Annotated in this window: 100 protein-coding genes, 2 tRNA genes, 3 rRNA genes and 1 pseudogene (2 of these 106 only partly in view); 59 read left to right on the top strand and 47 right to left on the bottom strand. The window is 57.0% G+C overall.

The features are described 5' to 3' along the window. Window positions 1-277, bottom strand: the beginning of a protein-coding gene (locus ACQG03_RS20795) for an acyltransferase (protein ID WP_022649743.1). The gene continues 719 nt to the left of window position 1, outside the view; the window shows 277 of its 996 coding nt (coding positions 1-277); it begins with the start codon at window positions 275-277; its stop codon lies off the left edge, out of view. Between the two features lie 184 nt (window positions 278-461). On the opposite strand from ACQG03_RS20795, the gene ACQG03_RS20790 reads away from it, so the two are divergent. The 3 genes from ACQG03_RS20790 to glyS all read left to right on the top strand — a co-directional run bounded on the left by ACQG03_RS20790 (window position 462) and on the right by glyS (window position 3,918). Continuing rightward, a complete protein-coding gene (locus ACQG03_RS20790; protein ID WP_032671545.1) occupies window positions 462-767 on the top strand; it encodes a YsaB family lipoprotein in 306 nt (101 codons plus the stop codon). Between the two features lie 160 nt (window positions 768-927). Next, window positions 928-1,839, top strand: a complete 912-nt coding sequence (glyQ, locus tag ACQG03_RS20785; protein ID WP_003860141.1) for a glycine--tRNA ligase subunit alpha — start codon at window positions 928-930, stop codon at window positions 1,837-1,839. 9 nt (window positions 1,840-1,848) lie between these two features. Next, window positions 1,849-3,918, top strand: coding sequence for a glycine--tRNA ligase subunit beta (gene glyS / locus ACQG03_RS20780; protein WP_022649741.1), 2,070 nt, complete (start codon window positions 1,849-1,851; stop codon window positions 3,916-3,918). Window positions 3,919-4,107: 189 nt separating this feature from the next. Here glyS and fadA read toward each other — a convergent pair whose 3' ends face one another. Beyond that, the gene (gene fadA / locus ACQG03_RS20775; RefSeq protein ID WP_000416981.1) at window positions 4,108-5,271 is read right to left on the bottom strand and encodes an acetyl-CoA C-acyltransferase FadA; all 1,164 of its coding nucleotides are present in this window, start codon (window positions 5,269-5,271) and stop codon (window positions 4,108-4,110) included. 9 nt (window positions 5,272-5,280) lie between these two features. After that, on the bottom strand, window positions 5,281-7,470 hold the full coding sequence (fadB, locus tag ACQG03_RS20770) for a fatty acid oxidation complex subunit alpha FadB (RefSeq protein WP_063163877.1): 2,190 nt from the start codon (window positions 7,468-7,470) through the stop codon (window positions 5,281-5,283). Between the two features lie 190 nt (window positions 7,471-7,660). Between fadB and pepQ the strand changes: the two genes are divergently transcribed. The 11 genes from pepQ to birA all read left to right on the top strand — a co-directional run bounded on the left by pepQ (window position 7,661) and on the right by birA (window position 19,266). Beyond that, complete coding sequence (gene pepQ / locus ACQG03_RS20765) at window positions 7,661-8,992, top strand: Xaa-Pro dipeptidase (protein WP_017382602.1); 1,332 nt, start codon at window positions 7,661-7,663, stop codon at window positions 8,990-8,992. Next, on the top strand, window positions 8,992-9,606 hold the full coding sequence (locus tag ACQG03_RS20760; protein WP_015572737.1) for an IMPACT family protein: 615 nt from the start codon (window positions 8,992-8,994) through the stop codon (window positions 9,604-9,606). Before pepQ ends, ACQG03_RS20760 begins: the two co-directional genes overlap by 1 nt. Window positions 9,607-9,647: 41 nt before the next feature. Further along, entirely contained in the window at window positions 9,648-11,099 is a 1,452-nt protein-coding gene (gene trkH / locus ACQG03_RS20755) for a Trk system potassium transporter TrkH (protein WP_022649737.1), read from the top strand. A 10-nt stretch (window positions 11,100-11,109) separates the two neighbouring features. Continuing rightward, on the top strand, window positions 11,110-11,655 hold the full coding sequence (gene hemG, locus ACQG03_RS20750) for a menaquinone-dependent protoporphyrinogen IX dehydrogenase (protein WP_023298846.1): 546 nt from the start codon (window positions 11,110-11,112) through the stop codon (window positions 11,653-11,655). Between the two features lie 355 nt (window positions 11,656-12,010). Further along, window positions 12,011-13,552 (top strand): 16S ribosomal RNA (locus tag ACQG03_RS20745). A gap of 70 nt (window positions 13,553-13,622) precedes the next feature. Beyond that, window positions 13,623-13,699: transfer RNA gene (locus tag ACQG03_RS20740), tRNA-Ile, on the top strand. 105 nt (window positions 13,700-13,804) lie between these two features. Continuing rightward, window positions 13,805-13,880: transfer RNA gene (locus ACQG03_RS20735), tRNA-Ala, on the top strand. Window positions 13,881-14,051: 171 nt separating this feature from the next. Then, window positions 14,052-16,957, top strand: a 23S ribosomal RNA gene (locus ACQG03_RS20730). Between the two features lie 71 nt (window positions 16,958-17,028). Further along, window positions 17,029-17,144 (top strand): 5S ribosomal RNA (gene rrf / locus ACQG03_RS20725). The 16S, 23S and 5S rRNA genes sit together here with 2 tRNA genes alongside, the layout of an rRNA operon. Before the next feature lie 134 nt (window positions 17,145-17,278). Next, on the top strand, window positions 17,279-18,307 hold the full coding sequence (gene murB / locus ACQG03_RS20720; protein ID WP_058677653.1) for a UDP-N-acetylmuramate dehydrogenase: 1,029 nt from the start codon (window positions 17,279-17,281) through the stop codon (window positions 18,305-18,307). Further along, window positions 18,304-19,266: a bifunctional biotin--[acetyl-CoA-carboxylase] ligase/biotin operon repressor BirA gene (birA, locus tag ACQG03_RS20715; protein WP_003861169.1), complete on the top strand. Its 963-nt coding sequence runs from the start codon at window positions 18,304-18,306 to the stop codon at window positions 19,264-19,266. Before murB ends, birA begins: the two co-directional genes overlap by 4 nt. A 33-nt stretch (window positions 19,267-19,299) precedes the next feature. Here the strand turns inward: birA and bcsG are convergent, their stop codons facing one another. From bcsG to bcsE, 3 genes are read right to left on the bottom strand one after another with little or no spacing between them, the layout of a single operon-like run. Continuing rightward, window positions 19,300-20,979: a cellulose biosynthesis protein BcsG gene (gene bcsG, locus ACQG03_RS20710; RefSeq protein ID WP_022649734.1), complete on the bottom strand. Its 1,680-nt coding sequence runs from the start codon at window positions 20,977-20,979 to the stop codon at window positions 19,300-19,302. After that, on the bottom strand, window positions 20,972-21,166 hold the full coding sequence (gene bcsF, locus ACQG03_RS20705; protein WP_022649733.1) for a cellulose biosynthesis protein BcsF: 195 nt from the start codon (window positions 21,164-21,166) through the stop codon (window positions 20,972-20,974). Before bcsF ends, bcsG begins: the two co-directional genes overlap by 8 nt. Next, window positions 21,163-22,725 carry a cellulose biosynthesis c-di-GMP-binding protein BcsE gene (gene bcsE / locus ACQG03_RS20700; protein WP_022649732.1) on the bottom strand — a complete coding sequence of 521 codons (1,563 nt, stop codon included), beginning with the start codon at window positions 22,723-22,725 and terminating at the stop codon, window positions 21,163-21,165. The genes bcsF and bcsE overlap by 4 nt, the downstream gene beginning before the upstream one ends. Before the next feature lie 174 nt (window positions 22,726-22,899). Here bcsE and bcsR point away from each other — a divergent pair, with 174 nt between their 5' ends. The 9 genes from bcsR (at window position 22,900) to ACQG03_RS20655 (ending at window position 38,760) form a co-directional block, all read left to right on the top strand. Next, window positions 22,900-23,088, top strand: a complete 189-nt coding sequence (bcsR, locus tag ACQG03_RS20695; RefSeq protein WP_022649731.1) for a cellulose biosynthesis protein BcsR — start codon at window positions 22,900-22,902, stop codon at window positions 23,086-23,088. An 11-nt stretch (window positions 23,089-23,099) separates the two neighbouring features. Next, window positions 23,100-23,852, top strand: a complete 753-nt coding sequence (gene bcsQ / locus ACQG03_RS20690) for a cellulose biosynthesis protein BcsQ (protein ID WP_023298843.1) — start codon at window positions 23,100-23,102, stop codon at window positions 23,850-23,852. Then, the gene (gene bcsA, locus ACQG03_RS20685) at window positions 23,849-26,464 is read left to right on the top strand and encodes a UDP-forming cellulose synthase catalytic subunit (RefSeq protein WP_063163995.1); all 2,616 of its coding nucleotides are present in this window, start codon (window positions 23,849-23,851) and stop codon (window positions 26,462-26,464) included. The genes bcsQ and bcsA overlap by 4 nt, the downstream gene beginning before the upstream one ends. A gap of 10 nt (window positions 26,465-26,474) precedes the next feature. Next, window positions 26,475-28,898 (top strand): cellulose biosynthesis cyclic di-GMP-binding regulatory protein BcsB, encoded by a 2,424-nt coding sequence (bcsB, locus tag ACQG03_RS20680; RefSeq protein ID WP_074148427.1) that lies wholly within the window; start codon window positions 26,475-26,477, stop codon window positions 28,896-28,898. Window positions 28,899-28,904: 6 nt separating this feature from the next. After that, a complete protein-coding gene (gene bcsZ, locus ACQG03_RS20675) occupies window positions 28,905-30,011 on the top strand; it encodes a cellulose synthase complex periplasmic endoglucanase BcsZ (RefSeq protein WP_063147206.1) in 1,107 nt (368 codons plus the stop codon). Further along, the gene (bcsC, locus tag ACQG03_RS20670; protein ID WP_063163997.1) at window positions 29,993-33,475 is read left to right on the top strand and encodes a cellulose synthase complex outer membrane protein BcsC; all 3,483 of its coding nucleotides are present in this window, start codon (window positions 29,993-29,995) and stop codon (window positions 33,473-33,475) included. The genes bcsZ and bcsC overlap by 19 nt, the downstream gene beginning before the upstream one ends. Window positions 33,476-33,595: 120 nt before the next feature. Beyond that, window positions 33,596-35,602: a biofilm formation regulator HmsP gene (hmsP, locus tag ACQG03_RS20665; RefSeq protein WP_063163998.1), complete on the top strand. Its 2,007-nt coding sequence runs from the start codon at window positions 33,596-33,598 to the stop codon at window positions 35,600-35,602. 159 nt (window positions 35,603-35,761) lie between these two features. Next, a complete protein-coding gene (dctA, locus tag ACQG03_RS20660) occupies window positions 35,762-37,048 on the top strand; it encodes a C4-dicarboxylate transporter DctC (protein WP_022649724.1) in 1,287 nt (428 codons plus the stop codon). Window positions 37,049-37,269: 221 nt separating this feature from the next. After that, on the top strand, window positions 37,270-38,760 hold the full coding sequence (locus ACQG03_RS20655) for a M16 family metallopeptidase (protein WP_022649723.1): 1,491 nt from the start codon (window positions 37,270-37,272) through the stop codon (window positions 38,758-38,760). A 485-nt stretch (window positions 38,761-39,245) separates the two neighbouring features. Here the strand turns inward: ACQG03_RS20655 and ACQG03_RS20650 are convergent, their stop codons facing one another. After that, window positions 39,246-40,175: a sugar kinase gene (locus tag ACQG03_RS20650; RefSeq protein WP_022649722.1), complete on the bottom strand. Its 930-nt coding sequence runs from the start codon at window positions 40,173-40,175 to the stop codon at window positions 39,246-39,248. A 230-nt stretch (window positions 40,176-40,405) separates the two neighbouring features. On the opposite strand from ACQG03_RS20650, the gene pdeH reads away from it, so the two are divergent. Together pdeH and ACQG03_RS20640 are read left to right on the top strand one after the other, a co-directional pair. Beyond that, window positions 40,406-41,179 carry a cyclic-guanylate-specific phosphodiesterase gene (pdeH, locus tag ACQG03_RS20645; RefSeq protein WP_017384185.1) on the top strand — a complete coding sequence of 258 codons (774 nt, stop codon included), beginning with the start codon at window positions 40,406-40,408 and terminating at the stop codon, window positions 41,177-41,179. A 65-nt stretch (window positions 41,180-41,244) separates the two neighbouring features. Continuing rightward, window positions 41,245-43,287, top strand: a complete 2,043-nt coding sequence (locus tag ACQG03_RS20640; RefSeq protein WP_023298835.1) for an AsmA family protein — start codon at window positions 41,245-41,247, stop codon at window positions 43,285-43,287. A gap of 93 nt (window positions 43,288-43,380) precedes the next feature. Here ACQG03_RS20640 and ACQG03_RS20635 read toward each other — a convergent pair whose 3' ends face one another. From ACQG03_RS20635 to ACQG03_RS20625, 3 genes are all read right to left on the bottom strand, one after another. Then, window positions 43,381-44,703, bottom strand: coding sequence for an MFS transporter (locus tag ACQG03_RS20635; protein WP_022649720.1), 1,323 nt, complete (start codon window positions 44,701-44,703; stop codon window positions 43,381-43,383). A 260-nt stretch (window positions 44,704-44,963) separates the two neighbouring features. Continuing rightward, the gene (yhjD, locus tag ACQG03_RS20630) at window positions 44,964-45,989 is read right to left on the bottom strand and encodes an inner membrane protein YhjD (RefSeq protein WP_022649719.1); all 1,026 of its coding nucleotides are present in this window, start codon (window positions 45,987-45,989) and stop codon (window positions 44,964-44,966) included. 50 nt (window positions 45,990-46,039) lie between these two features. Next, window positions 46,040-46,939: a LysR family transcriptional regulator gene (locus tag ACQG03_RS20625; protein ID WP_032621978.1), complete on the bottom strand. Its 900-nt coding sequence runs from the start codon at window positions 46,937-46,939 to the stop codon at window positions 46,040-46,042. A gap of 119 nt (window positions 46,940-47,058) precedes the next feature. On the opposite strand from ACQG03_RS20625, the gene ACQG03_RS20620 reads away from it, so the two are divergent. After that, window positions 47,059-47,817, top strand: coding sequence for an SDR family NAD(P)-dependent oxidoreductase (locus tag ACQG03_RS20620; RefSeq protein ID WP_045308793.1), 759 nt, complete (start codon window positions 47,059-47,061; stop codon window positions 47,815-47,817). Window positions 47,818-47,991: 174 nt separating this feature from the next. Continuing rightward, the gene (locus ACQG03_RS20615) at window positions 47,992-48,594 is read left to right on the top strand and encodes a response regulator transcription factor (protein WP_063163702.1); all 603 of its coding nucleotides are present in this window, start codon (window positions 47,992-47,994) and stop codon (window positions 48,592-48,594) included. Here the strand turns inward: ACQG03_RS20615 and ACQG03_RS20610 are convergent. Further along, window positions 48,573-48,911, bottom strand: a complete 339-nt coding sequence (locus ACQG03_RS20610; protein ID WP_022649714.1) for a lysozyme — start codon at window positions 48,909-48,911, stop codon at window positions 48,573-48,575. The genes ACQG03_RS20615 and ACQG03_RS20610 overlap by 22 nt on opposite strands. A 71-nt stretch (window positions 48,912-48,982) precedes the next feature. Then, window positions 48,983-49,522 (bottom strand): GNAT family N-acetyltransferase, encoded by a 540-nt coding sequence (locus tag ACQG03_RS20605; RefSeq protein WP_022649713.1) that lies wholly within the window; start codon window positions 49,520-49,522, stop codon window positions 48,983-48,985. 146 nt (window positions 49,523-49,668) lie between these two features. Between ACQG03_RS20605 and ACQG03_RS20600 the strand changes: the two are divergent. Continuing rightward, a pseudogene (locus tag ACQG03_RS20600) lies at window positions 49,669-51,255 on the top strand (STY4199 family HEPN domain-containing protein). Between the two features lie 39 nt (window positions 51,256-51,294). Here the strand turns inward: ACQG03_RS20600 and ACQG03_RS20595 are convergent. The 3 genes from ACQG03_RS20595 to ACQG03_RS20585 form a co-directional block, all read right to left on the bottom strand. Next, window positions 51,295-52,944 (bottom strand): alpha,alpha-trehalase, encoded by a 1,650-nt coding sequence (locus ACQG03_RS20595; RefSeq protein WP_045308791.1) that lies wholly within the window; start codon window positions 52,942-52,944, stop codon window positions 51,295-51,297. A 182-nt stretch (window positions 52,945-53,126) separates the two neighbouring features. Continuing rightward, complete coding sequence (gene gorA, locus ACQG03_RS20590; protein WP_022649710.1) at window positions 53,127-54,479, bottom strand: glutathione-disulfide reductase; 1,353 nt, start codon at window positions 54,477-54,479, stop codon at window positions 53,127-53,129. Window positions 54,480-54,550: 71 nt separating this feature from the next. Next, on the bottom strand, window positions 54,551-55,393 hold the full coding sequence (locus ACQG03_RS20585; RefSeq protein WP_022649709.1) for a 23S rRNA (adenine(2030)-N(6))-methyltransferase RlmJ: 843 nt from the start codon (window positions 55,391-55,393) through the stop codon (window positions 54,551-54,553). 208 nt (window positions 55,394-55,601) lie between these two features. Here ACQG03_RS20585 and prlC point away from each other — a divergent pair, with 208 nt between their 5' ends. Next, window positions 55,602-57,644, top strand: a complete 2,043-nt coding sequence (gene prlC, locus ACQG03_RS20580) for an oligopeptidase A (protein ID WP_063163701.1) — start codon at window positions 55,602-55,604, stop codon at window positions 57,642-57,644. A gap of 7 nt (window positions 57,645-57,651) precedes the next feature. Then, a complete protein-coding gene (gene rsmJ, locus ACQG03_RS20575; protein ID WP_169806225.1) occupies window positions 57,652-58,404 on the top strand; it encodes a 16S rRNA (guanine(1516)-N(2))-methyltransferase RsmJ in 753 nt (250 codons plus the stop codon). A gap of 92 nt (window positions 58,405-58,496) precedes the next feature. Here the strand turns inward: rsmJ and uspA are convergent, their stop codons facing one another. Continuing rightward, window positions 58,497-58,934: a universal stress protein UspA gene (gene uspA, locus ACQG03_RS20570; protein ID WP_003861223.1), complete on the bottom strand. Its 438-nt coding sequence runs from the start codon at window positions 58,932-58,934 to the stop codon at window positions 58,497-58,499. Window positions 58,935-59,217: 283 nt separating this feature from the next. Between uspA and uspB the strand changes: the two genes are divergently transcribed. Then, on the top strand, window positions 59,218-59,553 hold the full coding sequence (uspB, locus tag ACQG03_RS20565; protein WP_003861224.1) for a universal stress protein UspB: 336 nt from the start codon (window positions 59,218-59,220) through the stop codon (window positions 59,551-59,553). A 54-nt stretch (window positions 59,554-59,607) separates the two neighbouring features. Here uspB and pitA read toward each other — a convergent pair whose 3' ends face one another. Next, window positions 59,608-61,107 (bottom strand): inorganic phosphate transporter PitA, encoded by a 1,500-nt coding sequence (gene pitA / locus ACQG03_RS20560; protein WP_063163700.1) that lies wholly within the window; start codon window positions 61,105-61,107, stop codon window positions 59,608-59,610. A gap of 228 nt (window positions 61,108-61,335) precedes the next feature. On the opposite strand from pitA, the gene ACQG03_RS20555 reads away from it, so the two are divergent. Both ACQG03_RS20555 and ACQG03_RS20550 read left to right on the top strand, forming a co-directional pair. Continuing rightward, complete coding sequence (locus ACQG03_RS20555; RefSeq protein WP_063163699.1) at window positions 61,336-62,535, top strand: NAD(P)/FAD-dependent oxidoreductase; 1,200 nt, start codon at window positions 61,336-61,338, stop codon at window positions 62,533-62,535. A gap of 87 nt (window positions 62,536-62,622) precedes the next feature. Further along, window positions 62,623-63,648 (top strand): TerC/Alx family metal homeostasis membrane protein, encoded by a 1,026-nt coding sequence (locus ACQG03_RS20550; protein ID WP_023298822.1) that lies wholly within the window; start codon window positions 62,623-62,625, stop codon window positions 63,646-63,648. Window positions 63,649-63,708: 60 nt separating this feature from the next. Here ACQG03_RS20550 and ACQG03_RS20545 read toward each other — a convergent pair whose 3' ends face one another. The 3 genes from ACQG03_RS20545 to ACQG03_RS20535 form a co-directional block, all read right to left on the bottom strand. Then, entirely contained in the window at window positions 63,709-64,371 is a 663-nt protein-coding gene (locus ACQG03_RS20545) for an HAD family hydrolase (RefSeq protein ID WP_022649697.1), read from the bottom strand. A 106-nt stretch (window positions 64,372-64,477) separates the two neighbouring features. Then, on the bottom strand, window positions 64,478-65,272 hold the full coding sequence (locus tag ACQG03_RS20540; RefSeq protein WP_022649696.1) for an SDR family NAD(P)-dependent oxidoreductase: 795 nt from the start codon (window positions 65,270-65,272) through the stop codon (window positions 64,478-64,480). 32 nt (window positions 65,273-65,304) lie between these two features. Continuing rightward, window positions 65,305-66,186 (bottom strand): LysR family transcriptional regulator, encoded by an 882-nt coding sequence (locus tag ACQG03_RS20535; protein ID WP_023298821.1) that lies wholly within the window; start codon window positions 66,184-66,186, stop codon window positions 65,305-65,307. Between the two features lie 99 nt (window positions 66,187-66,285). On the opposite strand from ACQG03_RS20535, the gene ACQG03_RS20530 reads away from it, so the two are divergent. Continuing rightward, window positions 66,286-66,792 (top strand): phenolic acid decarboxylase, encoded by a 507-nt coding sequence (locus tag ACQG03_RS20530; protein WP_022649694.1) that lies wholly within the window; start codon window positions 66,286-66,288, stop codon window positions 66,790-66,792. A gap of 59 nt (window positions 66,793-66,851) precedes the next feature. Here ACQG03_RS20530 and acpT read toward each other — a convergent pair whose 3' ends face one another. From acpT to ACQG03_RS20430, 20 genes are all read right to left on the bottom strand, one after another. Further along, the gene (gene acpT / locus ACQG03_RS20525) at window positions 66,852-67,445 is read right to left on the bottom strand and encodes a 4'-phosphopantetheinyl transferase AcpT (protein WP_022649693.1); all 594 of its coding nucleotides are present in this window, start codon (window positions 67,443-67,445) and stop codon (window positions 66,852-66,854) included. Between the two features lie 2 nt (window positions 67,446-67,447). Further along, window positions 67,448-68,677, bottom strand: coding sequence for a beta-ketoacyl-ACP synthase (locus ACQG03_RS20520; protein ID WP_063163698.1), 1,230 nt, complete (start codon window positions 68,675-68,677; stop codon window positions 67,448-67,450). Further along, a complete protein-coding gene (locus tag ACQG03_RS20515; protein ID WP_032626847.1) occupies window positions 68,674-69,405 on the bottom strand; it encodes a 3-ketoacyl-ACP reductase FabG2 in 732 nt (243 codons plus the stop codon). Before ACQG03_RS20515 ends, ACQG03_RS20520 begins: the two co-directional genes overlap by 4 nt. Continuing rightward, a complete protein-coding gene (locus tag ACQG03_RS20510; RefSeq protein ID WP_022649690.1) occupies window positions 69,399-69,872 on the bottom strand; it encodes a dehydratase in 474 nt (157 codons plus the stop codon). Before ACQG03_RS20510 ends, ACQG03_RS20515 begins: the two co-directional genes overlap by 7 nt. After that, window positions 69,872-71,038: a beta-ketoacyl-[acyl-carrier-protein] synthase family protein gene (locus ACQG03_RS20505; RefSeq protein ID WP_063163697.1), complete on the bottom strand. Its 1,167-nt coding sequence runs from the start codon at window positions 71,036-71,038 to the stop codon at window positions 69,872-69,874. The genes ACQG03_RS20510 and ACQG03_RS20505 overlap by 1 nt, the downstream gene beginning before the upstream one ends. Window position 71,039: 1 nt before the next feature. Then, a complete protein-coding gene (locus ACQG03_RS20500) occupies window positions 71,040-71,618 on the bottom strand; it encodes a DUF3261 domain-containing protein (protein ID WP_023307143.1) in 579 nt (192 codons plus the stop codon). Then, complete coding sequence (locus ACQG03_RS20495; RefSeq protein WP_063163696.1) at window positions 71,615-73,936, bottom strand: MMPL family transporter; 2,322 nt, start codon at window positions 73,934-73,936, stop codon at window positions 71,615-71,617. The genes ACQG03_RS20500 and ACQG03_RS20495 overlap by 4 nt, the downstream gene beginning before the upstream one ends. Next, a complete protein-coding gene (locus ACQG03_RS20490; RefSeq protein WP_063150766.1) occupies window positions 73,905-74,510 on the bottom strand; it encodes an outer membrane lipoprotein carrier protein LolA in 606 nt (201 codons plus the stop codon). The genes ACQG03_RS20495 and ACQG03_RS20490 overlap by 32 nt, the downstream gene beginning before the upstream one ends. After that, window positions 74,507-74,929, bottom strand: a complete 423-nt coding sequence (locus ACQG03_RS20485) for an acyl-CoA thioesterase (RefSeq protein ID WP_023298814.1) — start codon at window positions 74,927-74,929, stop codon at window positions 74,507-74,509. Before ACQG03_RS20485 ends, ACQG03_RS20490 begins: the two co-directional genes overlap by 4 nt. A gap of 3 nt (window positions 74,930-74,932) precedes the next feature. Further along, complete coding sequence (locus ACQG03_RS20480) at window positions 74,933-76,624, bottom strand: glycosyltransferase family 2 protein (protein WP_063163695.1); 1,692 nt, start codon at window positions 76,622-76,624, stop codon at window positions 74,933-74,935. Beyond that, window positions 76,615-76,965, bottom strand: a complete 351-nt coding sequence (locus tag ACQG03_RS20475) for a (3R)-hydroxymyristoyl-ACP dehydratase (protein WP_022649683.1) — start codon at window positions 76,963-76,965, stop codon at window positions 76,615-76,617. Before ACQG03_RS20475 ends, ACQG03_RS20480 begins: the two co-directional genes overlap by 10 nt. Then, window positions 76,952-78,298, bottom strand: coding sequence for an AMP-binding protein (locus ACQG03_RS20470; protein ID WP_063163694.1), 1,347 nt, complete (start codon window positions 78,296-78,298; stop codon window positions 76,952-76,954). Before ACQG03_RS20470 ends, ACQG03_RS20475 begins: the two co-directional genes overlap by 14 nt. Continuing rightward, window positions 78,291-78,890 carry a hypothetical protein gene (locus ACQG03_RS20465; RefSeq protein WP_063152539.1) on the bottom strand — a complete coding sequence of 200 codons (600 nt, stop codon included), beginning with the start codon at window positions 78,888-78,890 and terminating at the stop codon, window positions 78,291-78,293. The genes ACQG03_RS20470 and ACQG03_RS20465 overlap by 8 nt, the downstream gene beginning before the upstream one ends. Beyond that, entirely contained in the window at window positions 78,862-79,113 is a 252-nt protein-coding gene (locus tag ACQG03_RS20460) for an acyl carrier protein (protein WP_022649680.1), read from the bottom strand. Before ACQG03_RS20460 ends, ACQG03_RS20465 begins: the two co-directional genes overlap by 29 nt. An 11-nt stretch (window positions 79,114-79,124) precedes the next feature. Then, window positions 79,125-79,382, bottom strand: coding sequence for a phosphopantetheine-binding protein (locus ACQG03_RS20455; RefSeq protein ID WP_003861263.1), 258 nt, complete (start codon window positions 79,380-79,382; stop codon window positions 79,125-79,127). Then, the gene (locus ACQG03_RS20450; RefSeq protein WP_038416873.1) at window positions 79,363-80,178 is read right to left on the bottom strand and encodes a lysophospholipid acyltransferase family protein; all 816 of its coding nucleotides are present in this window, start codon (window positions 80,176-80,178) and stop codon (window positions 79,363-79,365) included. Before ACQG03_RS20450 ends, ACQG03_RS20455 begins: the two co-directional genes overlap by 20 nt. Beyond that, entirely contained in the window at window positions 80,175-80,897 is a 723-nt protein-coding gene (locus ACQG03_RS20445) for a beta-ketoacyl synthase chain length factor (protein ID WP_023307137.1), read from the bottom strand. Before ACQG03_RS20445 ends, ACQG03_RS20450 begins: the two co-directional genes overlap by 4 nt. Window positions 80,898-81,022: 125 nt before the next feature. Then, window positions 81,023-82,072, bottom strand: a complete 1,050-nt coding sequence (locus ACQG03_RS20440) for an AI-2E family transporter (RefSeq protein ID WP_003861270.1) — start codon at window positions 82,070-82,072, stop codon at window positions 81,023-81,025. A 135-nt stretch (window positions 82,073-82,207) separates the two neighbouring features. Further along, on the bottom strand, window positions 82,208-82,765 hold the full coding sequence (locus tag ACQG03_RS20435; RefSeq protein ID WP_022649677.1) for a DcrB family lipoprotein: 558 nt from the start codon (window positions 82,763-82,765) through the stop codon (window positions 82,208-82,210). Between the two features lie 72 nt (window positions 82,766-82,837). Further along, the gene (locus ACQG03_RS20430) at window positions 82,838-83,503 is read right to left on the bottom strand and encodes a 7-cyano-7-deazaguanine/7-aminomethyl-7-deazaguanine transporter (protein ID WP_022649676.1); all 666 of its coding nucleotides are present in this window, start codon (window positions 83,501-83,503) and stop codon (window positions 82,838-82,840) included. Between the two features lie 169 nt (window positions 83,504-83,672). Here ACQG03_RS20430 and tusA point away from each other — a divergent pair, with 169 nt between their 5' ends. The 4 genes from tusA (at window position 83,673) to ACQG03_RS20410 (ending at window position 86,940) form a co-directional block, all read left to right on the top strand. Beyond that, on the top strand, window positions 83,673-83,915 hold the full coding sequence (gene tusA, locus ACQG03_RS20425) for a sulfurtransferase TusA (RefSeq protein WP_063163693.1): 243 nt from the start codon (window positions 83,673-83,675) through the stop codon (window positions 83,913-83,915). Window positions 83,916-84,149: 234 nt separating this feature from the next. Further along, window positions 84,150-85,121, top strand: coding sequence for a TRAP transporter substrate-binding protein (locus tag ACQG03_RS20420; RefSeq protein WP_063163692.1), 972 nt, complete (start codon window positions 84,150-84,152; stop codon window positions 85,119-85,121). A 12-nt stretch (window positions 85,122-85,133) separates the two neighbouring features. After that, a complete protein-coding gene (locus ACQG03_RS20415; protein WP_063163691.1) occupies window positions 85,134-85,643 on the top strand; it encodes a TRAP transporter small permease in 510 nt (169 codons plus the stop codon). Between the two features lie 10 nt (window positions 85,644-85,653). Then, on the top strand, window positions 85,654-86,940 hold the full coding sequence (locus ACQG03_RS20410) for a TRAP transporter large permease (protein ID WP_022649674.1): 1,287 nt from the start codon (window positions 85,654-85,656) through the stop codon (window positions 86,938-86,940). 89 nt (window positions 86,941-87,029) lie between these two features. On the opposite strand, the gene zntA is transcribed toward ACQG03_RS20410, so the two are convergent. Together zntA and ACQG03_RS20400 are read right to left on the bottom strand one after the other, a co-directional pair. After that, a complete protein-coding gene (gene zntA, locus ACQG03_RS20405) occupies window positions 87,030-89,201 on the bottom strand; it encodes a Zn(II)/Cd(II)/Pb(II) translocating P-type ATPase ZntA (RefSeq protein ID WP_063163690.1) in 2,172 nt (723 codons plus the stop codon). A 76-nt stretch (window positions 89,202-89,277) separates the two neighbouring features. Continuing rightward, on the bottom strand, window positions 89,278-89,904 hold the full coding sequence (locus ACQG03_RS20400; RefSeq protein ID WP_022649672.1) for a lysoplasmalogenase: 627 nt from the start codon (window positions 89,902-89,904) through the stop codon (window positions 89,278-89,280). A gap of 129 nt (window positions 89,905-90,033) precedes the next feature. On the opposite strand from ACQG03_RS20400, the gene ACQG03_RS20395 reads away from it, so the two are divergent. Then, on the top strand, window positions 90,034-90,390 hold the full coding sequence (locus tag ACQG03_RS20395) for a DUF2500 domain-containing protein (protein WP_063163689.1): 357 nt from the start codon (window positions 90,034-90,036) through the stop codon (window positions 90,388-90,390). A gap of 60 nt (window positions 90,391-90,450) precedes the next feature. Here the strand turns inward: ACQG03_RS20395 and ACQG03_RS20390 are convergent, their stop codons facing one another. Next, entirely contained in the window at window positions 90,451-90,732 is a 282-nt protein-coding gene (locus tag ACQG03_RS20390) for a DUF1145 family protein (RefSeq protein ID WP_046620682.1), read from the bottom strand. Beyond that, window positions 90,716-91,318 (bottom strand): 16S rRNA (guanine(966)-N(2))-methyltransferase, encoded by a 603-nt coding sequence (rsmD, locus tag ACQG03_RS20385; protein WP_022649669.1) that lies wholly within the window; start codon window positions 91,316-91,318, stop codon window positions 90,716-90,718. The genes ACQG03_RS20390 and rsmD overlap by 17 nt, the downstream gene beginning before the upstream one ends. A 126-nt stretch (window positions 91,319-91,444) precedes the next feature. Between rsmD and ftsY the strand changes: the two genes are divergently transcribed. From ftsY to livJ, 6 genes are all read left to right on the top strand, one after another. Continuing rightward, a complete protein-coding gene (ftsY, locus tag ACQG03_RS20380; RefSeq protein ID WP_023298805.1) occupies window positions 91,445-92,905 on the top strand; it encodes a signal recognition particle-docking protein FtsY in 1,461 nt (486 codons plus the stop codon). 2 nt (window positions 92,906-92,907) lie between these two features. After that, entirely contained in the window at window positions 92,908-93,573 is a 666-nt protein-coding gene (ftsE, locus tag ACQG03_RS20375) for a cell division ATP-binding protein FtsE (protein WP_006812284.1), read from the top strand. After that, window positions 93,566-94,621, top strand: a complete 1,056-nt coding sequence (gene ftsX / locus ACQG03_RS20370) for a permease-like cell division protein FtsX (RefSeq protein WP_063163688.1) — start codon at window positions 93,566-93,568, stop codon at window positions 94,619-94,621. Before ftsE ends, ftsX begins: the two co-directional genes overlap by 8 nt. Before the next feature lie 250 nt (window positions 94,622-94,871). Further along, window positions 94,872-95,729: an RNA polymerase sigma factor RpoH gene (gene rpoH / locus ACQG03_RS20365; protein ID WP_000159624.1), complete on the top strand. Its 858-nt coding sequence runs from the start codon at window positions 94,872-94,874 to the stop codon at window positions 95,727-95,729. A 136-nt stretch (window positions 95,730-95,865) separates the two neighbouring features. Then, entirely contained in the window at window positions 95,866-97,131 is a 1,266-nt protein-coding gene (locus tag ACQG03_RS20360; protein WP_063150760.1) for a 4-aminobutyrate--2-oxoglutarate transaminase, read from the top strand. Between the two features lie 197 nt (window positions 97,132-97,328). Beyond that, a complete protein-coding gene (gene livJ / locus ACQG03_RS20355) occupies window positions 97,329-98,429 on the top strand; it encodes a branched chain amino acid ABC transporter substrate-binding protein LivJ (RefSeq protein ID WP_015571474.1) in 1,101 nt (366 codons plus the stop codon). 163 nt (window positions 98,430-98,592) lie between these two features. Here livJ and panM read toward each other — a convergent pair whose 3' ends face one another. Next, window positions 98,593-98,976, bottom strand: a complete 384-nt coding sequence (gene panM / locus ACQG03_RS20350; RefSeq protein ID WP_022649664.1) for an aspartate 1-decarboxylase autocleavage activator PanM — start codon at window positions 98,974-98,976, stop codon at window positions 98,593-98,595. 424 nt (window positions 98,977-99,400) lie between these two features. Here panM and livK point away from each other — a divergent pair, with 424 nt between their 5' ends. The 10 genes from livK to ugpQ all read left to right on the top strand — a co-directional run bounded on the left by livK (window position 99,401) and on the right by ugpQ (window position 109,464). Next, on the top strand, window positions 99,401-100,510 hold the full coding sequence (gene livK, locus ACQG03_RS20345) for a high-affinity branched-chain amino acid ABC transporter substrate-binding protein LivK (protein ID WP_023307130.1): 1,110 nt from the start codon (window positions 99,401-99,403) through the stop codon (window positions 100,508-100,510). A 46-nt stretch (window positions 100,511-100,556) separates the two neighbouring features. Continuing rightward, entirely contained in the window at window positions 100,557-101,483 is a 927-nt protein-coding gene (gene livH, locus ACQG03_RS20340; protein WP_022649662.1) for a high-affinity branched-chain amino acid ABC transporter permease LivH, read from the top strand. Beyond that, entirely contained in the window at window positions 101,480-102,757 is a 1,278-nt protein-coding gene (locus tag ACQG03_RS20335; protein WP_006812275.1) for a high-affinity branched-chain amino acid ABC transporter permease LivM, read from the top strand. The genes livH and ACQG03_RS20335 overlap by 4 nt, the downstream gene beginning before the upstream one ends. After that, a complete protein-coding gene (livG, locus tag ACQG03_RS20330) occupies window positions 102,754-103,521 on the top strand; it encodes a high-affinity branched-chain amino acid ABC transporter ATP-binding protein LivG (protein WP_022649661.1) in 768 nt (255 codons plus the stop codon). Before ACQG03_RS20335 ends, livG begins: the two co-directional genes overlap by 4 nt. 1 nt (window position 103,522) lies before the next feature. Further along, window positions 103,523-104,236: a high-affinity branched-chain amino acid ABC transporter ATP-binding protein LivF gene (livF, locus tag ACQG03_RS20325; RefSeq protein WP_023298801.1), complete on the top strand. Its 714-nt coding sequence runs from the start codon at window positions 103,523-103,525 to the stop codon at window positions 104,234-104,236. A 270-nt stretch (window positions 104,237-104,506) separates the two neighbouring features. After that, window positions 104,507-105,823: a sn-glycerol-3-phosphate ABC transporter substrate-binding protein UgpB gene (gene ugpB / locus ACQG03_RS20320; RefSeq protein ID WP_032626829.1), complete on the top strand. Its 1,317-nt coding sequence runs from the start codon at window positions 104,507-104,509 to the stop codon at window positions 105,821-105,823. A 102-nt stretch (window positions 105,824-105,925) separates the two neighbouring features. Further along, the gene (ugpA, locus tag ACQG03_RS20315) at window positions 105,926-106,813 is read left to right on the top strand and encodes a sn-glycerol-3-phosphate ABC transporter permease UgpA (RefSeq protein ID WP_022649658.1); all 888 of its coding nucleotides are present in this window, start codon (window positions 105,926-105,928) and stop codon (window positions 106,811-106,813) included. Beyond that, window positions 106,810-107,655, top strand: coding sequence for a sn-glycerol-3-phosphate ABC transporter permease UgpE (gene ugpE / locus ACQG03_RS20310; RefSeq protein ID WP_022649657.1), 846 nt, complete (start codon window positions 106,810-106,812; stop codon window positions 107,653-107,655). The genes ugpA and ugpE overlap by 4 nt, the downstream gene beginning before the upstream one ends. Before the next feature lies 1 nt (window position 107,656). After that, a complete protein-coding gene (locus ACQG03_RS20305) occupies window positions 107,657-108,727 on the top strand; it encodes a sn-glycerol-3-phosphate import ATP-binding protein UgpC (protein ID WP_022649656.1) in 1,071 nt (356 codons plus the stop codon). Then, entirely contained in the window at window positions 108,724-109,464 is a 741-nt protein-coding gene (ugpQ, locus tag ACQG03_RS20300) for a glycerophosphodiester phosphodiesterase (RefSeq protein ID WP_063163687.1), read from the top strand. Before ACQG03_RS20305 ends, ugpQ begins: the two co-directional genes overlap by 4 nt. Here ugpQ and ACQG03_RS20295 read toward each other — a convergent pair. Beyond that, window positions 109,454-109,825, bottom strand: a complete 372-nt coding sequence (locus ACQG03_RS20295) for a DUF2756 family protein (protein WP_063163686.1) — start codon at window positions 109,823-109,825, stop codon at window positions 109,454-109,456. The two genes, ugpQ and ACQG03_RS20295, sit on opposite strands and share 11 nt — an antisense overlap. Window positions 109,826-109,947: 122 nt before the next feature. Here ACQG03_RS20295 and ggt point away from each other — a divergent pair, with 122 nt between their 5' ends. Further along, window positions 109,948-111,693: a gamma-glutamyltransferase gene (gene ggt, locus ACQG03_RS20290; protein WP_074148396.1), complete on the top strand. Its 1,746-nt coding sequence runs from the start codon at window positions 109,948-109,950 to the stop codon at window positions 111,691-111,693. A gap of 100 nt (window positions 111,694-111,793) precedes the next feature. Here the strand turns inward: ggt and yhhY are convergent, their stop codons facing one another. Continuing rightward, complete coding sequence (gene yhhY / locus ACQG03_RS20285) at window positions 111,794-112,282, bottom strand: N-acetyltransferase (protein ID WP_058677297.1); 489 nt, start codon at window positions 112,280-112,282, stop codon at window positions 111,794-111,796. Window positions 112,283-112,539: 257 nt separating this feature from the next. Between yhhY and ACQG03_RS20280 the strand changes: the two genes are divergently transcribed. The 3 genes from ACQG03_RS20280 to gntR all read left to right on the top strand — a co-directional run. After that, complete coding sequence (locus ACQG03_RS20280; RefSeq protein ID WP_022649651.1) at window positions 112,540-113,577, top strand: oxidoreductase; 1,038 nt, start codon at window positions 112,540-112,542, stop codon at window positions 113,575-113,577. A 123-nt stretch (window positions 113,578-113,700) separates the two neighbouring features. Then, window positions 113,701-114,396: a pirin family protein gene (locus tag ACQG03_RS20275; protein ID WP_003861565.1), complete on the top strand. Its 696-nt coding sequence runs from the start codon at window positions 113,701-113,703 to the stop codon at window positions 114,394-114,396. 91 nt (window positions 114,397-114,487) lie between these two features. Continuing rightward, window positions 114,488-114,953, top strand: partial view of a gluconate operon transcriptional repressor GntR gene (gntR, locus tag ACQG03_RS20270; RefSeq protein WP_003861567.1) — the start only. 530 nt of this gene lie beyond the right edge of the window; only the first 466 of its 996 coding nucleotides appear in the window; it begins with the start codon at window positions 114,488-114,490; the stop codon falls past the right edge of the window.

Raw genomic sequence — 114,953 nt, 5'->3', positions numbered from 1 at the left:
AGAGCAGCGAAATGGCGCTGTAAAACAGCAAACAGGAGACAATACGGATGAAATGTCTCGGCTGCGCGCTACGCTCGCCAAAAAAGAGAAAACCGGAAATCATAAAGAACAGCGGGACGCTCACGCGTGAGGCTGAGTTCAGAATATTGGCGACATCCCAGTTAACAGGGCTGATACTGTGCGCGTTCGTGACATACCAGGTCGTAGTGTGGATCATCACCACCATCAGACAGGCTATTCCCCGCAGGTTATCAATCCAGTTAATTTTTGACTGCATCAGTTCCTCTGTATTCCTGATAAAGAAAGTGTGACTGCGATTGCGTAAAACTTTTCCCTTGGAAAATTCTGAGTTTAACCAGGCTGTCTTGTCGGGAGCTGGCGAGATTCGCAGAATGTTGAACATTAATCTATAAACGTGTTGCTACTAAAAATAACAGCCACTGACCAGGGCGGTAATAAAAATGATGATGAAGCGTGGGGCGTCACTCTTTCTGCTGCTTTTATTAGCAGGGTGCAGTGCTTCTCAGGAGGCTCCAGTCCAAAAAGCGCAGCAGGGGAAAATGAGCCCGGAGCGTTCCCTGAATATGGAACAGCTGTGCAGGGATCAGGCGGCTCAACGTTATAATTCCGAAGCACAGAAAATTCATATTAACGGCTTCGAGCGCTTTCAGGGCAGCTATGAACTGAAAGGCTATACGGCGCGTAAAGAGGGCTTTGTCTGCTCTTTTGATGCAGACGGCCAGTTTTTACATCTCTCAATGCGCTAAATTGCTCGTATAAGCAGCAACCAGAGCCTTCGCAGGTTCTGGCTGTAGGGCTTATTCCCCAATTTTCCCTAAACAACCCCGTTTCGTACTGTATATCTTGCAGCCAGCGGGTATACTGATCCCTTCCATTTAAAACCACACGTATCCAGCACGAAATACTATGCAAAAGTTTGATACCAAGACCTTCCAGGGCCTGATCCTGACCTTACAGGATTACTGGGCTCGTCAGGGCTGCACCATTGTTCAACCTTTGGACATGGAAGTTGGCGCAGGCACCTCACACCCGATGACCAGCCTGCGCGCGTTAGGGCCAGAGCCGATGGCGACCGCCTATGTTCAGCCATCCCGTCGTCCGACCGATGGCCGTTACGGCGAAAACCCGAACCGTTTGCAGCACTACTATCAGTTCCAGGTGGTGATTAAGCCATCACCTGACAATATTCAGGAACTGTACCTCGGGTCACTGAAAGAGCTGGGTATGGATCCGACCATTCACGACATTCGTTTCGTGGAAGATAACTGGGAAAACCCAACGCTGGGTGCCTGGGGTCTGGGTTGGGAAGTGTGGCTGAACGGCATGGAAGTGACCCAGTTCACCTACTTCCAGCAGGTTGGCGGTCTGGAATGTAAACCGATCACCGGCGAAATCACCTATGGTCTGGAACGTCTGGCCATGTACATTCAGGGCGTAGACAGCGTTTACGACCTGGTCTGGAGCGACGGCCCGCTGGGTAAAACCACCTACGGCGACGTGTTCCATCAGAACGAAGTGGAGCAATCCACCTATAACTTCGAATACGCGGACGTAGACTTCCTGTTCACCTGCTTCGAGCAGTACGAGAAAGAAGCCCAGCAGCTGCTGGCGCTGGAGACTCCGCTGCCGCTGCCTGCCTACGAGCGTATTCTGAAGGCTGCCCACAGCTTCAACCTGCTGGATGCCCGCAAAGCGATCTCCGTGACTGAACGTCAGCGCTACATTCTGCGTATTCGTACCCTGACCAAAGCCGTTGCTGAAGCTTACTACGCGTCCCGTGAAGCCCTTGGCTTCCCGATGTGCAACCGAAACAAATAAGAGGCGGCCATGTCTGAGAAAACTTTCCTGGTGGAAATCGGCACTGAAGAGCTGCCACCAAAAGCCCTGCGCAGCCTGGCTGAATCTTTCGCTGCGAACGTCACTGCTGAGCTGGATAACGCTGGCCTGGCGCACGGTAAAATTGAGTGGTTTGCTGCACCGCGTCGTCTTGCGCTGAAAGTGGCAAATCTGGCGGCGTCTCAGCCGGATCGCGAAGTTGAAAAACGTGGCCCGGCCATTGCCCAGGCGTTCGACGCGGAAGGCAAGCCGAGCAAAGCGGCTGAAGGCTGGGCGCGCGGCTGCGGTATCACCGTCGATCAGGCCGAACGTCTGACCACCGACAAAGGTGAATGGCTGCTGTATCGTGCCCATGTGAAAGGCGAAAGCGCGGAAGCGCTGCTGCCAGATATGATTGCGACCTCGCTGGCTAAGCTGCCGATTCCTAAGCTGATGCGCTGGGGCGCGTCTGACGTTCACTTTGTGCGTCCGGTTCACACCGTGACCCTGCTGCTGGGCGATACCGTTATTCCGGCGACCATTCTGGGCGTGGCGTCCGATCGCGTGATCCGCGGCCACCGCTTTATGGGCGAGCCGGAGTTCACCATCGACAATGCTGATCAGTACCCGCAGATCCTGCTGGAGCGCGGTAAGGTCATTGCTGACTACGAACAGCGTAAAGCCAAAATCAAAGCTGACGCCGAAGAAGCGGCGCGCAAAATTGGCGGTAATGCCGATCTGAGCGATAGCCTGCTGGAAGAAGTGACCTCTCTGGTCGAATGGCCGGTTGTGCTGACCGCGAAATTCGAAGAGAAATTCCTGGCCGTTCCGGCTGAAGCGCTGGTGTACACCATGAAGGGTGACCAAAAGTACTTCCCGGTTTACGCCAACGACGGCCAGCTGCTGCCAAACTTCATCTTCGTCGCGAACATCGAATCGAAAGATCCGAGCCAGATTATCTCCGGTAACGAGAAAGTGGTGCGTCCACGTCTGGCGGACGCCGAGTTCTTCTTCAACACCGACCGTAAAAAACGTCTGGAAGATAACCTGCCGCGTCTGCAAACCGTACTCTTCCAGCAGCAGCTGGGTACGCTGCGCGACAAGACTGACCGTATCGCGGAGCTGTCCGGCTGGATTGCCCGTGAAATTGGCGCCGACGTTAACCACGCTACCCGCGCGGGCCTGCTCTCCAAGTGCGACCTGATGACCAATATGGTGTTCGAATTTACCGACACCCAGGGCGTGATGGGCATGCACTACGCGCGTCATGACGGCGAAGCGGAAGACGTGGCTGTGGCCCTGAACGAGCAGTATCAGCCGCGCTTTGCCGGTGACGATCTGCCGTCTAACCCGGTTGCCTGCGCCGTGGCGATTGCCGATAAGATGGACACCCTGGCGGGTATCTTCGGTATCGGTCAGCATCCGAAAGGCGACAAAGACCCGTTTGCGCTGCGTCGTGCTGCGCTGGGCGTGCTGCGCATCATCGTAGAGAAGAACCTCAATCTCGATCTGCAAACGCTGACCGAAGAAGCGGTCCGTCTGTACGGCGATAAGCTGACCAACGCGAAGGTTGTGGATGATGTTATCGACTTTATGCTCGGTCGTTTCCGCGCGTGGTATCAGGACGAAGGTTACTCCGTTGATACCATTCAGGCGGTGCTGGCGCGTCGTCCGACCCGTCCGGCAGATTTCGATGCGCGTATGAAGGCGGTATCCCACTTCCGTACGCTGGAAGCGGCGTCTGCGCTGGCCGCGGCCAACAAGCGTGTATCCAACATCCTCGCGAAATCCGACGAGACGCTGAACGAACGCGTAAACGCTGCAACCCTGAAAGAGCCGGAAGAGATTTCTCTGGCGATGCAGGTTGTGGTGCTGCGCGACAAGCTGGAGCCGTATTTCGCGGAAGGTCGCTACCAGGAAGCGCTGGTGGAGCTGGCGGAGCTACGTGACGTCATTGATGCCTTCTTCGAGAAGGTGATGGTGAACGTGGAAGATAAAGAGCTGCGTATTAACCGTCTCTCGATGCTTGAGAAACTGCGTGAGCTGTTCCTGCGCGTGGCGGATATTTCGCTGCTGCAATAATGTAAAAAACCCGCCCCTGACAGGCGGGAAGAACGGCAACTAAACTGTCTCTCTTCGCCAATGGCGCCATAACTGCGTTGGCTGCGCTCGTTCACCCGAATCACTTACTAATGTAAGCTCATCGGGATTCGCTCGCTTGCCGCCTTGTTCTGACGTCATTGGCTTTAAGATACTTTTCCTTATTTACATTTACACTCTCTCAAACACCGTCGCGATCCCCTGACCCAACCCGATACACATCGTCGCCAGTCCGAACTGGGCATCTTTGCGTTCCATCAGGTTGATCAGCGTGGTGCTGATACGCGCCCCGGAGCAGCCCAGCGGGTGACCGAGGGCTATCGCGCCGCCATTGAGGTTAATCTTCTCGTCGATCTGATCCATCAGCCCCAGATCTTTAATGCACGGCAGGATCTGCGCGGCGAACGCTTCATTCATCTCGAAAAGGTCGATATCACTTGCGCTCAGCCCTGCTTTTTTCAGCGCCAGTTTTGACGCCGGGACCGGACCGTAACCCATGATGGAAGGATCGCAGCCCACGACTGCCATCGAACGCACGCGGGCGCGTGGCGTCAGGCCTAATTCGCGGGCGCGGCTTTCGCTCATCACTAACATGGCGGCGGCACCGTCGGACAGGGCAGACGAGGTGCCCGCCGTTACCGTGCCGGTGACCGGATCAAACGCCGGACGCAGGGTAGAAAGCGCTTCAACAGTGGTTTCAGGACGGATAACTTCGTCGTAGCTGAACTGCTTCAGTACGCCGTCTGCGTCGTGACCGCCGGTTGGGATGATCTCATTCTTAAAGGCACCAGACTGCGTGGCGGCCCAGGCGCGGGCATGCGAGCGCGCGGCAAAGGCATCCTGCATTTCACGGCTGATGCCGTGCAGACGGGAGAGCATCTCGGCGGTCAGGCCCATCATACCGGCGGCTTTCGCCACGTTGCGGCTCATGCCCGGATGGAAATCGACCCCGTGGCTCATCGGCACGTGGCCCATGTGCTCCACGCCGCCCACCAGACAGGCCTGCGCATCGCCGGTCATGATCATCCGTGCCGCGTCGTGCAGCGCCTGCATCGACGAACCGCAAAGACGGTTGACGGTGACCGCCGGAACCGAATGCGGGATCTCCGCCAGCAGAGACGCGTTACGGGCGATGTTGAAACCCTGCTCCAGCGTCTGCTGGACGCAGCCCCAGTAAATATCGTCCAGCGCAGCAGGGTCCAGCGCCGGGTTACGCGCCAGCAGGCTACGCATCAGGTGCGCCGAGAGATCTTCCGCACGCACGTTACGGAATGCACCGCCTTTTGAACGGCCCATCGGGGTGCGAATTGCATCAACAATGACAACCTTTTCCATTGTGACTCCTTAAGCCGTTTTCAGCGTGCCAACCGGACGGGCTGGCTCAACTGCTGGATAGTAGGGTTCGTTATGGCGCGCTTTGTTACGCAGACCTTCCGGCACCTCATAAAGCGGACCGAGGTGCTGATATTGCTGAGCCATATCGAGATAGCGAGCGCTGCCGAGCGTATCCAGCCAACGGAACGCGCCGCCGTGGAACGGAGGGAAGCCGAGGCCGTACACCAGCGCCATATCCGCTTCTGCCGGGCTGGCGATAATGCCTTCTTCGAGGCAACGCACTACTTCGTTGATCATCGGGATCATCATCCGGGCGATGATCTCATCGTCAGTGAAGTCGCGTTTTGGCTGACTGGCGTCGGCCAGCAGGCCATCCACCGCCGGATCTTCTTCTTTCTTCGGTTTGCCTTTGCTGTCTTCTTTATAGCGCCAGAAGCCCAGACCGTTTTTCTGCCCAAAGCGGTTGGCGTCGAACAGGGCGTCAATGGCGTCGCGATAATCTTTCTGCATGCGCTGCGGGAAGCCCGCCGCCATCACCGCCTGCGCGTGATGGGCAGTGTCGATGCCGACAACGTCCAGCAGATACGCCGGCCCCATCGGCCAGCCGAACTGTTTTTCCATCACTTTGTCGATTTTGCGGAAGTCTGCGCCGTCGCGCAGCAGCTGGCTGAAACCGGCGAAGTACGGGAACAGCACGCGGTTAACGAAGAAGCCCGGGCAGTCGTTAACGACGATTGGCGTTTTGCCCATCTTACTCGCCCACGCCACCACTTTGGCGATGGTTTCGTCGGAGGTTTTTTCCCCACGGATCACTTCGACCAGCGGCATGCGATGCACCGGGTTAAAGAAGTGCATCCCGCAGAAGTTTTCCGGACGCTTCAGCACGCTCGCCAGTTCGCTGATAGGAATGGTGGAGGTGTTAGAGGCCAGCACGGTTTCCGGACGTACCTTGTCTTCGGTTTCGGCCAGCACCGCTTTTTTCACTTTCGGGTTCTCGACGACCGCTTCAACCACCACGTCCACACGGTCGAAACCGCTGTATTCCAGTACTGGCTGGATGGTGGAGATCACGCCTGCAAGCTTCAGACCGTCAATTTTGCCGCGCTCAAGCTGTTTATTCAGCAGCTTGGCCGCTTCGGTCATGCCCAGCGTCAGGGATTTCTCGTTGATGTCTTTCATCACTACCGGCACGCCTTTCCATGCAGACTGGTAGGCGATGCCGCCACCCATAATGCCCGCGCCGAGTACCGCCGCGTGTTTTGGCGTTTCAACGTTTTTGGTGAGTTGTTTGGCTTTGCCCTTCACGAACTGATCGTTAAGGAAGATACCAACCAGCGCGCGGGCTTCGTTGGTGTGCGCCAGCGGGACAAAGCTCTGGTTTTCCAGCTTCAGGGCTTCATCACGGCCCAGACGGGCTGCCGCTTCAATGGTTTTCACCGCCGTGATCGGCGCCGGGTAGTGTTTACCCGCCGTCTGCATCACCATGCCCTTGGCGATGGTGAAGCTCATGGTGGCTTCAATTTTGCTGAGCTTCAACGGCTCCAGCTTTGGCTGACGTTTGGCTTTCCAGTCGAGATCGCCGTTAATCGCCTGACGCAGTATGGCGACAGCGCCTTCAATCAGTTTTTCAGGCTTAACCACGCCGTCCACCAGACCGATTTTCTGCGCCTGTTCCGCGCCGACATCTTTACCTGCGGCAATGATTTCCAGCGCGCTGTCGGCACCCAACATGCGCGGCATACGCACCGAGCCACCAAAGCCCGGCATAATGCCCAGTTTGGTTTCCGGCAGGCCGATGCGCAGGTCTGGGGTCGCCAGACGGTAATCAGTGGCTAACACGCATTCGCAGCCGCCGCCCAGCGCGTAACCGTTAACGGCAGAAAGGGTCGGGACAGGCAGATCTTCCAGACGATTAAAGACGCTGTTCGCAAAGTGCAGCCACTGGCTCAGCTGCTCTTCGGGCACCAGGAACAGCGACAGGAATTCGGTGATATCCGCGCCAACGATAAAGGCCGCTTTGTTGGAGCGCAGCAGCAGCCCTTTCAAATCTGATTGCTTTTCAAGTACATCCAGCGCCTGGCCAAGACTGGCCACCGTCGCGGTATCAAGCTTGTTCACTGAGCCGGGGGCATCGAACACCAGTTCGGCAATGCCATCTTCCAGCCAGTCTACGTACAGGGTGTCGCCTTTGTAGAGCATGTCGGTCTCCTGAATCCAGCAATTGGATCTGGTCATACCAGATGAAACGGAGTGTGGAATTTATGTTAATAAAATGCAAATTAGTCATTAAGAAATTGCTGCGCTGATCACGGTCGGTGGAAATCACGCAGCCGGAGTGAGGTGTGCTAAGATGCGATGACTTGAGGTCAAAAAAACGAAAGGAAGAATGATGGACTCACTGGCTTCGCTTTATAAAAATCATATCGTTACCCTACAGGAACGTACCCGCGATGTACTGGCCCGCTTCAAGCTGGATGCCCTGCTGATCCACTCCGGCGAGCTGATGAATACTTTTCTTGATGACCACGCTTATCCCTTCAAGGTTAACCCGCAGTTTAAAGCCTGGGTGCCTGTCACGCAGGTTCCAAATTGCTGGCTGCTGGTGGATGGCGTGAACAAGCCGAAACTGTGGTTCTACCTGCCGGTCGATTACTGGCACAACGTGGAGCCGCTGCCGACCTCATTCTGGACCGAAGAAATTGACGTGATTGCGCTGCCAAAAGCAGACGGCATTGGCAGCCAGTTGCCAGCGGCGCGTGGGAACATCGGCTACATTGGTCCGGTTCCTGAGCGGGCGCTGGGTCTGGATATTCCGGCAGATAAACTCAACCCGAAAGGCGTGCTGGATTATCTGCACTACTATCGCGCCTACAAGACCGACTACGAACTTTACTGCATGCGTGAAGCGCAAAAAACGGCGGTGAATGGCCACCGTGCGGCGCACGAAGCGTTCCAGTCCGGTATGAGCGAGTTCGATATCAATCAGGCCTACCTGACGGCGACCGGCCACCGCGATACCGACGTGCCGTACAGCAACATCGTGGCGCTGAATGAACATGCCTCGGTTCTGCACTACACCAAACTGGATCATCAGGTTCCGGCTGAGATGCGCAGCTTCCTGCTGGACGCGGGGGCTGAGTACAATGGCTATGCGGCAGACCTGACCCGTACCTGGGCGGCGAATGCGGATACTGATTTTGCGCAATTGATCAAAGACGTGAACGACGAACAGCTGGCGCTGATTGGCACCATGAAGGCCGGAACCAGCTACGTGGATTATCACATCCAGTTCCATCAGCGCATCGCTAAACTGCTGCGTAAGCATCAGATTGTCAAAGACATGAGCGAAGAGGCGATGGTTGAGAACGATTTGACCGGGCCATTTATGCCGCACGGTATCGGCCACCCGCTGGGTTTACAGGTTCATGACGTCGCGGGCTTTATGCAGGATGATACCGGTACGCACCTGGCGGCACCGTCTAAATATCCTTATCTGCGCTGCACCCGCGTTCTGGCGCCGCGTATGGTATTGACCATCGAGCCGGGTATCTACTTTATTGAATCCCTGCTGGCGCCGTGGCGCGAAGGGCAGTTCAGCAAGCACTTCAACTGGGAGAAAATTGAAGCGCTGAAGCCGTATGGCGGCATTCGTATCGAAGATAACGTGGTTATTCACGAGAACAGCATCGAGAACATGACGCGAGATCTGAAGCTGGCCTGATGGAAAGCTGGCTGATACCGGCCGAGCCGGTCACCTTTGTTGAGGAAATCAAGAAAAGCCGCTTTATCACGCTGTTGGCGCATACTGACGGCGTGGAGGCGGCGAAGGCGTTCGTCGAGTCCGTCCGCGCGCAGCACCCCGATGCCCGCCATCACTGTGTGGCGTGGGTCGCAGGGCCGCCAGACGACTCACAGCAGCTCGGGTTTTCTGACGACGGTGAACCGGCGGGTACGGCCGGAAAACCGATGCTATCCCAGTTGATGGGCAGCGGCGTGGGTGAAATCACCGCCGTCGTGGTCCGCTACTACGGGGGCATTTTGTTAGGCACCGGAGGGCTGGTGAAAGCCTACGGAGGGGGTGTCCAGCAGGCGCTTAATCTGCTGATAACAACCCGCAAAACGCCACTTACGGAATATACTTTGTTATGCGATTACGCCCAGCTATCGGGTATCGAAGCACTGCTTAAACAGTTTAACGGCGTCATCGCACACAGTGATTATCAGGCAATGGTGCAATTACGCGTGGCGCTTCCTCAGGCGGAACTGGCTGCTTTTTCAGCAAAACTCGCTGATTTTAGTCGCGGTTCATTGCAATTACTGCCGATTGAAGAATAATCCCCACCTCACAATTTTGAATACCTAAGGAAGCGGCAGAGATGCATTTTCGTGCCATTACCCGAATCGTTGGATTGCTGGTCATACTTTTCTCCGGGACAATGATCATTCCCGGACTGGTGGCGCTCATCTACCGGGACGGCGCGGGGCGTGCATTTACGCAAACCTTTTTTGTCGCGCTGACGATTGGCTCCCTGCTGTGGTGGCCAAACCGCCGTGAGAAAGGTGAACTGAAATCCCGGGAGGGTTTTCTGATCGTGGTCCTGTTCTGGACGGTACTGGGAAGCGTGGGTGCGCTGCCGTTTATCTTCTCTGAACAACCGAATCTCACCGTCACGGATGCGTTTTTTGAATCGTTCTCCGGATTAACGACCACCGGGGCCACCACGCTTGTGGGGCTGGATTCACTCCCGCATGCAATTCTCTTTTACCGGCAGATGCTCCAGTGGTTCGGCGGTATGGGGATCATCGTGCTGGCGGTGGCTATCCTGCCGATTCTGGGCGTCGGGGGGATGCAGCTTTACCGGGCTGAAATGCCTGGCCCGTTGAAAGATAACAAGATGCGCCCGCGTATTGCGGAGACGGCGAAAACCCTTTGGCTTATTTATGTCCTGCTGACGGTGGCCTGCGCGCTGGCGCTGTGGTTTGCCGGGATGCCTGCGTTTGATGCCATCGGGCACAGCTTTGCCACTATCGCTATCGGCGGGTTCTCCACCCACGATGCCAGCGTTGGGTACTTCGACAGCCCGACGATCAATACCATCATTGCCATCTTTTTGCTGATCTCAGGCTGTAACTACGGTCTACACTTCTCGTTGCTTAGCGGACGGAGCCTGAAGGTGTACTGGCGCGACCCGGAATTCCGGATGTTTATTGGCGTCCAGTTGACCCTGGTGATCATCTGTACCCTGGTACTGTGGTTCCACGATGTCTATAACTCGGCGGTCACGACCCTGAACCAGGCCTTCTTCCAGGTGGTATCGATGGCGACAACCGCCGGTTTCACCACGGACAGCATTGCGCGTTGGCCGCTGTTCCTGCCGGTGCTGCTGTTGTGCTCTGCGTTTATCGGCGGCTGTGCCGGGTCGACGGGCGGCGGCCTGAAGGTGATCCGTATTCTGCTGCTGTTCAAGCAGGGGAACCGTGAACTTAAACGTCTCGTCCACCCGAATGCGGTTTACAGCATCAAGCTGGGCAATCGTGCACTGCCGGAGCGTATCCTCGAAGCGGTGTGGGGATTCTTCTCCGCTTATGCGCTGGTCTTTATTGTCAGTATGCTGGCGATTATCGCCACGGGCGTGGATGATTTCTCTGCCTTCGCCTCTGTGGTGGCAACGTTAAACAACCTGGGGCCGGGGCTGGGTGTCGTGGCGGATAATTTCGCCAGTATGAACCCGGTGGCAAAGTGGATCTTAATCGCCAATATGCTGTTTGGTCGTCTTGAGGTCTTTACGCTGCTGGTGCTGTTTACCCCAACATTCTGGCGTGAGTAAGGAGACATTGGTGAAAACGTTAATTCTATTCTCAACGCGTGATGGGCAAACGCGTGAGATTGCTTCATATCTGGCTTCTGAACTCAAAGAGCTGGGCATTTATTCTGATGTGGTGAACCTGAATCGCACTGAACAGCTTGCCTGGCAGGATTACGACCGTGTGGTCATTGGCGCTTCAATTCGTTACGGTCATTTCCATCCGGCGCTGGATCGCTTTGTGAAAAAGCATACGGCGGAGCTCGCTAAGCTGCCCGGCGCGTTTTACTCGGTCAACCTGGTTGCCCGTAAAGCAGAGAAGCGTACACCGCAGACTAACAGCTATACGCGCAAGTTTTTGCTGAGCTCGCCATGGCAGCCCGATATCTGTTCTGTCTTTGCGGGCGCGCTGCGTTACCCGCGTTACCGCTGGTATGACCGCTTTATGATCCGCCTGATCATGAAGATGACGGGCGGGGAAACGGATACGCGTAAAGAAGTGGTTTATACCGACTGGGATCAAGTGGCCAGTTTTGCACGTGAAATTGCACGTTTAACGGACGATTCGCGGGTTAAATAAGCGTTGAGTTTGAAAAGTGAGCGAACGAAAAGTTTTTTGTATTTAGTGCTTGTCACTTCAGAAGAACTCCCTATAATGCGCCTCCACTGACACGGAACAACGGCACACACGCCGCCGGGTCAGCAGAGAAAAGCAAAATAAACGCTTGACTCTGAAGCGGGAAAGCGTAATATGCACACCCCGCGCCGCAGCGAAAACGTAGCGGCACTGCTCTTTAACAATTTATCAGACAATCTGTGTGGGCACTCAAAGTGACATGGATTCTTAATGTCCTCGGACACTAAATGAATACCAAGTCTCAACGAGTGAACACGTAATTCATTACGAAGTTTAATTCATTGAGCATCAAACTTTTAAATTGAAGAGTTTGATCATGGCTCAGATTGAACGCTGGCGGCAGGCCTAACACATGCAAGTCGAACGGTAACAGGAAGCAGCTTGCTGCTTCGCTGACGAGTGGCGGACGGGTGAGTAATGTCTGGGAAACTGCCTGATGGAGGGGGATAACTACTGGAAACGGTAGCTAATACCGCATAACGTCGCAAGACCAAAGAGGGGGACCTTCGGGCCTCTTGCCATCGGATGTGCCCAGATGGGATTAGCTAGTAGGTGGGGTAACGGCTCACCTAGGCGACGATCCCTAGCTGGTCTGAGAGGATGACCAGCCACACTGGAACTGAGACACGGTCCAGACTCCTACGGGAGGCAGCAGTGGGGAATATTGCACAATGGGCGCAAGCCTGATGCAGCCATGCCGCGTGTATGAAGAAGGCCTTCGGGTTGTAAAGTACTTTCAGCGGGGAGGAAGGCGACAGGGTTAATAACCCTGTCGATTGACGTTACCCGCAGAAGAAGCACCGGCTAACTCCGTGCCAGCAGCCGCGGTAATACGGAGGGTGCAAGCGTTAATCGGAATTACTGGGCGTAAAGCGCACGCAGGCGGTCTGTCAAGTCGGATGTGAAATCCCCGGGCTCAACCTGGGAACTGCATTCGAAACTGGCAGGCTAGAGTCTTGTAGAGGGGGGTAGAATTCCAGGTGTAGCGGTGAAATGCGTAGAGATCTGGAGGAATACCGGTGGCGAAGGCGGCCCCCTGGACAAAGACTGACGCTCAGGTGCGAAAGCGTGGGGAGCAAACAGGATTAGATACCCTGGTAGTCCACGCCGTAAACGATGTCGACTTGGAGGTTGTGCCCTTGAGGCGTGGCTTCCGGAGCTAACGCGTTAAGTCGACCGCCTGGGGAGTACGGCCGCAAGGTTAAAACTCAAATGAATTGACGGGGGCCCGCACAAGCGGTGGAGCATGTGGTTTAATTCGATGCAACGCGAAGAACCTTACCTACTCTTGACATCCAGAGAACTTAGCAGAGATGCTTTGGTGCCTTCGGGAACTCTGAGACAGGTGCTGCATGGCTGTCGTCAGCTCGTGTTGTGAAATGTTGGGTTAAGTCCCGCAACGAGCGCAACCCTTATCCTTTGTTGCCAGCGGTTAGGCCGGGAACTCAAAGGAGACTGCCAGTGATAAACTGGAGGAAGGTGGGGATGACGTCAAGTCATCATGGCCCTTACGAGTAGGGCTACACACGTGCTACAATGGCGCATACAAAGAGAAGCGACCTCGCGAGAGCAAGCGGACCTCATAAAGTGCGTCGTAGTCCGGATTGGAGTCTGCAACTCGACTCCATGAAGTCGGAATCGCTAGTAATCGTGGATCAGAATGCCACGGTGAATACGTTCCCGGGCCTTGTACACACCGCCCGTCACACCATGGGAGTGGGTTGCAAAAGAAGTAGGTAGCTTAACCTTCGGGAGGGCGCTTACCACTTTGTGATTCATGACTGGGGTGAAGTCGTAACAAGGTAACCGTAGGGGAACCTGCGGTTGGATCACCTCCTTACCTTAAAGAACCTGCCTTTGTAGTGTCCACACAGATTGTCTGATGAAAAACAGCAGTAAAAAATCTCTGCAGGCTTGTAGCTCAGGTGGTTAGAGCGCACCCCTGATAAGGGTGAGGTCGGTGGTTCAAGTCCACTCAGGCCTACCAAATTTTTGCTGATGCTGCGTTGCGGCGACACTCACATACCTGAGTATGCTTCGTGTCACCACGCCTTGCCTCAACAAAAATTACCGGTAGAGAGATAACTACGATGGGGCTATAGCTCAGCTGGGAGAGCGCCTGCCTTGCACGCAGGAGGTCTGCGGTTCGATCCCGCATAGCTCCACCATCCTTTACTGCGAACACAAGAAAACTTCAGAGTGAACCTGAAAAGGTGCACTGCGAAGTTTTGCTCTTTAAAAATCTGGATCAAGCTGAAAATTGAAACGACACATCTTTAATGGTGTGTTCGAGTCTCTCAAATTTTCGCAATCGGAAGTGAAACATCTTCGGGTTGTGAGGTTAAGCGACTAAGCGTACACGGTGGATGCCCTGGCAGTCAGAGGCGATGAAGGACGTGCTAATCTGCGAAAAGCGCCGGCGAGGTGATATGAACCTTTGACCCGGCGATGTCCGAATGGGGAAACCCAGTGCAATCCGTTGCACTATCGTTAACTGAATACATAGGTTAACGAGGCGAACCGGGGGAACTGAAACATCTAAGTACCCCGAGGAAAAGAAATCAACCGAGATTCCCCCAGTAGCGGCGAGCGAACGGGGAGCAGCCCGGAGTCTGAATCAGCTTGTGTGTTAGTGGAACGGTCTGGAAAGTCCGACGGTACAGGGTGATAGTCCCGTACACGAAAGCACACATGCTGTGAACTCGAAGAGTAGGGCGGGACACGTGGTATCCTGTCTGAATATGGGGGGACCATCCTCCAAGGCTAAATACTCCTGACTGACCGATAGTGAACCAGTACCGTGAGGGAAAGGCGAAAAGAACCCCGGCGAGGGGAGTGAAAAAGAACCTGAAACCGTGTACGTACAAGCAGTGGGAGCCTCTTTATGGGGTGACTGCGTACCTTTTGTATAATGGGTCAGCGACTTATATTCTGTAGCAAGGTTAACCGTATAGGGGAGCCGAAGGGAAACCGAGTCTTAACTGGGCGTTAAGTTGCAGGGTATAGACCCGAAACCCGGTGATCTAGCCATGGGCAGGTTGAAGGTTGGGTAACACTAACTGGAGGACCGAACCGACTAATGTTGAAAAATTAGCGGATGACCTGTGGCTGGGGGTGAAAGGCCAATCAAACCGGGAGATAGCTGGTTCTCCCCGAAAGCTATTTAGGTAGCGCCTCGTGAATTCATCTTCGGGGGTAGAGCACTGTTTCGGCTAGGGGGCCATCCCGGCTTACCAACCCGATGCAAACTACGAATACCGAAGAATGTTATCACGGGAGACACACGGCGGGTGCTAACGTCCGTCGTGAAGAGGGAAACAACCCAGACCGCCAGCTAAGGTCCCAAAGTCATGGTTAAGTGGGAAACGATGTGGGAAGGCACAGACAGCCAGGATGTTGGCTTAGAAGCAGCCATCATTTAAAGAAAGCGTAATAGCTCACTGGTCGAGTCGGCCTGCGCGGAAGATGTAACGGGGCTAAACCATGCACCGAAGCTGCGGCAGCGACGCTTATGCGTTGTTGGGTAGGGGAGCGTTCTGTAAGCCGTTGAAGGTGTCCTGTGAGGGGTGCTGGAGGTATCAGAAGTGCGAATGCTGACATAAGTAACGATAAAGCGGGTGAAAAGCCCGCTCGCCGGAAGACCAAGGGTTCCTGTCCAACGTTAATCGGGGCAGGGTGAGTCGACCCCTAAGGCGAGGCCGAAAGGCGTAGTCGATGGGAAACAGGTTAATATTCCTGTACTTGGTGTTACTGCGAAGGGGGGACGGAGAAGGCTATGTCAGCCGGGCGACGGTTGTCCCGGTTTAAGCATGTAGGCGGAGGTTCCAGGTAAATCCGGTACCTTGTTAACGCTGAGGTGTGATGACGAGGCACTACGGTGCTGAAGTGATAAATGCCCTGCTTCCAGGAAAAGCCTCTAAGCATCAGGTAACACGAAATCGTACCCCAAACCGACACAGGTGGTCAGGTAGAGAATACCAAGGCGCTTGAGAGAACTCGGGTGAAGGAACTAGGCAAAATGGTGCCGTAACTTCGGGAGAAGGCACGCTGATATGTAGGTGAAGCCCCTGCGGGCGGAGCTGAAATCAGTCGAAGATACCAGCTGGCTGCAACTGTTTATTAAAAACACAGCACTGTGCAAACACGAAAGTGGACGTATACGGTGTGACGCCTGCCCGGTGCCGGAAGGTTAATTGATGGGGTTAGCGGCAACGCGAAGCTCTTGATCGAAGCCCCGGTAAACGGCGGCCGTAACTATAACGGTCCTAAGGTAGCGAAATTCCTTGTCGGGTAAGTTCCGACCTGCACGAATGGCGTAATGATGGCCAGGCTGTCTCCACCCGAGACTCAGTGAAATTGAACTCGCTGTGAAGATGCAGTGTACCCGCGGCAAGACGGAAAGACCCCGTGAACCTTTACTATAGCTTGACACTGAACACTGGTCCTTGATGTGTAGGATAGGTGGGAGGCTTTGAAGCGTGGACGCCAGTCTGCGTGGAGCCAACCTTGAAATACCACCCTTTAATGGCTGGTGTTCTAACGTAGACCCGTAATCCGGGTTGCGGACAGTGTCTGGTGGGTAGTTTGACTGGGGCGGTCTCCTCCCAAAGAGTAACGGAGGAGCACGAAGGTTGGCTAATCCTGGTCGGACATCAGGAGGTTAGTGCAATGGCATAAGCCAGCTTGACTGCGAGCGTGACGGCGCGAGCAGGTGCGAAAGCAGGTCATAGTGATCCGGTGGTTCTGAATGGAAGGGCCATCGCTCAACGGATAAAAGGTACTCCGGGGATAACAGGCTGATACCGCCCAAGAGTTCATATCGACGGCGGTGTTTGGCACCTCGATGTCGGCTCATCACATCCTGGGGCTGAAGTAGGTCCCAAGGGTATGGCTGTTCGCCATTTAAAGTGGTACGCGAGCTGGGTTTAGAACGTCGTGAGACAGTTCGGTCCCTATCTGCCGTGGGCGCTGGAGAATTGAGGGGGGCTGCTCCTAGTACGAGAGGACCGGAGTGGACGCATCACTGGTGTTCGGGTTGTCATGCCAATGGCACTGCCCGGTAGCTAAATGCGGAAGAGATAAGTGCTGAAAGCATCTAAGCACGAAACTTGCCCCGAGATGAGTTCTCCCTGAGACTTTAAGTCTCCTGAAGGAACGTTGAAGACTACGACGTTGATAGGTCGGGTGTGTAAGCGCAGCGATGCGTTGAGCTAACCGATACTAATGAACCGTGAGGCTTAACCTTACAACGCCGAAGCTGTTTCGGCGAAGAGATAGACAATCAAATTTCAGCCTGATACAGATTAACAGAATTTGCCTGGCGGCTTTAGCGCGGTGGTCCCACCTGACCCCATGCCGAACTCAGAAGTGAAACGCCGTAGCGCCGATGGTAGTGTGGGGTCTCCCCATGTGAGAGTAGGGAACTGCCAGGCATCAAACAAGTGAAGAGGCCATCCGAAAGGATGGCCTTTTTGCGTTTCTGCACCTGCTTCCTTTCCATAAACTAATCACCCATCCCTTCGTATATACGGTAAACTATCCCGGTTTTTGCATCAGGATAGCGTCTATGAATCACTCCCTTAAGCCCTGGAATACCTTTGGTATTCAACGGAATGCTAATCAAATTGTACGTGCCGACAGTGCTCAGCAGTTGCTGAATGCCTGGCAAAACGCAACAGAAAACGGTGAACCCGTACTTATTCTGGGCGAAGGAAGTAATGTCCTGTTTCTCGATGATTTTGCGGGGACGGTAATCGTTAATCGCATCATGGGGATTGAGCGTAAAGAGAGCGCTGACAGCTGGCATTTACACGTGGGTGCTGGCGAAAACTGGCACCATCTGGTGCAATATACCCTTGAAAAAGGGATGCCCGGACTGGAAAACCTGGCCCTGATCCCGGGCTGTGCAGGATCATCTCCTATTCAAAACATCGGTGCCTACGGCATCGAACTGAAAAACGTCTGCGAATATGTCGACTGCATCGAACTGGCTACGGGAAATGCTCAACGCTTAACCGCAGAGCAGTGCCGTTTTGGCTATCGCGACAGCATTTTCAAGCACGACTATCAGGATCGTTTTGTCATTGTGGCCGTTGGCCTGCGTCTGGCGAAAGCATGGAAACCCGTTCTGACTTACGGCGATCTGGCCCGTCTCGATCCGGCTACCGTCACACCGCGTGAGGTTTTTGATTCCGTTTGCCACATGCGAATGACCAAGCTTCCGGACCCGAAAGTGAATGGAAATGCGGGCAGTTTTTTCAAAAATCCGGTGATCGGCAGCGAAAATGCGAAAGCGTTTCTCGCTGGCTGGCCAACGGCCCCGCATTATCCTCAGGCGGATGGCAGCGTGAAGCTGGCCGCAGGCTGGCTTATCGATCAATGTGAATTAAAAGGTACTACGCTTGGTGGCGCTGCTGTTCATCGTCAGCAGGCGCTGGTACTGATCAACCAGTCCAACGCGACAAGTGAGGATGTCGTCAACCTGGCGCATCATGTTCGCCAGCGTGTGGGCGAAAAATTTAACGTCTGGCTGGAGCCTGAAGTTCGCTTTATTGGCCGAACGGGCGAAGTGAATGCCGTGGAGACCATTGCGTGAAGGACAATACTATTCCGTTAACTCTCATCGGTATTCTTGCTGATGGCGAGTTTCATTCTGGCGAGCAGCTGGGCGAACAGCTGGGCATGAGCCGCGCTGCCATCAATAAACATATTCAAACGCTCCGCGACTGGGGCGTAGATGTGTTTACGGTGCCGGGAAAAGGCTACAGCCTGCCGGAACCAATCCAGTTACTGAATGAAGAGATCATCCGCAGCCAGATTGGACACGGTAACGTCGCGGTATTGCCGGTCATTGATTCGACGAACCAGTATCTGCTGGATCGCCTGAGCGAGCTGAAATCCGGTGATGCCTGCGTTGCCGAGTACCAACAGGCAGGACGTGGCCGCCGGGGGCGTAAGTGGTTTTCGCCATTTGGCGCCAACCTCTACCTTTCCATGTACTGGCGGCTTGAACAGGGGCCAGCTGCGGCCATCGGGCTGAGCCTGGTCATCGGCATTGTGATGGCAGAGGTGCTGCATGATTTGGGTGCCGATCAGGTGCGGGTAAAATGGCCCAACGATCTGTATCTCAACGATCGAAAGCTGGCGGGGATCCTGGTCGAACTGACGGGAAAAACAGGCGATGCCGCACAGATCGTCATTGGGGCGGGGCTGAACATGGTGATGCGAAACGTGCAGAACGATGTCGTGAACCAGGCCTGGACCAACCTACAGGAAGCGGGGATCACCATCGATCGCAATACGCTTGCCGTCCGCATGATCAATGAGTTGCGTAGTTCGCTGACGCTCTTTGAACAAGAGGGGTTAGCGCCATTCCTGTCCCGCTGGGAAAAGCTGGATAACTTTATTAACCGACCGGTGAAGCTGCTGATTGGGGATAAAGAGATTTACGGCACATCACGCGGCATTGACGCGCAGGGCGCGTTGCTGCTTGAACAGGATGGCGTGATTAAGCCCTGGGTGGGCGGTGAAATTTCATTACGAAGTGCAGAGTAACCCTCTCCCCCACAGGGGAGAGGGTGTAGCAGGTCACTGCGGATACGGCACCCAATCCCCGGCATTCAGTCGGACATAAGGCTTATTCTGATACTGGATCACCACCGCATTGGCGTTTTCCGATACCTCCGCCGTCTGCGGCAGCCCGCTGGTGAGCTGACCCCAGTTCACGCTATCTTCCACAAACAGCTTACCGTCTACAGCGCGAGCAACCAGTTCCGAGATGGCCAGATAGCTGCTTGGCTGGGTGATCTCAACTGGCGCGCCCTGATGCGGTGCCTTCATGCCAAAGAACTTAATCCCGGCCGGAACGTTTGTGATGGACGGGCTTGGGATATCGCGCAGACCAGACACCTGCATCCTGTCGCCTTTCAGCGCTCCACCATGTTCCGGGACCACCACCACCATCACTTTACGACCTGATTTTTCCAGCTCGTTGAAGAACGCATTCAGCTCGTCAAAGAACTTCTGCGCACGGGCCTTGTAATCGGCCGTTTTGCTTACGCCCGGATAATGGTTCCCGTCGTGAAGCGGCAGCGTATTATAGAACGTCGCGCTACGCGTCCCTTCCTCTTTACCGACGGTGTCGAACCAGCGCTGAAGTACGGCGGTATCGTCATAGACCGGCGAGCCATCGAAGCCCAGTAACGTCACTGGCAGCCCTTTCTGGTCCATCAGTGGGGCCTGCATGCCACCCTGTTCACGCACTTCTTTCAGGAAGTTACCGAACTGACCGTTATGGCCCATCATCAGGTGTTGGGTAAAGCCCAGTTTTGCCAGGTTATCAAACAGGTAACACTGGTTAGCTGCCGGCTGGTAGAGGTTCTTATGCGAGGGCTGCCCACAGCTGGCGCGCAGCAGGCGGATAGCCGCCGGGCCGCTGTACGACGTGGCCGAGTTGAAGTCTTTGAACTGAATATCGAAATGCGACCACAGCGGGTGCGACATCAAACCAGCCGCGTCAACGTCAGCCCAGGACAGAGAACAGATGTTAATGACCAGCAACTCAAACGGCTGAGCATCAGCAGGCAGCGCGTCCGGGAATTTCGTCTGACGCTTATCTTCCGCAGCGTAAAAACTGGAGAGCCACGCGTTCAGGTTCGTAGATGTCGGCGGCGCCGTCTGCGCTGGAATATCCCCAACCACAGGCGTATCCCCTGCTGTCGCGACGGTAGCGGCGGCGGAACCGCCCGTGGTGGTTACGGTTGTCGTCGGCTGACCGGCTGGCCACAGCGAGAAGCTCGGGCCCGTCAGCGTCAGTACGTTTAGCCAGATCATAATCGCGACGACAAACACCGTCACCCGGATCCACTGAGACAGGAACAGCCAGGCAACCAGCAGGACAAATACCGCGCCAATCATCTGCCAGTTAATAAAGCGCTCAACCAGATCGAGCATATAGTCCGCACTGAAACCTGCGACCTGGGAACCCTGGCTCATAATGCTTTCGGGGCCGGGTAGCCAGGTATCATGCCAGAACAGGGCGAAACCGATAGGGATAGCAATCCAGTGACGTATACGGTGCAGCCTGAGATTCGGGATTGGCATCAGCAGGAATGCCATAAACACCAGATTAAGCAGCGGGTGGAAATTAAGATAGCCTGCCCACAGCAGACCAAACTTCACCAGAAAGTAGAAATTCCAGCCGGACAGACCGCGCCAGTATTGCCAGAGTGGCGATGGCGCTGAAGAGGTATAGGTAGAATTAGTCATGTTTTCGGTTTGCCTTGACGTTTGAAGCGCGAGTCAGTGTTCCGGCGGGTTTAATATAGCGAGGTTTGACGAACAGTAATCTGATCGTATCGCGAATACGGCGCAGGGAATGGCGTGCATAGTAGCCAAGCGGCAAAAAAATCAGCGCGCACAGAACAACCAGTTGGATGATATCGCTGATATTCATAATGGAACGCTCTCCTTGTTCTCATCCATTAAGCGTAGCGGCTCAGGAACCCGACGCCATACATGCCCGTCATGTTTCGCGTTCAGAACCGGTTTGGCACCACTTGTTACAGGCAAGGGTTTGGCCCATTTTTCAGGTGCCAGGGCTCGCATCTGGACAAGCTCAGCGCTGATCAAATTATCTTCAAACCAGACCATGCGGTTCGAGAAAATATCCCCGGTAGGCAGCGGGAAGATATGGTTCAGGGCGGTATCCAGATCGTTCACCCGACAGAAGGAGAGGAACAGCACCAGGCGATTATCGCCAATGGTCATGATATCCCCGATACGATTAGGGCGGCACAAGGTGAGCGCCTGCTCAACGCGAATGCCCGGCACAGGACGCAGGGCAACCATCACCCCTTTTCCGTCTGCCGGTAAAAGCGTATTGCTCATCATGTTGCCCACCGCATCGCAGAAGGTGTCCCATTTCTGGTAGCCGCGCAGTTTCATCGGCTGCGTCATTGAAAGCAGGGTGCTGATATCTTCCGGAACATATCGATTAAACTGCTGGCCCTGAATGCTTTCGATCAGCGTCAGACAGCGCGACAGGGGAGCATTCCAGGGAATGACCATATTCGCGCCGCAGCCCAGTAATAAGCGCTCATCGGTGGCGCGCAGGCTGGTATTATTTTCACGTACCACGATTTTTAACGCGCTGCCGCGCTGGCGACGTAATGTGTGAATGTGCCGTGCCAGCGTTTCGATTTGGTTATTCTGGATCAACGAGAAGATAATGGTCGCCGCCTGCGTGGTGCGCGCCTCATCAAATAAGGCCTCGTTAGTTTCGAACAGTGACCAATGCTCAGACAGTGCAGGCGCACCTTCCAGTACCGCAATATGACTCAGAACGCGCTTTTCATCACTGCGTGGCTGAACCACCGTCTCTTCCTGTTGAGCAAGATGCCACTCGTCCCCGACATTTTTGAGGGTAAGCTGCTGTCGGGAGCTCACCCCTTTTTCATTGCACCAGAAAGCCACGTCGTAAAGATGGCTGTCAGTCTGGACACGAATACTGGCCAGGCCATAGAGGGAACGGTATTCACTCATTAAAAGTGAAAAAAGTTTGTCGTTATTACTGCCCGGGTTAACAACCAATAAGGTGCAATTTTGATTTTTTGCCCATCTGCTGATTCTTCCCAGCCATTTCAGCAGTTTTTCAGACGGGATATTTTGTAGACCGTTTTGAGAACATTTAAGAATCAGTAAATAGTGTTCAGGAACAATAGAGCACTGAATATCGCGGGGCAAAAAGTATAAACTGTCGGCCTCCGCTGGCATGGAAAATAATCGTACTGTCTGGGGTCCACGGTCAGTTTCGAGCCTGATGATTGACTTTGGCTCATCGCCCATCGTAATGACGGCCACGCGGTAATCCTTACCCTGCGCCGCTATCGTCTGGTTTACCAGACTGATGGCATCTTCATTACGATCCGTATTAACCCACCAGACTCCTCCGACTGGCATGTGGCGCAATTCGTCCCATAATGACTGGATGCCAATAGAAAATATGGAGTCCACGGTGTCCCTCTTTTCGTCGAATTTCTATGTCTCTCAGTTTACTAGCGAAAGCGTAGAAATAAACCTAACATTGAAATTAAAGAACATCAGATTTAGCATGTAAATGAAATTTCGTGGGCAGGACGCCTCGCTGCATCTGAATCTTATGATTTTACTCAAAGGGATGAAATAAGAATGCAAAATAACGAACCCGCAACTCCAGTCGACCCAAGCCTGGGTTACACATTCCAAAACGATTTTCTGGCGCTCACGCAGGCTTTTTCATTGCCTGAAATAGATTACACCGATATTTCCCAGCGGGAACAGTTGGCTGCGGCTATTAAACGTTGGCCGTTATTAGCTGAGTTTGCCCAACAACAATAAGGAAGCCATTGATGGCCGTACTAGGATTACAGGGCGTCCGTGGTGGAGTGGGTACAACTTCCGTAACCGCGGCGCTGGCGTGGTCATTACAGGTTTTAGGTGAATCAGTACTGGTTATTGATGCCTGCTCCGATAATTTGCTGCGCATGTCTTTCAATGTCGACTTTACGCATGAAAACGGCTGGGGGCGCGCGCTTCTGGACGATAAAGACTGGCGGGATGCGGGTTTGCGCTATACCTCCCAGCTCGATTTGCTTCCCTTTGGTCAGATGACGGAAACCGAACGCGGGAATGAAGCTGCGTTTCAGCGCCTGTTCTCTCGCTTCACCACCGCTTTGCAGAGTCTGAAAGAGAGCGGACACTATCAGTGGATCCTGCTGGACCTGCCGCACGGCGCCGCGTCGCTGACCCGCCAGCTTCTGTCGCAGTGCGACCATGTGCTCTCCATTGCGAACGTAGATGCGAATTGTCATATCCGTCTGCATCAACAGGCAATGCCTGCCAATGCCCATATTCTGATTAACGATCTGCGCATTGGCAGCCAGATCCAGGACGATCTGTACCAGGTCTGGCTCCAGAGTCAGCGCCGCCTGTTGCCAATGGTTATTCATCGTGACGAAGCGATGGCGGAGTGCCTCGCTTCCAAACAACCGCTTGGGGAGTACCGTAGTGATTCACTGGCGGCAGAAGAGATCCTGACGCTGGCCAACTGGTGTCTGCTGCACTTTGCTAAACGGCCGGAGCCTGCCGGGAGTTCAGTATGAGCCGCCTGACCAACTGGTTGCTCATCCCGCCGGTCAGTTCGCGCTTAAGTGAACGCTACCGCCATTACCGTCATCACGGCGCCTCATCGCTGAGCGCTGCGCTGGGCTGCTTATGGATGATTCTGGCGTGGATGTTCATCCCCCTCGAACATCCACGCTGGCAACGTATTCGTGCGCGCCACGGTGAACTCTATCCGCATATCAACCCTGACAAGCCGCGTCCGCTCGATCCCGCGCGCTACGCTATACAGTCCATCTGGCTTCTGGCGACCTCAACGGGTGCGGAGAAAAAAACGTCACGCTGGCGCAGCTTCGATCGCGTGCAGAACTTACGTGAACACTATCACCAGTGGCTTAACCGGCTACCCGACCGGGTTGGCGATAGAACAGGTCATTTAGATAATCACAAAGAGCTCGGGCACCTTCACCCGGGCTTACGGCGTTTTATTCTCGGCGTGGTGGTGGTGTTCTCGCTCATACTGGCGCTGGTCTGTATTACCCAGCCCTTCAACCCGCTGGCACAGTTTACCTTCCTGATCCTGCTGTGGGGCGTGGCGCTGCTGGTGCGGCGCATTCCGGGGCGTTTTTCTGCCCTGATGCTGATCGTGCTGTCGCTGACCGTTTCCTGCCGCTACATCTGGTGGCGATATACCTCAACGCTGAACTGGGACGATCCGGTCAGCCTGGTGTGTGGGTTAGTGCTGCTGTTTGCTGAGACCTACGCCTGGATCGTGCTGGTGCTGGGTTACTTCCAGGTTATCTGGCCGCTGAATCGACAGCCGGTGCCGCTGCCAAAAGACACGACCCAGTGGCCAACGGTGGACCTCTTCGTGCCGACCTACAACGAAGACCTGTCGGTGGTGAAAAACACCATTTACGCCGCGCTGGGTATCGACTGGCCGAAGGATAAAATCAAAATCTGGATCCTCGATGACGGTGGCCGCGCCGAGTTCCGCCAGTTCGCGGACGAAGTAGGGGTCGAGTACATCGCCCGTACCACGCATGAACACGCTAAGGCCGGTAACATCAACAATGCGCTGAAATATGCCAAAGGGGAGTTCGTCTCTATTTTCGACTGCGACCACGTGCCAACGCGCTCGTTCCTGCAAATGACCATGGGCTGGTTCCTGAAGGAGAAAGAGCTGGCGATGATGCAGACGCCGCACCACTTCTTCTCACCGGACCCGTTTGAACGTAACCTCGGTCGTTTTCGTAAAACCCCGAACGAGGGCACACTGTTCTATGGCCTGGTGCAGGACGGGAACGACATGTGGGACGCAACGTTCTTCTGCGGCTCCTGTGCGGTGATCCGCCGTAAACCGCTGGATGAAATTGGCGGGATCGCCGTCGAGACGGTCACGGAAGATGCGCACACTTCGCTGCGTCTGCACCGTCTTGGCTATACCTCCGCCTACATGCGCATTCCTCAGGCGGCGGGGCTGGCCACGGAATCCCTGTCGGCGCACATCGGCCAGCGTATTCGCTGGGCGCGCGGCATGGTGCAAATTTTCCGCCTCGATAACCCGCTGATGGGTAAAGGACTGAAACTGGCGCAACGGCTGTGCTACGTCAACGCCATGTTCCACTTCCTGTCGGGTATTCCACGGCTTATCTTCCTCACTGCGCCGCTGGCGTTCCTGCTTCTTCACGCTTACATCATCTATGCGCCTGCGCTGATGATTGCCCTGTTCGTTCTGCCGCACATGATCCACGCCAGCCTGACGAACTCGAAGATTCAGGGGAAATATCGCCATTCGTTCTGGAGTGAAATCTACGAAACGGTGCTGGCCTGGTATATCGCGCCGCCAACCATGGTGGCGCTGATTAACCCGCATAAAGGGAAATTCAACGTCACCGCGAAGGGCGGGCTGGTGGAAGAGGAGTATGTCGACTGGGTGATCTCCCGGCCCTATATCTTCCTGGTGCTGCTGAATATTGTGGGCGTGATTGTTGGGATCTGGCGCTACTTCTACGGCCCGGAAAACGAAATTCTGACGGTCTTCGTGAGTATGGCGTGGGTGTTTTATAACCTGATTATCCTCGGTGGCGCGGTGGCGGTATCGGTTGAGAGCAAACAGGTTCGCCGCGCGCATCGCGTCGAAATCAGCATGCCAGCGGCCATTGCCCGCGACGATGGACATCTCTTCTCCTGTACCGTACATGACTTTTCGGATGGCGGTCTGGGTATCAAGATCAACGGTCAGGCGAAGGTGCTTGAGGGGCAGAAGGTCAACCTATTGCTTAAGCGCGGCCAGCAGGAGTATGTCTTCCCGACGCAGGTGGTGCGTGTGAGAGGAAATGAAGTGGGTCTGCAACTGATGCCGCTGACTAAAAAGCAACACATTGATTTTGTGCAGTGTACGTTTGCCCGCGCGGATACGTGGGCTCTCTGGCAGGACAGCTTCCCTGAGGATAAGCCTCTGGAAAGCCTGCTGGATATTCTTAAGCTGGGGTTCCGTGGCTATCGTCACCTTGCAGAATTTGCCCCGTCGTCGGTGAAATTAATTTTCCGGTCACTTACTTCACTGGTTTCCTGGGTCGTGTCGTTCATTCCGCGTCGACCTGAGCGAGATGAAGCGAAGCAGGCGGACCCGGTTATGGCTCAACAATGATGATAACGCGATGAAAACAAAACTTTCCTGGTTATGTGCAGTGGCAATGGGGATGAGTGCGCTCCCTGCAACAGTGGCTAACGCGGCGCCTGATAACGCAGCGACCACACCCGCGCCAACGGTGCCTGTCGTCGCGCAAGCGACCGATCCGGTAGTGACGGCGGCGCCGGGGCAGACGGAAAACGTCGTCCCGAATCAGCCGACGACGGGGAATACGCTGCCCGCCGACAACCCGGTGGTTGGGCAGGTTATGCCTGGCGTGCCGGGAGCCAGTGCACCGGTGGTTGCGGAAAATACGCCGTCGCGTGACGTTAAGCTGACGTTCGCCCAGATCGCGCCACCTCCGGGCAGCATGGTTCTGCGCGGCATCAACCCAAATGGCGGTGTCGAATTCGGTATGCGTAGCGATGAAGTCGTGTCGAAAGCGATGCTCAACCTGGAATACACGCCATCGCCGTCGCTGCTGCCGGTGCAATCCCAGCTTAAGGTCTATCTGAATGAAGAGCTGATGGACGTCCTGCCCGTCACCAAAGAGCAACTGGGTAAGAAAACCCTGGCTCAGGTGCCGATTAACCCGCTGTTTATCACCGACTTTAACCGCGTGCGTCTGGAATTTGTCGGCCATTACCGCGATGTCTGTGAAAACCCGGCCAGCAGCACCTTGTGGCTGGATGTTGGTCGTAACTCTTCGCTTCAGATGACCTATCAGCCGCTGGCGTTGAAAAATGATCTCTCCGCCTTCCCGGTGCCTTTCTTCGACCCGCGTGATAACCGTCCACTGAACCTGCCAATGGTGTTTGCGGGCTCTCCTGATGTGACCGAACAGCTGGCGGCCTCTATCGTGGCATCCTGGTTTGGTTCCCGCTCCGGCTGGCGTGGCCAGAGTTTCCCGGTTATGTACGACAAAATGCCGGACAAAAACGCGATTGTGTTTGCCACCAACGCCAAACGCCCGGCATTCCTGCGGGACCATCCAGAGGTGAAAGCGCCCACCATCGAGATGATCAGCCATCCCGACAATCCGTACGTGAAGCTGCTGGTGATCTTCGGGCGTGATGATAAAGATCTGGTGCAGGCGGCAAAAGGCATTGCTCAGGGCAATATCCTGTTCCGCGGTAATAGCGTCGTGGTGGATGAGGTGAAACCGCTGCTGGCACGTAAGCCTTATGATGCGCCGAACTGGGTCCGCACCGACCGCGCGATTACCTTCGGCGAGCTGAAAACCTATGAAGAGCAATTGCAGTCAACCGGGCTTGAACCTTCTCCTGTCAGCCTGTCGCTGAACCTGCCGCCGGATCTCTATCTGCTGCGCACCAACGGTATTGATATCAACCTGAACTACCGTTACACCGCGCCGGTAACCAAAGACAGCTCGCGCATGGATATCAGCCTCAACAACCAGTTCCTGCAATCCTTCAGCCTGACCAGCAGCCAGGAGACAAACCGGTTGATGCTTCGTCTGCCTGTATTGCAGGGGCTGCTGGATGGCAAAACCGATGTGTCGATCCCGGCGCTGAAGCTCGGTGCGGTGAACCAGCTCCGGTTTAACTTCCAGTATATGAACCCGATGCCGGGTGGATCGGTGGAAAACTGTATTACCTTCCAGCCGGTGCAAAACCACGTGGTGATTGGTGATGATTCCACAATCGACTTCTCGAAGTATTACCACTTTATCGCGATGCCGGATCTGCGTGCGTTTGCTAACGCCAGTTTCCCGTTCAGCCGCATGGCTGATCTCTCTGAATCGATTATCGTGATGCCAAAAGCGGCCAACGAAGGCCAGGTTGCCACGCTGCTGGACACCATGGGCACCGTCGGGGCGCAAACCGGCTTACCGGCTATCAACGTGACGGTGACGGATGACGGTAGCCAGATCCAGAACAAAGATGCCGATATCATGGTCATCGGCAACATTCCGGACAAGCTGAAAGACGAGAAGCGCGTCGATCTGCTGGTGCAGGCGGCTCAGTCATGGGTCAACACGCCGCTGCGTCAGACCGAGTTCCCAAGCATCATGCCGGACAGCGGCGATCGTCAGGCCAATATCAGGACGACCGTAAGCTCAACGGGTCCGATGGCTGCGATTGTCGGCTTCCAGTCTCCGTATAACGACCAGCGCAGCGTGATCGCCCTGCTGGCGGACAGCCCGCGCGGCTATGAGCTGCTCAACACGGCCATGAACGACAGCGGTAAACGGGCGGCAATGTTCGGTTCCGTCTCGGTGATCCGTGAGTCGGGGGTAAACAGCCTGCGCGTGGGGGATGTCTACTACGTCGGTCATCTGCCGTGGTTCGAACGCCTGTGGTACGCCCTCTCTAACCACCCGGTGCTGCTGGCCGTGTTGGCTGCGCTCAGCGTTGTATTGCTGGCGTGGGTACTGTGGCGTCTGCTGCGAATCATCAGCCGTCGTCGTCTTAACCCGGACCATGAGTAAGCCGTGATGAAAATCTTTCGCGGGTGTGTAGTCGCAGCGTTGATGCTGGCGGCGGCGAATCTTCACGCCGCCTGTCGCTGGCCTGCCTGGGAGACGTTCAAACAGGATTATATGAGCGAAAGTGGGCGCATCATTGATCCCAGTGACGCGCGCAAAATTACCACCTCCGAAGGGCAAAGCTATGGACTGTTCTTTGCCCTGGCAGCAAACGATCGCAAGACGTTTGATCTGCTGCTGACATGGACGCGCGATAACCTTGCCGAGGGGGATTTAGCCCAACATCTCCCGGCGTGGCTGTGGGGGAAAAAGGACGACAACACCTGGGCGGTTATCGACCCTAACTCCGCGTCCGATGCCGATATCTGGATTGCCTGGTCGCTGCTGGAAGCCGGGCGGCTGTGGAAAAATCCCGATTACACGCGCACGGGTAAGGCGCTGTTGACGCGCATTGCCAGTGAGGAAGTGGTGAAGGTGCCGGGGCTGGGTTCTATGCTGCTGCCGGGTAAAGTCGGTTTTGCCGAAGAGAGTGTCTGGCGCTTCAACCCCAGCTACCTGCCGCCGCAGCTTGCGAGCTATTTCACCCGTTTCGGCGCACCGTGGACAACGCTCCGTGAAACCAACCTGCGTCTGCTGCTGGAGACCGCGCCAAAAGGATTTTCCCCGAACTGGGTGAAATACCAGAAAAAGGGCGGCTGGCAGTTGAAGCAGGATACGACCCTGATCGGCAGTTACGATGCGATTCGCGTCTATCTGTGGGTAGGGATGATGAACGATAACGATCCGCAAAAAGCCCGGCTACTGGCGCGTTTCAAGCCCATGGCGACCACCACAATCAAACAAGGCTTACCGCCGGAAAAAGTGGACGTAGCGACCGGGAAACGTACCGGAGATGGGCCGGTAGGGTTTTCTGCCTCCCTGCTTCCATTTTTACAAGAACGGGACGCGCAGGCGGTGCAACGCCAGCGTGTCGCCGATCGTTTTCCCGATAACAATGCTTATTACAGCTACGTTCTGACCCTCTTTGGACAAGGGTGGGATCAGCATCGTTTTCGTTTCACCGCGCAAGGTGAATTACTACCGGATTGGGGCCAGGAATGCGCACGTTCACACTAAATCTACTCGCCTTATCGCTTGGCCTGGCGCTCATGCCCCTGGCCCAGGCCGCCAACTCCCCGCAGCAGAGACAGCTGCTGGAACAGGTTCGTCTGGGGGAATCCACCCAGCGTGAGGATTTGGTGCGCCAGTCGCTCTATCGCCTTGAGCTGATCGACCCCAACAACCCGGACGTGATTGCCGCTCGCTTCCGCTACCTGTTACGACAGGGGGATACGGCGGGCGCGCAAAAAGAGCTGGATCGCCTGAAAGGAATGGCACCCGATTCCAGTGCGTACCAGTCCTCCCGTACGACCATGCTGCTCTCCACGCCGGATGGTCGCCAGGCCCTCCAGCAGGCTCGCCTGCTCGCCACCACCGGGCACACGCAGGAAGCTATTGCCGCGTATGACAAACTGTTTGACGGTAATCCGCCCAGCGGCGACATCGCGACGGAGTACTGGAACGTGGTGGCGAAAGAGCCTGCCCGCCGCAATCTTGCCATTAATCAGCTGAAGAAAATCAACGCCAGCAGTCCGGGCAACGCCCCGCTACAGGCTTCGCTGGCGCAGCTTCTGTTCCAGAGTGGACGGCGTGATGAAGGGTTTGCGGTTTTACAGGAGATGGCCAAATCGAACAATGGCCGCAGTCAGGCGTCGGACATGTGGTACCAGCAGATCAAAGATCAGCCGGCCAGCAGCGCCAGCGTTACCGCGCTGCAACAATACCTGAGCGTGTTCAGCGATGGCGATAACGTGACGGCGGCGCGCGCCCAGCTTGAAGCGCAGCAAAAACAGCTCGCCGATCCGGCGTTTCGCGCCAAAGCCGAAGGGTTAGCCGCAGTGGATGCCGGGCAGGGCAGTAAAGCGGTAACGGAGTTGCAGAAAGCAGTCAGCGCCAACCACGCCGACAGTGAAGCCGTAGGCGCGCTGGGGCAGGCCTATTCGCAGAAAGGCGATCGCGCCCGCGCGGTTGCGCAGTTTGAAAAGGCGATCGCCCTCGATCCGCAGAGCGACAACCGGGGCAAATGGGACAGCCTGCTGAAGGTTAACCTATACTGGCTGCTGATCCAGCAGGGTGACAACGCCCTGAAAGCCAACAAGACAGCCCAGGCGGAACGCTATTATCAGCAGGCGCGCAACATTGACAATACGGACAGCTACGCGGTCCTGGGGCTGGGTGACGCGGCGGCGGCGCGCAAAGATAACGACGCGGCTGAACGCTATTATCGCCAGGCATTGCGGATGGACAGCGGCAACAGCAACGCGGTACGCGGTCTTGCCAATATTTATCGCGAGCAGTCTCCGGAGAAGGCGACGCAGTTTATTCAGTCGCTCTCTGCCAGCCAGCGCCGCAGCATTGATGATATTGAACGTAGCCTGACGAACGAGCAGCTCTCGGCTCAGGCTGAACAGCTGGAAAGCCAGGGAAACTATGCGCAGGCCGCAGAAATTCAGCGCCGACGCCTTGCGCTTTCCCCGGGCGACGTGTGGATCACCTACCGGCTATCACGCGATCTGTATAGCGCGGGTCAGCGCAGCCAGGCGGATAACCTGATGCGCCAGCTGGCAAGCCAGAAACCGGGCGATCCGGATCAGGTTTACGCCAGCGGGCTGTACCTGTCCGGTAACGATCGGGACCGGGCCGCGCTGGCGCATCTGAACACGCTGCCGCGCGACAAGTGGAACGGCAACATCCAGGCGCTGGCGGACCGCCTGCAAAGTAACCAGGTGCTGGAAACCGCCAACCGCCTGCGCGACGGTGGAAAAGAGCAGGAGGCGGAAGCGCTGCTTCGCCAGCAGCCCCCGTCCACCCGTATTGACTTAACGCAGGCGGACTGGGCTGAACAGCGTGGCGATCATGAGGCCGCGAAAACCGCCTACAACACCGTCCTGCAACGGGAACCGCAGAACGAAGACGCAATTCTCGGCCTGACCGAAGTCAATCTTGCTCAGGGCAACAGGGACGCCGCTCGCGCTGAGCTGGCGAAACTGCCCGCGGCACAAAACGGCGAACCGCTCTCCCTCAATATGCAGCGCCGGATCGCCATGGCGCAGGCCGGTCTGGGTGATCCTGCCGCGGCAGAAAAGACCTTCAACGCCATTGTTCCTCAGGCAAAATCGCAGCCGCCTTCTATGGAAAGCGCGCTGGTGATGCGTGATGCCGCCCGTTTCCAGGCGCAAAACGGCCAGCCTCAGCAGGCGCTGGAAACCTGGAAAGATGCGATGGTCTCATCTGGCATCACAACGACTCGTCCAACCGATAACGACAGCTTTACGCGTCTTACGCGTAACGATGAGAAAGATGACTGGCTGAAGCGCGGCGTGCGCAGCGATGCAGGCGATCTTTATCGTCAGCAGGATCTGAACGTCACGCTGCAACACGACTACTGGGGATCCAGCGGCACGGGGGGCTATTCCGACCTGAAAGCGCACACCACTATGCTCCAGGTGGATGCGCCGCTATCGGATGGCCGCATGTTCTTCCGTAGCGATCTGGTCAATATGAACGCCGGTTCCTTTGATACGGACAATGGAACCTACGATCCAACGTGGGGTACCTGCGCCGAAACGCCATGTCACGGCAGCACGAACCAGTCGGCCAACGGCGCCAGCGTGGCCGTCGGCTGGCAGAACAACACCTGGGCGTGGGACATCGGTACAACGCCGATGGGCTTCGACGTGGTCGATGTGGTGGGCAGCCTGAGCTACAGCAACGACTTGGGGCCGATTGGCTACACCCTGAACGCCCATCGTCGTCCGATTTCCAGCTCGGTGCTGGCCTTCGCCGGGCAAAAAGATCCTAATACCGACACCACCTGGGGCGGCGTACGTGCTACCGGTGGCGGCGTGAGCATGAGCTACGACAAAGGCGAAGCTAACGGGATCTGGTCAAGCCTGAGTGCCGACAGCCTCACCGGGAAGAATGTCGAAGATAACTGGCGGGTCCGCTGGATGACCGGCTATTACTACAAGCTTATCAATCAGGACAACGAGCGTCTGACGGTCGGCGTGTCCAATATGCTCTGGCATTACGATAAGGATTTAAGTGGCTATTCGCTGGGCCAGGGCGGTTACTACAGTCCCCAGGAGTATGTGTCGTTTGCCTTACCGGTGAACTGGCGTAAACGCACAGAGAACTGGTCATGGGAACTGGGCGGTTCCGTCTCATGGTCCCATTCAAAAACAAAGGATGTGATGCGTTATCCGTTGCAGGGGCTGATCCCGGACAATGAGCCAGGCCGTTATACCGATAAAGGTGTGATGGGAACCGGAAGTAGCTCGTCAGGGACGGGTTATACCGCAAGGGCGATTGTTGAACGCCGTGTGACGTCCAACTGGTTTGTCGGTCTGGGCGTCGATATTCAGGAAGCGAAAGACTATACCCCGAGCCATGCGCTGCTCTATGTTCGGTATTCTGCCGCAGGCTGGCAGGGTGATATGGACTTACCGCCGGAACCGCTGGTGCCTTATGCAGACTGGTGATCGGATTTTTGCTTAATCTAATTGTAAGTCTCTCTTAAAAGTGCAGCTATCGGGTATACTCGGGCGCACCAGGTTTACGCCCTGGTGCGCCCTGCGCTTCGAGTTTTGTGGAGAGTCATTTTGCGTGTCAGCCGTTCCTTAACGATCAAACAGATGGCGATGGTGTCTGCCGTCACAATGCTGTTTGTCTTCATCTTCTGCGTCATTTTGCTGTTTCATTCCGTACAGCAGAATCGCTATAACACGGCTTCGCAACTGGAAAGTATTGCCCGCTCGGTGCGGGAACCCCTGTCGGCCTCGATCCTGAAAGGGGATATCCCCGAGGCGGAATCTATCCTGAAGCGCATTCAGCCCGCCGGTATCGTGAGCCGCGCCGACGTCGTGCTGCCGAACCAGTTCCAGGCGCTGCGGATGAGCTTTATCCCGGAGCGTCCCGTCCCGATGATGGTGATGCGCCTGTTTGAACTGCCGGTGCAGATTTCCCTGCCTCTCTATTCCCTGGAAAGACCGGCTAACCCGCAGCCGCTGGCCTATCTGGTACTACAGGCGGACTCGTACCGCATGTATAAATTCGTCATGAGTTGGGTTGCTACGTTAGTGACTACTTACTTACTTTTGACCTTAATGTTGAGCGTGGCGCTGACGTGGTGCATCAACCGGTTAATTGTGCATCCGTTGCGCCGCATAGCCCGGGAGCTGAATGACCTCTCTCCGCAGGAGCATATGGGGCATCAGCTTCCCTTGCCGCGTCTGCATCACGACGATGAAATCGGCATGCTGGTCCGCAGTTACAATATCAACCAGCAGCGTGTCCTGCGTCAGCAGGAAGAGGTCAGTAATAACGCCACCCGTTTCCCGGTTTCCGACCTGCCAAACAAAGCGTTTTTAATGGCCCTGCTGGAGCAGACCGTCGCTCGCCAGCAGACCACCGCGCTGATGGTGATTGCCTGCGAGACCTTGCAGGACACGACGGGCGTGCTGAAAGAGAGCCAGCGCGAGATGCTATTACTGACGCTGGTGGAAAAAATCAAATCTGTGCTGGCGTCGCGCATGGTACTTACCCAGGTCAGCGGCTATGACCTGGTGGTGATTGCGCACGGTGTAAAAGAGCCGTGGCACGCTATTACGTTAGGTCAGCAAGTACTCACTGTCATAAATGAGCGGCTACCCATTCAGGGTATCCAGCTACGCCCAAGTGCCAGCATTGGTATCGCAATGTACTACGGTGGTCTGACCGCCGAGCAGTTATACCGTCGGGCTTTCTCAGCAGCGTTTACCGCGCGCCGAAAAGGCAAAAACCAGATCCAGTTCTTTGATCCAGAGCAAATGGAAAAAGCCCAGCAGCGCCTGACGGAAGAGAGCGACATTCTGACGGCGATGGACAATCGCCAGTTTGCGCTCTGGCTACAGCCGCAGGTGGATTTGCGCACGGGTGAAGTGACCAGCGCCGAAGCGTTGCTGCGCATGCAGCAGCCGGACGGCACGTGGGAGCTGCCTGAGGGGATGATCGAACGTATCGAGTCCTGCGGCCTGATGGTCACCGTCGGATACTGGGTGCTGGAAGAGTCGTGCCGCCAGCTTGCGGCCTGGCAACAACGGGGCATCACGCTGCCGCTGTCGGTGAATCTTTCTGCGCTACAGCTGATGCACCCGACTATGGTGCCGGATATGCTCGAGTTGATCCATCGCTACCGCATCCAGCCCCACACGTTGATCCTGGAAGTCACCGAGAGCCGTTGTATTGACAATCCTGACGACGCTGTCGCCATTCTGAAACCGCTGCGTAATGCCGGGATCCGCATTGCGCTTGACGATTTTGGTATGGGGTATTCCGGCCTGCGTCAGCTCCAGCACATGAAAACCCTGCCGGTGGACGTCCTGAAAATCGACAAAACCTTTGTGAAAGGGCTGCCGGAGGATTGCAGCCTGGTGCAGGCCATTATCCAGATGGCGCACAGCCTGAACCTGCACGTGACTGCCGAAGGTATTGAGGCCGAAGCCCAGCGCGAGTGGCTGGCTGCGGCGGGCGTGGAGAGCGGTCAGGGCTTCCTGTTTGGCCGCGCCGTGCCGACGGATACCTTTGAGCGACGCTATCTCGCCGACGCTGGCAATAACGCAAAAGTGTAATTTTGTTGCTGGCTTGTGCGAGCCAGCTCAAAGTTCTTAACATTTGTGTTTCAAATTTGAACCCCGTTTATTTCTGTCCTGTTATGTGGGTGTTATTTTAAAGCCGCAGGTTAACCATAACCTTACAAAGCCTGTAGTTATTCTTTCCAGGGACACCCTATGAAAACCTCACTCTTCAAAAGTCTTTACTTCCAGGTCCTGACAGCCATCGCCATCGGTATTCTGCTCGGTCACTACTACCCGGAGCTGGGCGCGCAAATGAAACCGCTTGGCGACGCGTTCGTTAAGCTCATCAAAATGATCATCGCGCCGGTCATCTTCTGTACCGTGGTGACCGGTATCGCCGGCATGGAAAGCATGAAGGCGGTCGGGCGTACGGGGGCGGTTGCCCTGCTGTACTTCGAGATTGTCAGTACCATCGCGCTGATTATCGGCCTGATTATTGTCAACGTGGTACAGCCTGGCGCGGGCATGAACGTTGACCCGGCCACGCTGGATGCGAAAGCGGTGGCGGTTTACGCTGAACAGGCGAAAGATCAGGGGATTGTTGCCTTCCTGCTGGACGTGATCCCGAGCAGCGTGATTGGCGCGTTCGCCAGCGGAAATATCCTCCAGGTACTGCTGTTTGCCGTGCTGTTTGGCTTTGCCCTGCACCGTCTTGGCAGCAAAGGTCAGCTGATTTTTAACGTCATTGAAAGCTTCTCGCAGGTTATCTTCGGCATCATCAACATGATTATGCGTCTGGCCCCGATTGGTGCCTTTGGCGCGATGGCCTTCACCATCGGGAAATACGGCGTCGGCACGCTGGTACAGCTTGGCCAGCTGATTATCTGCTTCTATATCACCTGTATTCTGTTTGTGGTGGTGGTGCTCGGCTCCATCGCTCGTGCGACCGGCTTCAGCATCTTCAAATTTATCCGTTACATTCGTGAAGAGCTGCTGATTGTCCTCGGCACATCCTCTTCTGAGTCCGCGCTGCCGCGTATGCTCGATAAAATGGAAAAGCTGGGCTGCCGTAAGTCAGTGGTGGGGCTGGTTATTCCTACGGGCTACTCCTTTAACCTGGACGGCACCTCGATTTACCTGACGATGGCGGCGGTCTTTATTGCTCAGGCCACCAACAGCCACATGGATATCTTCCATCAGATTACGCTGCTGGTCGTCCTCCTGCTCTCCTCGAAAGGGGCGGCGGGCGTAACGGGTAGCGGATTTATCGTGCTGGCGGCCACTATCTCAGCGGTTGGCCATCTGCCGGTGGCGGGTTTGGCCCTGATCCTCGGTATCGACCGCTTTATGTCTGAAGCCCGCGCGTTAACCAACCTGATTGGTAATGGTGTGGCGACGGTTGTGGTGGCGAAGTGGGTAAAAGAGCTGGATCACAAGAAACTTAACGATACGCTGAATAATCGCACATCTGAGGACAAAACCCCCGGTTTATCCTCTTAATCCCTCATAAATGCCCGTATTCCCTTGTGGGGATGCGGGCACCTGCGCATAATAACCGCTCATACCTGTCATATTTCGACAAAATTTTTTTGGGTATATTTCGCTTCCGCCCGTGACGTTTAGCCGAACACGCTGTCTAATCGGAAGGTTTTCATCGTCATCTTTGAGTGCTCACGTCGCGAGACACTCTCTTTAACCAGGAATGTTGATCAGGGGTTCACATGCAGGGCACAAAAATTCGACTCTTAACCGGCGGTTTGCTGATGATGGCAGCAGCCAGTTATGTGCAGGCAGATGCGCTCCAGCCAGACCCGGCCTGGCAACAGGGAACACTGGCGAACGGATTCCAGTGGCAGGTGTTATCCACTCCGCAACGTCCGAGCGATCGCATTGAAATTCGTCTGGCTGTGAATACCGGCTCCCTCACAGAAAGCACCCAGCAGACCGGCTTAAGCCATTTTATTCCTCGACTGGCGCTCACCCAGAGCGGCAGTTTGCAGGCGGTTCAGGTGCGTTCTTTATGGCAACAGGCCATCGATCCAAAACGCCCGCTTCCCCCGGCTGTGGTCTCCTATGACTACACCATGTTTAACCTGAGCCTGCCCAACAACCGTAACGATCTGCTTAAAGAAGCGCTTACCTATCTTTCTGATGCGACCGGCAAACTGGCGATTACGCCTGAGACCGTAAACTATGCGTTGAGCAACAGCGACATGGTGGCGACCTGGCCGACGGATACCAAAGAAGGCTGGTGGCGCTACCGCCTGAAAGGGTCCACGCTGCTTGGCCACGACCCGGCAGAACCGCTGAAACAGCCGGTGGATCCAGAGCAGGTGAAATCTTTCTACCAGCAGTGGTACACCCCGGATGCCATGACCCTCATTGTAGTGGGCAACGTGGACAGCCGTGCGGTGATAGAGCAGATCAACAAAGCCTTTGGCGATTTAAAAGGGAAGCGTGAAACGCCCGCCCCTGTTCCTACTTTGTCCCCGCTGCGTCCTGAGACGGTCAGTATCATGACGGATACCGTGCGTCAGGATCGTCTTTCGATGATGTGGGATACCGCCTGGCAGCCGATCCGCGAGTCCTCGGCGCTGTTGCGTTACTGGCGTGCGGACCTGGCGCGTGAAGCGCTGTTCTGGCATGTTCAGCAGACGCTCAGCAAGAACAACGTGAAAGACATTGGTCTGGGCTTTGACTGCCGCGTGCTGTTCCAGCGCGCCCAGTGCGCCATTAACGTCGAATCGCCGGGTGATAAGCTGAATGCCAATCTCGGCGTGGTGGCGAAAGAGCTGGCTAAAGTGCGTAAAGAGGGCCTGTCTGAAGAGGAATTTAACGCGCTGGTGGCGCAGAAATCCCTCGAATTGCAGAAACTGTTTGCCACCTATGCCCGCGCCGATACCGATATCTTAATCAGCCAGCGCATTCGCTCCTTACAGAATCAGGTCGTGGATATCGCGCCGGAGCAGTATCAGAAATTGCGTCAGGATTTCCTGAACGGTCTGACCGTGGAGATGCTGAATCAGGATCTGCGGCAGCAGCTGTCTCAGGATATGGCGTTGATTCTGTTGCAGCCGAAAGGTGAGCCGGAATATGACATGAAAGAGTTAAAGGCCACCTGGAACGCCATCATGGCGACGCCGTCGCAGCCAGTACAGGCGGCGGCCGATGATTTGCACCAGGATGCGAGCGATATTCCGCAGGGCCAGTAAGGCCCTGCGTTCCCTCTCCCTGTGGGCTGAGGGATTTTATGCAGAAGCAATAAAGTTGCTTTCTAAATGACTGAGGGCTGTCAGCGATGCCCTGGTCCGGCTGTAAATCGCTGAGGCGTTTGCCTTCCGGCCGGGGCGAGGCGCAGGGATGCGCCGAGAGGGCGGCTTTACAGGGACGTTGCCTCCGCCCGTACCCGATAAGCCGGAAGGAATAAGCCGAGGTCACCGCGAAGCGGCGATTTACCGCCGGGAGCCCGGGTCGCCAGGGTGGTGGTGATGAGCCACCCTGGCACGTTCACCGGTCATGTCGTTACAGAGTAGCAAGGAACATAAAGTGAACGGAATGACCACCACCGCCGTATGTTCCCCTCACCCTACCCTCTCCCCGGAGGGGCGAGGGGATTGCTCAGTGCTCGCATTAATTTGTGGGGAACCCTCAGCCCTGTGGGAGAGGGTTAGGGTGAGGGCATCAGCCCGCCCATTCCTTAAGCAGGCATCGCCTCGCGCGGAATAATCGCTCCGCGATACTGAATCACCGTGCTGGCCGTCAAGTGTCCGCGCTGCGCTGCCGCTTCTGGCGTACCTCCCGTCAAACGTACCGCCAGATACCCCGCGCTGAAAGAATCGCCCGCCGCAGTGGTATCGATCACTTTCTCTTTCGCCAGCTTCACCGCCGGCACCTCTGTCACGGCTTCACCCGCCACCGCCACCAGGCAAGACTCCGCCCCGCGCTTAATCACCACTTCGCTGACCCCAGCGGCCTGCGTCCGGGCGATGACCTCATCAACCGGCTTTTCACCCCACAGGGCATCTTCATCGTCCAGCGTCAGGAAGGCGATATCGGTGCATTCCAGCATCTGCTGATACACCTGCTGCGTCTCTTCACGGCTGGCCCAGAGGCGCGGACGGTAGTTGTTATCGAAAATCACCTTACCGCCGTTGGCACGGCATTCGCGCAGCAGTGACAGCAGCTTTTCACGGCTCTGCTGGCTCAGGATCGCCAGGCTGATCCCGCTCAGGTAGAGGTAATCGAAGGTGGCCAGCTCTTCGCAAATCGCAGCGGCGGCATCGCTTTCCAGCCAGAATTTGGCAGCCGCTTCATTACGCCAGTAATAGAAGGTGCGCTCGCCGGTACTGTCGGTTTCGATGTAGTACAAACCCGGCAGACGGTTTTCCATTCGCTGGATCAGCGAAGTTTCAACGTTTTCACCCTGCCAGGCCTCCAGCATCTGCTGGCTGAAGCTGTCCGTTCCCAGCGCGGTAACGTAGCTCACGCTCAGCGCGTCGGGGGCGACCTGACGGGCAATGTAAACGGAGGTGTTCAATGTATCGCCGCCAAAACCGCGGCTGACTTCCGCGCCTTTCTGGGACAGCTCAATCATGCATTCGCCAATCACGGCAATTTTCTTAGACATAGTCGTGAACCTGAACAGAGTAATTAAGGGTAGTGTGCGCTGTGTGTTTTTTACGGTCAACCATATTAAAACGACGTTCCATTATTTTTTTTGAGCCAGCGCGTGTTCCGGCATATTTCTGTCATCTTAATTTCATTTTCCCGCTGAATTGAACATAAAGTTCTCACCTGGCGGGCCGATAACTCAGTGACGAGTCCAGAAAGGCTATCCCATACAACAGGACATCCGAAATGAAGTCAGAGCAGGTTATCCAGCGGCTGAGCACTACGCCTGAGGCAAGTATTGAGAACTTGCAGGAGCATCGCTACTGGCTGCAATGTGAGCGAGCGTATACCTATCAGCCTATCTACCGTACTGACGGTCGGTTAATGGCAATTGAGGTGTTAACGGTCGTCACTCATCCATCGAACCCTTCGCAGCGTATCGCGCCGGACCGCTATTTTGCGGAGGTTGCCGTGCGTCAGCGCATCGACGTGCTGGAAGAGCAGTTGAGAATGCTGGCGACGAAGCAGGCGTTCTTCGAGCAGCACGGTATTCTGGCTTCGGTGAACGTGGATGGTCCAACCCTGATGGCGTTACGTCAGAATGCGACGCTGCAGGCGCTGATTGCCACCTTGCCGTGGATGCGCTTCGAGCTGGTGGAACATGTTCAGCTGCCGCAGGACTCCTCATTTGCCTCGATGTGTGAGTTTGGCCCGCTGTGGCTGGATGATTTCGGTACCGGTATGGCCAACTTCTCCGCCCTGAGCGAAGTGCGTTATGACTACATCAAAGTGGCCCGCGATCTGTTTATCATGCTGCGCCAGACACCGGAAGGACGGAACCTGTTTACGATGCTCCTGCAACTGATGAACCGCTATTGCCAGGGCGTCATTGTGGAAGGCGTGGAAACGCTGGAAGAGTGGCGCGACGTGCAAAATTCTCCGGCAGCGGCGGCACAGGGTTATTTCCTCTCTCGTCCTGTCCCCATGAATACCCTGGAAAAGGTGATAACCACCCTCTGATCTGCCCGCTTCCCTTTGTCTGAACTATAGTTTTAAAGGCAAGTTCATCAGGAAAGGGGACAACAATGACAAAAACAACCAGGGTGATTTCCTGGACAGCAGGGATTTTCTTGTTGCTGATCGTGGTCTTAATCATCATTATCGCCACGTTTGACTGGAACCGCCTCAAACCGACCATCAACCAGAAAGTCTCGACCGAGCTAAACCGCCCCTTCGCAATACGTGGCGATTTGGGGGTCGTGTGGGAGCGTCAGAAAGAGGAAACCGGCTGGCGAAGCTGGGTGCCCTGGCCGCACGTTCACGCTGACGACATCATTCTTGGCAACCCGCCGGACATCCCCGAAGTGACCATGATCCACCTGCCGCGCGTGGAAGCCACGCTGGCGCCGTTAGCCCTGTTAACCAAAACGGTGTATCTGCCGTGGATCAAACTTCAGCAGCCCGACGCGCGGCTGATTCGCCTGTCGGAGAAAACCAATAACTGGACGTTCGATCTCGCCAGCAGCGGCGATAAAGATCCGAATGCGCAGCCCTCTTCATGGTCCTTCCGCCTCGACAATATTCTGTTCGATCGGGGGCGGATCGCCATTGACGATAAAGTAAGTAAGGCTGACGTGGAGATCCTCGTCGATCCGCTGGGCAAGCCGCTGCCGTTTAGCGAAGTGACGGGCAGCAAAGCCAAAGGCGATGACAGCAAAGCTGGCGATTACGTCTTCGGCCTGACAGCGAAAGGGCGCTACAACGGCCAGCCACTGACCGGTAAAGGCAAAATCGGCGGTATGCTGGCGCTCAGGAGCGAGGGTACGCCGTTCCCGGTGCAGGCGGACTTCCGCTCGGGCAATACCCGCGTGGCGTTCGTGGGCACGGTTAACGACCCGATGAACATGGGCGGCGTCGACCTCCAGCTTAAGTTTGCCGGGGATTCGCTGGGTGAACTGTACGATCTCACCGGCGTGCTGCTGCCGGATACCCCGCCGTTTGAAACGGACGGGCGGCTGGTCGCAAAAATCGACGCTGAAAAATCGTCCGTCTTTGACTACCGGGGGTTCAACGGCCGCATCGGCGATAGCGATATACACGGCACGCTGACCTACACCACCGGAAAACCGCGCCCGAAACTGGAGGGGGACGTTGAATCCCGCCAGCTGCGTCTGGCCGATCTTGGTCCGCTGATTGGCGTAGATTCGGGTAAAGGCACGAAGTCAAAAGAGGTCAAAAAGGACGCTCAGCCTGCGGGTAAAGTGCTGCCCTATGACCGCTTCGAAACCGACAAGTGGGACGTAATGGATGCGGACGTGCGCTTCAAAGGACGTAAAATTGAGCATGGCAGCACGCTGCCGTTGAGCAACCTCTCGACCCATATCATCCTGAAAAACGCCGATCTGCGCCTGCAACCGCTGAAGTTTGGCATGGCCGGGGGAACCATTTCCTCGAATATCCACCTGGAGGGGGATAAAAAGCCGATGCAGGGAAGGGCGGAGATCCAGGCGCGTCGTCTGAAGCTGAAAGAGCTGATGCCGGACGTGGAGTTGATGCAGAAAACCCTCGGTGAGATGAACGGCGATGCGGATATTCGCGGCACGGGTAACTCTGTGGCCGCGCTGTTAGGCAGCGGAAACGGCAACCTGAAGCTGCTAATGAACGACGGGCTGGTGAGCCGTAACCTGATGGAGATCCTGGGGCTGAACGTCGGTAACTTCATCGTCGGACAAATCTTCGGAGACGATGAAGTGCGCGTGAACTGCGCGGCGGCAAACGTGGACCTGGTCAACGGTGTGGCGCGTCCGCAGATTTTCGCATTCGACACGGAAAACGCGGTTATCAACATCACCGGTACCGCCAGCATGGCGTCCGAGCAGCTGGATTTAACCATCGATCCGGAAAGTAAAGGCATTCGCATCATCACCCTGCGCTCGCCGCTCTACGTTCGCGGGACCTTCAAAGATCCGCAGGCGGGCGTGAAGGCCGGGCCGCTGATTGCGCGCGGTGCGGTTGCCGCCGCCCTCGCCACGCTGGTCACCCCTGCGGCGGCGCTGCTGGCGTTGATTTCGCCGTCAGAAGGCGAAGCGAATCAGTGTCGGACGATTTTGTCGCAGATGAAGAAGTAAGGTGTGGCCTGTTCTTGCCGGGTGACGCTGCGCTTACCCGGCCTACATGTGAATCGTAGGCCGGGTAAGGCGTAGCCGCCACCCGGCATTCGCTTACAGAGTCTGATGCTTAGTTTCGTGCGTCAGCAGCAGCGCAATCAGCGTCAACGCTGCCATGGCCGCCAGATAGACACCCACATAGAACAGACCATAGTTCGCCTGAAGCCACGTGGCGATATACGGGGCCACCGAGGCGCCCAGAATAGACGAAACGTTATAGGAGAACGACGCGCCGGTATAACGCACTTCAGTCGGGAACAGCTCCGGCAGCAGCGCGCCCATTGGGCCAAAGGTCAGCCCCATCAGGCTCAGACCAATCAGCAGATACGCCATCACCAGCGCAGGGCTACCTGAACCCAGCAGCGGCGGGAAGACAAACAGTGCGAACAGGATGATCAGCGAGGTGATGACGATCATGCTTGAACGACGGCCAAATTTATCCGCCAGCAGGCCCGCGATGGGCACCATCACGCCAAATCCAATAACCGCCATCATCAGCATCCACAGCACTTCGTTACGCGGCAGGCCCAGTCCGACCGGTACGGCGGCGGTACTGTAGGTCATGGAGTACACGGTCATGATATAGAACAGCGTGTAGGTCGCCAGCATGATGAACGTACCCAGCACGGTCACGCGGAGGTGTTTGGTCAGCAGCGTCCCCAGCGGAACTTTAACCTGCTTTTTCGCCGCGGCGACTTTAGCGAAGACCGGCGTCTCGTGCAGCGACACGCGCACGTACAGGCCAATCAGCACCAGCACGGCAGAGAAGACGAACGGAATACGCCAGCCCCAGCTCATGAACTGTTCATCGGTCAGCAGCCAGGAGAGGAGCAGGAAGGTGCCGTTCGCGAAGAAGAAGCCAATCGGCGCGCCCAGCTGTGGGAAAGAGCCATACAGGGCACGCTTACGCGCCGGGGCGTTCTCGGTCGCCAGCAGCGCCGCGCCGCCCCATTCCCCGCCCAGCCCCAGGCCCTGACCAAAGCGCGCCAGCGCCAGCAGCACAGGCGCCAGAATGCCGATAGTTTCATAGGTCGGCAGCAGGCCGATGGCGACGGTGGAGATCCCCATCGTCAGCAGCGAGGCAACCAGCGTCACTTTACGCCCGACGCGATCGCCAAAGTGGCCAAAGACCGCTGAACCTATAGGACGCGCAACGAAGGCGATAGCAAAGGTAGCTAAAGACTGTAGCGTGGCTGCCGTCGGGTCGCCCTGTGGGAAGAAAATATGCGGAAAGACAATGACCGCAGCGGTGGCGTAAATATAAAAGTCGAAGAACTCAATGGCGGTGCCAATCAGCGATGCGACGACGACTTTATTGCGGGAGTTGACCGGAACGTGTTCCGCCCCTTCGTTAAGTGTGGTGGCTGTTGCTTGCATAATATTTTCTTATTTTTGGACGAACGAAGGGCCATATTAGGCACAGCAAAAGCGACATTTCAATCTGTAACAAAGGCGTGACATGGTCATAAAAGCAACAAAAAGCGGATAATTTTCAGACCAGCGAAAACACTTCCATGAAATGCTTCACACATTTTAAATATCAGTCATTAAAACTGGTTTTGAGTTAAATAAAAGTTACGGTCTGGATTTATATGCTGAAATGATGAATCGGGCTGAAATATCAGCCCGACAGGACATCAGTGGTGGGTTTTTCCCGGCATGCGCGGGTCGTCTTTATACTCTGCGGTGGCGATCCACGCGGCACAGAACAGCGTCAGGCGTGCGAAGAAATAGAAGAAGGCCATCAGCCCCAGCACCGAACCAAAGGCCGCGCCGGAGGGGGACTTCACCAGCGATGGCAGCGTATAGGTCATCACAATTTTGATCACCTCAAAGCCAATAGCGGCAATCAACGTCCCACGGATCAGCGCCTTCTTGCGCGGCCGATGGCGGGGCAAACGCCAGAAGATCCAGAAGAACAGCAGGTAGTTAGCAAAGATGGAGATAGCAAGCCCTATACCGCGCCAGGCCGGTTTCAGCCATTCAATGTAGTCCAGATACAGCGCGGAGATAATCATCTGCTGCGCAGAACCGGCGACCGAGGTGATAGAGAGCGTGATGACCAGCGCCACCAGCAGACCAATCAGCGAGATAAAGTCGCGCAAATACTTCACCCATATCTTCTCCTGATCCTGCGGCGTACGCTCCCAGACGTCACGCGACTGGGCGCGAATGGCCTCACGCAGGTTGCCCATCCAGTTAACCCCGGAATAGAGCGCAATCAGCAACCCGACGATACCCACGGTGGTACGCTGCTGCACGGCGGTATTGATGGTGCTTTTGAGCGTCGTGGCGAGCGTCTGGTCGCTGACGTTGGTCAGGATTTTATTGAAGATGTCCTGCAACAGCGTCGGGTGAGACGCCAGAACAAAACCGGCGGCAGCAAACGACACCATCAGGATGGGGATCATCGACAGGAAAGAGAAGTAGGTGATCGCCGCGCCAAACTGATTTCCCATGCGGTCGTTAAAGCGCTCAGCGGCGCGGATCAGGTGAGCAATCGCGGGTATCTGCTGAATTTTTTCGGCTATGCCGGTCACGGTGCCCAGCGCTTTGCTGGTCGTTCCAGGCTCCTTCGGCGCTTCAGGCTCGTTATCCATCTTTTTGATGGGTTCATAATCTAAATGTTGAGTCGGTCGTTGCGGGTTATTTTCCGGCGTCACGCGCATTTTCCTTTTCGTTGAGCTGGATGTTACTGAATTATAGCTTGCGACTAGTCCACGTAACTTTTTGTGAGTTCGGTAAGCCACTCCATAAACACATGCACCCGACGGGAGAGATTACGGCGGTGGGGATAAATGAGGGAGACGGGCATTGGTTCAGCCCGATATTGCGGCAGGATCTCAACGAGTTTTTTCGTGCGCAGGGCATCACGCACCCCGACGCGCGGGACCTGAATAATGCCAAGCCCGGCGATACAGGCGGCCTGGTAGGTTTCCGTGCTGTTAACCGTCAAAACGCCTCCCGTTTTTATCCACTGGGTCGCGCTGCCGTTGAAATACTCAAAACCCAGAGGACGGGTGCCCAGCGTGGCGGAGTAATGAATGAGGGCGTGTGAGCCCAAATCATCCAGCGTCTCAGGGTAGCCGAATCGCGTGAGATAATCCGGGCTGGCGCAGTTAATCACTGAAAGCTTCCCAAGCGGGCGGGCGATAAGCCCGGAGTCCTTCAAGTTTCCCACGCGAACCACGCAGTCAAATCCTTCGCGGATGACATCGACCAGACGATCGCTGCTGCTCAGCTCAAGCTCAATGCCGGGAAACTGTTGTAAAAATGCAGGCAGTTTCGGAATGACGACATTTCGTGCAATGGCAACGGGCATATCCACACGTAGCCGACCGCTGATGGTGGAAGGGTCGTGCAGAAACATGCCGTCCAGTTCGTCCAGATTCATCAGCAGATCTTTTGCGCGTTCGTAATAAACCATGCCGTCCTGCGTCAGGCTGACGCGGCGGGTAGTGCGGTGCAGCAGTTGAGTGCCAAGCGCGTTCTCCAGCGCCTGGATCTGCCGCGAGACACTCCCCTTCGGCAGGCTTAACGTCTCCGCCGCGCGGGTAAAACTCTCCAGTTCCGCGACGCGAAGGAAAAGCTGCATTGCGTATATTTTATCCATAGATATGGGTCATTGTTGTTTGAAATGAAACAGTGAAGCGTTGGCGGCACTATTTATTGATTTTCTACCATCTAATAAGCTCATTCTCAATCTTCATCGCAGTCGAAACGAGGTGAATTATGCGTGAACGTATTGCATTAGTGACGGGCGGTAGCCGCGGCCTGGGTAAAAATGCGGTTTTGAAGCTTGCTGCGGAAGGGACAGATATCATCCTGACCTGGAACAGCAGTCAGCAGGAGGCGCAGGAAGTTGTACGCGAAATTGAGGGAAAAGGTAGAAAAGCGGCAGCATTGCAGCTTAACGTCGGCGATACGGCAAGTTTTGCGCGCTTCGCTCAACAGGTGAAGGAAACCCTTGCACACGTCTGGCAACGTGACACCTTTGACTATTTAGTGAACAACGCAGGTACAGGGTTATACGCACCCTATACCGAGACGACAGAAGCGCAGTTTGATGATGCGGTGAATATTCACTTCAAAGGTCCGTTTTTCCTCACACAACAGCTGCTGCCGCTCATAAAAGACGGAGGACGGATCCTGAACGTCTCAAGCGGACTGGCCCGTTTTACTCAGCCAGGTTCAGGGACTTACGCGGCAATGAAAGGGGCGATGGAAGTGCTGACCCGCTATCAGGCAAAAGAGCTTGGCGTGCGCGGAATTTCCGTCAATATCATCGCGCCTGGCGCGATTGAAACCGACTTTGGAGGCGGACGCGTAAGGGATAATGCGGAGCTTAACCAGCTGCTGGCCTCGCAGACGGCGCTGGGACGGGTGGGCCTGCCCGATGATATCGGTGACGCCATTGCGGCGTTGCTCAGTGACAAACTGGGCTGGATGAATGCGCAACGTATTGAAGTTTCAGGCGGTATGTTCCTGTAATGTTCAGACTTAAGGGGGAGGGAACCCTCTTAAGGAAATCCTTAAAGCAGGTGTGTCTAAATGATGAAAGATATAAAGAGAGCTGGGTGAATTGTAACCTCTCCATTCATTGAGTTTTTTCTTAAAAAATGCCTCTGTAGAATCCCCCTTCGCTATTCTCAGAGGAGTAATACGATGCGAGTAATCATGTTTGACAGGCAGTCATTATTTATTCATGGAGCGAAGTGCAGTTTGCAGAAATTAATTCCGGAAATAGATTTGACAGGAACTCGTCAGACTGATGAATTATGGGCACACTTATCCGCGTCACCTTCCGCTATCGTCATGATAGATGGGGATTTAATTCATGATAACGGTGTGGCTTTACCGGAAGAGATTATGAATCGTTTTCCAACAGCGCGCGTGGTGCTGGTGTTAACGAAAAAAGAGCCTCGCTGGGTTGAGCAAATGCTACAGCGCAACGTGGTAGCAATAATCCCTCGTAATGCGAATCCCGAACGCTTTTCCGCCGTGCTGGATTCTGTATCGCGAGGGATGGTCTGTTTTCCCGGCGAGTGGATGAACCAGCACTCCTCTCATGATGAGCTGTCATTGTTAAGTGAGCGCCAGCGTGAGGTATTGAAATTACTGGCGGCCGGAGAGTCAAATAAAGAGATAGGTCGTAATCTCAATATCAGTGCGGCAACGGTAAAAGCCCATCTTGAGACGCTTTTCCGTCGTCTTGATGTCAAAAACCGGACGCAGGCCGCGATGTACTATACCCGGGCGACGGCCTGAAGGATCTTCTCTGGCAGAGGGGAATCTTCCCCAAAACTGAAGAGCGTTAATACCAGTGCATCATGCTGCTGTTGGGTTAATGGGCGTTTGTTCATTTCCCGCAGCAGCGACTCACATAAATGAATATCATTGAAAAGCAAATTCTCCGCCTCAGTCGGCGTGATGAGGCCGTTAAATTTTTCCCACTGGCGAATCACGTGACCGTAACCTATAACCCATATTCCCTTTTCGTCACGGTATTTCTCCAGGGAAAGACCCTGCTGTTTTTTAATTAATGCGATTGCAGCAGAAGATATCTGCATTGCATAACCCGTCATAAGCGTTTCCTCTTTATGGCGGAACTATAAAGGGAAAACAGCCCGGGGAATATCCGCCAAATGGCCGTTGATCAGGTTTTACTGAACGGATATTCCTTTTTCAGTAAACCGAATAGCCAGTCGTTATGCCATTGCCCTGAAAGGAAATAACTCTCGCGCAACTCACCTTCCAGCTGAAAACCTGTTTTTTCCAGCAGTCGCCTTGAGGCGATATTTCCCGCCGTCACGGTCGCGGTGAGCCGACGGATATTGCCCTGGGTCAGCGCGAAATCACACACCGCCCGCAGAGATTCAAAGCCGTAACCTTTCCCCTGCGCAGAGGGCGCAAAGAGAAAACCGACTTCGGCACAATCTGCTTCCCGGTGCACATAGCCGGTTACGCCCAGCGGCGTCTGGCTGGCCGTCTCACGCACCACAAGGCAGAGCCAGTGCGAGCTGCCCGGTGCCCACGGCAACAGACGAGACACAAAGGCCTCCCGAATGTCAGCCTCGCTACGCTCATGGGCGACAAAACGCATCACGTCAGGATTTTGCTGTAGCGACAGAAAAAAGGGCCAGTCTTGCTCTTGCAGCGGCAAGCAGGTGAGACGCGCGGTGGTTAAGGCGGGCATGACGATCCTCCGGAGACATTGCAAATGATTATAGGGTTATCACTTTATTTCAACAGAAAGTCAGGTATGTTTAACCTCCTATAAATAAAAAGAAAAACGACTTTTAATGCCGCTTTGGCGGTACTCATTGTCTCTCAAGGAAAACAATGATGATTAGCTCATCGCATCATACCCGCGAACAGTTTGAACACTGTCTGGCGGCGATCCGCCAGGCGTCTGTTGAAATCTTACTTCTGTTGAATGTACATGTTTCTGAAGGAAAAGATCCACGCTGGTTTCTGGAACAACTGGATAGCGCCCGCCTGGGGCTGGGCGGGTCGCCGTAGCCAGAAAGCTGAACCTGAATGATGCTTCAGGAAATGACGGCCTTTACGCTGCAATTACGCTTGCTTCAGCAGCGCGTTCCCCAGTATGAAAGCGGGCAGGATGTCAGCGAAAACCAGCTGATTGCGGCGATGCGCTTCGTCACATCCCTTGAATATCTGCGTCTGCAACAGCCCCTTCTGACCTACGATACCGGGAGGGTGCCAGACAAGGCGAGCCAGCTCCAGGCGCAGAAACAGGTGCGTGCCATTGAGCTGATGATAAAAGGATTGATACAGCAGGCATGGCCCGATCCGGTGCGGCTGAATAATCATCTTAAGACCTTGTTTAATGCTGAACGTGTGCGTCGCTGGCTGAAAAACGGTGAAATTAATGATGTTCTGAGCGGCATGTTATTTAGTGAGCTGGCCCAGCTGCTGGTGGATAAGAAAGAATTTAGCCGCTACTACGCGTCGCTGTTTAACGCCCCGGACATGCTGACGCTGCTGGTAGAACCCCGCAAAACCCTGCAAACCTTCCTCGAAGATATCCGTCAAATCCGCAACAGCATCACCGTGCAGCAGCCGTTGAGCGGGGCGCAAATCCAGCTGCTCGACAGCTATTACACGCAGATCACCCGCTCCGTTCAGCGCGCGTTTGAGGAAGGGCGGACACGCGTTAACCCGGCGGCGCTGATGGCGGTGGATGAAAGCGAGCTGCATGCATTCTGGGAAAAGGCGCAAAAAATAGACCGCACAACAGGCGGCGATCTGTTTGAAGTGCGTGACAGCATAGAGAAACCGACTCAGCGCGCCGCGCGTACGCCAGAGCAGCGCGAACAGCTGATTTCCGGCGTGCTGTGGGGAGCGGTTGGCGTGATGGTTATCGCGATTGTCGTGGGAGGAGCCTGGCTGGTAACCAGCAGTAAACCGCAGCCGACTGTGGCCAGCACGGCATCTCCCGCGCCGGTGCAGGAGATGCGCGAAACGCCTTCCTCGCGAGAAACGCTGACGCGCATGGGTGTAACCTGGGATGAAAACAACTTCCGTTCAGCGATTAGCCGCAACGATACCCGCGTGGCGCTCCTGTTCTTGCAGGGTGGCATGGACTGGAAAATGTCATGGACGGAGGAGGCATTGTCGGCAGGCTACGATGACGTGCTGGAAGTGATGTTGCGCTACCGCCTGCAAATGACAGAGCAAAAGCCCTGCCGACGCTTTATTAATACGCTTAGCCATGCGATGGCGAACGGCGAATCGCTGACGTCTATGCGTAAGCAGTACCTGAAAGCATTCTGTACCGTCCCGGCGGTAGTGAAACGTCAGCAGCACGACGCCGATATGGCAACGCGCCGCGCGAAGACGCAGCCCGATGCCAGTACAAAAAAATGGCAGTCCATCCAGACTGCCATTTATGAGGTGATTCGTTAACTTTTCCCTCTCCCCTCAGGGGAGAGGGTTAGGGCAACGTCAAGGTTCACCATATAACCCAATCAACCGCCGCACCACCCCATTCGTCCAGCCGAAGCCATCCTGCAACGGATACTCCCCCCCGCCACCTTCGCGTGGCGTGCTGCTGGCGATGTGGTACTTCTCAATCAGCTTATGATGGGTTTTGTAGTAATGGTTTACCGTGTGCAGCCAGCTCCAGGCGATCTCATCCCCCAGCGAGTCGTTGCCGTACTGCTTGAACCCCTGGATCGCCATCCATTGTAGCGGTGCCCAGCCGTTCGGCTTATCCCACTGCTCACCTGTTTCATATTCGGTGGCGAGAATACCGCCCGGCGTGAGCAGACGGGCTTTAACGGCATCGGACAGCCGTTCAGCCTGCTCATGCGTCGCCATGCCCACATACAGCGGCACAATGCTGGCCGCAGAGAACAGCGCCAGGGCTTCACGCCGCCAGTCGTAATCACGATAACAGCCGTTCTCTTCGTCCCACAGATAGCGGTTCACCGCCGCGCGCCGGTCGCTGGCTTTCTGGCGGAACAGATCAGCCGTCTCTTTATCCCCTTTCGACGCGGAGATATTGGCGATAGCGCTCTCCAGTTTGAACAGGAATGCGTTCAAATCGATGGGGATAAATTGCGTCGTACGGATGCTGGCCAGCCGCGCAGGATCGCGCAGCCAGCGGGACGAGTAATCCCATCCTGAGGCTGCCCCGGCGCGCAGGTCGCGATACACCTCGTTCGGCGGGCGACCGGAATGACGGGCGGTTTCAACGTCCTCAATCCAGGATTCATCCCGTGGCGTATCACGATCGTCCCAGTAGCGGTTGAGCAATGAGCCATCCGGCATGCGCACCGCACTGCGATAGGCCTGGTTGAGCAGCAGCGATTCCGCCCCGTCCATCCAGAAGGCGTACTCCATCTTGAGATGCTCAAGATAGCGCTTCGCCCCGCGCACGCCGTCCTCTTCAAACAGTTCCACCATCAGGGCAAAAACCGGCGGCTGGGAGCGGCTGAGGTAGTAGGTGCGGTTGCCGTTCGGGATATGTCCGTAGCGCTCAATCAGCCAGGCGAAGTTATCGGCCATGCATTTCAGCAGATCGTTACGACCGCTTTCTGCCAGCCCCAGCATGGAGAAATAAGAATCCCAGTAGTAGGTCTCGCTGAATCGCCCGCCGGGCACAATATAGGCCTGCGGCAGCGCCAGCAGCGACGACCACGGGATGTGATCCTGCGGCTCGCGCGTCAGCACCGGCCACAGGTTATCAATGTGTTCTTTCAGGGAGAAGCCGGGATCAGAGACATACTCTTTACTGTAGTCCTCCGGCAGCCAGAAGTGATTCTCCACAAAGCGCGCCAGGTCAAAATCCCGATGACGACGCACTTTACGGTAGCGGATCAGGATATCCAGCGGGTCCATTTTCGGCGCGCAGTCTGGGAAAGTTTTGCTGTCCGCAAACAGCCGTGTCGACTGCACATGTTCGAACAGTTCAAGATAACGATCGGCAGGCGTCAGGGCATCGGAGGCAGGTAGCCCCTCGATCATTTCGGGTTCCGGCTCCGCCTCAATCATTTCATCCAGTTTCAACTCGCAGGGATCGGTCTCGTAGCGCAGCTCTTCTGCAATCTCGAACTCGATGTTCTCGGTAGCCTGTAGTTTCTGGTTGAACATGGTGATAAGGACCTCCGGTTGTGTGTTCTAAAAGACAGGTTTTTCCGGGCGTCTTATAAGCGTAGACATTCGCTTCGGTGGATGTGGAGGGATATGTGCGGTAGATCACGATTTTCGGAGCATTCGTTTTGCAACGATTTATGAATGTTAAAAAAATGCCCCTTTGAAGAGGGGCATCAATATCAACGCATTGTTACAAACTCTTCTGCCGCAGTGGGGTGGATCGCCACGGTGTTATCGAAGTCTTTTTTCGTTGCGCCCATCTTCAGCGCCACCGCAAAGCCCTGCAGGATCTCGTCCATGCCAAAGCCTATGCCGTGGATGCCGACGATCTTCTCGTCCGGGCCCACACAGACCAGCTTCATGCGGCACGGCTGACGGTGCGAGGTGACCGCGGTATACATCGCGGTAAACGCCGATTTATACACTTTCACCTGATCGTCGCCGTACTGCTCACGCGCCTGCGGCTCGGTTAAGCCGACGGTGCCGATTGGCGGGTGGCTGAAGACCACGGTCGGGATGTTGCTGTAATCCAGATGTTCGTCCGGCTTGTTGTTAAACAGACGCTCGGAAAGACGACGCCCCGCGGCCACGGCAACCGGCGTCAGTTCTACGGCACCTGTGTTATCACCAACGGCATAAATACCCGGTACGCTGGTGTTCTGGAACTTATCAACGACGATGTAGCCTTTTTCATTGGTTTTCACCCCGGTTGCGGCCAGGTTGAAGTTGTCGGTGGCCGGTTCACGACCAATCGCCCAGATCAGGCAATCAACGGTCTGGCTGCGGCCATCTTCCAGCTCCAGAGTCAAGCTACCGTCCGCATTTTTAACCACCGCTTTTGGCACGGCGTTGGTGTGCAGGGTTGGGCCTTCGGCGTTCATCACCTCGACCAGCGTGTCGACGATTAGCGGATCAAAGCTACGCAGCGGCGCGTGTTTACGCACAAACAGGTGCGCTTCTGCCCCAAGGCCGTTAATCACGCCGGCCAGCTCAACCGCGATGTAACCCGCGCCTACAATAGCAACGCGCTCTGGCAGAGCAGGCAGCTCGAAGAACCCGTCGGAGTCGATGCCGTATTCCGCGCCCGGAATGTTCGGATGGCTCGGACGGCCACCGGTGGCGATCAGGATGTGATCGGCAGTGATCGTCTCGCCGTTCACTTCGATCGTCTTCGCATCCACGAAACGGGCGAAGCCGCGGATCACGTCGACGTTATTCTTGCCCAGCACGTTATCGTACGAGGTGTGAATACGGTCGATATAGGCGGTACGGCTGGCGATCAGCTTATCCCAGTCGAAGTGGTTAATGGTGGTGTCAAAGCCGTAGTCCGGGCCATACATATGGATAGCTTCACGGATTTGCGCGGCATGCCACATCACTTTCTTCGGTACACAACCCACGTTTACGCAGGTGCCGCCGAGTTCTTTGGCTTCAATCAGCGCACACTTCTGGCCGTACATGGCCGCACGGTTGATGGAGGCGATGCCGCCGCTGCCGCCGCCGATTGCGATGTAGTCATAATGCTTAGTCATAGCTTTTGTCCTTAATCGTGAATTGCCGCGATTGTATACCTGAAATCAATAGGTTCCACCGATGGCTGCGATTACTCCGGCACGATCCAGCTTACGGTGGCGTGGCCCGTACCGGCTGGCACCAGCGTTTTGTGCAGCCACGGCAGCACGTTGTTCATCTGCGCTTCGAGCTTCCACGGCGGGTTAATCACAATCATGCCGGACGCGGTCATGCCGCGCTGGTCGCTGTCGGGCCGCACCGCCAGCTCAATCTGCAGGATTTTGCGGATGCCGGTCGCCTCCAGATCCTTGATCATGCGCTTAATTTGCGCGCGTAGCACTACCGGATACCACAGGGCATAGGTTCCGGTCGCAAAGCGTTTGTAACCTTCGTTGATACCGGCCACCACCGCTTGATAGTCGGTTTTGATTTCGTACGGCGGGTCGATCAGCACCAGGCCGCGACGCGAAACCGGCGGTAGTTTGGCTTTTAGCTGCTGGTAGCCATCGGCTTTGTCCACGCGGGCGCGGTTATCTTTCTGAAACTCAGCGCGCAGCAGCGGGAAGTCGCTTGGGTGCAGCTCGGTCAACTGGAGGCTGTCCTGCTCGCGCAGCAGCTGGCGGGCAATCAGCGGAGAGCCAGGGTAATAGCGCAGCTGGCCGTTGCGGTTGAAATGATTCACCACGCCGATGTACGGCTCCAGTTCGGCAGGCAGATCGTCCTGCTGCCAGATACGGGCGATGCCTTCCAGATATTCACCGGTACGCTCGGCATGTTCGCCGCTCAGCTGATAACGGCCCGCCCCCGCGTGGGTGTCCAGGTAGAGAAACGGCTTGTCTTTCTCTTTAAGCGCTTCAATGATCAGGCTCTGAACGGTGTGTTTAAGGACGTCGGCGTGGTTGCCAGCGTGGAAGCTGTGGCGATAACTGAGCATGGGTAATGATTTTCCGCTGAATTGACGATTTGCCACAGTTTACAGCAGAACGGCACAGATTACCCGTAGGCCCGGTAAGCGCAGCGCCACAGGGCGTTTTTCGACAACCTCCGGCATTGAAATCCTCTACACTTAACCCCATTACAGAAAACAATATGCACAGCGCCGGATGCGCGCTTCATTCATCTATTTCAACAGGACAGCGTTTATGACCAATCCATTACTGACGCCTTTTTCGTTGCCACCGTTTTCTAAAATCCTCCCTGAGCATGTGGTTCCAGCCGTTACCCAGTCGCTGGAAAACTGCCGCGCGGCGGTAGAGAACGTGGTCGCGCAGGGCGCGCCGTACACCTGGGAAAATCTGTGTCAGCCGCTGGCCGAAGTGGACGACGTGCTGGGGCGCATTTTCTCCCCGGTGAGCCACCTGAACTCGGTGAAAAACAGCCCGGAGCTGCGTGAAGCCTACGAACAGACCCTGCCGCTGCTCTCCGAGTACAGCACCTGGGTCGGCCAGCACGAGGGGCTCTACAAAGCCTACCGCGACCTGCGCGACGGCGACCATTATGCCGAACTGAACACGGCGCAGAAAAAATCGGTCGATAACGCGCTGCGTGATTTCGAACTGTCCGGGATTGGCCTGCCAAAAGAAAAACAGGTTCGCTACGGCGAAATCGCTGCGCGCCTGTCCGAGCTGGGCAACCAGTACAGCAACAACGTCCTCGACGCCACCATGGGCTGGACGAAGCTGATTACCGATGAATCCGAACTGGCCGGTATGCCGGAAAGTGCGCTGGCGGCGGCAAAAGCCCAGGCCGAAGCGAAAGAGCAGGAAGGCTTCCTGTTAACGCTGGATATCCCAAGCTATCTGCCGGTGATGACCTACTGCGACAACCAGGCCCTGCGCGAAGAGATGTACCGCGCCTACAGCACCCGCGCCTCCGATCAGGGGCCGAATGCCGGTAAGTGGGATAACAGCCCGGTGATGGCGGAGATCCTCGCCCTGCGCCACGAGCTGGCACAGCTGCTGGGCTTCGACAGCTACGCGGATAAATCCCTCGCCACCAAAATGGCCGAGAACCCACAGCAGGTGCTCGACTTCCTGACCGATCTGGCGAAACGCGCCCGTCCTCAGGGTGAAAAAGAGTTAGCTCAGCTGCGCGCCTTTGCGAAAGCGGAGTTCGGCGTGGACGAGCTTCAGCCGTGGGATATCGCATACTACAGCGAAAAACAGAAACAGCACCTCTACAGCATCAGCGACGAACAACTGCGTCCGTACTTCCCGGAAAACAAAGCCGTCAACGGTCTGTTCGAGGTAGTGAAGCGCATCTACGGCATTACCGCGAAAGAGCGTACCGACATCGAGGTCTGGCATCCGGACGTGCGCTTCTTCGAGCTGTATGACGAGAACAACGAGCTGCGCGGCAGCTTCTATCTCGATCTCTACGCGCGTGAGAACAAGCGCGGCGGGGCGTGGATGGACGACTGCGTGGGCCAGATGCGTAAAGCGGATGGTTCCCTGCAAAAACCTGTTGCCTACCTGACCTGTAACTTCAACCGTCCGGTGAGCGGCAAACCTGCTCTGTTTACCCACGATGAAGTGATCACCCTGTTCCACGAGTTCGGTCACGGCCTGCACCACATGCTGACCCGCATCGAAACCGCTGGTGTCGCCGGTATCAGCGGTGTGCCATGGGATGCGGTCGAGCTGCCAAGCCAGTTTATGGAGAACTGGTGCTGGGAGCCGGACGCGCTGGCGTTTATCTCTGGTCATTACGAAACGGGCGAACCGCTGCCGAAAGAACTGTTGGATAAAATGCTGGCGGCGAAAAACTACCAGGCGGCGATGTTTATCCTGCGTCAGCTGGAGTTCGGCCTGTTCGACTTCCGCCTGCACGCCGAGTTCAGCCCGGAGCAGGGGGCGAAAATCCTCGAAACCCTGGCTGAGATTAAAAAGCAGGTTGCCGTCATTCCAGGCCCGATCTGGGGACGCTTCCCGCACGCGTTCAGCCATATCTTCGCAGGCGGGTACGCCGCAGGCTACTACAGCTACCTGTGGGCCGACGTGCTGGCGGCGGATGCCTTCTCGCGCTTCGAAGAAGAGGGGATTTTCAACCGCGAAACCGGTCAGTCGTTCCTCGACAACATCCTGACCCGCGGCGGTTCAGAAGAGCCTATGGAGCTGTTCAAACGCTTCCGTGGCCGCGAGCCGCAGCTGGATGCGATGCTGGAGCATTACGGAATCAAAGGCTGATTGCTACGTGAAGATCTGCTTAGTAGATGAAACAGGCGCCGGTGACGGCGCCTTATCTGTTCTGGCGGCCCGCTGGGAGCTGGAACATGATGAAGAGAACCTGATGGCGCTGGTGATGACGCCGGAACATCTGGAGCTGCGCAAGCGCGATGAGCCAAAGCTTGGCGGGATTTTTGTCGATTTTGTCGGCGGCGCGATGGCGCATCGGCGTAAGTTCGGCGGCGGTCGCGGCGAAGCGGTGGCCAAGGCGGTTGGCATTAAAGGGAGCTATCTTCCGGACGTGGTGGACGCCACGGCGGGGCTGGGGCGCGATGCGTTTGTGCTGGCCTCGGTGGGCTGCCGTGTGCGGATGCTGGAGCGTAATCCGGTTGTCGCCGCGCTGCTCGACGACGGGCTGACGCGAGGCTATGCGGACCCGGAAATCGGCTCGTGGTTACAGGAACGTTTGCAACTTATTCATGCCTCCAGCCTGACGGCGCTGACCGATATCACCCCGCGCCCGCAGGTGGTCTATCTCGACCCGATGTTCCCGCATAAGCAGAAAAGCGCGCTGGTGAAGAAAGAGATGCGGGTGTTTCAGTCGCTGGTGGGGCCAGATTTAGATGCCGATGGCCTGCTGGGGCCGGCTCGTCAACTGGCGACGAAGCGGGTGGTGGTGAAACGTCCTGACTATGCGCCGCCGCTGGCGGACGTTGCGACCACTAACGCGGTGACCACCAAAGGGCATCGCTTTGATATCTATTCAGGTACGCCGGAATAAAAAAAGCCGGGTGGCGGCTTCGCCTTACCCGGCCTACATTCAGTGCCGCTTGTAGGCCCGGTATGCGTTAGCGCCACCGGGCTTTTTTGCACTTACTCGTCTTCTTCGTCACGCAGTGGAACAATCAGCATATCCACGTGTACGGTATTAATCAGCTGACGTGCGGAAGACATCAGTTTGCTCCAGAAGTCCTGATGGTGACCACATACCACCAGGTCCATATCGTATTTCTTAATCGCATCAACCAGCACCTGGCCCAGATCGCCGCTACCGCTTAAGGTTTCAGTAATTGGATAGCCCGCGTTGGTAGAAAGCTCGCTCAGCGCGTGGTGAGTCTCTTCGGAGATGCGTTTCTGCATATCGCCGAGATTCACGTCGATCAGACCGGTGTAGAGGTCGGAGTAATTCACATCAACGTGAATCAGCGAAACTTTCGCGTTGTAGGGACGTGCCATGGATACTGCTTTATCAACCAGCACTTTACTCTCCGGGGAGAGGTCTACCGCGATAAGAATGTGTTTGTAAGCCATAGTGTTACTCCTTCCTTAAGTTATCGATGACTAAATGGGAAAGCCGTCGTCTGATGCTTTCATTACGGCCCAGTTAAACATATTTTTCAAGCTTTGGTGTTGATAACGATTAACCTTGTGGCAAAAAAATTAACGGATCTCCTACACTATTTAATGAGCCGTTCGGATATTAAAACGCGAACCGGATCGACTTTTAGTCATTCTTTCACTGAACTGTCTGTCAGGGCATTGGGGTGCGGTAGCTCAGGAGCCTTGCTTCGTGGGTGGACGCCGGGGAGGATGTATGATTAGCACCGTCGCATTGTTTTGGGCGTTATGCGTGGTTTGCATAGTGAATATGGCGCGCTACTTCTCATCGTTACGTGCGCTGTTAGTGGTACTTCGTGGTTGCGATCCGTTGCTTTATCAATATGTGGACGGTGGAGGGTTCTTCACCTCGCACGGACAGCCCAGCAAGCAGATGCGTCTGGTGGGGTATATCTACTACCAGCGCTACCGCGATCACCACGATGAAGAGTTTATCCGTCGCTGCGAGCGCCTGCGTCGTCAGTTCATTTTGACCAGCGCCCTGTGTGGTCTGGTTGTGGTGAGTATGATTGCGCTGATGATATGGCACTGAGCATAAAAAAAGCGGGTCAGTTTCCTGACCCGCTTTTTTGTCGCCTTCAGCCGATTAAATTAGCTTCAGCGAAATCCAGTACAGACCGCCAGACAGCAGGATGGACGCCGGGAGGGTGAACACCCAGGCCATCAGAATGTTGGTCACGGTTTTACGCTGCAAACCGCCGCCGTCAACAATCATGGTACCTGCCACGGACGAAGAGAGTACGTGGGTGGTGGAGACTGGCATACCGGTGTAGCTCGCCAGACCGATAGACACTGCCGCCGTCATCTGCGCGGACATGCCCTGAGCATAGGTCATGCCTTTCTTACCGATCTTCTCACCGATGGTGGTCGCCACACGACGCCAGCCAATCATCGTACCGATACCCAGCGCCAACGCGACCGCCATGATGATCCAGATTGGCGCGTACTCAATGGTGTTGAGCATATCGCCTTTCAGTTTCTTCAGCAGACGCTTATCGTCAGCATTGACCTCTGGCAGCTTCGCGACTTTATCGGTCACGTCGGAGATACAGAGCATGATACGACGCAGCTGACCACGCTGTTCTACAGCCAGTTTGTCGTAGCTTTCGATATCGGCCAGCATGCCTTTCGCACGTTCCAACGCGTTAATCGCGTTTGCCGGGTGGCAATGGAACTCGCCCGGTGCAGTCAGTGCGCCAGAGTCAGGAGAAGGGATCAACTGGTCTACGCCGGTCGCTTTCTTCAGCAAATCAGGATGCTGCTGGAAGTAAGTCTCAACGTTGTTTACCGCATCACGGGTACGGGTGATCTCATAGCCAGAGGCGTTCATGTTAACCACGAAGCCTGCCGGTGCGACGCCAATCAGAACCAGCATCACCAGACCGATACCTTTCTGACCATCGTTCGCGCCATGAGAGAAGGCGACGCCGATAGCGGAAATGATCAGCGCGATACGCGTCCAGAACGGCGGCTTTTTCTTGCCGTCTTTCTTCTCACGCTCTGCTGGCGTCAGGTGGATACGTGCACGTTTCTTCGTGTTGCTCCAGTAGCGACGCAGGATGAAAATCAATCCACCTGCTACCACCAGACCGACGATAGGGGAGATGATCAGAGAGCCGAAAATACCCAGTACTTTAGGAAGGTTCAGCGCATCAACAACCGATGTACCGGTCATCAGGGCGTTAGTTAAACCGATACCGATAATCGCGCCGATAAGGGTGTGAGAGCTGGATGCCGGCAGGCCGAAATACCAGGTACCGAGGTTCCAGATAATCGCAGCAAGCAGCATTGAGAACACCATGGCCAGGCCATGACCGGAACTCACGTTAAGCAGCAGATCCGTTGGCAGCATATGCACAATGGCATAGGCAACGCTCAGTCCGCCCAGGAGGACACCAAAAAAGTTAAATACCGCCGCCATAACGACCGCAAGCTGCGATCGCATTGCGCGAGTGTAGATAACCGTTGCAACTGCGTTTGCAGTGTCGTGGAAGCCATTGATCGCTTCGTAAAACAGCACAAAAACCAGAGCAAGCAATAATAAAAGCCCGGTATGTAAATCCAGGCTGGCAAACAAATGTAGCATAGGACGTTACGCCATTTTGAGGACATGAACGCGGCGCATTATCCAGGACAAATGCGCAACGGGCAAAGTGAAATATAGACTTTTTTTGACATACCACCTGATTTGAGAAATGTGCCTGAATAGATAATCTTTAAATATCAATGAAATGGCTTTGTAATATCTTTTTACGCTGGTGCGACCACTGAGGAAACTTTACAATCCGCGGCAGTTAACGAAGAGGATTTTGACGTGGAAAGGTTTGATGCCGTAGTAATTGGCGCCGGTGCGGCGGGTATGTTTTGTGCGGCAATGGCCGGACAAGCGGGTCGTCGTGTGCTGCTGCTGGATAACGGAAAAAAGCCTGGCCGCAAGATCCTGATGTCCGGTGGCGGGCGCTGCAATTTCACTAATCTTTATGTCGAGCCTGCGGCCTATTTGAGCCAGAACCGTCATTTTTGTAAATCTGCGCTGGCGCGCTACACGCAGTGGGATTTCATCGAACTGGTGGGTAAACACGGCATCGCGTGGCATGAGAAGACGCTGGGACAGCTGTTCTGCGACGACTCCGCCCAGCAAATCGTGGATATGCTGGTGGCCGAGTGCGAGAAAGGCGGCGTAGTCATGCGCCTGCGCACCGAAGTGCTGGACGTCGCCCGTAACGAGCAAGGGTACACGCTGCAACTCAACGGTGAGACCGTCAGTGCCGATAACCTGGTGATCGCCAGCGGCGGCCTCTCGATGCCGGGGCTGGGTGCCTCACCGTTCGGCTACAAAATCGCCGAGCAGTTTGGCCTGAAAGTATTACCCACGCGCGCCGGGCTGGTGCCGTTCACCCTGCATAAGCCGCTGCTGGAACAGCTTCAGACGCTCTCCGGCGTGTCTGTGCCGTCGGTCATTACGGCCGAAGACGGCACGGTGTTCCGCGAAAACCTGCTCTTTACCCATCGCGGTCTCTCGGGGCCAGCGGTATTGCAGATCTCCAGCTACTGGCAGCCGGGGGAGTTTGTCTCCGTAAACCTGGTGCCGGATTGCGATCTGGACGCCTTCCTCAATGAGCAACGCGCCGCGCACCCGAATCAAAGCCTGAAAAATACCCTGGCGATGCAGCTGCCGAAGCGTCTCGTGGAGTGCTTGCAGGTGTTAGGGCAAATTCCGGATGTTGCGCTTAAGCAGCTCAACAGCCGCGAGCAGGACACGCTGGTGGAGACGCTGACGAACTGGCGCGTGCAGCCAAACGGCACCGAAGGCTACCGCACGGCGGAAGTGACGCTGGGCGGCGTGGATACACACGAACTCTCATCCCGCACGATGGAAGCCCGCAACGTGCCGGGTCTTTATTTCATTGGTGAAGTGATGGACGTGACCGGCTGGCTCGGCGGGTATAACTTCCAGTGGGCGTGGGCCAGTGCCTGGGCATGCGCGCAGGCGCTGGCTGAAAAGAACGGTTAATATTTATTATTTTAGCGTGCTGTGTCCTTAACGGGGCCACGCTTTTTATTGTCTGCATGGTGTTTTGTCTTCTTAAAAGGGTTGTCTATGTCTGCTGCTCATCTCGGTTTCCCGACGGAAACCGTTGTTGTCTTTGTGGTGATGGCCGTTGGGGCGATGTTTATCGACCTCTTCATGCACCGTCACGATAAACCGATCTCGCTGAAAAGCGCGGCCATGTGGTCCATCTTCTGGGTCATGATGGCGATGGCGTTTGCTGGCTTCTTATACGTGCACCACGGCGCGGAGATGGCCAGTCTGTTCCTCACCGGCTATGCACTGGAAGAGGTGCTCTCCGTCGACAACCTGTTTGTGATGATGGCGATCTTCGCCTGGTTCGGCGTGCCGGATAAGTATCGTCACCGCGTGCTCTACTGGGGCGTGCTGGGGGCGATTGTGTTCCGCGGTATTTTTGTTGCCATCGGCACCAGCCTGCTAAGCCTGGGGCCATACGTTGAGGTGATTTTTGCGCTGGTCGTCGGCTGGACGGCGGTGATGATGCTGAAACGCAATGAAGAGAGTGATGAAGTCGAGGATTACTCCAACCATCTGGCGTACCGCCTGGTAAAACGCTTCTATCCGGTCTGGCCAAAAATCAGCAGCCACGCGTTTATCCTGACCCAAAAAGAGGTGGACGCCGAGCTGGAGAAGCCTGAAAACAAGGATGTGATGGTAGGTCGCGTGAAGAAGGCGAAGCGCTACGCGACGCCGCTGCTGCTCTGCGTGGCGGTGGTAGAGCTGTCCGACGTGATGTTCGCCTTCGACTCCGTTCCCGCGATCATTGCCGTCAGCCGCGAGCCGCTGATTATCTACAGCGCCATGATGTTCGCAATCCTCGGCCTGCGTACCCTCTACTTCGTGCTGGAAGCGCTGAAGCAGTATCTGGTGCATCTTGAGAAAGCGGTAGTGTTACTGCTGTTCTTCGTGGCGTTCAAGCTGGGGCTGAATGCGACCGATCACTTCTGGCATCACGGTTATAACATCGGTGCCACGGCAAGCCTGTTTGTGGTGCTGGGGGTGCTGGCGCTGGGGATTATTGCGAGCGTGATGTTCCCGGGGAAACGTGAGGCCTGATGTACCGCTTTTCTCCCTCTCCCTGTGGGAGAGGGCCGGGGTGAGGGCACCGGGCCGCACCTAACCCTTAATTGGTGAGTTTCGGCGCTTGCGCGGATGATGGAAATGGCGCCAGTGCGGATCCTGCGCCGCCGCCAGCAGCTCGTGGTCGCCACGCGTGTCGCCCCAGGCGCGCAGGTGATATGCGTTCAGATCGCCATACACCTTTTCCAGCCTCGCCACTTTCTGCGCGCAGCGGCAGTTGTTACCGGTGATCCGCCCGGTCAGCTTGCCGTCTTTCACTTCCAGTTGCGTGCCAATCAGCTTAATGCCGAGCTTATCGGCCCACGGCTGCAATACCAGCGCCGGGGAGGCGGAGCAAATCGTCACTTCCGCACCGGAATTAACTTCGTTGGCGACAGCCATGACCCCTTCCGGGCGCATCAGCTTGTTCCAGTATTTTTCACAGAAGGCCTCTGCCTGCTGACGTAACCAGTGCTCATCCACCCCCGTCAGGAAGGTTTTGATCAACACCTCTTTCAGCTCATCACGCGTCAGCTTGCGACGCACGCAGTGCAGCGTAGGCAGGGCCATGCGCACCAGGCGACCCGCAAAGTAGCGCTTGCCAAAGGCAAAGCGCAGGAACGGAATAAAACTGTCGTGGTGCGTCAACGTACCATCAAAGTCAAAGACAGAGAGCACGCTGGACTTCGCCACGGCTTCGTCGGCAATCATATTGGTCATAAATACGTCTTAGCTGAAATACACATTCTGTTCACTAGTTTACCTGCTTTACCTTCACAGTCCTTCTATCCGATCTCATTTTTTCTCGAACCTGTGGCCTGACGGGTCAAACTATGTCATCCACCACGCCACCGTCAACGCGCAGCGCCGCGCCGGAAGTCGCGGAGGCCTGCATGGAACAGACATACACCACCATATTCGCCACTTCTTCTACCGTTGCGGCGCGCTGAATAACCGAGCTGGGGCGATTCTCCATCACGAACGCTTTCGCCAGCTGCTCCAGCGATTTGCCGGTTCTCTCCATCTCGTCTTTCATCATTGCGGCAAAACCGTCCGACATTGTCGGGCCCGGCAGCACGCTGTTCACCGTGACGCCGCTGCCTGCCACGAACTTCGCCAGACCGCGCGCCAGCGAGAGCTGGGCGGTTTTTGTCACGCCATAGTGGATCATATCCGCAGGAATATTGCAGGCCGATTCTGACGAGATAAACACTACCCGACCCCAGCCTTTTTGTACCATACCGGGCAGCAGGGCACGGGAGAGGCGCACGCCGGACATCACGTTGGTTTGCCAGTAGCGTTCCCAGGTCTCGTCGTCGGTGGAATAAAAATCCTGCTGGCCATAGATCCCGGCGTTATTCACCAGAATATCGACGTGCGTGGCGACCCTGAGTAGTTCGTCAACGCCCTCCTGCGAGCTCAGGTCGGCGATGGCGGCACGGACCTGTACGCCTGGCACCACCTGCTGGAGCGCCTGAATGCCTTTGTTCACCGAGTCGACGCTGCGCCCGTTGACGATCACTTCCGCACCGCTCTCCGCCAGTCCGCGGGCGATGGCAAACCCAATACCGCCGGTGGACGCGGTCACCAGCGCTACTTTCCCCGTTAAATCGATTTTCATCGTTCACTCCTTGTCGTTTTATGGTTCAAAACTTAAAGCGTAGCAGTTGACGATGACGGCTCCTGTTTAAAAAGGCGCAACAGCGTCTCAACCTGCTCGTCCAGCGGGCTGAGGGAGCGTTTAACGATGAGGTGCAGCGGCGTGGCGCGTCGAACGCCGTGGCTGAGGGGCAGGATTTTGAGGATGCCCTGCTGGAGCGGGGTCTGAATGCGTTCTTCCGGTAACCAGCCATATCCAACCTGATACATCACTGCTTCGATCGCGGCATCGATGGTGGAGAATGTCCACGACTCCCCGGTGGGGCGAACGGTGGGCTGGCTGTCTGCGATCTGAATGCGCGGCCACGGTCGAAGCATCTCGTCGTTAAGCGGTGTATCCAGCGCAAACAGCGGGTGCGCGTGATGCGCGACGGCAACAAAATCGATATTCATCAGCCATTCGCCCAGGCCGGTAATGTCCTGGCGGCGGGTTAAGACCATCACGTCGGCCTCATCATTGAGCGCATCTGCGCGGCTGTTTTCCAGCACCTCGGTAAGCCGCACCTGCGTTTGCGGGTACAGCTGCTGAAACTGGCGCAAAATCGCGAACAGCCGACTGCGCGGAAAAATACTGTCTACCATCAGGTCGATACGGGTTCGCATCCCGCTGCGCAGGGTTGCAGCGCGCGTTTCAACGTAGGCGAAGGCTTTCAGCAGCGGTTTAACCTGATTCAGCAACAGTTCACCCGCCGGGGTCAGCACGGCACGGCGTCCCTCTGTCATCAGGAGCGCTACACCCAGCCGCTCCTGCAAAAGCGACAGGTTATAGCTGACCGAGGACTGGCTGCGATGGGTCTCTTCCGCCGCCTTAGCGAAGCTGCCAGCCTCGATGACTCTTTCCAGCAAGGCCCACTGTTCGAGCGTCGTCTTGTGCATGATTAATCTAAATTTTGGATGAATTTGATTCAAACATAGCGTTATTCATTCATTTTTTGAAGGAGTACGATCGTCTCATCAAAACAAAGGAGACATCTTATGAGCACCTTCGATAAACATGATTTAAGCGGCTTCGTCGGCAAACATCTGGTATATACCTACGACAATGGCTGGAACTACGAAATTTACGTTAAAAACGAGAACACGCTCGACTACCGTATTCACAGCGGCCTGGTGGGCAATCGTTGGGTGAAAGATCAGCAGGCCTACATTGTCCGTGTTGGGGAAAGCATCTATAAAATTTCCTGGACGGAGCCAACCGGTACCGACGTGAGCCTGATTGTGAACCTGGGCGACCGCCTGTTCCACGGCACCATCTTCTTCCCACGCTGGGTCATGAATAATCCGGAAAAAACCGTCTGCTTCCAGAACGATCACATTCCGCTGATGAACAGCTACCGTGATGCCGGGCCAGCGTATCCAACCGAAGTGATTGATGAATTTGCGACGATTACTTTTGTACGCGACTGCGGTGCGAATGACGATAGCGTTATTGCGTGTGCTGCCAGCGAGTTGCCAAAAAACTTTCCTGATAATTTAAAATAAGCTTAGCAACGCGTTAAATGCGCATCGGCCATTTCGGTTTTAACCGGAATGGCCGTTTTTTATGCTGCAGAAATACCGGAGTAAGTCACCGATTCCGCCGTTAAGGTGAAAGGCGTAGGAGTACAGACCGCCAGGCTCAGCGAGCCGAAGCGAAGCTGGCTGACCGGGAGCGACTGGGCGGTGCTGTCAATGCTGACAATCTGCCACGCGCTGCCGCCACGCTGTTTGACGATCGCCTCTTTGCGCGTCCAGATGCGCCAGAATGCGGAAAGCTGTTCTTCCGGCGCTTCACGCTCCAGCTCGTCATGCTCGGTGAGGCTGAAAACGGCATTCGCCAGCGCCTGCCAGTTCTCCCGCGGGCGGATCACTTCGATATCGCAGCCAACCTCGCCTTCATCGCTTATCAGCATGGCAATGTCGTCCCCGCTGTGGCTCAGGTTAAACCACAGCGGATGGCCGTTAGCGAAGGCCGGTTTTCCCTGCTCGCCGTAGATTATCTCGGGAAGCGGTGAGGGGGATAAAGTTCTGGCGAGCAGCGTCCGGCCTGCAAGCCAGGAAGCGTATCGCGCACCCTGAGGTGCCATATCTGCGAGCGTTGACGCCAGGGGGTCCGCGCTAAGGGTGGAGATCTTTCCCAGTACAAACTGGTACATAGTTACGCCCAGCGTTTAATGATTATCGAGGTATTAATGCCGCCAAAGGCAAAGTTATTGCTCTGAATAAATTCGCAATCAATCGGGCGGGTTTTCCCCATAATATAATCTAAAGCGCCGCATTGCTCATCCGGTTGTCTTAAATTGAGCGTCGGCGTGAACCAGCCCTCCCGCATCATATGCAGACTCAGCAAGGCTTCCAGCGCGCCGCAGGCACCCAGGGTATGGCCGAAATAGCTCTTTAAGGATGAGATGGGCACGCTGTCGCCGAAAATAGCGGCGGTCGCCTGACTCTCGGCGATATCCCCGCGATCGGTTGCCGTGCCGTGGGCAGAAATGTAGCCAATGTCCTGAGGGCTAAGGCCCGCCATCGCCAGCGACTGCTCCATACACACCTGCATGGTTTCACGCTGGGGCTGGGTGATGTGCGCCGCATCGCAGTTGGTGGCAAAGCCCACGATCTCACCATAGATTGTCGCCCCGCGTGCTCTGGCGTGATCCAGCGCTTCCAGCACCAGCGTGCCCGCCCCTTCGCCAATCACCAGGCCATCGCGCTGAACGTCAAACGGCGACGGCGTGGTTTTAGGCGCGTCGTTACGCTGGCTGGTGGCAAACAGGGTATCGAAAACCGCCGCTTCCGACGGGCACAGCTCTTCCGCGCCGCCTGCCACCATCACGGTCTGGTAGCCGTGACGAATCGCTTCCCAGGCGTAGCCAATCGCCTGGCTGCCAGAGGTACAGGCGCTTGAGGTGGGGATCACCCGTCCGCGCAGGCCAAAGAACAGTCCGGTATTCACCGCCGTGGTGTGCGGCATCATCTGCACGTAGGTGGTGCCGGTGATGTTGTGGGTGTGCTTTTCGGTGAGCATGGAGGCAAACTCGCTGACCGGTCCGGTGCTGCCCGTCGACGAGCCGTAGGCGATGCCGGTCTGACCGTTGGTCAGCACCGCGTCGTCGATCAGGCCCGCCTGCTCCAGCGCCAGCTCGGTAGCGCGGGTTGAGAGCAGCGACACGCGGCCCATGGCGCGAATGCGCTTACGGGTATAGTGAGCGGGCAGAGTGAAATCTTCAATCGGCGCGGCGAGCAGGGTTTGCAGGCCGTCATACGCCTGCCACTCCGTCATGGTACGTACCGCATTTTCATACTCGCGCAGACGGCGCGAGATGGTCGGCCAGTCCTCGCCGAATGCGGTGATGCCGCCCATGCCCGTAATCACTACCCGGCGGGTCATAGCATGCCTCCGTTGATCGATATCACCTGTCGCGTCACATAGCCTGCTTTATCCGACATCAGGTAGCTCGCCAGCCCGGCGACCTCCTCGGCCTGGCCCATACGCTGCATCGGGATCATCGACATCGCCGCGTTCAGCGCGGCTTCATCCATCTCGATCATACCGGTATCAATCAGCCCCGGCGCGATGCAGTTGACGGTGATTTTGCGTTTTGCCAGCTCGGTGGCGAGCGCTTTGGTGGCGCCGATGATCCCGGCTTTCGCCGCGCTGTAGTTCACCTGACCACGGTTGCCCATAATGCCTGACACCGACGACAGGGTGATGATCCGCCCGCCCTTGCGGGTGCCGATCATCGGCATAATGCAGGGATGAATGACGTTATAAAAACTGTCGAGATTGGTGTGGATCACGCTGTCCCAGTCATCGTCGCTGAGCGCCGGAAATGCGCCGTCGCGGGTAATACCGGCGTTACTGACCACGCCATACCACGCGCCGTGGTCAGCGATCGCCTGTTCCAGCACCGTACGGCACTGCTCGCGGTTGCCCACGTCAAAGGTGAGTAAACGGCCCGCGCCGCCTGCCTGGACAATCGCCTCCAGCGTCTCCTGCGCGCCCGCTTCATCACGATGGTAATGCACGCCGACGGTGAAACCGTCCGCCGCAAGCTGAAGGGCGATAGCGCGGCCAATGCCTTTGCTGGCGCCGGTGACCAGTACGGATCTCATGATGGTGTTCCCTGGTTAAAAAGTGTGGTTAATTCTTCCTCGCTCGGCTGGAAGGTGTTTACGCGGCCCGTGGCGAGGGAAATATTATCCGCATGAATGGTGCACTCGAAGCTGCCAAAGCGCTCATCCTGCATCAGACGTTCGATGGTGATGATCAGCGTGCTGCCTGCGGCAAAATGCCCTGCGTCGCACACCAGCTCGCGCGCGCCCAGCACCATACCCAGCGCACAGTGCGGCAGCCCTTTTTGCATCCGGTGCCATTCAGACCAGACGCCCACGGTCTGAGCCATCAGCTCCAGCGCAAACCAGCCGGGCAGGTTGCCGCCTGCGTCCAGAAACGGCGCCAGAACGCCCCGTTCGTTCACCGTCACGTTGCAAATGGCGCGGTCATCGGTGACGCTTTCCACGCTCTCAAGCAGCAGCATCGGCGTGTCGTGAGGAAGATAATCCCCGGGTGGTAAGTAGCGCATCATACTCTCCCCAGCAGAAGGCTGGCGTTGTTGCCGCCAAACGCGAAAGAGTTTGACAGGATCACTGGTTTATTCAGCGGTGCGCTCTGGTGCAGTAGGCCGAAGGCGGGCAGGGTGTCGTCCGGCGCGTAGCGGGAAAAATCCTGCGGCGGCAGCGGCAGGTCTCGGGTCAGGATCAACCAGCTCAGGGCGGCCTCGGTGATCCCGGCGGCGCCCAGCGTGTGGCCGGTAAGATGCTTCGTGGAGCTGCACGGCACGCGGTCGCCAAAGAGATCGTGGATCACCTGCGCCTCAATGCGATCGTTCAGCGGCGTGGCGGTGCCGTGCAGGTTGATATAACCGACGTCCGCCGCCGTCATGCCCGCCTCGTTCAGCGCCTGGGTGATGGCGCGGATCGCCCCTTCGCCCTGCGGATGTGGGGCGGAAATATGGTACGCATCGCTGGATTCCCCCGCGCCCAGGAGCGCAATCTCGCCCGGCTCGCGGGTCAGTACCATCAATGCTGCCGCTTCGCCAATGGTGATCCCCCGACGGTTGCGGCCAAACGGTTCGCACAGGGTCGGGGAGAAGGATTCCAGGCTGTTGAAGCCGTTGACCGGCATGCGGCTCAGGCTGTCGGCCCCGCCGACGATGGCGACGTCCACCAGACCGGCGTCGATCAGGCGACGGCCGCTGATGATCGCCCGTGCGCTGGAGGAGCAGGCGGTCGAGATGGTATACGCCGGGCCGTCCAGCGCAAGCCAGCTGGCGAGAAAGCGCGACGGATCGCCCAGCTCCTGCTGCGGATATTGCCACTGCGGGCTGCGCTCGCCGTTCTGCGCGCGGCGCACGTACTCATCACCCTCGTCCAGTCCGGAGGTGCTGGTGCCCAGCACCACCGCCACGCGGTCGCGCCCCACGCGCGCAATGGCCGCATCGACGGCGGGCCGGATTTGCGCCAGCGCCGCCAGCAGCAGCTGGTTGTTGCGACTTCGATGCGCAGAAAAAGACCCGGGGACAGGGGGAAGATCACCCTCCACCCCGCCCAGCACGGCCTCGGGTAGGCCCTGTAGCCAGCCCGCACGCTGGCGCGTCCCGGGGGCTACGCCAGCGTTCAGGTTTGCCGCTATTTCATCAGCCGAGTTGCCGAGCGCGTTGACCATGCCAACGGCAGAAAGGTAAATCATCTCAGTCACCCAGATATTGAATGGTGATGTGGTAGTGAAAAGCGTGCTGCACAATGCTAATCGGTTCGCGCCTGCCGTTACGGTTCAGGTAGGCAATTTCCGTGACCAGTTTGCCATCGGGGTTGCGCAGTTCGCGTCTGGTGTCAGTATCGTTCAGCGTCCAGCCTTTCGGCAACTGCGGCTGCCAGGCGCTGAGCGGCCAGTGGCTGAGCATCACGTCGGCCAGCACCTGGCTGGCGGGCGGCAGCTGCGGCATCACAACCGACTGCTCGGTGTGGATCCCGGTGTCGTCGTAGGTGGCGAGGAACAGGCGGATCCCGACGGAGGAGAGGCCGGCAAGCGTCACTTTATCGCCATCGGCGTTCAGCATCACCAGCAGCGACTGGGTCTGGCCTTTAAAACTGCCGGTAAGCAACTGCTGCGCGCGGATGGCAGGCGTGATGCCCGGCGGTGGCAGCGTGACGCGGGTGCCGGGCTGGAGCCAGGCCTGAGGGCGCGCGTCATCGCGGTTCGTCGTATGGCTACACCCCGCCAGCAACAGGGCCATCATCACTGCCGCCAGGCGAATGAAACGGGTCATGGTAAGTTCTCTTTGTTAGTCGGCATCGCCAGCGGGGCGAGCAGGAACGCGGTGAAGATACCGCTCACCAGCACAATGCCAAAGCTGCTGATGGCCTGAGTGGTGCTGAACACCAGCATCCCCAGCGTCAGTAGGGTGGTCATCATGGCGAGGGTAATCGCCAGCATGGAGGTCAGCGGCGTGCCGCGCGGGTTGCTGAAAAACAGCGTGTAGTTGATGCCAATGCCGAGGACCAGCACCAGCGCCAGCAGGGAAAACAGGTTCACCGGATGGCCCGTCACGGCCAGCGCCGCCAGCCCGCCGCCCAGCGACAGCACGGACGGCACCAGCGCCACCAGCCCTTTTCGCCAGCCGAGGCGCACCACCGCGCCGCAGGCTATCACCGCCAGCGCCACGCCCAGCAGCCCCGTCAGCAGCGCGCGGTAGAGTGCAAACAGGCTGTCGAAGCTGGCCTTACGGTCAACCCAGACGACTCCGGGATGGCGGGCGGCCAGCTCACCGAGCGCAGCGCTGTTTCTGACGCCATCGACCGGGACCAGCACACCGCTTTTGCCGTTCGGCAGCGTCAGCCACAGCAAACGCCAGCCCTCGCTGGCCGGGCTGGCGAGCCACGCCTCCACGCTGACAGGCATGGCGTTCAGATTCGGGGCGACGGCATTCAGCCCCGTGCTTTGCAGCATTTTCGTCACCGTCGGCGCGGCGTTACGCAGAAGTTGCAGATCGCTGTTCTGCCGCGCCAGCGAGTTCAGCGGCAGGGTGCGCCAGCGGGTTAATTCTCCGGCTTTTTGCGCCAGCGCCAGCGCCGGGGCAAACGCCTCCAGCCGCTCCAGCGTTTCCTGAGCCGACGCGCCATACACCACGAACCACTTCTGATCGACATTTTGCCCGGTCAGGGCGGTGATGGTTTTTTCCTGCGCCAGAATGTCCTGCGGCAGCGCCTGAAGCCGGGCGATATCGTCATCCACCCGCAGGCTGGCGATCCCGATGGCGGAGAGCAGCGCCAGTGCTACCGGCAGCCCGACGGAGAGGGCTTTGCTGTCGCGCCAGGCGTTCAGCCAGCGCTGCATCATCCCTCTCAGGGGGATCGGGCGAACCGGCATGCCACGGCACAACCACGGGTGCCAGAAAATTACCGTCAGGCACGAGGCGCTCAGCCCTGCGGCGGCGAACACCGCCATCTGACGAATGCCGGGGAAGGGGGCCAGCATCATGAAGAGATACGCCACGACGGTAGTCAGCAGCGCCAGCAGCAGCGCGTTACGCACTTTTGCCAGGCTTTGCCAGGGTGAGTGTTCCGCGCCGTGCACCATCCGCTCCGTGAGGTAGTAAATCGTATAGTCCGCCGAGATGCCGATGATGCTCATGCTCATCACCAGCGTCATCAGGTGCAGCTCACCGAACAGCAGGAGCGTCACGACCGTCCCCGCCAGTGCGCCGATGGCAATGGAGAGCAGGCTCAGCAGCAGCGGACGCACGGAGCGAAACACCGACACAATCAGCAGGATCACCCCGAGCACCGTGGCGACGCCGAGCGTGGAAATATCTTTTTTAGCCTGCTGGCTGGCGTAATCGCTGTAGAACACCGTCCCGCGCGACAGCAGCTGCGCCTGTGGATACTGGCTTTTCAGCGTCTGCTGCAACGCGTTGAGGGTGGTCACCAGCTGGTGGGTTTGCTGCATGTCAAACGACGAGCCCGCCAGCTCGCCGTGCAGCAGATACCAGTAGTTCCCGGCCGCATCTTTTGTCACCAGCCAGCCGTCCATCAGCTGCATCTTCTGGCTGTTCTTCGCCAGCGCGAGCTGCGCGCCGCGCATCAGCATCAGCGGATCGTTTTGCAGCTCCTTGCCGCTCACGCCGGAAAAGGCGGAGTAAAGCTGGGACAGGATCCACTGAGCCTGCGCTTCACCGCCGTTTTGCAGGCGGGCGCGGGTGGCCGGATCGACCAGGCCATTGCGGTGCTGCCAGAAGAAATCTCCCCAGGCCTGTTGCCCGGCGGCGTCCAGCGGGCCTTTTACCTCGCTGAGCGCCTGGCTGCGTTGCAGCAGGGTTAACCACTGCTGCGCCACGCGCGGGTCCGGCTGTTTACCAGGGCTGACCAGCCAGATGAGCTGGCGGTCGAGGCGCTGCATAAATCCGTCGTTGAGGGCGGGAGGGATCGCGCCGAGCGTCTGTTTCGGCAGCATGGCGAGCACGCTGCTGTTCAGCCGCGCGCCAGGCAGCAGCGACAGCAGCACGCCCAGCAGGATCAGGCATACCGCGGCCCACAGCAGCGCCGGGCGCAGGGCGTTACGGTGCGGCAAAGCGCTGGCGTTCTGCATCGGTCAGGCGGGCGGGCGTCAGTTGGTGGCGGGAGAGGGCGATATCCGTCGTGTCGCCCTGCTTATCGTTCAGGCGAATGGATTCCAGATAGATCGCACCCTGCAAATCAAGGGTGGCGAAAATCTTGTCCAGCGGCGTGGTAACGGGCGTCAGCACCAGCGACCAGCGGCCTTCGCCCAGGTCTTTGAAATCGATGCGGAAGTTCTCTTCCAGCACCTTGCGGTCGGCCTGGAACAGCGCCCGCAGCAGATGGTTGAACTGGAACATCTGCGGGTTAGTGTCGGCGGTAATGGTCTGCGGCGGCTGACCGTTGACGATTTGCACCATCCGTTTGTCATCCAGCAGCAGCGTCATCGGGAACGGCGCTTTTTGATCCCACAGCAGGCCATTGTCACGGGCGATCAGCATCTCCCCCTGCGAGCGCAGGGGCTGAGGCATGTCCTTTATCGTGCGGGTCTGTTCGAAGTGTGCGCGCACCACCGGTTGCTCCGCAAACCGCTGTTGCAGTTCATCCAGCGTGACCGCGTTCACCAGCGGGCTTACCAGCAGCGCGAGTAGCGTTATCCACTTCATGGCGCGATCCCCATGCGTTCGAACAGAATGGCCGGGCTGACAAAGCACATCTCCCGGCTTGCTTCCTCCACGGCCACCTGAATGGTGTAGCCGGTGGTGGTGCGTTTCCCGGTTTGCGCGTCGAAGATTTGATAGGCGATGCGCAGACGGTTTTCAACCTCTTCAATGCGGGCGCGGACGCGAATGCGCTGCTCGAAGGTCACCGCGTCGCGGTATTTCACCCGCGTATCCACCACCGGCCAGACGTAGCCGGACGCTTTCATCTGGCGATAGCCGTAATCAAACTGGTTGAGCAGCGCTTCGCGGGCAATCTCAAAATAGCGGAAATAGTTGCCGTGCCACACCACGCCCATCATATCGACGTCGTGGAACGGCACGGTGATTTCAACTTCAGCCGTAAAGCGGGGATCGGTCAGCACCCTTTACTCCTTCTCGTTGACCTCTGGCAGCTGCCAGAAATCGAAAAAATTAAACCAGTCGAGCGGCGACAAGAGCGCGTAATGCTCCAGCCGCTGCGCATAGCGATCGACGGTCTGCTGTAGCGCCTGCTGGCGTTCGCCGCGCGGCAGCAGCAGCGGGTCGGCAAACGGCTCGCAGTGCAGGGTCAGCTTTCCCTGCTGGCAGAGGGCAAAAATCAGCACCACCGGGCAGCGCAATAGGGACGCCAGGATAAACGGTCCCTGCGGGAACGGCGCGGGCTGGCCCATAAATTCGCTCCATATCACCCGCCAGCTGCCGCCGCGCTGCGGGGTGACGGCGATGCGATCGCCCACGATCGCCACCCATTCGCCGCGATCCAGCTTCTCTTTAATGAGGATGGCGGTCTCCGGGCCAATGTCGGTGACCGGCATCAGGTGAATGCCCGCCTGCGGCGCCATCTCCTCCATCACCTGTTTAAAACGCTGAGCATTGTCGCTAAAGACCAGCGCGTTGATGGTTTTCGCCCCTTCGCGCTGGGCCAGCGCCCGGCAGGCTTCCACATCGCCAAGATGCGACGCGAGCAGCAGTTTGCCCTGAGGATCGTCAAGACCCAGCGCCTCCTGCGCGCCTGGCGCAAAGACCAGATCGCGATGAAGCTTCATTTCGCCGCGCCAGCTGGCCACTTTGTTCAGCATGGCATGACCGAAGCGCAGGAAGTGGGAAAAACTGTTAAGCCGTACGGGTTGCGGCATTTGCCGCTGTGCCATCACCGCTTTAACCCGCGTCAGCCACTGCTGCGACGCCTGACGCGCAGCGCGGGCGGTCAGCCAGTAGACGGCCGTAACCGGCCACAGCAGGATGGTAAACGCCTTTCGCCCCAGCAACTGCCAGACGCGCAGCATCAGGCGCATGCCCCATAATCCTTTCACCTCCTGCTGCTGCGCCCAGTGCTGCGAGCGGCGACGCATCAGCAGGGAAGGAATGCGCGGCAGCATGCCGAGAAACAGACGGGTATGCATCAACGAGATGCGCACGTTGTCTTTCAGGGCATCGAAATGGGATACCCCGTCCGGCGGATAGGTCACGCGGGTGGGCAGAAAATAGCTGGTGTTGCCCTGCCAGTAGAGGCGCACCATCACTTCAGTATCAAAATCCATCCGCCTGCCAAGCGGCGTGCCCGCCGCCAGGCGCATTACCGGCGCTATCGGGTAAACGCGAAACCCGCACATGCTGTCTTTCAGTTGCAGGGAGAGGGTTTCAATCCAGACCCAGACGTGCGTTATCCAACGCCCGTACAGGCGCGAACGGGGGATCGAGTCATCATAAACGGGCTGACCGGAAATGAGCGCATCGGGATGGCGTTCGGCCAGCGCCAGCAGTTTGGGGATGTCTTCAATAGCGTGCTGGCCGTCAGCGTCCACCTGAACGGCGTGGGTGAAGCCGCGATCGGCACAGGCTTTCAGCCCCTGCATCACCGCCGCGCCTTTGCCGCTGTTTTCGGCGAGGCGCAGCAGCGTGACCTGCGGACGATCCGCCGCCAGCGCTTCAAGCGTGCGGCGCGTGGTTTCATCGCTGCCGTCGTCCACCACCAGACAGGGCAGATCGAAAGGCGCCAGGCGCGCCAGCACCGAAGCCATCATCGCCCCGTGGTTGTAGCACGGGATCAGGACGCAGGGACGGAAGGTTACTGACATAAGCGAATCTTCCCGCTGCTGGCGGTGTGACGCTCGTTACCCGCATGGCGCTGGTAGCTAAAGGTCAGCATCTGGCGTTCGGGCTGCCAGGCAAGGAGCAGCGTGACCGTGTTCTCCGGCAACAGCGGGGCGGCGAACTTCACGTTCTGAATACTGTGAAAACGGTAGCCCGGCGCCAGCGCGGCAGCGTAATGCATCACCCGGTCGAGCTGGGCCACGCCCGGCAGCAGCGGCTGTACGGCGAAATGTCCCTTAAACCAGAGCAGGTCAGGATCAAGATAAAGGGTTATCTCCAGATACCCGGGTCCAGGCTCGCGGCGTTCGATTTCAGGGATTTTCATGAAACAACTCCTGTAGCTGCGCAGTAACGCGCTTGTTCATGCTGTTGACCGGAATTTCATCAACGATCCGCCAGTAGCGCGGCACGGCAACCGGTTCAAGCCAGGGGCGAAGGGCGCGACGCCAGGCGAGCTCCTGCGCTTTTTTGCTCTGTTCGTGTTGCTGACGCACCGCTTCATTCAGCACCAGCAATACGCCAATACCCTGACGCCCGCCGCGCGTCACCGTCAGCGCGGCGGCTTCGCGGATGCCGTCCAGCGCCAGCAGGCGGCGCTCAATGTCATCGAGCGAAATGCGCTTATCTTCAATTTTGACCACCCGACCGCGGCGCCCGACGAGGCTGAACTGCCCGTCAGCCGTGAAGTGCAGGATATCATCCAGCAGGACCCCCTCCGCCTCGGGGATCAGCGGCGACGTCACGCGATCGCCGTGAAACGTCACGCCGGGGAAAGGCTGCCAGCGGATGCTTTCCTCCTGACGGTAGCGCCAGGCCATAACCCCCGTTTCTGTGCTGCCATATATTTCATCCGGCCAGACGTTGAGCCAGGCCTGAACCGCGGCGACCTCCTGCCAGGGCAGCGCGCCGCCAGCGGAGAAGAGCAGGTTGACGGGGGGCGGCGTCAGTGACGCGTCCAGCCGCTTGAGAAACGCCGGACTGCTGATGAAAAGATAGCGTTTATTGTCGGGAAGGGCAGAGAGCTGCTCGGCATAGTTGAGCAGGCTGGCGTGCAGCGGCAGGCCGAGCGCCATGGGTAAGACGACACGAAACGTCAGGCCATACAGGTGGTGCAGCACCACGGAAGCGACGACGTGACAGCCTGCCAGACGCTCGCCAAAATGTTCCGCCAGCAGACGAGCCTCACGATCCAGGCTGACCACCGGCTTACTCACCCGCTGCGGCGTGCCGGTCGAGCCGGAGGTGTAAAGCTCGATCGTGCGCATCTCATCGATGGCAGGCAGCGGTGAAAAGGGATGGCCTGCCCGCTGAGCGGAAGCCACCCGCAGCTGTCGCCCCTGAAAATCGAGCGTGGTGTCGCTCAGGACGCCGCTGAACAGCGCCCGCTGTTCGTTAAGCTGCGCCGCCCGGCTGTGCCCGGGGAGGACCGGCGTTTTACCCGCATGCAGCGTCGCCAGCAGCGCGACAATAAACAGATAGCCGTTTTCGATGCACAGCGCCCAGCGCTTGCCTTCTTCATCACGCAGCGTGTCGACCAGCTGAGTGACGTCGTGGCGCAGATCGCCAAGAGTCCAGAGATGGTTGTCCTGCCAGGCGACAGGGGTGTCGTCAGGGCGGGGGGCACTGAGCCACTGGCTAAGCGGGAGAGGGTTAAGCATCGTTTTTCATCACCCGTTGTCGCACCAGCCACTCGCCGGCCATCAGCGTGCCCATCAGGAGATAGGCAATCATCCCGTTCCACAGCGTCCACAGACGGATATCGGCGTGTAATACGGTAAACAGCGCGATCGCCCCGTTAATAATAAAAAAGCCGCACCAGACCTGGGTAACCCGGCGCGTGTAACGTACCCCGGCGGGGGAGAGATCCGGTTCACGCAGGCGCGCCAGCCGTTCAACGACAGGCATTGCCGTCCACAGCGAACCGCCAAACACCGCCAGCATCACCAGATTCACCACCACCGGATAAAACAGCACCCACTGGTGCGCGTGCAGGACGTAGCTCGCCGCGCAAAGCGCTATGCCAGCCAGCGCCACGCTCACGAAAAGATAACGCAGGGGACCGCCCTGCCGACGGGCCTGGCAGACGCGTAACAGCAGCACCAGCGCCATCACGGGCAGTATCCCGTGCAGGCTATTATTCGCCAGCCCGAAGCCGATCAAAAACGGCCATGCCAGCAGCATCAGCCCCGTCAGGGCGGGAAGAACTGGAATTGAACGCACGTTACGCGTCGCGCTGAAGCTGTTCCACAACGTCCACGACGTCCTGCACCGTGCGCACCGCTTTGAAGGTTTCGGGCTTGATTTTATGGCCCGTCTTCTTTTGCAGGTGCACTACCATATCGACGGCATCAATGCTGTCGAGATCCAGATCCTCGTAAAGACGTGCCTCAGGGGTAATATCCTCCGGAGCGACTTCAAACAGCGTAATAAGAAGCGCAGAGACTTCCTGATAAATCGTTTGTTGTTCTGTCATAGCGGTCATTCTCAGGCGCGTTGTTGATGAATAAAAGCCGCGAGCGTGGCAACGGAATAGAAGTGCTGACGCATCTCGTCACTTTCGGCAGAAAGCACTACGCCGTACTGATTTTTTACCGCCAGCCCCAGCTCAAGGGCGTCGATTGAGTCCAGACCGAGGCCGTCGCCAAAGAGCGCGGCGTCTGTATCAATATCCTCTGGGGTAAGTTCTTCCAGATTCAGCGTAGAGATAATGAGATTCTTAATTTCAAGATAGAGCGCTTGCATCTTTCGTTCCTGACAAAGATTGAAGACCGGTTGTTAACTGATGCTGCATATGCCGGTTTAACTGCCTTGCTGCCAGCGCGGGTTCGTGCTGACTCGCATCATAAAAATCATGAATGTTGATGCGTTCGCGAACATCCACGGTGAAAACAGGTTTGTTGGGGGGCACGTTATACCAGTTGCTCTGTTTATCCAGCATCCGTTCGCTACAGTGGATCACCACCACGCGCACGGCGCTGTTGCAGCGAACGGCGATATTCGCCGCCCCACGTTGCAGGGTCATGGCTTCTCCCACCCGGGTGCGGGTGCCTTCAGGGAAGATAAGCAGGGTGTCGCCCTGGGCCAGACGCTGCTGGCTTGCGGCAAGCAGCGTGTCAGCTTCGCTGTTAATCAGATAGTCCGCCGCGCGGATCACGCCGCTGACGAACGGGTTACGCAGCAACGCGCTTTTCACCAGACAGTCGGTTTCGTTCATCACCGACGCCAGCAGAACGTAGTCCAGCAGCGAGGGATGGTTCGCAATCACCAGACAGCCCCGCTCGGCGCGCAAAACGTCCAGGTTGTTGAAACGGTAATCCAGTACCCCTACACCGCGTACCACCGCGAGGAACAGGCGGAAACTGGCAGAAATAGTGCGGCGTGCCAGGCGGCGACGTTGGGTGCGGTCACGCTGGAAAATCAGCAGCAGGTTAAACCACACCAGCGACAGCGTCAGCCCGCCGAGGCCGAACAGGGCGAAGCACAATCCGGTCATCAGCATGCGCCATACCCGATCGAGGCGGGAACGTAACCCTCTCATTGGCGCGTCCATTGCCACAGCAGGCGCTCGCCCGGCAGGGTAAACTGGCGCTCGTCCCGCAGGTAATGGCGCAGGAACTGCAGGCTTTGCGGCAGCGCGGGCTCTTCAGGCCTGCGGTTGGCGTGCGTTTCACAGCTGAGCGTATTTCCGGCCTCAATTACCAGCGCCAGCGCGTAGGGCCAGACGGGCATCTGCGGCGGCAGCCCGGCGTGATAAAACTCCGGCAGCAGACCGTCGAAATCTACCAGCAACACGCGTGAGTAGCCCGCATGTAGCAGACTCAGCACCTCGCATAAGCTCTGCTGGAAGGTATCCATACCGGCGGAAACCGACGAAGAGACAACAGGCTGACGCGCGGCGATAGTGAGATTGCCGACCGCCGAGTTGTGTACCGACATGGCAAAATCGGTGGGGGAAACGGGCTGATCTGCCGCCAGGGCCTGGAGAATACGAAAATTGCGTTCCAGCTCCCCGTGACGGCTGCTGTAGACGACGGCGTCGATGCGGTGTTTGCGCAGCATCATCAGGCCAAGATCAACGGCCAGCTTGCTGCCTGAATTCAGGCGGCGGGCGGTCATCATCGGCAGATCGGTCAGTTTCGCCAGCGGTGCATCAGGATCGATGGCGTCAGACCGGCGTGACCATGCCTGCCATTCGTCGGCATCGCTGAGTCCTGGCGCTCTTGCCTGCCAGTCGATAAGGGTAAGTGTAAATTTCATCTACGCGCGTCCGCGATAAACCTGTTTCTGTGACTTTTTCTTCGCCAGCGCGATTTGCTGCGCACATCGTACAATGTTGTCGTCGCGCTGGCGAATAAACGTCACTTTTAACCCTTTCCACCCGGTTATCCCGGCAAACGGCTTTTTGGTCGACCCGGACCCAGCAGAATGGCGAGTTTACTGCCTCCTTTCGTGGTTTCCATCCAGATTTTACAGACGCTGGTGAGCGGTACGGAGAGCAGCATGCCCACCGGTCCCAGCAGCCATCCCCAGATCAGTAACGATAAAAACACCACCATCGTCGACATGCCCAGACGGTGACCCATCATGCGCGGTTCGAGAATATTGCCCAGCACCATATGCACGACGAGGAACAGCGCTCCTACCAGCATGCACTCATAAAAACCGTTAAACAGGAACGCCTGGATCATCGGCGGAACGGCAGAAAGCACCGCGCCGATATTGGGCACGTAGTTCAGTAAAAACGCCAGCACGCCCCACATCAGCGCGAACTGCACGTCCAGCAGCACCAGCCCCAGCCAGACGATCACGCCGGTCCACAGGCTTAACAGCGTTTTCAGCGCCAGATATTTGGACACACCCTTCAGCGCGCGATGCAAGCCGGCAATGTGGATCTGCGGATTGTTCAGGGCAAAACGCAGCTTATACGGCACGTGGCGCACTTCGAACAGCATAAACACCACCGTCATCACCAGCAGCAGAATGCTGGCCATTGCCCCGGAAAGCCCGGTCATCAACGTGGTGGCGTAGGTCATCACCTTCTCGGAATCCATCCGGCGCAGCATCCGTTCCGGTGAGATATGCAGATTCACGAACGGCAACATGCGCTGGAGATCGACCAGCTTGCGCGTCAGCTCTTTATTGTACTGCGGCAGCATGGTGGAAAATTCGCTCAGCGAGGCGGCGAGCACGCCGAACAGCGCCGTCAGGACAACCAGCATCACCATCACCACAATGGTAATCGCGACCGGGCGGCTGATGCCCCGGCGTAAAAACCACGTCACCAGCGGGTTGAGGACGATGGCGAAAAACAGCGCCAGCAGAAGCTGAACAATGATATCCGCCGCCGCATGGATACCCGCAAGGATAACCACCAGGCAGGCGAGTTTTAATAAAATATGAAGTCCGGCTTTGTCGGGCGGGCTGGCAGTCATAAGAATTCCTTTTTCCGGGGGGCTTGCTAATTGTAGTGCGCCGGATTCGCTTCGTCTGGAGCGTTAGTCTTAAAGTCATGGAAAAAAAATGGCCCCCGGCGCAAGCGACGGAGGCCACGTCATCCTGGTGAACGATTACTGGATCACGAGGGTGTTAATGATGTTTTCAGCGGTTGCCTGCGCTTTTTGCTGATTATCTGCAGGCAGAGTGATCTGCATGGTCAGCAGTTTATTATCTACCTTGCCGAGAACCACGGAGGAGTAAGCGGTCTGGCCTTTGGCGGAGATGATGCTGTCCAGCTGTTGCAGCGTGTGGCCTTTCAGCTCGATAGACTTATTGGTCACCACCTGAAGCTGCGGGTCGCGGCTGCGCTGCTGATCTTCCAGACGTTTGGACAGCACACCCAGATCTTCGCTGGTATCGTCACCGACAATCACAATGACTGCTTTTTGCCCGGTGGCATCGGAGTAGACGTGCATGTTGTTCGCCTGGGTGCCCAGCTTACCGCTCTGATCGGTCATGTCCGCGGGCAGAGAGAAACTGAGTTTGCCATCCATCAGGCTCACCGGCTGACCGGTGGCGTTGCTTTCTGCTGACGCGCCCTGAGCAGGCGTTTTGGTGTCGCTGTTATCACAGGCTGCAAGGCCAACAACCAGCAGGCCAATCCCGACATATTTAACCAGATTGCGCATTGACTTCTTCCTTTCGATAAACGGCCATAGCGGCTCATTCGTTCATCTTATCACAACTGATAAAGCGAACCCTTAACCTGCCTGCAATGCGGAGATTTCAGATTTATCTGCCAGTCTTTTCAGCAGCATATTCAACAGCACGCCGTACATCGGCAGGAAGAAGACCAGGCTGATAAGCACCTTAAAGGCGTAGTCCACCAGAGCGATTTCCATCCAGTGTTCTGCCATGAAGGCGTCCGGGCTGCGCCAGAAGGCAATGAAGAAGAAGGCCAGCGTATCGCTCACGTTACCGAACAGCGTGGAAGCCGTTGGTGCCATCCACCAGCGATGGTTCTGACGCAGGCGGTTAAACACGTGGACATCGAGGATCTGCCCCAGGGCATAGGCCATAAAGCTGGCGGCGGCAATACGCGCGACGAACAGGTTGAAGTGCGTCAGCGCTTCGAAGCCCTGCCAGCTGCCCATGTAAAACAGCGAGGAGATGGCGTAGGAGACAAACAGTGCCGGGATCATCACCGCAAAAATAATCCGCCGCGCCAGCGGTGCGCCAAAAATACGTACGGTTAAATCCGTCGCAAGGAAAATAAACGGGAAACTGAACGCGCCCCAGGTGGTATGGAAACCAAAAATGGAGATGGGGAGCTGTACCAGATAGTTACTGGAGATGATCACCAGCAGATGAAATAGCGAAAGCCAGAACAACGCCTTGACGCGTTGCGATTGTGTAAAGGAGTTCATATTGTACCTTTTTGATTAATATTTGGGGTGAGGGAACCCAATAAAGCCGCCGCATGATACTGCTTTGACGACACTTTGCAATGGCTAATTTTCACGCAATCGTTAACCTGGTTTGCATTGGCGATAGCGGGGCGTAAACTACAGCCGTTTTTACCTGAACGAGAAGAACATGATTGACCTGTTTTCCAGCCCAGACCACACGCTTGATGCTCAGGGCCTCCGTTGCCCGGAGCCGGTAATGATGGTGCGTAAGACCGTCCGTAACATGCAGAGCGGCGAAACGCTGCTGATCGTCGCCGATGACCCGGCCACTACCCGCGATATTCCCGGTTTTTGTACCTTTATGGAACATGAACTGGTAGCGCAGCAAACCGAGACCTTGCCGTACCGGTATGTGATTCGTAAGGGGTAAGTGCGGCCTGATGCCCGGCGGCGCTTCGCTTGCACGGGCCTACGGGTGTAGTAGGTCGGGTAAGGCGCAGCCGCCACCCGACAAGCACCCATCACAATTTCGAACCATCGTTTCAAAATTTCGCGCTTTTTGTGAGGCGCTTCACCCTCCTTTTTCCAGCCGTAGTCTAATTTTTAAACGTCAAAAACTAAAACATCGTTTTAACGCTTATTTCACTACCCTGGAGTTGACTCAATGAAAACGACCCTCAAGCCGTTACTGGCTGCTCTGTGCCTGTCTGCTTTTGCCTGCACCGTTTCTGCCCAGACCATCAAAGTCGCCGATGTGCATCCTGAAGGCTACCCGAACGTGGTGGCGGTTCAGCAGATGGGTGAAAAACTCAAACAACAAACCGATGGCAAGCTGGAGATTAAGGTCTTCCCCGGCGGCGTGCTGGGGGATGAAAAGCAGATGATTGAGCAGGCGCAGATGGGGGCGATAGACATGATCCGCGTCTCTATGGCGCCGGTTGCCGCCATCCTGCCGGATATCGAAGTGTTTACGCTGCCCTACGTATTCCGCGATGAAGACCACATGCACAAGGTGATCGACGGGGATATCGGCAAGCAGATTGGCGACAAGCTGACCGCCAACCCGAAATCGCGCCTGGTCTTCCTCGGCTGGATGGATTCCGGCACCCGCAATCTGATCACCAAAGCGCCGATCGTTAAACCGGAAGACCTGAAAGGGAAGAAGATCCGCGTTCAGGGTAGCCCGGTGGCGCTGGCCACGCTGAAAGCGATGGGGGCGAACTCGGTGGCGATGGGCGTCAGCGAGGTTTACAGCGGCATGCAGACCGGGGTGATCGATGGCGCGGAGAACAACCCGCCAACCTTTATCGCCCACAACTACATGCCGATCGCCAAAAACTACACGCTGAGCGGCCACTTTATCACTCCGGAAATGCTGCTCTACTCCAAAGTGAAATGGGACAAACTGAGCGCTGACGAACAGCAAAAGATCCTGACGCTGGCCCGCGAAGCGCAGTTCGAGCAGCGCAAGCTGTGGAATGCGTATAACGACCAGGCGCTGGCAAAAATGAAGGCTGGCGGCGTGAAGTTCCACGATATCGACAAAACGGTGTTCATCAAAGCCACTGAGCCGGTGCGCGCGCAGTATGGCGACAAGCATCAGGATCTGATGAAAGCCATCGCTGACGTTCAGTAATCCGGAGTACGTATGTCCGAACTCTACCTGAAGTGGATGGATCGTCTGTACCTGCTCGCCATGGCGGTGGCGGGTCTCTCGCTGCTGGTGATGACGATTGTCATCCCCATCGGCATCTTCTCACGCTACGTGCTCAATCGCGGCGAATCCTGGCCGGAGCCGATCGCCATTATCTGCATGGTGACGTTTACCTTCATCGGCGCGGCGGTGAGCTACCGCGCCGGGTCGCATATTGCGGTCAACATGCTTACCGACCACCTGCCCGCGTCGCTGCAAAGGCTGTGCGCGCGGGTAGTGGATCTGCTGATGCTGCTTATTTCTGGCCTGATGTGCTGGTACAGCTACTGGCTGTGCGTTGAGCTGTGGGAGCAGCCGGTGGCGGAGTTTCCGCTCTTGACCTCCGGCGAAAGCTATCTGCCTCTGCCTGTCGGGTCGGCCATTTTGATCCTGTTTGTGCTTGAACGCCTGCTGTTTGGCTCGCAGGAAAACCGTCCGGTCGTGCTGATCGGCAATCACAGTTAAGGGGTGAACAATGGATGCTTTTGTTTTGTTATTCACCCTCGCCATTTTGCTGGCGCTGGGGATGCCGGTGGCCTTCGCCGTCGGCTTAAGCGCCGTGGCGGGCGCGCTGTGGATTGACCTGCCGCTGGAGGCGCTGATGATCCAGATCACCAGCGGGGTCAATAAATTTACCCTGCTGGCAATCCCGTTCTTCATTCTTGCCGGGGCGATCATGGCGGAAGGGGGCATTGCCCGACGGCTGGTGAATTTCGCCTACGTGTTCGTCGGCTTTATCCGCGGTGGGCTGTCGCTGGTGAACATTGTCGCCTCGACGTTCTTCGGCGCGATTTCCGGCTCGTCGGTGGCGGATACGGCGTCTATCGGCAGCGTGATGATCCCGGAGATGGAGAAGAAGGGTTATCCGCGCGAATACGCGGCGGCGGTGACGGCCAGCGGGTCGGTGCAGGCGATTCTGATCCCGCCCAGCCACAACTCGGTGATTTACTCCCTGGCGGCGGGGGGAACGGTCTCCATCGCCACGCTGTTTATCGCGGGCGTGCTGCCGGGCCTGCTGCTGGGCGTGAGCCTGATGGTGCTCTGCCTGTGCTTCGCCCGCAAGCGCGGCTACCCGAAGGGGGACAAAATCCCGTTCAGGCAGGCGCTGAAAATTATGCTCGATGCCCTGTGGGGGCTGATGACGGTGGTGATTATCCTCGGCGGGATCTTGTCCGGGATTTTTACCGCCACCGAATCTGCCGCCGTGGCCTGCCTGTGGGCGTTCTTCGTCACCATGTTTATCTACCGCGACTACAAGTGGAGCGAACTGCCGAAGCTGATGTGCCGCACGGTGAAAACCGTCACCATCGTGATGATTTTAATCGGCTTTGCCGCGGCGTTTGGGGCGGTGATGACCTACATGCAACTGCCGATGCGCATCACCGAATTCTTCACATCGCTCTCCGATAACAAGTACGTGATCCTCATGTACCTCAACATCATGCTGCTGCTGATTGGCACGCTGATGGACATGGCGCCGATCATCCTCATCCTGACGCCGGTGCTGCTGCCGGTGACCAATGCACTGGGTATCGACCCGGTGCATTTTGGGATGATCATGATGGTTAACCTGGGGATTGGGCTGATCACGCCGCCGGTCGGATCGGTGCTGTTTGTGGCGAGTGCGGTGAGTAAGCAGAAGATCGAACACGTGGTGCGGGCGATGCTGCCGTTTTACGGTATGTTGCTGGTCGTGCTGGGGATGGTGACGTACATTCCGGCGATTTCATTGTGGTTGCCGGGGCTGTTAGGGATGCAGTGACGCGTGCGGCCTGATGCCCTCACCCCGGCCCTCTCCCGCGGGGAGAGGGGGCAAACACGAGAAACGGCAACCCGGTTGCCGTTTCACTTTTACCTTTGACGCAACAACCGCAACGCGTTCGCCGTAACCAGCACCGTCGCCCCCGTATCCGCCAGTACCGCCAGCCACAGTCCGGTCATGCCGAGCAGCGTGGTGACCAGGAAAATCCCCTTCAGACCCAGCGCAATGGCGATGTTCTGCCGAATATTGGCGCGTGTTGCCCGCGCAAGTTCTATCATCTGCGCCAGCCCGGTCAGGCGGTTGTGCGTCAGCGCCGCGTCGGCGGTCTCCAGTGCCACGTCGGTGCCGCTGCCCATCGCAATGCCGATGGTGGAAGCTTTCATTGCCGGGGCATCGTTTATTCCGTCCCCGACCATCGCCAGCGGGGCGTTGCTGTTCAGCGCGGTTACCGCGCTGACTTTATCCGCAGGCAACAATCCGGCCTTAAATTCCAGCCCCAGCTCGCCTGCAATCGCCGCCGCCGCGCGCGGATTATCGCCGGTCAGGATCACGCCCTGTACTCCCAGCCTGTGTAGCGCGTCGACGGCCTCTTTCGCATCGTCACGCAGGGTGTCGCGCAGCGCCAGCATGCCCATCGGCACACCGTCCTGCATCACGGTAATGACCGTCTGCCCGGCCTGCTCCAGCGCCTCAACCTGTGGAGTAGAGCGCGCGTCCGCCGCGGCGATCAGCACTTTTTTGCCTTCGACCACAGCTTCAATCCCTGACCCGACCAGCGCTCGCTGGGCCGTTGCCGGAGGGATGTTCAGCCCGCGCCCCTTCGCTTCACGTACAATCGCCTGCGCCAGAGGGTGGGTGGAGCCCTGCTCCACGGCAGCGGCCAGCGTCAGCAGGGCGTCTTCACTGATGTCCTGCGGATACACGCCGGTCACCTGCGGCCTGCCGACGGTCAGCGTGCCGGTTTTATCGAAGGCGATGTGCTGGACCTGGCTCAGCTGTTCCAGCGCCGCGCCGCCCTTAATCAGCGCCCCGCGACGTGCCGCCGCCGCCAGCCCGGAGGTAATCGCCGCCGGGGTGGAGATCACCAGCGCACACGGACAGCCGATCAGCAGCAGCGTCAGCCCTTTGTAAATCCAGCCCTCCCACGGTGCGCCGAAGAACAGCGGCGGGACGACGGTGACCAGCAGCGCCACCAGCATGATGGCGGGGGTGTAAATCCGGCTGAAGCGATCGATAAAGCGTTCTACCGGCGCGCGGCGCTCCTCGGCCTCTTCAATCAGCCTGAGGATGCGGTCGATGGCACTGTCGCCCGGTTCGGAAAGGACCGTCAACTGCACCAGTCGGTCGACGCTGGTGGCGCCCGCAGGCACCTTTTCACCCGCCGCGCGCGCAACCGGGATGGATTCCCCGGTCAGGGCACTTTCGTCAAAACTTGCGGTGGCGGTAACGAGGGCCCCATCGGCTGGCAGACGTCCGCCTGCGGGCACTTCAATCACGTCACCCGGGCGCAAGGTGTTGATGGCGACCGTTTCACGCTGACCATCAATAACCCGCGTGGCGGTTTCCGGCTTTAGCGCCATCAGCGCGCTCACCCCTTTACGCGCCCGGCTCGCCGCCCAGCCCTCAAGGCGTTCGCCAATTAAGAACAGCAGCAGCACCATCGCCGCTTCCGCCGTCGCGCCAATAAACAGCGCCCCGATAGCCGCCACGCTCATCAGCGTTTCGATGGCAAACCAGCTGCCGCTTCTCATCAGACGCAGCGCCTGACGGGCAATCGGGAACAGGCCAACCAGCGTGGTGGCGATAAACGCCAGGTTGCCGAACGGGTGGTTGATCTGCTCCAGCCCCCAGCTCAGGGCCATCATCATGATGAGGGTGATAAGGGGCAGGTTTTCTTTTAGCGGGGACGTTTTTTCTGCGGGCGCCGTTTCGCTGCGCAGGGTATAACCCGCTTTGCTGACGGCGGCTTCAACCTGTCTGCTGACGTCGTTTTCGGCGCTGACCAGCAGCTTTTCGGTAGCGAACAGCACCTGAACGTGGCTCACGCCCGGCACCTGCTTCACCGCGTTTTCCACTTTGCGGGCGCAGGCCGCGCAGTCCATGCCGTTGACGACCCAGCTGTAGTGATTGCCGCTTTCAGGCAGCGTTTGAGTTTGCGTTTCGCATGGGCCCTCGCAGCAGCAGTCCTCTTTTGGCGGAACCGGGCTGAGCTTAAGTGCCGAGAATTTGGGAACTTTTTTAGGTATTTCTGGAGTCGACATGGCAGTCTCCGGTAATGATAATTTTCTCATTAACCGCAGCATACACTCTGGAGTCGACTCCAGAGTCAAGCGTTATTTAGATATACAGTGAACGCACAATCAGGAAGTGTCCGGCAAAGTAACAGGCGGCAGAAATCGCATTATCCGCACGGAAGCGGCGGCGATAGTGGCTGCCCAGCCAGACGATGTTACCCAACAGCAACAGTGCGGCACCGAAGAACGCGGACATCGCAGGCGCTGTCGGACGGAAGAACCACAGCTCGCCCGCCAGCCACACCATCACCAGCGTCATGGCGATAAACGTACACACCGGCAGACGCATCTCTTCCAGACGCGACCAGATCACCGCGATCAGCAGGGCGCCAATCACCAGCAGCACCAGCGGCAGCGGCCAGAAGATGGAGAGCGTCATCTGGCTAGCAAAGTAGATGGTATAGAGCAGATGCGACAGGAAGAATGCCCCCACGGCGTACAGCAGACGCTGGCGCGGCAGCAGGGTTAAGGCATCGCCAATCAGGGACGCACACAGCCCCGCGAGGACAAGATAGCTGATGGCGTTAAACATCGGTGCCTGCCAGGCAAGCAACAGCAGGAGCAATAGCGTGACGGGTTTAAACAACCAGCGCTGCCAGGCTGGGCCACGGTAAGACGCATCGACGTAAAGCCATGCGGAAAAACAGACAGCGATAAATGACCAAAGCATATTAACTCCCTGTAACTGTTGAGGCTGAATGATCAGTTTCTGATCCAGTGTAGTGACGCGAGCGGGCGTTTGGCAATGCCGGGGCAGGCGAGGTATCCTGAATTCCGCATAATCTGATGGGATTTTTCAATGAGCAAGATGCCGCTGTTTTTTATTGTCGTGCTGGCGATTATCGTCATTGCCGCCTCGTTTCGCTTCGTGCAGCAGCGCCGTGAGAAGGCCGACAACGATGCCGCGCCGCTGATGCAAAAGCGCGTGGTGGTGACGAACAAGCGCGAGAAACCGCTTAATGACCGCCGATCCCGCCAGCAGCAGGTGACGCCTGCGGGCACAACGATGCGCTATGAAGCGAGCTTTAAGCCGGAAACCGGCGGGCTGGAGATGACCTTCAGACTGGAGGCGCAGCAGTACCACCAGCTGACGGTGGGGGAGAAAGGCACGCTGAGCTACAAAGGGTCGCGTTTTGTAGGTTTTAGGGCTGAATAATGCGCGATCGGTCCCCTCTCCCAGTGGGAGAGGGTTAGGGTGAGGGCATCACACCGCACCTTACTTCTTCACCTGCGTCTTAAACTTCTTCATCCACACCAGCAGCTCAAATACGCCGAAAATAAACACCCGCAGCTGCTGCCAGCCGGTCATCGGTGGGCTATCTTTCGGCAGTCCGTTTTTCAGCATCACCATCTGCAAGGCATGCATGAACGCGGTGAAAATCAGCGCCACGTTAATGAAGATATTCAGCGGACGCGGGAACGGGTGCACCAGATTCAAAATCAAAAATGCCCAGACGCCCAGCATCAGCAAGCGCCCTACGTTAATCAGTACTGGCATCGGATCCTCCTTGTGCCTGACGGTGATACAGACGATAAGCCACCTGGCCGGCGACCTTCTCGCGGTGCAGATCCCAGTGAACGGGAACGGGCGGCAGACCATTTTCCACTTCGCTTTCAACGTAAATCAGCGCGTCGTCTGCCAGCCAGCCATTTTTTTCCAGCAACGATAATGTCTCTTCCAGCAGCCCTTTACGGAACGGCGGGTCAACAAACACCACGTTGAACGGCGTCCCCTGTTGCGCGAGGAAGCTCAGCGTGTTGGTATTCACCACTTTGGCGTTGGTTGCTTTCAGCGTAGCCAAATTTTGCTGCAACGTCTGCGCGACGCCGCGCTCCATCTCCAGCAGCGTGGCGCTCGCAGCATAGCGCGACAGCGCTTCCAGCCCTAATGCACCGCTTCCGGCGAAGCAGTCCAGGCAATGGGCGTCTACCATTGACGGGGCGAGCCAGTTAAACAGCGTCTCGCGAACGCGGTCCGTGGTAGGGCGTAAACCGGGGCTGTCCGGCACCGGTAATTTCCGGCCTCGCCACTGACCGCCGATAATGCGAATTTGACCGGCCGGGGCGCGGGTGGGTTTCTTCATCTCAGGAAAGCTCTGTTAACAATGCCCTGCGATTGCGGGCGGTGATGTCAATTAAGTAAAGTGTTAGACTATTTCATCATTTTTTTAGCTTCCCTGTATATAGCGCCGCGAGGAGTGTAGTCGCAGATGGCAAAACAAAAAAAACGTGGCTTCTTTTCCTGGTTGGGTTTCGGTGAAAAAGAGCAAGAAACAGAACAGAAAACCGAAGAACAGCAGGTTGTAGAAGAGCAGTCACAGCCTGAAACGCCTGTCGAAACCGCTGCGGTTGTCGAAGCGGAAGAGCCAGCCCACAGCAAAGAAGAGATTGAATCCTTTGCCGAAGAGGTGGTTGAGGTTACCGAACAGGTTCAGGAGAGCGAAAAACCAGAGCCGGTTATCGTTGAAACCCTTACCGAAGCGCCGCAGGCCGCTATCGAACACGAAGCGCTGCCGCTGCCGGAAGAGGTGAAAGCTGAAGAGGTTTCTGCCGAAGAGTGGCAGGCCGAAGCGGAAACCGTTGAAATTGTTGAGGCGGTGGAAGAAGAAGCGGCCCTTGAGCCAGAGCTGACCGACGAAGAGCTGGAGGCCCAGGCGCTGGCGGCGGAAGCGGCTGAAGAAGCGGTCATCGTCGTGCCGGTGGAAGAGCAGGCCGAAGAAGAGATCGTTCAGGAGCAGGAAAAACCGACCAAAGAAGGTTTCTTCGCGCGCCTGAAGCGCAGCCTGCTCAAAACCAAAGAAAACTTAGGTTCCGGATTTATCAGTCTGTTCCGCGGCAAGAAGATCGACGACGATCTGTTTGAGGAGCTGGAAGAGCAACTGCTGATTGCGGACGTGGGCGTGGAAACCACCCGGAAAATCATCGCCAACCTGACCGAAGGGGCGAACCGCAAACAGCTGCGTGACGCCGAGGCGCTGTACGGCCTGCTGAAAGACGAGATGGGTGAAATTCTCGCAAAAGTTGACGAACCGCTTAATATTGAAGGCAAAATGCCCTTTGTTATTCTGATGGTTGGCGTCAACGGCGTGGGTAAAACCACCACCATCGGCAAGCTGGCGCGCCAGTTTGAGCAGCAGGGCAAATCGGTGATGCTGGCGGCGGGCGATACCTTCCGTGCGGCAGCGGTGGAACAGCTCCAGGTGTGGGGCCAGCGCAACAATATTCCGGTCATTGCCCAGCACACCGGCGCGGATTCCGCGTCCGTGATTTTCGATGCCATCCAGGCGGCGAAGTCGCGTAACGTGGACGTGCTGATTGCAGATACCGCAGGGCGTTTGCAGAACAAATCGCACCTGATGGAAGAGCTGAAGAAAATCGTTCGCGTCATGAAGAAGCTGGACGAAGATGCACCGCATGAAATTATGCTGACTATCGACGCCAGCACCGGACAGAACGCCATCAGCCAGGCGAAGCTGTTCAATGAAGCGGTAGGACTGACCGGGATCACGCTGACCAAGCTGGACGGCACCGCGAAAGGCGGGGTGATCTTCTCCGTGGCCGACCAGTTCGGCATTCCTATCCGTTATATCGGTGTGGGCGAGCGTATTGAGGATTTACGTCCGTTTAAAGCGGACGACTTTATTGAGGCACTATTTGCCCGAGAGGACTAACAATGATTCGCTTTGAACACGTCAGCAAGGCCTATCTCGGCGGGAGACAAGCGCTACAGGGGGTAACATTCCACCTCCAGCCAGGCGAGATGGCATTCCTGACCGGCCATTCCGGCGCGGGGAAAAGTACCCTGCTCAAGCTGATCTGTGGGATCGAGCGGCCAAGTGCCGGGAAAATCTGGTTCAGCGGCCATGAAATTAGCCGTCTTAAGAACCGTGAAGTGCCGTTCCTGCGTCGTCAGATTGGCATGATTTTCCAGGATCACCACCTGCTGATGGATCGCACGGTTTTCGATAACGTCGCGATCCCGCTAATTATTGCCGGCGCCAGTTACGATGATATCCGCCGTCGCGTTTCGGCGGCACTGGATAAGGTCGGGCTGCTGGACAAAGCGAAGAACTTCCCGATCCAGCTCTCCGGCGGTGAGCAGCAGCGCGTGGGCATCGCCCGTGCGGTGGTGAACAAGCCTGCCGTCTTGCTGGCGGATGAACCGACCGGTAACCTGGACGATGCCCTCTCTGAAGGGATCCTGCGTCTGTTTGAGGAATTTAACCGCGTGGGGGTCACGGTACTGATGGCGACGCACGACATGGGGCTTATCTCACGCCGTTCGTACCGCATGCTGACCCTGAGCGACGGGCATTTGCACGGAGGCCACGGTGAATAAGCGTGATGCAATGAACCAGATTCGGCAGTTCAGCAACCGGTTTGACCGTTTCCGCAAGCCTCAGGGCGGCGGGGACGGCAATCGCCATGCGCCTAAGCGTGCCAAAGCGACACCGAAACCGAACTCCCGTAAAACCAACGTCTTCAACGAACAGGTGCGCTACGCCTTCCAGGGCGCGTTGCAGGATCTAAAAAGCAAACCGCTGGCGACGTTCCTGACGGTGATGGTGATTGCCATCTCCCTGACGCTGCCCAGCGTCTGCTACATGGTTTACAAAAACGTGAGCCAGGCGGCGTCCCAGTACTATCCGTCGCCGCAGATTACCGTTTATCTGGATAAAGCCCTCGACGATAACGCTGCGGCTCAGGTAGTGGGGCAGATTCAGGCCGAGCAGGGCGTGGAGAAAGTGAACTATCTTTCCCGCGATGAAGCGCTGGGCGAATTCCGCAACTGGTCCGGGTTCGGCGGCGCGCTGGATATGCTGGAAGAGAACCCGCTGCCCGCCGTGGCGGTGGTGATCCCGAAGCTCGATTTCCAGGGCACCGATTCGCTCAACACCCTGCGCGACCGCATTACCCGCATCAATGGGATTGATGAAGTGCGCATGGACGACAGCTGGTTTGCCCGTCTTGCCGCCCTGACCGGGCTGGTGGGGCGCGTATCGGCGATGATCGGCGTGCTGATGGTGGCGGCGGTGTTCCTCGTCATCGGTAACAGCGTGCGCCTGAGCATCTTCGCCCGTCGCGATACCATCAACGTGCAGAAACTGATTGGCGCAACGGATGGTTTCATCCTCCGCCCGTTCCTCTATGGCGGCGCGTTATTAGGTTTTTCTGGTGCATTTCTTTCATTGATTTTGTCAGAAATTTTGGTGATGCGGCTGTCGTCTGCCGTCACCGAGGTGGCGCAGGTTTTCGGTACGAAGTTTGATATCAGTGGCTTAGGGTTCGATGAGTGCCTGCTGTTGCTGCTGGTCTGCTCCATGATCGGCTGGGTGGCGGCATGGCTGGCAACGGTTCAACATTTACGCCACTTTACTCCCGACTAATAAAAGCGTGATATAATCTTTCCCTGCACCGAGATGTTCGCTTGCAGGGAAAGCGTCCCTGTTGTCTCTTCCCCTGTAATCAACTTCATGTCACATTTTGTGCGTAATTTATTCACTGTTGCACCTGGAACTTGTGGATAAAATCACTGTCTGATAAAAGAGTGAATGCTAATCTCGTTGCTCAAACGCTTTGGCATGGTTGTTGCCTGACGGGGACAACCTGGACCAGAAGAAACATTGAGAGGAATGAATGACCAAAGAAATGCAAACTTTAGCTTTAGCCCCTGTTGGTAACCTGGAATCTTACATCCGGGCTGCGAACACCTGGCCGATGTTAACGGCTGAGGAAGAAAAGGAGCTTGCTGAAAAGCTGCATTACCAGGGCGATCTGGAAGCAGCTAAAACGCTGATCCTGTCTCACCTGCGCTTTGTTGTTCACGTTGCTCGTAATTATGCGGGCTACGGCCTGCCGCAGGCGGACCTGATTCAGGAAGGTAACATTGGCCTGATGAAGGCGGTACGTCGCTTCAACCCGGAAGTGGGTGTGCGACTCGTCTCCTTCGCCGTGCACTGGATCAAAGCGGAAATTCACGAATACGTCCTGCGTAACTGGCGTATTGTGAAAGTCGCTACGACGAAAGCGCAGCGCAAACTGTTCTTCAACCTGCGTAAAACCAAGCAGCGTCTGGGCTGGTTCAACCAGGATGAAGTGGAAATGGTGGCGCGCGAGCTGGGCGTTTCCAGCAAAGACGTCCGCGAGATGGAATCCCGTATGGCCGCGCAGGACATGACGTTTGATATGTCTGCCGACGACGATGCCTCCGACAGCCAGCCGATGGCCCCGGTCCTGTATCTGCAGGATAAAACCTCTAACTTTGCTGACGGCATTGAAGAGGATAACTGGGAAGACCAGGCGGCAAACAAGCTGACCTTCGCGATGGAAGGCCTCGACGAGCGTAGCCAGGATATCATCCGTGCCCGCTGGCTGGACGAAGATAACAAGTCCACGTTGCAGGAACTGGCCGACCGCTACGGCGTCTCCGCTGAACGTGTGCGTCAGCTTGAGAAGAACGCCATGAAAAAACTTCGCGCCGCTATCGAAGCGTAATTTCCTCGAAGTACACCGAGAACCCCTGGATGAGAGTCTGGGGGTTTTGTTTTTTTAGCGCCCGCTCTGGCGAATTTCTTCCCCCTGGCAAACACTTACTGATGCGCTAAGCAGGCGATTTTCAGAGGGTGACAGGGTGAAAAATAACGAACTGAACGACCGGCGTTTACAGGCGACGCCGCGCGGTATCGGCGTCATGTGTAACTTCTATGCCGATAAAGCCGAAAACGCCACGGTGTGGGATGTAGAAGGTAACGAGTATATTGATTTTGCCGCCGGGATCGCCGTGCTGAATACCGGGCATCGCCATCCTAAAGTTATCGCCGCCATCGAAAAACAGCTTCATGCCTTTACCCATACCGCTTACCAGATCGTCCCCTATGAAGGTTATGTGGCGCTTGCCGAGCGCATCAACCAGCGCGTACCCATAGAGGGGCCAGCCAAAACCGCCTTTTTCTCAACCGGTGCAGAAGCGGTCGAAAACGCGGTGAAAATTGCCCGCGCGTACACCAGACGTCCCGGCCTTATCACCTTCGGCGGTGCGTTCCACGGCCGTACCTTTATGACCATGGCGCTGACCGGCAAAGTGGCGCCCTATAAGCTCGGCTTCGGCCCGTTCCCCGGCTCGGTGTACCACGCGCAATTCCCCAACAACCTGCACGGCGTCAGTACCGCCGAAGCGTTAAAAAGCCTGGAGCGCATCTTCAAAGCCGATATCGCGCCCGATCAGGTGGCGGCAATCATTATTGAACCGGTTCAGGGCGAGGGCGGATTCAACGTCGCGCCCGCTGATTTTATGCAGGCGCTGCGTGCCCTGTGCGATACCCACGGGATTTTACTGATTGCCGACGAAGTGCAAACCGGCTTCGCCCGTACCGGCAAGCTATTCTCCATGGAAAACCACTGCGTGAAGCCCGATCTGATCACCATGGCGAAAAGCCTGGCGGGCGGAATGCCGCTCTCTGCCGTCTCTGGCCGGGCAGAGGTGATGGACGCGCCCGCTCCGGGCGGACTGGGCGGCACCTACGCGGGTAACCCGCTGGCGATTGCGGCGGCCCATGCGGTGCTGGACGTGATTGACGAGGAAGATCTCTGCACGCGCGCGTCTCATCTCGGCCATCATCTTGTCGAGGTGCTGAATAAAGCGAAGGATGGCTGTCCCTGGATCGCCGATATCCGTGGACAGGGCTCGATGGTGGCGGTGGAATTTACCGATCCGCAAACCGGACTGCCGTCGCCGGAATTTACCCGTCAGGTTCAGGAACGCGCGTTAAACGAAGGGCTGCTGCTTTTGAGTTGCGGCGTCTACGGCAACGTTATCCGCTTCCTCTACCCGCTCACCATCCCCGAAGCGCAGTTCCGTAAAGCGCTGGATATTATTTCCGCCTCGCTGACACGATAAAGCCAAAAGCCCGGCTCAAATGACAGTCGGGCTTATCATATTTTCATTTCAAATTAGCTATTCCAAAATCATAAAAATGGGGTATGTTTTAGCAGAGTATGCTGAAAAAGCGCGAACAGCACGCCTATAATTGAAATAAAGCGCTACACAACAACATCACAACAATCGTTATAACCATAATAATGGGGAATCTCAGGATGAACATGAAGGGTAAAGCGTTACTGGCAGGATGTATCGCGTTGGCATTCAGCACTATGGCGCAGGCCGATATTAAAGTGGCCGTGGTGGGCGCGATGTCCGGTCCGGTAGCACAGTACGGCGACCAGGAATTTACGGGCGCGGAACAGGCGGTTGCAGACATTAATGCTAAGGGCGGCATCAAGGGCGAAAAGCTGCAAATCGTAAAATATGACGATGCCTGTGACCCGAAACAGGCGGTCGCGGTGGCGAACAAAGTGGTAAACGACGGGATCAAATACGTTATCGGTCACCTGTGCTCCTCTTCCACCCAGCCCGCGTCTGACATCTACGAAGACGAAGGCATTCTGATGATCACGCCGGCTGCGACGGCACCAGAGCTGACCGCGCGCGGCTATAAGCTGATCCTGCGTACCACCGGTCTGGACTCCGATCAGGGGCCAACCGCCGCGAAATACATCGTGGAAAAAGTGAAGCCGCAGCGCATCGCGATTGTTCATGACAAACAGCAGTACGGCGAAGGCCTGGCCCGTGCGGTGCAGGATAACCTGAAAAAAGCGAATGCCAACGTGGTGTTCTTTGACGGTATCACCGCCGGTGAGAAAGACTTCTCGACTCTGGTAGCGCGTCTGAAGAAAGAGAATATCGATTTCGTTTATTACGGCGGCTACCACCCGGAAATGGGGCAGATCCTGCGTCAGGCGCGTGCGGCGGGTCTGAAGACACAGTTCATGGGGCCAGAAGGCGTGGCGAACGTTTCCCTGTCTAACATCGCGGGTGAGTCTGCTGAAGGGCTGCTGGTGACCAAACCGAAAAACTACGACCAGGTGCCTGCGAACAAACCTGTTGTAGATGCCATCAAGGCGAAGAAACAGGATCCAAGCGGTGCGTTCGTCTGGACCACTTACGCAGCGTTGCAGTCTCTGCAAGCGGGCCTGAACCAGTCAGCCGATCCGGCGGAGATTGCCACCTGGCTGAAAGCGAACTCGGTGGAAACCGTGATGGGGCCGCTGTCCTGGGATGAGAAGGGCGACCTGAAGGGCTTCGAGTTCGGCGTGTTTGACTGGCATGCCAACGGCACGGCGACAGACGCCAAATAAAAGCAAAAAGGCAACGTAAGTTGCCTTTTTTAATGTTTTCTCCCTCTCCCCGTGGGAGAGGGCCGGGGTGAGGGCATCAGGCCGCACAGCCCCGCTTTTGCCCGGTGGCGCTTCGCTTACCGGGCCTACAATGAGCACCTCGCAGCCGCCACCCGGCTTTCTTTTAGCGCTTCTCCCACCCGTTCGCCTGCGCCGTAAACCCTAACGCCTGCATAAACGCCGCCATTACGCCGCGATCCTCTACGCCCACGTCGGCCATCCACCAGGAGGTCACGCTCGGGTTTTCGCGGATCACCTCTTCAATCAAATACTGCCCGACCCCGCGACGACGGGTCACGTCGCGCACGCGCAGGGAGTCCAGCGCCCCTTCCGTGCCGCTCAGCGTTACGCGGACGGCGGCCAGCAGGCGCTCGTTAAAGCGCGCGGCATAGATGCGGTGGTTCTCATCTACGGCCAGCGATGAAGAGGAATATTCCGGCCAGATCTTGCCCAGGTCGATATGATCCTGGTCGCTAAAGGTCACCAGACGCACGATAGTCAGTTTCATTAGCTGCTTGTCCAAATCAAAAAGAGTACGGCCAGTGTACTCAATTTAATTGCTCAGGCACTTTCTCTTTTTCTTCCCATTTACCAGGTGATTAGTTTTTTGGCAACGCGATGGGCAGTTTGAAAACACATGGATCGAAAAATAAGCAGAATTTTAACCTGAATGGTAGTGATTTATTCGGCGCTTTGTACCGTTATTTTATGCTGCAAACTGCGCTTTTATTTGTTTATCTCCGTCTGATTTCAGAATATTATCTTTGCTTAATCGCCTGAAAAATAGAGATATTAGTCTGGTTTTTGTTAAAAACCTGCGCTAAACCATTAAAGGCACTGGTAAAAATAGCGTTGTTCATTAAAAGTACAGAATGCTTTTTAACCATAATAAAACAAAATATAAACATCACTTCACGAATGGGGATTCTGAGATGAAAAGGAACGCGAAGACGTTAATCGCGGGGATGGTCGCACTGTCGATCTCGCATGCCGCTATGGCAGACGACATTAAAGTTGCGGTAGTGGGTGCGATGTCCGGCCCCGTTGCCCAGTGGGGCGATATGGAGTTCAACGGCGCGCGTCAGGCCATCAAAGATATCAATGCTAAAGGCGGCATCAAAGGCGACAAGCTGGTGGGCGTGGAGTATGACGACGCCTGCGATCCAAAACAGGCCGTCGCGGTCGCCAACAAAATCGTTAACGACGGTATCCAGTACGTCATCGGGCACCTGTGTTCCTCCTCCACGCAGCCTGCGTCTGATATCTACGAAGACGAAGGCATCCTGATGATCACCCCGGGCGCCACCAACCCGGAACTGACCCAGCGCGGTTACCAGCACATTATGCGTACCGCCGGTCTGGACTCCTCGCAGGGGCCAACCGCCGCCAAATACATCCTCGAAACCGTTAAGCCACAGCGCATTGCCATCATTCATGACAAACAGCAGTACGGTGAAGGCCTGGCGCGCTCCGTACAGGACGGCCTGAAAAAAGGCGGGGCGAATATCGTCTTCTTCGACGGCATTACCGCCGGTGAGAAAGACTTCTCCGCGCTGATCGCCCGCCTGCAAAAAGAGAATATCGACTTCGTTTACTACGGCGGCTACTACCCGGAAATGGGGCAGATGTTGCGCCAGGCGCGCGCCACCGGTCTGAAAACCCAGTTTATGGGGCCAGAGGGCGTCGGTAATGCCTCCCTGTCGAACATCGCGGGCGATTCTGCCGAAGGCATGCTGGTGACGATGCCAAAACGCTATGACCAGGATCCGGCGAATAAAGCTATCGTGGATGCGCTCAAGGCACAGAAGAAAGATCCGAGTGGCCCATACGTCTGGATCACCTACGCGGCCGTGCAGTCTCTGGCAACGGCCATGGATCGTACCGGCAGCAAAGAGCCGCTGGATCTGGTGAAAGATTTAAAAGCACACGGGGCGAACACCGTGATTGGGCCGCTGAACTGGGATGAGAAAGGCGATCTGAAGGGATTTGAATTTGGTGTCTTTAAGTGGCACGCCGACGGGTCTTCCTCGGTCGCCAGATAATCATCCCACCGCCCGGCTCACCGGGCGGGTATAAAAAGGTTTGCATATGTCCGAGCAGTTTCTCTACTTTTTGCAGCAGATGTTTAACGGCGTCACGCTGGGAAGCACCTACGCGCTGATCGCCATCGGCTACACGATGGTTTACGGCATTATCGGCATGATCAACTTCGCCCACGGCGAGGTGTACATGATCGGTAGCTACGTCTCTTTTATGATCATCGCCGCGCTGATGATGATGGGCATCGACAGCAGCTGGCTGCTGGTGGCCGCCGGGTTTGTCGGCGCGATTGTGATCGCCAGCGCCTACGGCTGGAGTATCGAACGGGTAGCCTACCGGCCGGTGCGCAGCTCCAAGCGCCTGATCGCGCTGATCTCCGCCATCGGGATGTCCATTTTCCTGCAAAACTACGTCAGCCTGACCGAAGGTTCACGCGACGTGGCGCTGCCAAGCCTGTTTAACGGCCAGTGGATTGTGGGGGCCAGCGAAAACTTCTCCGCCTCTGTCACCACCATGCAGCTGGTTATCTGGATTGTGACCTTCCTGGCGATGCTGGCCCTGACCGTTTTCATCCGCTACTCCCGCATGGGACGCGCCTGCCGCGCCTGCGCGGAAGACCTGAAGATGGCGAGCTTGCTCGGGATCAACACCGACCGCGTGATTGCCCTGACCTTCGTGATCGGTGCAGCGATGGCGGCGGTGGCGGGCGTGTTGCTCGGCCAGTTCTACGGCGTAATCAACCCGTACATCGGCTTTATGGCCGGGATGAAAGCCTTCACCGCCGCGGTACTGGGCGGTATCGGCAGCATTCCGGGCGCGATGATTGGCGGCCTGATTTTGGGCGTGGCCGAAGCGCTCTCCTCGGCGTACCTGAGCACCGAATATAAAGATGTGGTGTCGTTTGCCCTGCTGATTCTGGTTCTGCTGGTGATGCCTACCGGTATTCTGGGCCGTCCGGAGGTAGAGAAAGTATGAAACCGATGCATTTTGCGATGGCGCTGCTTTCTGCCGCCATGTTCTTCGTCCTGGCGGGCGTCTTTATGGGCGTCCAGTTAGGGCTGGACGGCACGAAGCTGGTGGTGGATACCGCCCCCGATATCCGCTGGCAGTGGGTGTTTATCGGTACTGGCGTGGTGTTCCTGTTCCAGCTGCTGCGTCCGCTGTTCCAGAAGACGCTGAAGAACGTCTCCGGGCCGAAATTCGTCCTGCCGGCGATCGACGGTACAACCGTGAAGCAGAAGCTGTTCCTTGTGGCGCTGCTGGTGGCTGCCGTGGCGTGGCCGTTTATGGTATCGCGCGGGACGGTGGATATTGCCACCCTGACCATGATCTACGTGATTCTGGGGCTAGGTCTGAACGTGGTGGTGGGGCTGTCTGGCCTGCTGGTGCTGGGCTACGGCGGGTTCTACGCCATCGGCGCGTACACCTTCGCGCTGCTGAACCATTATTACGGCCTCGGCTTCTGGACCTGTTTGCCGCTGGCGGGGCTGGTCTCTGCCGCCGCGGGCTTCCTGCTCGGCTTCCCGGTGCTGCGCCTGCGCGGTGACTACCTGGCGATTGTGACCTTAGGCTTCGGCGAAATCGTCCGTATCCTGCTGCTCAACAATACCGAAGTGACCGGCGGTCCGAACGGCATCAGCCAGATCCCGAAACCGACCTTCTTCGGCCTGGAGTTCAGCCGTACCGCCCGCGAAGGCGGCTGGGATACCTTCAGCAACTTCTTTGGCATCAAATACGACCCGTCCGACCGCGTGATCTGGCTCTACCTGGTGGCGCTGCTGCTGGTGGTGATTACCCTGTTCGTGATCAACCGTCTGCTGCGCATGCCGCTGGGCCGCGCATGGGAAGCGCTGCGTGAGGATGAGATCGCCTGCCGTTCCCTGGGCCTGAATCCGACCCGTATCAAGCTGACCGCGTTTACCATCAGCGCCGCGTTTGCCGGTTTCGCCGGAACGCTGTTTGCCGCGCGTCAGGGCTTCGTCAGCCCGGAATCGTTCACCTTTGCCGAATCGGCCTTCGTGCTGGCGATTGTGGTGCTCGGCGGGATGGGTTCCCAGTTCGCCGTGATCCTCGCGGCCATCCTGCTGGTGGTCTCGCGCGAGCTGATGCGCGACTTTAACGAATACAGCATGCTGATGCTGGGTGGCTTGATGGTGCTGATGATGATCTGGCGTCCGCAGGGCTTGCTGCCGATGACGCGTCCACAGCTGAAGCTTAAGAGCGCGGAAGCGAAAGGAGAGCAGGCATGAGTCAGCCATTATTATCCGTTAACGGTCTGATGATGCGTTTTGGTGGCCTGCTGGCGGTCAACAATGTGAATCTGGATCTGCACAAGAAAGAGATTGTCTCCCTGATTGGCCCGAACGGCGCAGGGAAAACCACAGTATTCAACTGCCTGACCGGTTTTTACAAGCCGACAGGTGGCACCATCATGCTGCGCGACCAGCACCTCGAAGGGCTACCGGGCCAGCAGATTGCCCGCATGGGCGTGGTGCGTACCTTCCAGCACGTGCGTCTGTTCCGGGAGATGACGGTGATTGAGAACCTGCTGGTGGCGCAACATCAGCAACTCAAAACCGGCCTCTTTTCCGGCCTGCTGAAAACCCCGGCCTTCCGCCGCGCGCAGGAGGAGGCGCTCGATCGCGCCGCCACCTGGCTCGACCGTATCGGCCTGCTCCAGCACGCCAACCGTCAGGCGAGCAACCTCGCCTACGGTGACCAGCGTCGCCTTGAGATCGTGCGCTGCATGGTGACCCAGCCGGAGATCCTGATGCTCGACGAACCGGCGGCGGGCCTTAACCCGAAAGAGACCAAAGAGCTGGACGAGCTGATTGCCGAGCTTCGCGATCATCACGACACCACCATCCTGCTGATTGAGCACGACATGAAGCTGGTGATGGGCATTTCGGACCGTATCTACGTGGTTAACCAGGGCACGCCGCTGGCAAACGGCACGCCGGAAGAGATCCGCAGCAACCCGGACGTGATCCGCGCATACCTTGGTGAGGCATAAGATGGAAAAAGCGATGTTAACGTTCGACAAGGTCAATGCGCACTACGGCAAGATCCAGGCGCTGCACGACGTCAGCCTGCATATCAATCAGGGCGAAATCGTCACCCTGATTGGCGCCAACGGCGCGGGGAAAACCACGCTGCTCGGCACCCTGTGCGGCGATCCGCGCGCCACCAGCGGGCGGATTGTGTTTGACGGCAAAGATATTACCGACTGGCAGACGGCTAAAATTATGCGTGAAGCGGTAGCGATCGTCCCGGAAGGGCGTCGCGTGTTCTCGCGCATGACGGTCGAAGAGAACCTGGCGATGGGCGGTTTCTTCGCCCACCGGGATGAATACCAGACCCGCATCAAATGGGTATACGAACTCTTCCCGCGCCTGTGGGAGCGGCGAATTCAGCGCGCGGGCACCATGTCCGGCGGGGAGCAACAGATGCTGGCGATTGGCCGCGCGCTGATGAGCCAGCCGCGTCTGCTGCTGCTGGATGAACCGTCGCTCGGGCTGGCGCCTATCATCATTCAGCAGATTTTCGACACCATCGAGCAGCTGCGCAAAGAGGGGATGACCATCTTCCTCGTCGAGCAGAACGCCAACCAGGCGCTGAAGCTCGCTGACCGTGGCTACGTGCTGGAGAACGGCCGCGTGGTGCTCTCCGATACCGGCGATGCGCTGCTGGCGAACGAAGCGGTGCGGAGCGCGTATTTGGGCGGCTAATTGCATTTCCCCCTCACCCTAACCCTCTCCCTCAAGGGAGAGGGGACCGATCGCTTTTCTCCCTCTCCCTGTGGGAGAGGGGCGGGGTGAGGGCACCAGACCGCACCCAACCACACCCCAACCCCCTTCACACAACCATCATCCCTCTGACGCCTGGCTGTCACCTATCTGTAAACAAACAGTTATTTTTCTGTCATTTGAGCATGTCATGTTACCTCGCGAGCACAAAACGCGTGATATCGCGCATCCGGCATAATAAGAGAGATGACAATGACATCGTTACGACACACAGCTTTGGGTCTGGCAATCGGTCTGGCTTTTGCGGCGAACGCAATGGCTGTGACCACCATTCCGTTCTGGCATTCTATGGAAGGGGAGTTGGGTAAAGAGGTTGACTCCCTGGCGCAACGTTTCAACGACACCCACCCGGATTACAAAATTGTGCCGGTGTACAAAGGCAACTACGAGCAGAGCCTGAGCGCGGGCATCGCCGCCTTCCGTACCGGCAACGCGCCAGCCCTGTTACAGGTTTATGAAGTCGGCACCGCGACCATGATGGCCTCCAAAGCCATCAAGCCGGTCTATGAAGTGTTCAAAGACGCGGGCATCAACTTTGACGAATCCCAGTTTGTGCCGACCGTCTCCGGTTACTACACCGATTCCAAAACCGGCCACCTGCTGTCTCAGCCGTTTAACAGCTCCACGCCGGTGCTGTACTACAACAAAGATGCCTTCAAAAAAGCCGGTTTAGATCCGGAACAGCCGCCAAAAACCTGGCAGGATCTGGCGGAGTACACCGCGAAGCTGAAAGCGGCGGGGATGAAGTGCGGCTACGCCAGCGGCTGGCAGGGCTGGATCCAGATTGAAAACTTCAGCGCCTGGCACGGCCTGCCGGTTGCCACCAAAAACAACGGCTTCGATGGCACCGACGCGGTTCTGGAATTTAACAAGCCGGAGCAGGTGAAGCACATCGCGCTGCTGGCCGATCTGAACAAGAAGGGCGACTTCAGCTATTTCGGGCGCAAAGACGAATCCACCGAGAAGTTCTACAACGGTGACTGCGCCATTACTACCGCGTCTTCCGGTTCGCTGGCGGACATCCGTCACTACGCCAAATTCAACTACGGCGTGGGCATGATGCCGTACGACGCTGATGTAAAAGGCGCGCCGCAGAACGCCATCATCGGCGGGGCGAGCCTGTGGGTGATGCAGGGTAAAGACAACGGCACCTACAAAGGCGTGGCCGAGTTCCTCGACTTCCTGGCGAAGCCGGAAAACGCCGCCGAGTGGCACCAGAAGACCGGCTACCTGCCGATCACCAAAGCCGCGTACGACCTGACCCGGGAGCAGGGCTTCTACAGCAAGAACCCGGGCGCGGACATCGCGACGCGTCAGATGCTGAACAAGCCGCCGTTGCCGTTCACCAAAGGCCTGCGTCTGGGCAACATGCCGCAGATCCGCACCATCGTTGATGAAGAGCTGGAAAGCGTCTGGACCGGGAAGAAAACGCCACAGCAGGCGCTGGATTCAGCGGTAGAGCGCGGCAACCAACTGTTACGCCGCTTTGAGCAGTCGACCAAATCGTAAAAAAATGCCCGGTGGCGCTGCGCTTACCGGGCCTACGACGTACCACATGTAGGCCGGGTAAGGCGTAGCCGCCACCCGGCATTGTTCAGGAACCTAATCTCAATGTCCTCATCCCGTCCGGTGTTCCGTTCCCGCTGGCTGCCGTACCTGCTGGTCGCGCCGCAGCTGGTCATCACCGTTATCTTCTTTATCTGGCCTGCGGGCGAAGCGCTGTGGTACTCGGTACAAAGCGTCGATCCGTTCGGGCTTTCCAGCCAGTTTGTCGGGCTGGACAACTTTACCGCGCTGTTCCATGACAGCTACTACCTGGACTCCTTCTGGACGACGATCAAATTCAGCGCGCTGGTCACCGTCAGCGGTCTTGTCGCGTCGCTGTTCTTCGCCGCGCTGGTGGATTACGTAGTGCGCGGCAGCCGTTTGTATCAGACCCTGATGCTGCTGCCTTACGCTGTGGCTCCCGCCGTGGCCGCCGTGCTGTGGATCTTCCTGTTTAACCCGGGGCGCGGGCTGATTACCCACTTCCTGGGCGAGTTTGGCTATGACTGGAACCACGCCCAGAACAGCGGTCAGGCCATGTTCCTGGTGGTGTTCGCCTCGGTGTGGAAGCAGATCAGCTACAACTTCCTGTTTTTCTTCGCCGCGCTACAGTCTATCCCGCGTTCGCTGGTGGAGGCCGCCGCGATTGACGGCGCAGGGCCCGTTCGTCGCTTCTTCAAACTGTCGCTGCCGCTGATCGCCCCGGTGAGTTTCTTCCTGCTGGTGGTAAACCTGGTGTACGCCTTCTTCGACACCTTCCCGGTGATCGACGCCGCCACTGCGGGCGGTCCGGTACAGGCGACGACCACGCTGATTTATAAAATTTACCGCGAAGGCTTTGCCGGGCTTGATCTCTCTGCCTCTGCCGCCCAGTCCGTGGTGCTGATGTTCCTCGTCATCATCCTCACGGTGGTGCAGTTCCGCTATGTCGAAAGTAAGGTGCGCTACCAATGATTGAGAACCGTCGCGGGCTGACGATTTTCAGCCATACCCTGCTGATCCTGGGCATCCTCGTCATCCTGTTTCCACTGTACGTGGCCTTCGTCGCCGCCACGCTGGACACCAAAGCGGTGTTCGACACGCCGATGACGCTCGTCCCCGGCGGGCATCTTTTCGAGAACATGAAAACTATCTGGACCCAGGGCGTGGGGGCCAACAGCGCGCCGTTCTGGCTGATGATGCTCAACAGTTTCATCATGGCGTTCGGCATCACCATCGGCAAAATCACGGTGTCGATGCTTTCGGCCTTCGCCATCGTCTGGTTCCGCTTTCCGCTGCGTAACCTGTTTTTCTGGATGATTTTCATCACTCTGATGCTGCCTGTGGAGGTGCGTATCTTCCCGACGGTGGAGGTGATCGCCAACCTGAAGATGCTCGACAGCTACGCGGGCTTAACCCTGCCGCTGATGGCCTCGGCGACCGCCACCTTCCTGTTCCGCCAGTTCTTTATGACCCTGCCGGATGAGCTGATTGAAGCCGCGCGTATTGACGGCGCCTCGCCGATGCGCTTCTTCCGCGACATCGTGCTGCCGCTGTCGAAAACCAACCTTGCGGCGCTGTTTGTGATCACCTTTATCTACGGCTGGAACCAGTACCTGTGGCCGCTGCTGATCGTTCAGGACGTCAACCTCGGCACCGCCGTGGCAGGCATCAAAGGCATGATCGCCACCGGCGAAGGCACCACCCTCTGGAACCAGGTAATGGCGGCGATGCTGCTCACCCTTATCCCCCCGGTCGTTATCGTTTTAGCCATGCAGCGTGCGTTTGTGCGTGGTTTAGTGGACAGTGAGAAATAAGATGGCAGGTTTAAAATTACAGGCAGTAACCAAAAGCTGGGACGGCAAAACCCAGGTCATTCAGCCGCTGACGCTCGACGTGGCGGACGGGGAATTTATCGTCATGGTCGGTCCGTCCGGCTGTGGGAAATCCACGCTGCTGCGCATGGTGGCGGGGCTGGAACGCGTGACGTCCGGGGATATCTGGATTGACCGCCAGCGCGTTACCGAGATGGAACCCAAAGATCGTGGCATCGCGATGGTGTTCCAGAACTACGCCCTCTATCCGCACATGAGCGTGGAAGAGAACATGGCCTGGGGGCTGAAAATTCGCGGCATGGGCAAAGGCCATATCGAGGAGCGCGTGAAAGAAGCCGCGCGCATTCTGGAGCTGGACGGCCTGCTCAAGCGTCGCCCGCGTGAGCTTTCCGGCGGCCAGCGTCAGCGCGTGGCGATGGGGCGCGCCATCGTGCGCGACCCGGCGGTCTTTCTGTTCGACGAACCGCTGTCAAACCTCGACGCCAAGCTGCGCGTGCAGATGCGCCTTGAGCTACAGCAGCTGCATCGCCGCCTGAAAACCACGTCCCTCTACGTGACCCACGATCAGGTAGAGGCCATGACTCTCGCCCAGCGCGTGATGGTGATGAACAAAGGCATCGCCGAGCAGATTGGCACCCCGGTGGAAGTCTACGAAAAACCGGCCAGCCGTTTTGTGGCGAGCTTTATCGGCAGCCCGGCGATGAACCTGCTGGACGGGCGGATCAATGCTGCAGGAACCCATTTTGAGCTGGAAAGCGGGATGGCGTTGCCGATCAACTGGTACTATCGTGGCTACGCCGGGCGTAAGATGACGCTCGGTATCCGCCCGGAGCATATTGGTTTGACGTCTCAGGCGGACGGCGGCGTGCCGCTGGTGATGGACACGCTGGAGATGCTGGGCGCAGACAACCTGGCGCACGGACGCTGGGGCGAACAAAAGCTGGTGGTGCGCCTGCCGCATCAGGAGCGCCCGAAGGCAGGCAGCACGCTGTGGCTGCATATGCCGGAAAATCACCTGCACTTATTTGACGGTGAAACAGGACAACGAGTATGAGCAACTGGCCTTACCCCCACATTGTCGCCCACCGTGGCGGCGGTAAACTGGCGCCGGAAAACACCCTGGCGGCAATTGACGCTGGCGCGCGCTACGGCCACACGATGATCGAGTTCGATGCCAAGCTGTCGAAGGACGGCGAAATTTTCCTGCTGCATGACGACAACCTTGAACGCACCAGCAACGGCTGGGGCGTGGCGGGCGAACTGCCGTGGCGCGATCTGCTGAAGGTGGATGCCGGAAGCTGGTTCAGCGGGGAATTCAAAGGTGAACCGCTGCCGCTGCTGGCGGAAGTGGCGGACCGCTGCCGCCAGCACGGCATGATGGCCAACATCGAAATCAAACCGACCACCGGCACCGGGCCGCTGACGGGCAAAGTCATCGCGCTGGCCGCGCGTGAGCTGTGGGAAGGGATGACGGTACCGCTGCTGTCGTCGTTTGACATCGACGCGCTGGAAGCGGCACAGGCGGCCGTACCAGAGCTGCCGCGCGGGCTGCTGCTGGATGAGTGGCGAGAAGACTGGCGCGCGCTGACTGCCCGCTTAGCTTGCGTGTCGATCCACCTCAACCATAAGCTGCTGGATGAAGCGCGCGTGACGCTGTTGAAAGAGGCCGGTCTGCATATCCTGGTCTACACCGTCAACAAACCCCAGCGTGCAGCCGAGCTGCTGCGCTGGGGCGTGGACAGCATCTGTACCGATGCGATTGACCAGATCGGGCCGAACTTTATTTATTAAGCACACTGCCGTTCTGCTGGGTCGGCAGCATATGCTGCTGACCGCTGCTTTGCGACATCCCGCCCCCTAACATCCCACCGTTTGAGTTTGACAGCGGCTGCTCGCGCATCTGGCCCTGCTGCACGCGCTGGGTATTAGCGTTCATCTGGTTTTGCAGGTGCTGCTGCTGCACCTGGGTCTGCGTCTTTAACTGCTGATTAAGCATCCCTTTCTGCTGCTGTTGCTGGCTCATCATCTCCGTCTGCATACGCTGCTGGCTCGGAATGACATAGCCCTGCTGGTTCGGGTTGTTCAGCGTGTTTATCGGCTGTGCGAGCGCGGCGAACGGAAGCAGCGCGATCAGGATCGGTAATCGTTTCATGGTTATCTCCTCCTTTGAGGCTTCTCTTAAGTTTATCCTGATTCCGACATAACGATGATTTTTTAAGAGTTGTGAACCAGGCTTAAGCGGGGAATATAGGCCCCTTCACCTGGAGAACAATAATGATGAAACCAACCTTTTTGCGCTGGGTCGCCATCGCTGCGCTGATGGCAGGCGGCACATTTACCGTGGCGGCCAACCCGCCCGCCGCTCCTCCGGTCTCTTACGGCGTGGAGGAGGATGTTTTTCATCCCGTGCGGGCGACGCATGGCATGGTGGCCTCGGTTGACGCGCTGGCAACTCAGGTGGGCGTCGATATTCTTAAACAGGGCGGTAACGCGGTGGATGCGGCGGTCGCGGTCGGGTACGCGCTGGCGGTGACGCATCCACAGGCGGGGAACCTGGGCGGCGGCGGGTTTATGATGCTGCGCACGAAAGACGGTAAAACTACGGCCATCGACTTCCGTGAGATGGCACCGAATCAGGCCTCCCGCGATATGTTCCTCGACGATCAGGGCAATCCGGACAGTAAAAAATCCCTGACCTCGCACCTTGCCTCCGGCACGCCGGGCACCGTTGCGGGGTTCTCGCTGGCGCTGGAAAAATACGGCACGCTGCCGCTGAATAAAGTGGTACAGCCTGCCATCAGGCTGGCGCGCGACGGCTTCGTCGTCAACGACGCGCTGGCGGACGACCTCAAAACCTACGGCAGCGAAGTTATTCCCAATCATGAAAACAGCAAGGCTATCTTCTGGAAAGACGGCGAGCCGCTGAAAAAGGGCGATAAGCTGGTGCAGAAGAACCTCGCAAAAAGTCTCGAACTGATTGCCGAAAACGGTCCGGACTCCTTCTATAAGGGGCCGATTGCCGATCAGATTGCTGATGAGATGCAGAAGAACGGCGGGCTGATCACCAAAGCGGATCTGGCGGAATATAAGGCGGTGGAGCGCGAGCCGATCAGCGGCACCTATCGCGGCTACGAGGTCTTCTCTATGCCGCCGCCGTCCTCCGGGGGCATTCACATTGTGCAGATCCTCAATATTCTGGAAAACTTCGATATGCACAAGTTCGGCTTCGGTAGTGCCGATGCCATGCAGGTGATGGCGGAGGCGGAAAAGCGCGCCTACGCGGACCGCTCGGAATATCTTGGCGATCCGGATTTCGTGAAGGTGCCGTGGCAGGCGCTGACCAACAAAGCCTATGCCAAATCGATTGCCGATGAGATCGACATCAACAAGGCTAAACCGTCCAGCGAGATCCGCCCGGGCAAGCTGGCGCCGTATGAAAGTAACCAGACCACCCACTTCTCGGTCGTGGACAAAGACGGAAACGCGGTGGCGGTGACATACACGCTCAACACCACCTTTGGCACCGGGATTGTGGCGGGCAACAGCGGTATTTTGCTGAACAACGAGATGGATGATTTCTCGGCCAAGCCGGGCGTGCCGAACGTCTACGGGCTGGTCGGCGGCGATGCAAATGCGGTCGGGCCGAAGAAGCGCCCGCTGTCGTCCATGTCGCCCACCATCGTGGTGAAAGACGGCAAAACCTGGCTGGTGACCGGCAGCCCGGGCGGGAGCCGGATTATCACCACCGTGTTGCAAATGGTAGTGAACAGCATCGACTTTGGGATGAACGTCGCCGAAGCGACCAATGCGCCGCGTTTCCATCACCAGTGGCTGCCGGACGAGTTGCGCGTGGAGAAGGGGTTTAGCCCGGATACCCTCAAGCTGCTTGAGCAGCGCGGGCAGAAGGTGGCGGTGAAGGAGGCGATGGGCAGCACCCAGAGCATTATGGTCGGGCCGGACGGTGCCCTGTTTGGCGCGTCGGACCCACGGTCGGTGGATGATTTAACGGCGGGGTATTGAGGGCTCCCCTCACCCTAACCCTCTCCCCATAGGGGAGAGGGGATTGCACGGTGCGGTCTTTTCTCCCTCGCCCCTTCGGGGAGAGGGTCGGGGTGAGGGGTTACTTCATACGCGCCATATAATACGCATCCACGTACTCGCCGTTGCGCAGGGCGTAGCGCCTGCCGGTGCCTTCAATCTCAAACCCGTGCTTTTTGTACACCGCGATTGCCGGTTCGTTATCGACAAACACCGTTAACTCGATACGGTCGACGCGCAGCCAGTTGTCGCACATATCAATCATGGTGCGTATCAGCGCGCTGGCCACGCCGCGGTTATGCCACTGTACGCCAACGCAGATACCGAAATCGGCAACGTGGCTGCGGCGCGGACGCTGGGCTACGGCAATGCACAGATGCCCGGCGACGGTATCATCAATACAGGCGACAAGCTGCTTGATACCGGGCTGATCGGTTAGCCGGTCATGCCACATCTGCTCTGAGGGATGAGGAACCTGTAGCGTGTTGTGGTACACCTCCGGCTGGGCGTGGATCTGACGAATGGCGTCGTAATCTTTCGGTTCAGCGTGGCGTATCACTATCTCACTCATTCCTTGTTCCTCAGTCAGTTAAAAGTCCCTTCCAACATCAGTGACTTTAAAAGTTGAGTCAATCGCTATTTTTTGCAAAAAGTGTTGGACAAGTGCGAATGAGAATGATTATTATTGCTCTGCATTCAGGAAGACCTCCTACGGGAACCTGAAAGCACGACATTGCTCACATTGCTTCCAGTATTACTTTAGCCAGCTTCTCGCTGGCTTTTTTTTTGTTATGGTTAGACTCAGTAACCTTCCAAAAGGACTGAGCCATGACACTACATTGTGCATTTATTGGATTTGGCAAAAGCACCACGCGTTACCACCTTCCGTATGTTCTTAACCGAAAAGAGACCTGGCACGTGGCCCATATCTATCGCCGCCGCGCGAAGCCAGAAGAGCAGTCTCCGCAGTATTCCCATATTCATTTCACCAGCGATCTTGATGAAGTGTTAAATGATCCGCAGGTGAAGCTGGTGGTGGTCTGTACCCACGCCGACAGCCACTTTGACTACGCGAAACGCGCGCTGGAAGCGGGTAAAAACGTGCTGGTGGAAAAACCGTTCACCCCGACCATCGCCGAAGCGAAGGAACTCTTTGCGCTGGCGAAAAGCAAAGGCCTGACCGTCACGCCGTACCAGAACCGTCGCTTTGACAGCTGCTTCCTGACGGCAAAAAAGGCAATCGAAAGCGGCAAGCTCGGCGAGATCGTTGAAATCGAAAGCCACTTCGATTACTACCGCCCTGTGGCAGAAACCAAACCCGGCCTGCCGCAGGACGGTTCGTTCTACGGTCTGGGCGTACACACCATGGACCAGATCATCTCCCTGTTTGGCCGCCCGGACCACGTGGCGTACGACATCCGCAGCCTGCGCAATAAGGCCAATCCGGACGATACCTTCGAAGCACAGCTGTTCTACGGCGATCTCAAAGCCATCGTCAAAACCAGCCATCTGGTGAAAATCGACTACCCGAAATTTATCGTTCACGGCAAGAAAGGCTCCTTTATCAAGTACGGCATTGACCAGCAGGAGACCAGCCTGAAGGCCAACATCATGCCGGGCGAACCGGGCTTTGCGGCAGATGATTCCGTGGGCGTGCTGGAGTACGTGAACGACGAGGGCCTGACGGTCAGGGAAGAGCTGAAGCCGGAAACGGGCGATTATGGACGCGTCTACGATGCGCTGTATGAAACCCTCTCCAGCGGCACGCCGAATTATGTCAAGGAATCTGACGTTCTGACGAACCTGGAAATCCTTGAACGGGCCTTCGAACAGGCTTCCCCTGCCACGGTAACCCTCGCCAGATAAGCAAAAATGGCTCCTTTGCGCTTGTTCTAAATTTTTGAACAGAGGAGTCAATTTTCACCCTCTATGATCCCTGAGCGTTTGCGTCCACACTTACTCCATCGAAACGAACTGAGGGTGAAAACAATGATCTACTTACGCAAAGCAAACGAACGTGGTCACGCGAATCATGGCTGGCTGGACTCATGGCATTCATTCTCGTTTGCCGACTACTACGACCCGAACTTCATGGGCTTCTCCGCGCTGCGCGTCATCAACGACGACGTGATTGATGCAGGCCAGGGCTTCGGTACCCACCCGCACAAGGACATGGAAATCCTGACCTATGTGCTTGAAGGGGCGGTTGAGCACCAGGACAGCATGGGCAATAAAGAGCAGGTTCCGGCGGGCGAGTTCCAGATTATGAGCGCGGGGACCGGGGTGCGTCACTCTGAGTACAACCCGAGCAAAACGGAAAAACTGCACCTGTATCAAATCTGGATCATTCCAGAAGAGACCGGCATCACGCCACGCTACGAACAGCGCCGCTTCGATGCGAAACAGGGTAAACAGCTGGTGCTCTCCCCGGACGCGCGTGAAGGTTCCCTGAAAGTGCATCAGGATATGGAGCTGTACCGCTGGGCGCTGGCGAAAGACGAGCAGTCCGTGCACCAGATTGCCGCCAACCGCCGCGTGTGGATCCAGGTGGTGAAAGGCGAGGTGTCCATCAACGGCACCAAAGCCACCACCGCCGATGGCCTGGCAGTCTGGGATGAGCAGGCGCTCTCCGTGCATGCCGACAGCGAAAGTGAAATTCTGCTGTTTGATCTGCCGCCGGTCTAAATAATTTCTCAACCTTCCCTTTAAACGGGGAAGGTTGAGCTTTGTCCGTGATAAACTGAGCAAATCTCTCACTTCAAGATTTCTCAGGACGATGAAAAAGAAACGCCCCGTACTTCAGGATGTCGCCGATCGCGTCGGTGTGACCAAAATGACGGTCAGCCGTTTTTTACGTAACCCGGAGCAGGTTTCCGTGGCGTTGCGTGGCAAGATTGCCGCCGCCCTTGATGAACTGGGTTATATCCCCAACCGCGCGCCCGATATTCTCTCTAATGCGACCAGCCGTGCGGTGGGCGTCCTGCTTCCTTCCTTAACCAACCAGGTTTTCGCTGAAGTGCTGCGTGGCATCGAAAGCGTGACCGATGCCTTTGGTTATCAGACCATGCTCGCCCACTATGGGTACAAGCCGGAACTGGAAGAGGAACGTCTTGAATCGATGCTTTCCTGGAACATCGACGGCCTGATTTTAACGGAACGTACTCACACCCCGCGCACGCTGAAAATGATTGAAGTGGCAGGCATTCCGGTGGTGGAGCTGATGGACAGCCAGTCGCCGTGCC

The organism is Enterobacter cloacae complex sp. 342H5, from assembly GCF_050030905.1.
GTDB classification, from domain to species: domain Bacteria; phylum Pseudomonadota; class Gammaproteobacteria; order Enterobacterales; family Enterobacteriaceae; genus Enterobacter; species Enterobacter intestinihominis.
This window is presented reverse-complemented; position numbering and strand designations above follow the sequence as displayed.

What these genes read in the sequence shown, in the direction of transcription:
- ACQG03_RS20305 (WP_022649656.1), top strand. Translation starts at nt 107,657, where the DNA reads ATGGCAGGTTTAAAATTACAGGCAGTAACCAAAAGCTGGGACGGCAAA.
- ACQG03_RS20550 (WP_023298822.1), top strand. Translation starts at nt 62,623, where the DNA reads ATGTCTGCTGCTCATCTCGGTTTCCCGACGGAAACCGTTGTTGTCTTT.
- livG (WP_022649661.1), top strand. Translation starts at nt 102,754, where the DNA reads ATGAGTCAGCCATTATTATCCGTTAACGGTCTGATGATGCGTTTTGGT.
- ACQG03_RS20335 (WP_006812275.1), top strand. Translation starts at nt 101,480, where the DNA reads ATGAAACCGATGCATTTTGCGATGGCGCTGCTTTCTGCCGCCATGTTC.
- ACQG03_RS20790 (WP_032671545.1), top strand. Translation starts at nt 462, where the DNA reads ATGATGATGAAGCGTGGGGCGTCACTCTTTCTGCTGCTTTTATTAGCA.
- livJ (WP_015571474.1), top strand. Translation starts at nt 97,329, where the DNA reads ATGAACATGAAGGGTAAAGCGTTACTGGCAGGATGTATCGCGTTGGCA.
- ACQG03_RS20275 (WP_003861565.1), top strand. Translation starts at nt 113,701, where the DNA reads ATGATCTACTTACGCAAAGCAAACGAACGTGGTCACGCGAATCATGGC.
- bcsR (WP_022649731.1), top strand. Translation starts at nt 22,900, where the DNA reads ATGCAAAATAACGAACCCGCAACTCCAGTCGACCCAAGCCTGGGTTAC.
- ACQG03_RS20435 (WP_022649677.1), bottom strand. Translation starts at nt 82,765, where the DNA reads ATGCGCAATCTGGTTAAATATGTCGGGATTGGCCTGCTGGTTGTTGGC.
- uspB (WP_003861224.1), top strand. Translation starts at nt 59,218, where the DNA reads ATGATTAGCACCGTCGCATTGTTTTGGGCGTTATGCGTGGTTTGCATA.
- ugpE (WP_022649657.1), top strand. Translation starts at nt 106,810, where the DNA reads ATGATTGAGAACCGTCGCGGGCTGACGATTTTCAGCCATACCCTGCTG.
- livF (WP_023298801.1), top strand. Translation starts at nt 103,523, where the DNA reads ATGGAAAAAGCGATGTTAACGTTCGACAAGGTCAATGCGCACTACGGC.
- pitA (WP_063163700.1), bottom strand. Translation starts at nt 61,107, where the DNA reads ATGCTACATTTGTTTGCCAGCCTGGATTTACATACCGGGCTTTTATTA.
- ACQG03_RS20410 (WP_022649674.1), top strand. Translation starts at nt 85,654, where the DNA reads ATGGATGCTTTTGTTTTGTTATTCACCCTCGCCATTTTGCTGGCGCTG.
- glyS (WP_022649741.1), top strand. Translation starts at nt 1,849, where the DNA reads ATGTCTGAGAAAACTTTCCTGGTGGAAATCGGCACTGAAGAGCTGCCA.
- ACQG03_RS20545 (WP_022649697.1), bottom strand. Translation starts at nt 64,371, where the DNA reads ATGACCAATATGATTGCCGACGAAGCCGTGGCGAAGTCCAGCGTGCTC.
- ACQG03_RS20490 (WP_063150766.1), bottom strand. Translation starts at nt 74,510, where the DNA reads ATGAAGTGGATAACGCTACTCGCGCTGCTGGTAAGCCCGCTGGTGAAC.
- ACQG03_RS20635 (WP_022649720.1), bottom strand. Translation starts at nt 44,703, where the DNA reads ATGCAAGCAACAGCCACCACACTTAACGAAGGGGCGGAACACGTTCCG.
- ACQG03_RS20390 (WP_046620682.1), bottom strand. Translation starts at nt 90,732, where the DNA reads ATGCCAGTACTGATTAACGTAGGGCGCTTGCTGATGCTGGGCGTCTGG.
- ugpB (WP_032626829.1), top strand. Translation starts at nt 104,507, where the DNA reads ATGACATCGTTACGACACACAGCTTTGGGTCTGGCAATCGGTCTGGCT.
- ACQG03_RS20460 (WP_022649680.1), bottom strand. Translation starts at nt 79,113, where the DNA reads ATGACAGAACAACAAACGATTTATCAGGAAGTCTCTGCGCTTCTTATT.
- bcsB (WP_074148427.1), top strand. Translation starts at nt 26,475, where the DNA reads ATGAAAACAAAACTTTCCTGGTTATGTGCAGTGGCAATGGGGATGAGT.
- ftsE (WP_006812284.1), top strand. Translation starts at nt 92,908, where the DNA reads ATGATTCGCTTTGAACACGTCAGCAAGGCCTATCTCGGCGGGAGACAA.
- ACQG03_RS20610 (WP_022649714.1), bottom strand. Translation starts at nt 48,911, where the DNA reads ATGACGGGTTATGCAATGCAGATATCTTCTGCTGCAATCGCATTAATT.
- ACQG03_RS20395 (WP_063163689.1), top strand. Translation starts at nt 90,034, where the DNA reads ATGAGCAAGATGCCGCTGTTTTTTATTGTCGTGCTGGCGATTATCGTC.
- ACQG03_RS20620 (WP_045308793.1), top strand. Translation starts at nt 47,059, where the DNA reads ATGCGTGAACGTATTGCATTAGTGACGGGCGGTAGCCGCGGCCTGGGT.
- gorA (WP_022649710.1), bottom strand. Translation starts at nt 54,479, where the DNA reads ATGACTAAGCATTATGACTACATCGCAATCGGCGGCGGCAGCGGCGGC.
- bcsZ (WP_063147206.1), top strand. Translation starts at nt 28,905, where the DNA reads ATGAAAATCTTTCGCGGGTGTGTAGTCGCAGCGTTGATGCTGGCGGCG.
- bcsG (WP_022649734.1), bottom strand. Translation starts at nt 20,979, where the DNA reads ATGACTAATTCTACCTATACCTCTTCAGCGCCATCGCCACTCTGGCAA.
- bcsA (WP_063163995.1), top strand. Translation starts at nt 23,849, where the DNA reads ATGAGCCGCCTGACCAACTGGTTGCTCATCCCGCCGGTCAGTTCGCGC.
- fadA (WP_000416981.1), bottom strand. Translation starts at nt 5,271, where the DNA reads ATGGAAAAGGTTGTCATTGTTGATGCAATTCGCACCCCGATGGGCCGT.
- ACQG03_RS20615 (WP_063163702.1), top strand. Translation starts at nt 47,992, where the DNA reads ATGCGAGTAATCATGTTTGACAGGCAGTCATTATTTATTCATGGAGCG.
- ftsY (WP_023298805.1), top strand. Translation starts at nt 91,445, where the DNA reads ATGGCAAAACAAAAAAAACGTGGCTTCTTTTCCTGGTTGGGTTTCGGT.
- rpoH (WP_000159624.1), top strand. Translation starts at nt 94,872, where the DNA reads ATGACCAAAGAAATGCAAACTTTAGCTTTAGCCCCTGTTGGTAACCTG.
- murB (WP_058677653.1), top strand. Translation starts at nt 17,279, where the DNA reads ATGAATCACTCCCTTAAGCCCTGGAATACCTTTGGTATTCAACGGAAT.
- zntA (WP_063163690.1), bottom strand. Translation starts at nt 89,201, where the DNA reads ATGTCGACTCCAGAAATACCTAAAAAAGTTCCCAAATTCTCGGCACTT.
- ACQG03_RS20475 (WP_022649683.1), bottom strand. Translation starts at nt 76,965, where the DNA reads ATGAAAATCCCTGAAATCGAACGCCGCGAGCCTGGACCCGGGTATCTG.
- ACQG03_RS20415 (WP_063163691.1), top strand. Translation starts at nt 85,134, where the DNA reads ATGTCCGAACTCTACCTGAAGTGGATGGATCGTCTGTACCTGCTCGCC.
- ACQG03_RS20650 (WP_022649722.1), bottom strand. Translation starts at nt 40,175, where the DNA reads ATGTCTAAGAAAATTGCCGTGATTGGCGAATGCATGATTGAGCTGTCC.
- bcsC (WP_063163997.1), top strand. Translation starts at nt 29,993, where the DNA reads ATGCGCACGTTCACACTAAATCTACTCGCCTTATCGCTTGGCCTGGCG.
- prlC (WP_063163701.1), top strand. Translation starts at nt 55,602, where the DNA reads ATGACCAATCCATTACTGACGCCTTTTTCGTTGCCACCGTTTTCTAAA.
- uspA (WP_003861223.1), bottom strand. Translation starts at nt 58,934, where the DNA reads ATGGCTTACAAACACATTCTTATCGCGGTAGACCTCTCCCCGGAGAGT.
- ACQG03_RS20455 (WP_003861263.1), bottom strand. Translation starts at nt 79,382, where the DNA reads ATGCAAGCGCTCTATCTTGAAATTAAGAATCTCATTATCTCTACGCTG.
- tusA (WP_063163693.1), top strand. Translation starts at nt 83,673, where the DNA reads ATGATTGACCTGTTTTCCAGCCCAGACCACACGCTTGATGCTCAGGGC.
- ACQG03_RS20605 (WP_022649713.1), bottom strand. Translation starts at nt 49,522, where the DNA reads ATGCCCGCCTTAACCACCGCGCGTCTCACCTGCTTGCCGCTGCAAGAG.
- panM (WP_022649664.1), bottom strand. Translation starts at nt 98,976, where the DNA reads ATGAAACTGACTATCGTGCGTCTGGTGACCTTTAGCGACCAGGATCAT.
- trkH (WP_022649737.1), top strand. Translation starts at nt 9,648, where the DNA reads ATGCATTTTCGTGCCATTACCCGAATCGTTGGATTGCTGGTCATACTT.
- ACQG03_RS20450 (WP_038416873.1), bottom strand. Translation starts at nt 80,178, where the DNA reads ATGAGAGGGTTACGTTCCCGCCTCGATCGGGTATGGCGCATGCTGATG.
- ACQG03_RS20470 (WP_063163694.1), bottom strand. Translation starts at nt 78,298, where the DNA reads ATGCTTAACCCTCTCCCGCTTAGCCAGTGGCTCAGTGCCCCCCGCCCT.
- ACQG03_RS20585 (WP_022649709.1), bottom strand. Translation starts at nt 55,393, where the DNA reads ATGCTCAGTTATCGCCACAGCTTCCACGCTGGCAACCACGCCGACGTC.
- ACQG03_RS20480 (WP_063163695.1), bottom strand. Translation starts at nt 76,624, where the DNA reads ATGTCAGTAACCTTCCGTCCCTGCGTCCTGATCCCGTGCTACAACCAC.
- ACQG03_RS20535 (WP_023298821.1), bottom strand. Translation starts at nt 66,186, where the DNA reads ATGCACAAGACGACGCTCGAACAGTGGGCCTTGCTGGAAAGAGTCATC.
- ACQG03_RS20430 (WP_022649676.1), bottom strand. Translation starts at nt 83,503, where the DNA reads ATGAACTCCTTTACACAATCGCAACGCGTCAAGGCGTTGTTCTGGCTT.
- ACQG03_RS20500 (WP_023307143.1), bottom strand. Translation starts at nt 71,618, where the DNA reads ATGACCCGTTTCATTCGCCTGGCGGCAGTGATGATGGCCCTGTTGCTG.
- ggt (WP_074148396.1), top strand. Translation starts at nt 109,948, where the DNA reads ATGATGAAACCAACCTTTTTGCGCTGGGTCGCCATCGCTGCGCTGATG.
- dctA (WP_022649724.1), top strand. Translation starts at nt 35,762, where the DNA reads ATGAAAACCTCACTCTTCAAAAGTCTTTACTTCCAGGTCCTGACAGCC.
- ACQG03_RS20520 (WP_063163698.1), bottom strand. Translation starts at nt 68,677, where the DNA reads ATGACCCGCCGGGTAGTGATTACGGGCATGGGCGGCATCACCGCATTC.
- rsmD (WP_022649669.1), bottom strand. Translation starts at nt 91,318, where the DNA reads ATGAAGAAACCCACCCGCGCCCCGGCCGGTCAAATTCGCATTATCGGC.
- ACQG03_RS20295 (WP_063163686.1), bottom strand. Translation starts at nt 109,825, where the DNA reads ATGAAACGATTACCGATCCTGATCGCGCTGCTTCCGTTCGCCGCGCTC.
- bcsQ (WP_023298843.1), top strand. Translation starts at nt 23,100, where the DNA reads ATGGCCGTACTAGGATTACAGGGCGTCCGTGGTGGAGTGGGTACAACT.
- ACQG03_RS20445 (WP_023307137.1), bottom strand. Translation starts at nt 80,897, where the DNA reads ATGAAATTTACACTTACCCTTATCGACTGGCAGGCAAGAGCGCCAGGA.
- ACQG03_RS20655 (WP_022649723.1), top strand. Translation starts at nt 37,270, where the DNA reads ATGCAGGGCACAAAAATTCGACTCTTAACCGGCGGTTTGCTGATGATG.
- ACQG03_RS20530 (WP_022649694.1), top strand. Translation starts at nt 66,286, where the DNA reads ATGAGCACCTTCGATAAACATGATTTAAGCGGCTTCGTCGGCAAACAT.
- ACQG03_RS20760 (WP_015572737.1), top strand. Translation starts at nt 8,992, where the DNA reads ATGGAAAGCTGGCTGATACCGGCCGAGCCGGTCACCTTTGTTGAGGAA.
- livH (WP_022649662.1), top strand. Translation starts at nt 100,557, where the DNA reads ATGTCCGAGCAGTTTCTCTACTTTTTGCAGCAGATGTTTAACGGCGTC.
- livK (WP_023307130.1), top strand. Translation starts at nt 99,401, where the DNA reads ATGAAAAGGAACGCGAAGACGTTAATCGCGGGGATGGTCGCACTGTCG.
- pepQ (WP_017382602.1), top strand. Translation starts at nt 7,661, where the DNA reads ATGGACTCACTGGCTTCGCTTTATAAAAATCATATCGTTACCCTACAG.
- bcsF (WP_022649733.1), bottom strand. Translation starts at nt 21,166, where the DNA reads ATGAATATCAGCGATATCATCCAACTGGTTGTTCTGTGCGCGCTGATT.
- ACQG03_RS20280 (WP_022649651.1), top strand. Translation starts at nt 112,540, where the DNA reads ATGACACTACATTGTGCATTTATTGGATTTGGCAAAAGCACCACGCGT.
- ACQG03_RS20510 (WP_022649690.1), bottom strand. Translation starts at nt 69,872, where the DNA reads ATGCGCTACTTACCACCCGGGGATTATCTTCCTCACGACACGCCGATG.
- ACQG03_RS20625 (WP_032621978.1), bottom strand. Translation starts at nt 46,939, where the DNA reads ATGGATAAAATATACGCAATGCAGCTTTTCCTTCGCGTCGCGGAACTG.
- ugpQ (WP_063163687.1), top strand. Translation starts at nt 108,724, where the DNA reads ATGAGCAACTGGCCTTACCCCCACATTGTCGCCCACCGTGGCGGCGGT.
- ACQG03_RS20540 (WP_022649696.1), bottom strand. Translation starts at nt 65,272, where the DNA reads ATGAAAATCGATTTAACGGGGAAAGTAGCGCTGGTGACCGCGTCCACC.
- acpT (WP_022649693.1), bottom strand. Translation starts at nt 67,445, where the DNA reads ATGTACCAGTTTGTACTGGGAAAGATCTCCACCCTTAGCGCGGACCCC.
- ACQG03_RS20440 (WP_003861270.1), bottom strand. Translation starts at nt 82,072, where the DNA reads ATGACTGCCAGCCCGCCCGACAAAGCCGGACTTCATATTTTATTAAAA.
- ACQG03_RS20495 (WP_063163696.1), bottom strand. Translation starts at nt 73,936, where the DNA reads ATGCAGAACGCCAGCGCTTTGCCGCACCGTAACGCCCTGCGCCCGGCG.
- ACQG03_RS20595 (WP_045308791.1), bottom strand. Translation starts at nt 52,944, where the DNA reads ATGTTCAACCAGAAACTACAGGCTACCGAGAACATCGAGTTCGAGATT.
- ugpA (WP_022649658.1), top strand. Translation starts at nt 105,926, where the DNA reads ATGTCCTCATCCCGTCCGGTGTTCCGTTCCCGCTGGCTGCCGTACCTG.
- fadB (WP_063163877.1), bottom strand. Translation starts at nt 7,470, where the DNA reads ATGCTCTACAAAGGCGACACCCTGTACGTAGACTGGCTGGAAGATGGC.
- pdeH (WP_017384185.1), top strand. Translation starts at nt 40,406, where the DNA reads ATGAAGTCAGAGCAGGTTATCCAGCGGCTGAGCACTACGCCTGAGGCA.
- ACQG03_RS20640 (WP_023298835.1), top strand. Translation starts at nt 41,245, where the DNA reads ATGACAAAAACAACCAGGGTGATTTCCTGGACAGCAGGGATTTTCTTG.
- ACQG03_RS20400 (WP_022649672.1), bottom strand. Translation starts at nt 89,904, where the DNA reads ATGCTTTGGTCATTTATCGCTGTCTGTTTTTCCGCATGGCTTTACGTC.
- ACQG03_RS20420 (WP_063163692.1), top strand. Translation starts at nt 84,150, where the DNA reads ATGAAAACGACCCTCAAGCCGTTACTGGCTGCTCTGTGCCTGTCTGCT.
- yhhY (WP_058677297.1), bottom strand. Translation starts at nt 112,282, where the DNA reads ATGAGTGAGATAGTGATACGCCACGCTGAACCGAAAGATTACGACGCC.
- glyQ (WP_003860141.1), top strand. Translation starts at nt 928, where the DNA reads ATGCAAAAGTTTGATACCAAGACCTTCCAGGGCCTGATCCTGACCTTA.
- ACQG03_RS20505 (WP_063163697.1), bottom strand. Translation starts at nt 71,038, where the DNA reads ATGATTTACCTTTCTGCCGTTGGCATGGTCAACGCGCTCGGCAACTCG.